We start from the raw sequence: 111807 nt of genomic DNA, 5'->3' as shown, positions 1-111807 counted from the left end.
CGGCGTCTCCGCCCACGGCATGCTGGGCTGAGCAAACCCTGTTTCCCCGCATGGGCGACCATGCGGGGAACGGCATGAAGCAGTACCCGCGCCGATGGCTTGAAAGCCACGGTGCCGGTCGTCCAGGGAACGGGGCGGCCAGGACCACCCGCAGTCCACAGCAGCAACGCCAGGAAGGCGACAACGATGTCCAACGAACCACCATTGACCAAGGAATAGACCAATGCGCCACCAGAAGTCGGGCCGCAAGTTCAACCGCACCAGCGCCCACCGCGAAGCGATGTTCAAGAACATGGCCGCCTCGCTGTTCAAGCACGAGCTGATCAAGACCACCCTGCCGAAGGCCAAGGAACTGCGCCGCGTCGCCGAGCCGCTGATCACCCTGGCCAAGGTCGACTCCGTGGCCAACCGCCGCCTGGCCTTCGCCCGCCTGCGCGACAAGGAAGCCGTCGGCAACCTGTTCACCGTGCTGGGCCCGCGCTATGCCACCCGTCCGGGCGGCTACCTGCGCCTGCTGAAGTGCGGCTTCCGCGCCGGCGACAACGCGCCGATGGCCTACGTCGAGCTGGTGGACCGCCCGGCCGTCGTTGCCGAGGAAGTGGCCGAGTAATCGCGCCTTTCCGCAACGCGCTGCAACGAAAAGCCCGGCACTGCCCGGGCTTTTCGCTTTTCCGGGGCCGGGGCCGCAGGGCGCATTCGGCCGCGCATGCGCGCTGCCCGCGTCGTGCGCGCGACCGGGGCCTCGGGGCGAACTGCCGGCGATGGCACGGCGCGACAGCTGCAGGGTGCGCATGCCGGGTCACCAGCGCGGTGATGCTGCCGTGCGGCGGCCGGCCTGTTACGCTTGCAGGATCAGTGATCCCGGAATGACATGATGAATCCTTTGCGGTGGAGCTTCCGCGCGCAGTGCCTGCTGGGCTTCCTGGCCTGCGCGGGCCTTCTGGCGTTCGCCATCTGGATGCAGCTGGAAATGGGCCTTGAGCCTTGTCCGCTGTGCATTTTCCAGCGCATCGCCTTTGCCGCGCTGGGATTGGTGTTGCTGTTGGGTGCACTGCACGGGCCGTCCACGCGCGGTGGCCGCAGCTTCTACGGCGTGCTGGCGTTCATCGCCGCGGCCGTGGGTGCCGGCATCGCCGGGCGCCACGTCTACGTGCAGCTGCTGCCGAAGGACCTGGGCAGCAGCTGCGGCCCGCCGTTGAGTTTCCTCAGCGAGACCATGGGGCCGTTCGAGGTGTTCCGTACCGTGCTTACCGGCACCGGCGACTGCGGCAACATCGACTGGACGTTCCTCGGCCTGAGCATGCCGATGTGGAGCCTGGTGTGGTTCGCGCTGCTCGGGGCGTGGGCGCTGTATGCCGGCCTGCGCGCGCGCCGGACGCGCCTGTTCTGAGTCCGCCTGTTTTCCGCTGTATTCCCCCCGCATCGCCACGGTAACCGCATGAACCTGTCCCCGTCCTTGTCCCCGGCCGCCACCGCATCGCACTGGGCGCCGGACAGCTGGCGTGGGCGCCCGGCGCTGCAGATGCCGACCTACCCCGATCCGCAGGCGCTGGAGGCCGCGCTCACGCAGCTGCGGCAGCTGCCGCCACTGGTGACCTCGTGGGAGATCCTGGCGCTGAAGCAGCAGCTGGCCGAGGCGCAGGAGGGCGAGCGCTTCCTGCTGCAGGGGGGCGATTGCGCGGAGAATTTCGCCGACTGCGAGTCCGCCACGATCTCCAACCGGCTCAAGGTGCTGCTGCAGATGAGCCTGGTGCTGGTGCACGGGCTGCGCAAGCCGGTGATACGGGTGGGGCGTTTCGCCGGCCAGTATGCCAAGCCGCGCTCGGCCGACACCGAGACCCGGGGCGGGGTGACTCTGCCCAGCTACCGTGGCGATGTGATCAACGCGCCGGAGTTCACCGAGGCCGCGCGCGTCCCGGATCCGCAGCGGATGATCATGGCGCATTCGCGCTCGGCGCTGACCATGAACTTCGTGCGCGCCCTGATCGACGGCGGGTTCGCCGACCTGCACCACCCCGAGTACTGGAACATGGACTGGGTGGGGTGCTCGCCGCTGGCGGCCGAGTACCAGAAGATGGTGGGCTCCATCGGCGATGCGGTGCGGTTCATGGAAACGCTGTCCGGTGCCCGGGTGCACAACCTCAACCGGGTCGATTTCTATACCTCGCACGAAGCGCTGCTGCTGCCCTACGAGCAGGCGCTGACCCGGCAGGTGCCGCGCCAGCATGGCTGGTTCAACCTGAGTACCCACTACCCGTGGATCGGCATGCGCACCGCGGCGCTGGAGGGCGCGCACGTGGAGTACCTGCGCGGCGTGCGCAACCCGATCGCGATCAAGGTGGGCCCCTCGGTACAGCCGGATCAACTGCTGCGCCTGATCGACGTGCTCAACCCCGACGACGAGCCCGGCCGCCTGAGCTTCATCCATCGCATGGGCGCGGCACAGATCGCCGACAGGCTGCCGCCGCTGCTGGATGCGGTGAAGCGCGATGGCCGCCGCGTGCTGTGGGTCTGCGATGCGATGCACGGCAACACCGAGAGCACCAGCAACGGCTACAAGACCCGCCGTTTCGACAACGTCCTGGCCGAGGTGGAGGCGTCGTTCGACCTGCATGCGGCGGCCGGCACCCGGCTGGGCGGCGTGCACCTGGAGCTCACCGGCGAGGACGTGACCGAGTGCACCGGCGGCGCGCGCGAGCTGACCGACCGCGACCTGGAGCGCGCCTACCGCTCCACGGTCGACCCGCGGCTGAACTACGAGCAGTCGCTGGAGATCGCCATGGCGATCGTGCGCAAGCGGCAGCAGGGCGCGGACGCATCCTAGCGCGGGCGTGGTTTCCCCGCGGCGCCGGCGGCAGCCTGCCGGCCGCACTGCGGGCACGCAGCGGCCGGCGCGGCGGCATGCGCCCATCCGCGGCATGACATCGCGATCATGGCCCCTGGTGCATCCTGTGCGGCACATCCTTTCGTATCCCTGGAGGGCACGCAACGATGGCCGACTGGACCGTCATCCGCGCCTACGCATTGCCGCTGGGAGCGGCGATTGTCGCCGGCTTCGTGGTATGGACGCTGATGCTGTGGCTGTTCCGCCGCACCCGCGGGCGTGATTACCGGCGCGCGCGCATCGTGCGCGTGGTAAGCCTGCCGCTGGCGTTCTTCCTGCCACTGCTGTTCCTGTGGATGGCGCTGGGCGCCACGCCGCTGGAGGGGCAGTCGCTGCAGGTCATGCAGCGCCTGCTGCACGTGGGCGTGGTGGCGTGCCTGACCTGGCTGCTGGTGCGCGCGGTGGCGGCCGGCGAGCGCGCGATCCTGCGCAACCACCCGATCGAGGTGGCGGACAACCTCGCCGCGCGCCGCGTCCAGACCCAGACCCGGGTGCTGAGCCGGGTGTTGATGGGCGTGATCGTGCTGTTCGGCGTGGCGACGGTGCTGCTGACGTTCCCGCAGGCGCGGCAGGTCGGCAAGACCCTGCTGGCCTCGGCGGGCATCGTCGGGCTGGTGGCCGGCATCGCCGCCAAGCCGGTGTTCGGCAACCTGATCGCCGGCCTGCAGATCGCGCTGACGCAGCCGATCCGGCTCGATGACGTGGTGATCGTCGAGGGCGAGTGGGGCCGCATCGAGGAAATCGGCAGCTCCTACGTGGTGGTGCGGATCTGGGACGAGCGGCGCATGGTGGTGCCGCTGTCATGGTTCATCGAGAACCCGTTTCAGAACTGGACCCGGCGCAGCGCCGACCTGCTGGGAACCGCGTTCCTGTGGCTGGACTACCGTACCCCGGTGGCGGCGGTACGCGCCGAGCTCGAGCGCATCTGCAGGCAGTCGCCGTTGTGGGACGGCCGCGTCTGCGTGACCCAGGTGACGGAGACCAGCGAGCAGGCGATCCAGGTGCGGCTGCTGGTGAGCGCGCGCAACTCCGGCGATGCCTTCGACCTGCGCTGCATCGTGCGCGAGCGCATGGTTGACTTCCTGATGCGCGAGCATCCCGGGGCGCTGCCACGGCTGCGCGCAGAGATCGGGCGCCAGCCCGGGGCGCCACCGCGGGCCCGGCAGGGCGACCCGGGGGACATCCGTTCGCCCGGTGCCGAGGACGGCGCACCGGCGTGAGTGCCGGCCCCGCCACAGTCACCGTCAACGGGCGTGCGCGGTGTCCGCGAACGCCGGCGCGCGGCGCGCCCGCGTCAGCTGTTCGTAGGCGTGCCCCAACTCCAGCAGGCGCGGCTCGCTCCAGGCGGTTCCCATGAACAGCAACCCCAGCGGCAACCCGCCGGCGTGGCCCATGGGCACGCTCAGGCTGGGGTAACCGGCCACGGCGGCGGCGCCGTAGCTGCCACCAGGGTAGGCATCGCCCTGGCCGGGGGTGGTGCGCCAGGCGGCGCCGGTGGTGGGCGCGACCAGTGCATCGAGCCGGTGCGCGCGCAGGGTGGCGTCGATGCCCTCCGGGCCGGCGAGCCGGCGGGCGCTGCCGCGCGCGGCGATGTAGGCGGGGTCGTTGAGCGGGCCGGACTGTTCGGCCTGCAGCAGCAGCTCCTGGCCGAACAGGTGCAGTTCCTGCGAGGCGTGGGCCTGGTTGAAGGCGATCAGGGCGGCGAGCGAATCGACCGGCGTCCGCCACTGCTGGAAATACCGGTTCAGCCCGTTCTTGAATTCGTACAGCAGCACCGTCTGCTCATGCTGTTCCCAGGCGCCTTCATCCGGCAACGTGGTTTCGACGACGGTGGCTCCGGCCGCGCGCATCGCCGCCACGGCCTGGTCCAGCACCGGCTTTATCTCCGCGCGCTCAGCAAGCGCGTTGCGCAGCACGCCGATGCGCGCGCCGCGCAATGCATCCGGGCGCAGGCGCGCGCCATAGTCATACACGGCCCGCCCGGGCATCGCCGCGGTCGCGGGATCGGACTCGTCGCGCCCGGCGATCGCGCCCAGCAGCAGCGCGGCATCGGCGACGCTGCGGGTCATCGGTCCGGCGGTGTCCTGGCTGAAGGAGATCGGGATGATGCCGTCGCGGCTGACCAGGCCGACCGTGGGCTTGAGTCCGACGATGCCGTTCACCGCGGCCGGGCAGACGATGCTGCCGTCGGTTTCGGTGCCGATGGCGGCCACGGCCAGGTTGGCGGCGACGGCCACGGCGCTGCCGGAGCTGGAGCCGCACGGGTTGTGGTCCAGTGCGTACGGGTTGCGGGTCTGCCCGCCCACCGCGCTCCAGCCCGACGTCGAGCCACTGGAGCGGAAATTGGCCCACTCGCTCAGGTTGGTCTTGCCCAGGATCACCGCGCCGGCGTCGCGCAGGCGCTGCACCAGGAACGCATCGCGCCGCGGGCGGAACGTCTTCAGCGCCAGCGAACCGGCGGTGTTGTGCATGGGCGTGGCGGCGATGTTGTCCTTGAGCAGGATCGGCATGCCGTGCAGGGGGCCGCGGATGCGCCCGGCGCGGCGTTCGGCATCGCGCTGCGCCGCTTCGCGCCGCGCGGCCGGGTTGATCTCGATCACCGAGCGCAGCGCCGGGCCGGCGCGGTCCAGCAGCGCGATGCGGCGCAGGTAGGCATCGGTGAGGGTGACGCTGTCGAGCTCGCCGGCGGTCATCCGCGCCTGCAGTTCGGCGATGCCCGCCTCCTGGTAGGGGAACGGCGGTTCGCCGGCCGGCGTGTCGCTGGCGGCGCCGTCGCAGGCGCTGCACAGCACCGCCGCCAGGAGGGGCAGGAGCAGTCGGGAGCAGGTCGGGAGGGCGCGCATGCCGCGCAGGCTATCGGGCCGGCCTGGGCTTGGCAAACGGGCGGATGGGGCGCCCGTGCGGAGGCGACCGGCGGCGGGCTTGGGGCCCCGTGCCGGCGCCATGTCCGGGGGGCTTCAGCGGGCCGCTGGCGGACGCCGCTTGCCGATATCCCGGGCAAGCACCCAGACCACCACCAGGTTGACGCCCAGCAGCAGCCACGAGGCCCAGCCGGGGTGGCGGATGATGGCGTAGACATCCAGCGGCAGGTACAGCGCGGCGGAGATGCAGCCCAGCCACGATGCCCAGGCGCGCGCGCGCCACAGGCCCCAGGCTTCCAGCGACCGCAGCAGGCCGTAGGCGACCAGGGCGAGGGCGCCGACATGCACGGTGTCGGGCGTGATCATGTCCAGCAGCGTCGAGGACGAACCGTGTTCGGGATCGCCGCCGACGTGCCGGATCAGGGTGTTGACGAAGGTGCGCAGGGGGGCGGGCCCGGAGAACTCCAGGCCCGCGGCGGCCAGAAAGGCCAGTACGGCCTTGACCGCTTCCAGCAGGGCGATGGCGGCAAGTCCCGGATGCGCGTGCGGATCCGGGTTGTAGGGCTTGCGCGCGGACAAGTCGATCAGCCGGCGCGGGAGGCGCGCTTGCGATCGCTTTCGGTCAGGAACTTCTTGCGCAGGCGGATTTCCTTCGGGGTGACTTCCACCAGCTCGTCGTCCTCGATGAAGTCCAGCGCCTGCTCCAGCGAGAACTTCAGCGCCGGGGTCAGCTTGATCGCGTCGTCCTTGCCCGAAGCGCGCATGTTGGTCAGCGGCTTGGTCTTGATCGCGTTGACCGTCAGGTCGTTGTCCTTGGAGTGGATGCCGATCAGCTGGCCTTCGTAGACCTGGTCGCCTTCGGCGGCGAACAGGCGGCCGCGCTCTTCCAGCGGGCCCAGCGCATAGGCCGGGGTCGGGCCGGGGGCGTTGGCGATCATCACGCCGTTGAGGCGCTTGGCGATGGCGCCCTGTTCCTTCGGGCCGTAGTGGTCGAACACGTGGAACAGCAGGCCCGAACCCTGGGTCAGGGTCTTGAACTCGTTCTGGAAGCCGATCAGGCCGCGCGCCGGGATCTTGAAGTCCAGGCGCACGCGGCCCTTGCCGTCCGGCTCCATGTTCTCCAGCAGCGCCTTGCGGGTGCCCAGCTTCTCCATCACGCCGCCCTGGTGCTGCTCTTCGATGTCGATCACCAGCTGTTCGATCGGCTCCATCAGCTGCCCGTCGATTTCCTTGATGATGACTTCCGGGCGCGACACGGCCAGCTCATAGCCTTCGCGGCGCATGGTTTCGATCAGCACCGACAGGTGCAGCTCGCCACGGCCGGAGACCAGGAACTTGTCGGCGTCCTCCAGCTGCTCGACCTTCAGCGCGACGTTGTGCACGGTCTCGCGCTCCAGCCGCTCCTTGAGCTGGCGGCTGGTCAGGAACTTGCCGCCGGACAGGTCCTTGTTGCCGGCGAACGGCGAGTTGTTGACCTGGAAGGTCATCGAGATGGTGGGTTCGTCCACGGTCAGCGGCGGCAGCGCCTCGGGGGCTTCCAGCGCGCACACGGTGTCGGAGATGGTCAGCTCCTGAATGCCGGAGATGGCGACGATGTCGCCGGCCTGGGCCTCCTCGACCTCGATCCGCTCCAGGCCCATGAAGCCCAGCACCTGCAGCACCTTGCCCTGGCGCTTGTTGCCCTCGCGGTCGATGACGATGACCGGCTGGTTCTTGCGGACCTTGCCGCGCTGGATGCGGCCGATGCCGATCACGCCGACGAAGTTGTTGTAGTCCAGCTGGCTGATGCGCATCTGGAACGGGCCCTCGGCCTCGACTTCCGGCGCCGGCACGTACTTCATGATCGCTTCGTACAGCGGGGTCATGTCGCCGTCGCGCACGGTGTCTTCCATGCCGGCGTAGCCGTTCAGGCCCGACGCGTAGACGATCGGGAAATCCAGCTGCTCATTGGTGGCGCCCAGCTTGTCGAACAGGTCGAACACCTGGTCGATCACCCAGTCCGGGCGCGCGCCCGGGCGGTCCACCTTGTTGACCACGACGATCGGCTTGAAGCCCATCGCGAAGGCCTTCTGGGTGACGAAGCGGGTCTGCGGCATCGGGCCGTCCATCGCGTCGACCAGCAGCAGCACCGAGTCCACCATCGACAGCACGCGCTCCACCTCGCCACCGAAGTCGGCGTGCCCGGGGGTGTCGACGATGTTGATGCGGTTGCCGCGCCAGTTGATGGCGGTGTTCTTGGCCAGGATGGTGATGCCGCGTTCCTTTTCCTGGTCGTTGCTGTCCATCACGCGCTCTGCCAGCACCGTGCGCTCGGACAGGGTGCCAGACTGCTTCAGCAACTGGTCGACAAGGGTGGTCTTGCCATGGTCGACGTGGGCGACGATGGCGATGTTGCGAAGGTTTTCGATGGACATGCGAAAGACGGCCAGCCGGTGCCGTGAATGGGGAAAAGAAGTCCAACATTATACGGGCATGCGGCCGATTCGCGAAAAGGGGCCGTGAAGGCCGCCGGGACGGGCGTTCAGCCGGCGGCGGGCGCGGTGAGGGCGGGGGACGTCGCCCGCCGGGGGCGGGTGTATCCTATGCGGTCTGCGATAGACGTCTTCTCCCACAAGGATTCCCATGTCCCTGACCGCCCATTTCGACACCTCCCGCGGCCTGATCAAGGTCGAGCTGTTCGCCGACAAGGCGCCGCTGACCGTGGCCAATTTCGTCAACCTGGCCCAGCGCGGGTTCTACGACGGCCTCAACTTCCACCGCGTGATCGCCGATTTCATGATCCAGGGCGGCTGCCCGGAAGGCTCCGGCCGCGGTGGCCCGGGCTACCGTTTCGAGGACGAGACCAACAACGGCGTGCGCCACGAGCGCGGCGTGCTGTCCATGGCCAATGCCGGCCCCAACACCAACGGCAGCCAGTTCTTCATCACCCACATCAAGACCGACTGGCTGGACGGCAAGCACACCGTGTTCGGCAAGGTGGTCGAGGGCCTGGACGTGGTCGACGCGGTCAAGCAGGGCGACCTGATCAACAAGATCACCATCGAGGGCGATGCCGACGCCGTGCTGGCCGCCCAGGCCGGGCGCGTGGCCGAGTGGAACAAGATCCTCGCCGCCTGATCCCCGCCCACGGCCACCGGCAACGGTGGCCGTTCGCGTGATGTGCACCGATTGCAGCCCCGCTTTCGCGGCCGCGGAGGCCGGGGCCGTCCCCAGATACCTTTCTTAGCAGAGGAAACCCCCATGAAAGCACCCGTACGTGTCGCCGTGACCGGCGCTGCCGGCAATATCGGCTACGCCCTGCTGTTCCGCATCGCCTCCGGCGAAATGCTGGGCAAGGAACAGCCGGTCATCCTGCAGCTGCTGGAGATCGACAATGAGAAGGCCCAGGCCGCGCTGAAGGGCGTGGTCATGGAACTGGAAGACTGCGCGTTCCCGCTGCTGGCCGGCGTGGTCACCACCGCCGATCCGCTGGTGGCGTTCAAGGACGTCGACGTGGCCCTGCTGGTCGGCGCCCGTCCGCGCGGCCCGGGCATGGAGCGCAAGGACCTGCTGCTGGAAAACGCCAAGATCTTCACCGTGCAGGGCAAGGCGCTGAACGCCGTGGCCAAGCGCGACGTGAAGGTGCTGGTGGTCGGCAACCCGGCCAACACCAACGCCTACATCGCGATGAAGTCGGCGCCGGACCTGGACCCGAAGAACTTCACCGCCATGCTGCGCCTGGACCACAACCGCGCCCTGAGCCAGCTGTCGGCCAAGACCGGCAAGGCCGTGGACAGCTTCGAGAAGTTCACCGTGTGGGGCAACCACAGCCCGACCATGTACCCGGACTACCGCTTCGCCACCACCGGCGGCGCCTCGGTGGCCGAGCTGATCAACGACCAGGAATGGAACGCCAACACCTTCATTCCGACCGTCGGCAAGCGCGGCGCGGCCATCATCGCCGCCCGTGGCCTGTCCTCCGCCGCCTCGGCCGCCAATGCCGCCATCGACCACGTGCATGACTGGGTGCTGGGCAGCAACGGCAAGTGGGTGACGATGGGCGTGCCGTCCGACGGCTCCTACGGCATTCCCGAAGGCGTGGTGTTCGGCTTCCCGGTGATCACCGAGAACGGCAAGTACACCATCGTCAAGGACCTGCCGATCGACGACTTCTCCAAGAAGTACATCGACATCACCCTGGCCGAGCTCGAGGAAGAGCGCGCCGGCGTGGCCGACCTGCTCTGACCGCAGCAGCCGGGCCACCGGGTCGACGGGGGGAAGCTTCGGCTTCCCCCTTTTTGTTGGAGGGCTGCGGCGCGGGGTCCCGCGCGACGGCCGGCGGCCTGCCCATGGCCGCGTGCAGAGGCGGAAACGGTGATCGAACTGCATTACATCGACGACGCACTGCTGGTGGTGGAAAAGCCCGCCGGCCTGCTTTCGGTGCCCGGGCGCCTGCCGGAGAACCAGGATTGCCTGGTGGCGCGCCTGCAGGCGTCGTTTCCCGACGTGCTGACCGTGCACCGGCTGGACCAGGTGACCTCGGGGCTGATGCTGTACGCGCGCGGCAGGCAGGTGCAGGCGGCCCTGTCGATGCAGTTCGAGCAGCGGCGCGTGCACAAGCGTTACGAGGCCTTGGTGGAGGGGCGGGTCGCGGGCGAGGCGGGCGAGATCGCCCTGCCGCTGATCTGCGACTGGCCGAACCGGCCCAGGCAGATGGTGGACCTGGAACGTGGCAAGCCGGCGCTGACCCGCTGGCGGGTGCTGGCGCGCGATGCGGGACAGGCGTGGACCCGGGTGGCACTGGAGCCGGTCACCGGGCGCAGCCACCAGCTGCGGCTGCACATGGCCAGTGCCGGCCATCCGATCATCGGCGACTGCCTGTATGGCGCCGCGCCCGCGGCGCGGGTGCAGTTGCATGCGTGCAGGCTGGGCTTCGTGCACCCGGTGAGCGGGGCGGAGATGGCGTTCGCGTCGCCCAGTCCGTTCTGAGGCCGGTCGCGGCGCGGCGTGCGGTCGGCCATGGGCGGGGCCGGGGCCGGCCCTGCAACGTTGGTCGTACGACCATCGTCGCAGGGAGAGCGCGTGGTGGTCCGGACTATGCTCGGCGCAGGCCAGCAGGTTCCGGAGGCGACATGCAGTACGAGCAGACCTACCGCCGTTCCATCGACGCGCCGGAGGCGTTCTGGGCCGAGGAGGCCAGGGCGATCCATTGGCATAAGCCGCCGCGGCAGATCCTGGACTACTCCAATCCGCCGTTCCGGCGCTGGTTCGTCGGCGGCGAAACCAACCTCTGCTACAACGCGGTGGACCGGCACCTGGCCGAGCGCGGCGACCAGCTGGCGCTGGTCGCCATCTCCACCGAGACCCAAGTCACCCGCGAGATCACCTACCGCGAGCTGCACCGCGAGGTGAATGCCTTCGCCGCCGTACTCAAGGCGCTGGATGTCGCCCGCGGCGACCGCGTGGTGATCTACATGCCGAACATGGCCGAGGCGGTGTTCGCGATGCTGGCCTGTGCGCGCATCGGCGCGGTGCATTCGGTGGTGTTCGGTGGCTTCGCCGCGCACAACCTGGCGCTGCGCATCGACGATGCCCGGCCCAAGCTGCTGATCGCCGCCGACGCGGGCATGCGCGGCGGCAAGGTGATCCCCTACAAGCCCATGGTCGACGCGGCGTGTGCCGAGGCCACGTCGCCACCGCCGAAAGTGCTGATCGTCTCGCGCGGCCTGGACGCGGCCACGCCCAGGATCGCGGGGCGCGACGAGGATTACGCCGCGCTGCGCGCGCAGGTGGGCGATGCGCAGGTGCCGGTGGAATGGCTGGAATCCAACGCGCCCAGCTACCTGCTGTACACCTCGGGCACCACCGGCAAGCCGAAGGGCGTGCAGCGTGATGTCGGCGGCTACGCGGTGGCGATGGCGCAGTCGATGCGCACGGTGTTCGACTGCGCCCCCGGCCAGGTGATGTTCTCCACCTCCGACGTCGGCTGGGCGGTGGGGCATTCGTACAACGTGTACGGGCCGCTGATCGGCGGCTGCACGTCGCTGCTGTACGAAGGCCTGCCGACCCATCCGGATCCGGGCATCTGGTGGGCGCTGTGCGAGCAGTACGGGGTGCGCACGATGTTCTCCTCGCCCACCGCGATCCGGGTGCTGAAGAAGCACGACGTGGATTTCATCCATCGCCACGACCTGTCCGAACTGAAGTACCTGTTCCTGGCCGGCGAGCCGCTGGACGAGCCCACCGCGCAGTGGATCGGCGACGCGCTGCGCAAGCCGGTGATCGACAACTACTGGCAGACCGAGACCGGCTGGCCGGCGTTGACCCTGCTGCCGGGGCTGGAGATGAAGCCGGTGAAGTTCGGCTCGCCCGGCTTCCCCAACCTGGGGTACCGGATGAAGGTCATCGACGAGCGCACCGGGGCCGAAGTCGCACCCGGGCAGAAAGGCGTGCTGGTGATCCAGCCGCCGCTGCCGCCGGGTTGCATGAGCACCGTGTGGAACGACGATGCGCGCTTCATCAAGAGCTACTTCAGCCATTTCGACGAGTTGCTCTACAGCTCGCTGGACTGGGCCATCCGCGACGCCGACGGCTACACCTTCATCCTCGGCCGCACCGACGACGTGATCAACGTGGCCGGTCACCGGCTGGGCACGCGCGAGATCGAGGAGGCGATCAGCAGCCACCCGCGGGTGGCCGAGGCGGCGGTGGTCGGCATGCACGACGAGCTGAAGGGGCAGGTGCCGCTGGTGTTCGTGACCCTCAAGCAGGCCGCGGCCGCCGACGAGCTGGCGGCGCTGTCGGCGGAGATGATGCAGCAGGTCACCGGCTCGCTGGGGGCGGTGGCGCGCCCGGCGCACGTGCATATCGTCAACGCGCTTCCCAAGACCCGTTCGGGTAAGCTGCTGCGGCGTTCGCTGCAGGCCCTGGCGGAGCGGCGCGACCCGGGGGACCTGTCGACGCTGGACGACCCGGGCGCACTGGAGGAAATCCGCCGCGTGCTGGGGACATAGCGCAGGCCGCTGGCGCGGCGATCGCAGGGGGCGGTGCGGGTGCAGGCAAGCAGGATGGGGCGGGGGCCCCGGTTGCCGTTCGCGCGCATCGTGGTTGCGATGCACAAATGGGGGAGGGGGAATGGCGTTGATCCATGCCAAGACGGCAGCTGGCCGTCGCGAGATCGAAGACCGTGGCCTGCGCCTGGCGCCGGCGCTGCGCTCGGTGCTGCTGCTGGTGGACGGGCAGCGCGACAGCCGCGAACTGCTGCAGATGGCGCAGGGGTTGCGGGCGCCGGAGGACGCGCTGGAGCAGTTGCTGGCGCTTGGGTTGATCGAAGTGGTCGGTGGCAACGTGGAGCGCGCGCCGCCGGTGCCGGTCACCACGCAGTTGGGCGACGATCCGCTGCGCTACCAGCAACTGCGCGACTGGATGGCCGAATCGGTACGCCGGCACCTGGGCCTGAAGGGCTACCTGATCCAGCTCAAGATCGAGCGCAGCCGCAGTGCGGTGGGGCTGGAACAGCTGTGGCCGGAAGTGGCGGCGGCGCTGGGCAAGGCCAAGAGCCCGGCATTCGCCAGCCGCTGGCTGGAGGAGACCCGGGCCCTGGTGCTGGCGTGATGGCAGCACCAGGGCGCCGCGCTGTGCCGTGATCGCGGGCAGCGCGGCGGCCACCTGCCGGCCGGCACTATCATGCGCGGGGGTTGGGCACAGGAGCGCCAGGCATGGACAAACACGACGGCGGCGGGGCGGGAACCGCGGGCTGGGACGCCATCAATGCGGCATTGCGCGCGGTGCACGCGGGACAGGCGCCCCGGCACTTCGGCACGGCGGCCTCATACACACTGGGCAGCGACGACCCGCTGGACGGCATCAGCGTGTACTGGAGCCCGCTGCCGCGCCCGCACTGGCATTACGTCACCTACGGCTTTTCCGAGCTGTACGACAAACACAGCGACGACCCGGAGGCGAGCGGCTTCGGCTTCGAGCTGACCTTCCGTCTCGCCGCCGAAGCCGGCGAGGACGGCAGCGGCGCGCCACCGACGTGGCCGCTGGACCTGCTGCAGAACGTCGCCCGCTACGTGTTCGCCAGCGGCAACGTGTTCGAGGCCGGGCATCATCTCGATGCCAACGGCCCGATCACGCTGGACAGCGGTACCCGCCTGCGCCACCTGGCGTTCGTCGCCGATCCGCAGTTGCCGGCGATCGCCACGCCCAACGGGCGCCTGGACTTCCTGCAGATGGTCGGCCTGACCGACGACGAAATGGCCGCGGTCAGGCGCTGGTCGACCTCCGGGGTAATGGACGTGCTGGCGCCGGCGATGCCGTCGTGGATCACCGAGCTGGCGCGCGATTCGCTGCTGGCCGATGCGGCGCTGGCGGACCGGGTGGCGGCGGGCAGCCGCCGCGACGGGTCCAGCACCGGCATGCTGTTCGTGGAGACGCTGGACTGGTCCGACGCGGACGTGGGCACCACCCTGGTGCTGGGCGCGGGGCAGGTGGACAGCGTGCTGGAACTGCTGCCGCTGCGTCTGCACCACGACCGGCCGCTGGTGGTGCTGGGCAGGGAGCGGCAGTGGCGGTTCGAGCCGGGCGTGGCCGACGACCTGCAGCTGGACGAGGACAGCGCGCGCTGCGTGCTGTGCGACGCGAGCATCGCGGCGCTGCTGGCCGCGGTCCGTGCCGAGCGTGGCGTGTACCCGCTCCCGGGCGGGCGGCTGCAGGTGGAAGTGGTGCCGACGCAGTTGCGGGACGCCCGCGGCAAGGTGATTGGCGAGATCGGCTGACCGTCGCGGCTGCCGCGCTGGGGTTCAATCAGGGCCGCCGCGTGGCTCCGTCCGGCGGCCAGCCACCGCCAGCGAGAATACGAACACCGCGCCGGCCTCGCTGTCGGCCAGCACGATGCGGCGGTGGTGCAGCTGCAGGATGCGGTGCACCACCAGCAGCCCGAGCCCACCGCTGTCCGGGCGCCGGCTGGCCAGCGCGGACGGCGCGCTGAACAGCTGCGCGCGCTGTTCCGGAGCGATGCCCGGGCCGGTGTCGGCGACACGCACCTGTACTTCCTCGCCCGTCGCGCGCAGGGTCACCGTCACCCGGCCGCCCTCGGGCGTGTGGCGGATGGCGTTGTCGATCAGGTTGGTCAGCACCCGCTCGACCAGCGCCAGGTCGGCATGCACCGCCGGCAGGCCGGCGGGGATATCCGCGGCCAGCGATTGCCGGCGTGACTGCGCGGCCAGCTCGAACTTCTGGAACACGTCCTGTACCAGGTCCGGCAACGAGAACGCCTGCGGTTCCAGCACCACCCCCCCGTGTTCCAGTCGCGCCAGTTCGAACAGGGCCTGCGCCAGGCGGCCGACCTTGTGGCTCTGCGCCAGGGCGATGGACAGGTAGCGCTGGCGCTCGGCGGGGTCGAGCGTGGCGTCCTTCAGCGCCAGCGTTTCCAGGTAGCCGTGCAGCGACGACAGCGGCGTGCGCAGGTCGTGGGAAATGTTGGCCACCAGTTCGCGACGCTGCAGGTCCTGCTGGCGCAACTGCTGCCATTGCTCGCCGAGGCGCTGCGCCATGTGCGCGAAGCTGTGCCGCAGGATCGCCAGTTCGTCGCGCTCGCCGGGCCGGGGCGGCGCCGCTGGCGCCGGCAGCGCGGGAGGGGCGGCATCGACATCGAATGCCTGGATGTCGCGGGCCAGCCGGCGCAGCGGACGGGTAATCCAGCGGAAGGCGACCACGCCGGCGAGCAGGCCGACGGCGGCCACGATCGCCAGCGCCCACAGCGTGGTGCGCAGGCTGGCGCTGGCCGCGACGTCCGCGGCTAGCGCTTCGCGTTGCTCGCCGACCAGGACCACGTAGATGTAACCCACCTGCTTCCCCTGCACGCGCAGGGGCGCGACGTTGAACACCTTGCGCCCGGTACTGCTGCGCGGGTCGTCGCCGAGGATGGGCAAGGGCGCGCCGCCCAGCAGCGCATGGACCGGCGCCAGGTCGACCCGGTCGCGCCTGAGGTGGCCATCCGGCGCGTCGTGGCCGAGGATCCGGCCCTGGTCATCGAGCAGGTAGACCTCGACGCTGGGGTTGACCGCCATCAGCTTGCCGAACAGGGCGCGGACCTCGCCATCGCGCATGCCGCGTGCGTCCATCAGTTCGCCGCTGCGCGCGATGTGTTCGGCCAGCCCGCGCGAAAGGCGCTGCACGGTTTCCTGCTCGTGCAGGCGCGTGCTGCGCATCTGGATCCACGCCAGCGCGCCGCAGCACACCAGCAGCAGCGCGCAGAACACCAGCGACAGCCGTTGCCACAGCGCGAGCCGCTTCATGCGTCGTTGCCGCCGGCCGCCAGCTTGTAGCCGCGGCCCCATACGGTGAGGATGCGGCGCGGCGTGGCCGGGTCGCGTTCGATCTTGTTGCGCAGGCGGTTGATGTGCGTGTTGACGGTGTGTTCGTAGCCCTCGTGGCGGTGGCCCCAGACCTGGTTGAGCAGCTCCATGCGCGAGTAGACCTGGTCGGGATGGCGGGCGAAGAAATGCAGCAGGTCGAACTCGCGCGGGGTCAGGTCCAGGGCATTGCCATCGACCCCGGCGGTGCGCGCGACCGGATCGATGCGGATGCCGGCGACCTCGATCGCGCCGGCATCGATGCGCGCGTTCTGCGCCATCGCCTCGACCCGGCGCAGCAGCGCCTTGATCCGCGCGACCAGTTCCAGCATCGAGAACGGCTTGGCCAGGTAGTCGTCCGCGCCCAGTTCCAGGCCGAGGATGCGGTGCACCTCGCTGGCGCGCGCACTGGTGATGATGATCGGCGTGTAGCGGGTCATCGCGCGCGCGCGCCGGCAGATCTCCAGCCCGTCGACGCCCGGCAGCATCAGGTCGAGCACCAGCGCGCTCCAGTCGTTGTCCTCCAGCAGGCGCAGGCCGTCGTCGCCGCTGGCCGCATGGGTCACGTCGTAGCCTTCGTCGCGCAGGTGCATGCGCAGCAGGTTGGCGATGTGGGCGTCGTCCTCGACGATCAGCACGCGTTTGGCACGGTTCATCGGCACATCCGGCCGCTGGGGAATGGGTGCCATTGTCGGGGGAAGCGGGCGCCGATGTGTCACGGAAAATTTAACTCCGCGTGAGGATTCGTTGACCGCCACGCGCGCAGCATGGCGCCATCGTTCCTGCTTGGAGACCGGCCATGTCCCTTTCCCGTCGCACCCTGCTGGGCATGGGCGGCATGCTGGCGGCGGCCGGCCTCTGCGGGGTTGGCGCCTGCGGCCGGGCCGCGCCGGCGCCGGCGCCGCGCCGCGGCACGTTCGAGGTCATGCATGACGACGCGCAATGGCGCCGGCTGCTGACGCCGGCGCAGTACACGGTGCTGCGCGGCCAGGGAACCGAGCGCGCGTTCAGCAGCCCGTTGAACGGCGAGCACCGGCGCGGCACGTTCCATTGCGCCGGTTGCGCGCTGGCCCTGTTTTCCTCCGCCGCCAAGTTCGACAGCGGTACCGGCTGGCCGAGCTTCTGGGCGCCGCTGCACGGCGCGGTGGGCGAGGACCGCGACACCACCTTCGGCATGCTGCGGGTGGAAGTGCACTGCCGTCGCTGCGGCGGCCACCTCGGCCACGTGTTCGATGACGGCCCGCGCCCGACCGGGCTGCGCTACTGCATCAACGGCGTGGCGCTGGATTTCGTCGCGGCCTGAGCGCCGTCCCTCCCGATTCCAAGAAAAGGACGTTCCATGTTCCTGTTGCTGCTGGCCTACCTTGGCGGTGTCCTGACCCTGCTCAGCCCCTGCATCCTGCCGGTGCTGCCGTTCGTGTTCGCGCGCTCGGACCGTCCGTTCCTGCGCAGCGGGCTGCCGCTGCTGGCCGGCATGGCGCTGATGTTCGCGGTGGTCGCCAGCCTGGCGGCGGTCGGCAGCCGCTGGGTGGCGCAGGCCAACCAGGCCGGCCGCTGGATCGCCCTGGCGGTGATGGCGGTGTTCGCGCTGGCGCTGTTGTGGCCGGCCCTGGCGAACCGGCTGCTGTCGCCGCTGCAGCGCCTGGGAGGGCGCCTGGATGCGTCGGCCGGGGACGGCGGGGGCGTCGCCGGTTCGCTGCTGATCGGTATCGCCACCGGCCTGCTGTGGGCGCCCTGCGCCGGGCCGATCCTGGGGTTGATCCTCACCGGTGCCGCGCTGCAGGGGGCCAATGCCGGCACCAGCGGGCTGCTGCTGGCCTACGCGCTGGGAGCGGCGACGTCGCTGGCGCTGGCGGTGTGGATCGGCGGCCGGGTGTTCGCCGCGCTCAAGCGGCACCTGGGCGCGGGCGAATGGATCCGGCGCGGGCTGGGCATCGCCGCCCTGCTGGCGGTGGTCGCCATCGCCATGGGCTGGGACACCGGGGTGCTGACCCGGCTGTCGACGGTGAGCACCGCGCGCCTGGAGCAGGGGCTGCTGGACGCATTGCCGGCGCGCGACCCAATGCCGGGTGGCGCGATGATGATGACGGCGGACCAGGGCGCGATGCCGGGGCTGCCGGTCGAGGGCCAACTGCCGTCGCTGGCCGGCGCCAGCGGCTGGCTCAACAGCCCGCCGCTGGATGCGCAGGGCCTGCGCGGCAAGGTGGTACTGGTCGATTTCTGGACCTACTCGTGCATCAACTGCCTGCGTGCGCTGCCGCATGTTCGCCAGTGGTACGAGCGTTACCGCGACCACGGCCTGGTGGTGGTGGGCGTGCATGCGCCGGAATTCGCGTTCGAGCGCGACGTGCGCAACGTGCAGCGCGCGGTCGAGGACCTGGGCGTCAGCTGGCCGGTGGCGCTCGACAATGATTTCGCGATCTGGCGGGGCTTCGACAACCGCTACTGGCCGGCGCATTACTTCATCGACGCGCAGGGGCGCATCCGCGCCCATCATTTCGGCGAGGGCGGCTACGAGGAGTCCGAGCAGATCATCCGCCGGCTGCTGCGCGAGGCGGGCAATACGTTGCCGGGCGACGCGCCCGCGATAGCGGCGACGGCGCGCGCGGCGGTCGAGCGCGCGGCGGACATGGGCAACCTGCGCTCGCCGGAAACCTACATCGGCCACGCGCGGGCGGAGCATTTCGCCTCGCCGGGCGGACAGCGTGCGGGCCGCGCCTTCGATTACACGGTGCCGGCCGTGCTGCGGCTCAACCAATGGGCGCTTGGCGGGCGCTGGCTGGTGGGCGAGGAGGACGCACGCCTGCAGCAGGCCGGCGGCCGCATTGCCTTCCGCTTCCATGCGCGCGATCTGCACCTGGTGCTGGCGCCGCAGGTGGACGGCCGGCCGGTGCGTTTCCGGATGCGCGTCGATGGCCATGCGCCGGGTGCGATGGCCGGTGCCGACGTGGGCGCCGGTGGCGAGGGCCGGGTGGACGAGAACCGGCTCTACCAGTTGATCCGCCAGGACGGCGACGTCGGCGAGCGCAGCTTCGAGATCGAGTTCCCTGATCCGGGCGTACGCGCCTATGCCTTTACCTTCGGTTGAATCCGGGAGGCCGGACGATGAAACCCGCGATGGAAAAACTGTTCGCCGGCGGCGTTGCCGTGCTGGTCGCCGGCCTGCTGGTACTGGGCGTGGCCGGCCTCGATCGCCCCGTGCACGCGGCGGCGGCTGCGCCGGCGGCGGAGGTTCCCGCGCCCAGCGGCATCGCCGACCTGCGGCAGCCGGGCGTACACCGCGCACGGGTGGTGTTCGCCGGCGGCTGTTTCTGGGGCGTGCAGGGCGTGTTCCAGCATGTGAAGGGCGTGGACAGCGCCGTGTCCGGCTACATCGGGGGCAGCGGCGCCGACGCCCGCTACCCGCGCGTCAGTGCCGGCAATACCGGCCATGCCGAAGCGGTGCAGGTGACCTACGACCCGTCCCAGGTGAGCTATGCGCAGCTGATGCAGGTGTTCTTCTCGGTGGTCCACGACCCCACCCAGCGCGACCGGCAAGGCCCGGACCGCGGCAGCCAGTACCGGTCCGCGGTCTACGCCGATGACGCGGCGCAGCGCGCGGCGACGCGGGCCTACATCGACCAGCTGCAGCGCAGCGGCGTGTTCGCCGCGCCGCTCGCGACCCGGGTCGACGGTGGCAAGCCGTTCTATCCGGCCGAGGACTACCACCAGAACTACCTCGCGCTGCATCCGGACGCGGCGTACATCCGCTTCTACGACCTGCCGAAGATCGAGGCGCTCAAGCGCCAGTACCCGGCGCTCTACCGCGACGCGCCACGGCTGGTGATGCCGGTGTCAGTGCGTTGAAGCCGGGGCAGCGTAGCGGCTCCAGAACACGAAGGGCCGCCGGCTATGCCACCGGCGGCCCTTCGGTTTCCAGGCGTTGGAGCGCGGACTCAGCCCAGGCCTTCGGCCTTGAGCGCGGCCTGCACCGCCGGGTCGGCCTGCATGCGCTGCTCGAAGCGGTCCAGCGCGTCCATGCCGGCCAGGTCGATCTTGAGGCCGCGTGCCCAGCGCAGGGTCACGTAGGTGTAGGCGTCGGCGATGGAGGGGCGCGGCGTCCCGCCCAGCCACTCGACCTGCGCGAGGCGGTCGTTGAGGCGCTGGTACAGGCCCTTGAGCTTGTCACGCGAATGCTGCTGGGTGCGGGCGATGACCGCCTCGTCCTCCAGATACCGGGTCGAGCCGAAGATCGGGTAGTACACCGGGTGCAGGTCGGCGTTGACGAAAGACAGCCAGCGGTTGACCTCGGCGCGGGTGCGCGGGTCGCTGCCGCCGTCCAGGCCGGCGCCCGGGGCCTTGTCGCAGATGTAATGCAGGATCGCCGCGTTCTGGGTCAGGACCCAGCCGTCGTCCTCGAGCACCGGCACCGCGCCGGCCGGGTTCATGGCCATGTACGCCGGCGACTTCATGGTGGCATGGTCGACGATCTGGACTTCGAACGGCAGGCCGGACCAGATCAGCGCGATGTGGTCGGCCAGCGAGCAGGCGCCGGGTTTGGTGTAGAGCTTCATCGGATACCTCGGGGGTGGAATGACCCCCGCATTATCGTCAGCGGCGCGTCGGCCGGCGTGACCGGCATGCGATGCCGCCGCGTCAGGACGTGCGCGGCTTGAGCGACTGCACCTTGTAGAAGGTGTGCCCGCCGATGGTGGCGACCTGGTAGGCGTTGCGCCAGCTGGGGCTGGCGATAGCATGCGCGGCGAAGTGGCTGGCGCCGGGCACGATCTCCTTGCGCTGGCCGGCCGGCAGCGCCCAGTTGCGCTCGGCGGCGAAGGCCACGTCCACGGCTTCGGCCCAGGCGTCGTTGTTGCGCAGTTGGGTGTCCGGCGCCACCAGGGTGGGCGCGAACTGCTTGCGTGCGGTCACCACCTGGCACATCGAGTCGCCCCACAGGCCGCTGTCGAGGCGGCGCAGCGCGACTTCCGCCACGGCCTGCTGGCCGCGCAGGGTCTGGTCGCGGGCTTCCAGATAGACGGTGGTACTCAGGCACAGCGAATCGGCGGCCGGCTGCGGCAACAACTGCGACAGCCAGAGAATCCAGGCCAGTTTCATAGGTCTCCTTGCTCCGTGTGGGCCGCAACCGGCCTGTTCCCCGCGTGGCAGGGACAGGACGGCAGCGGCTTGGCGTCATGGGGAGGCGGCCATGGCATCGGGGCCGCCCCGTGGGCAGACCCCGGTCAATCGACCCTGGGGGCTGCGCCGTGCTCACCAGAACTGGGGGGTGAGCGGAAAGTCGGCGCAAGGTAGGGGGGCAATCCCAAACTCATCCTGAATGCGCGTTCTTGACATTCAGCTTCATTGCAGGGGCCGGATCCGGCCCGGGTGCCGCGATGCGCGGGCGTCCAGGGCGGTGCAGGGTGTGTCGCCGGTCACGAAAAAACGCCTGCGGTGGGCCCTTCCGGATCGCCCGGTGTGCGCGTTGTCGGCGCGGGCGGCAGGGAACCCGATGCCTTGGCCGGCTGCCCGGGGCCCGGCGGCGCCATGCCCGTGCACGCGGACAGCCGCACGCCGCCAAAGCGCTTCGCGCGCGGGTTGGCGGCCAACGGGACGCATGCCCCGGGCAGGGCGCACGGCGATGGCGGTGGTGGATGCGCGCCGCCCGCTGCGGCCAAGCCCGGCGGGCGCGCGCGGCGGCGGGCCTAGAGCGCGGCGGCCAGGCGGCTGCCCTGGTCGATGGCGCGCTTGGCATCCAGCTCGGCGGCCACATCGGCACCACCGATCACATGGGCGGCCACGCCCGCGGCGCGCAACGCATCGGCCAGTGCGCGCATCGGCTCCTGCCCCGCGCAGACCACCACGGTGCCGACCTCCAGCAACCGTTCGGCACCGTCGACGCGGATGCGCAGGCCGCGGTCGTCCACGCCCAGGTACTCCACGCCGCCCAGCATCCGCACGCCCTTGGCCTTGAGCGCGGCGCGGTGGATCCAGCCGGTGGTCTTGCCCAGGCGGGCGCCGGGCTTGCCGGGGCTGCGCTGCAGCAGCCATACCTGGCGTGCCGGCGCCTCGGGTTGCGGCGTGGACAGCGCGCCGCGGCTTTCGAAACTCGGGTCCACGCCCCACTCGGCCATCCAGCGGGCCTTGTCCAGCGACGGCGACGGTCCTTCCTGTACCAGGAATTCACCGACGTCGAAGCCGATGCCGCCGGCGCCGATGATGGCCACTTTGTCCGCCGCCCTGACCCGGCCCTGCAGCACGTCCAGGTAGCTGACCACCATCGGGTGGTCGGCACCGGGGAAGTCGACCTTGCGCGGCGAGATGCCGGTCGCCACCACGACCGCGTCGTAGCCGGCCAGCATCGGCACGTCGGCGCGCGTGCCCAGGCGCACGTCCACGCCGGTATCGGCCAGCCGGTGGCGGAAATAGCGCAAGGTCTCGTGGAACTCCTCCTTGCCGGGGATGCGCTTGGCCACGTTGAACTGGCCGCCGATCTCATCGGCCGCGTCGAACAGGGTGACGGCGTGGCCACGCTCCGCGGCGACGGTGGCGCAGGCCAGGCCCGCCGGACCCGCGCCGACCACCGCCACGCGCTTGGCGACGGCGGCCGGGCGGTAGACCAGTTCGGTCTCGTGCGCGGCGCGCGGGTTGACCAGGCAGGTCGCGCGCTTGTTGACGAAGATGTGGTCCAGGCAGGCCTGGTTGCAGGCGATGCAGGTGTTGATGGTCTCCGGCCTGCCGGCGCGGGCCTTGGCCGGCCACTGCGGGTCGGCCAGCAGTGGCCGCGCCAGCGACACCATGTCGGCCTGGCCGTCGGCCAGTACCCGTTCGGCGACGTCGGGCATGTTGATGCGGTTGACCGCGATCACCGGCACGTTCACGTGCGGGCGCAGTTTGGCGGTGACGCCGGCGAAGGCGGCGCGCGGCACCGAGGTGGCGATGGTGGGCACGCGCGCCTCGTGCCAGCCGATGCCGGAGTTGATCAGGGTCGCGCCGGCCGCTTCGATCGCCCGGGCCTGCTGCAGGATCTCCTCCCAGTTGCTGCCGTCCTCCACCAGGTCCAGCAGCGACAGCCGGTAGATGATGATGAAATCCGGGCCGCAGGCCTCGCGGATGCGGCGCACGATCTCCACCGCGAAGCGCATGCGCCGGGCGGCGTCGCCTCCCCAGGCGTCGTTGCGCCGGTTGGTGCGCGGGGCGATGAACTCGTTGATCAGATAGCCCTCCGAGCCCATGACCTCGACGCCGTCGTAGCCGGCCTCGCGCGCCAGCCGCGCGGCGCGGGCGTAGCTGGCGATCTGGCGCTCGACGCCCCGCGCCGACAATGCGCGGGGCGTGAACGGGTTGATCGGCGCCTTCAGCTTCGACGGTGCCACCTGCAGCGGGTGGTAGGCATAGCGGCCGGCGTGCAGCAGCTGCAGGCAGATATGGGCGCCGTGGCCGTGCACGGCCGCGGTGACCTGCCTGTGCCGGCCCACTTCCCAGGGCCAGGACAGCTTGCTGCCGAACGGCGCCAGCCAGCCGGCGACGTTCGGCGAGAAGCCGCCGGTGACCAGCAGTGCCGCGCCGCCAGCGGCGCGTTCGCCGAAATAGGCCGCCAGCTTGGGGAAGTCGCGGACATGGTCCTCGAGGCCGGTATGCATCGAGCCCATCAGGATGCGGTTGCGCAGCCGGGCGAAGCCCAGGTCCAGTGGCGCGAACAGATGGGGATAGGCGGTGTCGGTGGCTGGCGTCATGATGGATACGCTTGCGTACGGATCGCGTCAGCCTGCCCCGAAACCCGGTCTGCGGCAAGGGGTGGGCGGGCGTGGCCGGCACGCATGCGATGGCCCCGCGGCTCGGACAGCCCCGCGCAGCCTGGCATCCCGGGGCGGCGGCGGGCGCTCCGCATGGCGTGGCACTGGCCCGGGTACGTGCCATCGGCGCGGGTTGTCGGCGCCCCGTGCACCGGCCGGCGTGCCGCGCAGGAGCCGAATCCGCCGAAGTCGCCGCGGCCGCGATTGCGCGGCCGGCGCTATCCGCATGCGTATGCGGACATCAGCCTCACGGTCGTCGTGCCTGGCCGCGTATAGCCGTTGTCAGCGGCCACGGACGGGACAGCGGACCGCCGCGACCCCAGCAGACGCACAGGTGCGGCAGGCACCGCCGCCGGCCACCCGTTGCGCCCACGGCGCGTGCGCGCCGCACGCGGCTGTTCAGTCCCAGCCTTCGAGCACCAGCTTGCCCAGGGTGCTGCCCGACTCCAGCAACCGGTGCGCCTGGCGCAGGTTGGCCGCGTTGACCGCGCCCAGGCGCGCGCTGACGGTGGTGCGCAGTTCGCCGGCGTCGATCAGGCTGGCGGCGCGGGTGAGGATGCGGTGCTGTTCGATCATGTCGGCGGTGCGGAAGCGCGCCCGCGCGAACATGAACTCCCAATGGATGCCGATGCACTTGGCCTTGTACGGGTCGCCGATGCGCAGCTCGCCGGCGGGCTCCACGATCAGCCCGACATGGCCCTGTGGCGCCAGCAGTTCACCGAGTACCTGCCAGTAGCGGTCGGTGTCGGCCAGGTTCAGCGCGGCGTCCACCTGGCTGATGCCCAGCGCCTGCAGCTGCGGCGCCAGGGGCTGGCGATGGTCGATGACGTGCTCGGCACCCAGTGCCCGGCACCAGGCGCGGCTTTCCTCGCGCGAGGCGGTCGCCACCACGGTGAATCCGGCATGGCGGCCAAGCTGGATCGCCATCGATCCGACGCCGCCGGCGCCACCGATGATCAACAGGATCCGGCCGACGTTGCGCCGCCCGTCGAGCTGGTAGGGCATGCGCTGGAACAGCAGTTCCCAGGCCGTGAGCGTGGTCAGTGGCAGCGCCGCGGCTTCGGCGAAATCCAGCGTGCGCGGCTTGCGCGCGACCAGCCGCTCGTCCACCAGTTGCCGCTGCGCGTTGCAGCCCTGGCGGGTGACATCGCCGGCGTAATACACCTCGTCGCCCACCGCGAACGCGGTCACCGCGGGGCCGACGGCCAGCACGGTGCCGGCCGCATCGAAGCCGAGGATGCGCGCCGGGGTTTCCTCGCCCGTGCCCGAACGCCGCAGCTTGGTGTCGACCGGGTTGACCGATACCGCCCGCACTTCCACCAGCAGGTCCTGCCCCTGCGGCGCGGCGGGCGCCGGCAGCTCGACGTCTTCCAGCGCGCGGGGGTCCTCGATCGGCAGGTAGCGGCTCAGGCCAACAGCTTTCATGGCGGAAGTTCCGTTCGGTGGGGGGCTGCGGCCATGATACAAAGGGACCGTTCAGGTCAGGACGACGGCATCTGCCGTCGCGGCCGCTGTCCCGCTGCCGGCCCGGCGCGCCTGCGCGCGGTGGTCGGAAACCCCGCAATGCCTGTCCGGGCTTGGATCTTGTGCGTTTTTACCAAGCTGTATAGGGTGAGGCTCGGTGGCCATCCGAAGTCCGGGGGCCCTGTCATTTGTTACGCAGCTGTTAACGTCGTCTTCACAGCCCAGCGCATAATGTGCACCGCGTTGGCGTGCGGAAACGGCCATCTTTCGGACGCGACGAACGAAATCGCTGTGCTGGACATGCCATTACCGGTTTCATACCCCCGAAACAAGGAGTTGTATTCATGAACAAGAAGATCCTTACCGCCGCACTGCTGGGCGGTCTGGCATTTGCCCAGGCTGCGTCGGCCCAGGAATTCGATGACCGCTGGTATCTGACCGGTTCGGCCGGCTTCAACTTCCAGGACAACGACCGTGGGACCAACGATGCTCCGTTCGTGACCCTGGGCCTGGGCAAGTTCATCAGCCCGAACTGGTCGCTGGACGGCGAGCTGAACTACCAGAACCCGAACTTCGACAAGAACCAGGACCTGAACTGGTCGCAGTACGGCGCCTCGCTGGACCTGCGCCGCCACTTCATCCAGGACGGCCGCGGCTGGAACCCGTACCTGCTGTTCGGCCTGGGCTACCAGAAGGCTGAGGAAGAGTACGTCGTCAATTCGGTGAACTCGCCGGCGCAGCGCAAGGACGGCAACTTTGCCGCCAAGATCGGTGCCGGTCTGCAGACCACCTTCGACAAGCGCGTCGCCGTGCGTGCCGAAGTCGCCTACCGCGCTGATTTCGACGACCAGAGCGTGAACCCGCGCCTGGCCGGCAAGGACAACGACTGGTTCGGCGACGTGCTGGCTTCGGTCGGCGTCGTGATTCCGCTGGGCCCGGCCCCGGTTGCCGCCGTGGCTCCGCCGCCGCCGGCTCCGGTTGCGCCGAGCTGCGCCGACCTGGACGACGACGGTGACGGCGTCAACAACTGCGACGACAAGTGCCCGAACTCGCAGGCCGGCCAGATCGTGGGTCCGGACGGCTGCCCGGTGCCGGTGTCGATCGACCTGAAGGGCGTGAACTTCGACTTCGACAAGTCGACCCTGCGTCCGGATGCCGTCGCCATCCTGAGCGAGGCCAGCGAGATCCTGAAGCGTTACCCGGAACTGCGCGTTGAAGTCGCCGGTCACACCGACTCGAAGGGTACCGACGCCTACAACCAGAAGCTGTCCGAGCGTCGCGCCAAGGCCGTGTACGACTACCTGACCGGCCACGGCGTTGCCGCTTCGCGTCTGGTGGGCCCGATCGGCTACGGAGAGAGCCGCCCGATTGCGCCGAACACCAACCCGGATGGTTCGGACAACCCGGAAGGTCGCGCCAAGAACCGTCGCACCGAGCTGAACGTCCAGAACTGATCGGACGTATCGGTTGATTCGAAACAGGGCCCGGCGAAAGCCGGGCCTTGTTTTTACGCGTTCCCGGGAATCCGGGCGGATGCCCGCGCGACGCGCGCACACGCCTGCCGTGAACCCGGAAATGAAGGTTGAAAGCCCCGCGGGGCATGCCTACACTCGCGGCGTTCCCTGTACGGATGGAAATACCGATGCTGCGTATCGCACTGGCCGGCGCCCTGGCCCTGGTCCTCGTTCCCGCCGCCCACGCAGCCGTCGATTGCTCGGCCAGTGCCATCGTGCCGCCGCCGTTGCCGGCCACGGTGATCGAGCCGGTCGCCATGGAGCTGTATGCCCGTCCGGGCCAGCTGGGCATGCCCTCGGGCGTGCTGGCGCCCAACGCCAGCGGCGAGCAGTCGCTGGACCGCGTACTGATGCGCCTGCGCGTGGAAAGCTGCAACAACGTCGCCAGCGCGATGCCGGCGCGCCCGGCGATCAACCCCAACGATCCGGCGGCCTACAAGCCGCAGACGCAGTACGACAACACGCCGTGGCGGTTCGACATGAGCCAGAACGGCAAGCGCATGACCGCGGACGAGTTCGATGCGTGGATGAAGGCCCGCGGCGTGCGCGTGGTCAAGGCGGCGACGCCGGCGGCCGAAGGCGCGGCCGAAGCCAAGGCGGCGGCCGAGGTCAAGTAAGCCGGGCGCCCGGATGCCGCGCAGGAATTCCCGTGATGCCCGCCCTGCCAGACAGGGCGGGCATTTTGTTGTGCCCTCCGGCACCGCCGCCAGGAACGGGGCGCCCCCGGGCACGCCGCGGCATGGCCTGGCGCGGGTGCTGTCGAAGGCGGGCGTGTGTTCGCGTGCCGAGGCCGCGCGGCGCGTGCTGGCCGGCCGGGTTGGCGTGGACGGCCGGGTCGTGCGCGACCCCGAGTTCCCCGTGGTCCCCGGGCGGCAGCGGGTGACCCTGGACGGCCAGCCCATCGTGGCGGCGCAACGCCTGTACCTGGCCTTGAACAAGCCGCGCGGCCTGGTCACCAGCGTCCGCGACGAGCAGGGCAGGGACACCGTGTACCGTTGTTTCGAGGGCGCGGGCCTGCCGTGGCTGGCACCGGTGGGGCGCCTGGACAAGGCCAGCGAAGGCCTGCTGTTCTTCAGCAACGACCCGGAATGGGCCGCCCGGCTGACCGACCCGGCGACCGGTCCGTTGAAAACCTATCGCGTGCAGGTCGATGGCGTGCCCGATGCGGCGCAGCTGGCGCGCATGCGCGCTGGCATCGACGACGCGGGTGAACACCTGGCCGCGCATTCGGTCGTGCTGCTGCGCCAGGGCGAGCGCAACGCGTGGCTGGAGATCGTGCTGGACGAGGGCCGCAACCGGCATATCCGGCGCCTGCTGCAGGCATTGGGGTTCGACGTGCTGCGCCTGGTGCGGGTGGCGATCGGGCCGGTCCGGCTGGGCGAACTGGCCAAGGGGCAGTGGCGGGTGCTGGAGGAGGCGGAACTGGAGCAGTTGGCCCCGCATTCAGTCCAGGCGCCCGCCAATTCATGAAATTCCTCATGTATTTCATGCAAATAGCTTGATTTCCTAAAGTGCATGGTTAGGCTGTAGGCCTGTTCTCCAGCGAGGTCGCGCAACCATGTCAGCTTTCAACCGCATTGCGGTGTCGTCACTTGGAGCGGCCGCAGCCGTGGTTCTGGCCGGTTGTGCGTCGTCGGGCAAGCCGGTGGCGGCGGCGCCCGCGGAAAAGCCGGTCACGGTGATGGTGGAAGCGCCGATGGCGGAGAAGGACGCACTGGGCAACTACCGCTTCCTCATGCAGCAGGCGGGCAAGAACATGAGCGCCGACCAGTTCGATGCCTGGATGAAGGCCAACGGCATCCGCGTCGCCCGTGGGGGCGCGGCGGCCAAGCCCGAGGCGGCGCCGGCCGCGCCGGCCGCGAAGCGGTAACGCGGCGGCCGCCACGGCCTGCCGCCAATGTCGTAAAAAGAAACAGGCGCCCTGGGGCGCCTGTTCTCATTGGGGGCCCGCTCAGCCCTTGATGACGCCCAGTTCCCGGCCGATGCGGGTGAAGGCGTCGATGGCGCGGTCCAGGTGCTCGCGGCTGTGCGCGGCGCTCATCTGCGTGCGGATGCGCGCCTGGCCCTTGGGCACCACCGGGAAGAAGAAGCCGATCGCATAGATGCCTTCTTCCAGCAGGCGCTCGGCGAACTTCTGCGCCAGCGGTGCGTCGTACAGCATCACCGGGCTGATCGGGTGCACGCCGGGCTTCACGTCGAAGCCGGCGGCAGTCATCTTCTCGCGGAAGTAGGCGGTGTTTTCGGCCAGCCTGCGGCGCAGGTCGTCGGCCTTGTCGAGCATGTCGAAGGCCTTGATGCCGGCGGCGACCACGTGCGGCGGCAGCGAGTTGGAGAACAGGTACGGGCGCGAGCGCTGGCGCAGCAGCTCGATCACTTCGGCGCTGGCGCAGGTGAAGCCGCCCAGCGCGCCGCCCATGGCCTTGCCCAGGGTGCCGGTGATGATGTCGATCTTGTCGAGCACGCCCTTGACCTCGGCCGAGCCGCGGCCAGTGGCGCCGAGGAAGCCGGTGGCATGGCATTCGTCGATGTGCACCAGTGCGTTGTACTTCTTGGCCAGCGCGGTGATCTCGTCCAGCGGGGCGATGAAGCCGTCCATCGAGAACACGCCGTCGGTGGTGATCAGCTTGGTCCTGCAGCCGGCGGCATCGGCGGCCTGTAGCTGCGCTTCCAGGTCGGCCATGTCGCAGTTGGCGTAGCGGAAGCGCCTGGCCTTGCACAGGCGCACGCCGTCGATGATCGAGGCGTGGTTGAGCGCATCGGAGATGATCGCGTCGTTCTCGCCCAGCAGCGGCTCGAACAGGCCGCCGTTGGCGTCGAAGCAGGCGGCATAGAGGATGGTGTCGTCCTTGCCGAAGAACTCGGCGATCTGCTTTTCCAGCTGCTTGTGCAGGTCCTGGGTGCCGCAGATGAAGCGCACCGAGGCCATGCCGAAGCCGTGGCTGTCCAGCGCGTCCTTGGCGGCCTGGATCAGCGCCGGGTGGTCGGCCAGGCCCAGGTAGTTGTTGGCGCAGAAGTTCAGCACGCTGCGGCCATCGTCCAGGGTGATCTCGGCCGACTGCGGGCTGGTGATGATGCGTTCGGACTTGAACAACCCCTGCGCGCGGATGGCGTCCAGTTCCTCGGCGTAGTGCCGGGTGAGCGGGGAAGTGTGCGCGTTGGCGGTCATGGCAGGGTTTTGCGGTGGAGGGAGTGACGATTCTAGCGGCCTGGCGTTGCCGCCGCCGGTTTCATGGGGAATGGCTATAAGCGCCACGGCCGAAGTCATTTCTCCGTGTGCGTGTGCGCCCGCAGCATCGACGCTCCACCCCTGCCTTCCAGGAGCCACCGATGACCGCCCCCTTGTTCCCGTCCACCGCGCCGACCAGGAAGCTGTTGTCCCTCAGCCTGGCCGTGGCGCTGTGCGGGGTGGCGGCATCGGCGCAGGCGCAGCAGCCCACCGTGGAACAACTGCAGCAGCGCCTGGAGCGGCTGGAACGCCTGGCCGGCGTGTCAGGCGTGGCAGCCGTCGAAGGTGTCGACCTGGCCGGGCTGGACCAGCGCCTGCGCATCCTCGAGCGCCGCCTGGAGCTGCAGGAGGAAGAGCGGGTGGCCGCCGCCCGGGCCGCGCCGCAGATCACCGTCGACCCGAGGGGCGCCGCGTTCCGGTCCGGCGACGGCCACTACGAGCTCAAGCTGCGCGGCCTGCTGCAGGGCGACGCGCGCGTGTTCGTCGGCGATGGCAACCAGAACGACAGCTTCCTGCTGCGCACCGCCCGGCCCACGCTGGAGGGTTCGCTGGGCAAGCGGGTCGCCTACCGCTTCACCCCGGAGTTCGCCGGCGACAGCGCGACCATCGTCGATGCCTATGTCGACCTGCGCGTCAATCCGGCGCATGCGCTGCGCGTGGGCAAGTTCACCTCGCCGGTGGGGCTGGAGCGCCTGCAGTCCTCGGCGGCCCTGGTGGACGTCGAGCGCGCGCTGCCCAGCGAGCTTGCGCCGAACCGCGACTTGGGCGTGCAGCTGCAGGGCGAGCTGGCCGCGGGCAGGTTCAGCTACGCGCTGGGCGTGTTCAACGGCGCGGTCGATGGCCGCGACGCGACGAGCAGCAACCCCGACGATGATTTCGAGATCGCCGGCCGCGTGTTCTTCGAGCCGCTCAAGGGCAGCGACAGCGCGTGGGCGGGGCTGGGCGTCGGCCTGGGCGCGAGTGCCGGGCAGAAACATGGCGTTGGCAGCAGCTTCCTGCCGCGCTACCGCACCCCGGGCCAGGCGACCTTCTTCAGCTACCGCAGCACGGTGGCCGCCGACGGCGACACGCTGCGCTGGTCGCCGCAGGGCTGGTTCTACCGCAACGGCTTCGGCCTGCAGGCCGAGTACATCGCTTCGTGCCAGGAAGTGGCCCGCGACGCGCGTCGCACCGCCCTGGAACACCGCGCCTGGCAGGCGACGGCCAGCTACGTCCTGACCGGCGAGGACGCCGGCTACCGCGGGGTGACGCCGTCGCGCCCGTTCGGCGTCAACGGTGGGCGCGGGGCGTTCGAGCTCACTGCGCGCTACGGCGAACTGCAAGCCGACGGGGCGGCGTTCCCGTTCTACGCCGATCCGGCGGCCTCGGCTGCGCGCGTCCGGTCGTGGACGGTGGGCGCGAACTGGTACCTCACCGCGAACCTCAGGCTCGCCACCAACTACCTGCACAGCCGCTTCGGTGCCGTTGCCGGCGCCCAGAGGCTGGCCGACGAAAAAGCCGTTTTCTCGCGCCTGCAAGTTTCCTTCTGACGGAGAGCCCTCGTGAAGCAGTCCTTCCTTCCCCGTATCGGCGCGGCCGCGGTGGCTTTCGCGCTGGCCTTCGCGTCCGGCGCCGTGCTTGCCCGCGACGTGCAGCTGCTCAATGTCTCCTACGACCCCACCCGCGAGCTGTACCGCGACTTCAACGCCGCGTTCGCCAGGCACTGGAAGGAAACCAGGGGCGACAACGTCAGCATCGAAACCTCGCATGGCGGTTCGGGCAAGCAGGCGCGCGCGGTGATCGATGGCATCGAGGCCGACGTGGTGACGCTGGCGCTGGCCTACGACGTGGATGCGATCGCGCAGAAGTCGCGGCTGCTGCCGGCCAACTGGCAGTCGCGGCTGCCGGACAACAGCGCGCCGTACACCTCGACCATCGTGTTCCTGGTGCGCAAGGGCAACCCCAAGGCGATCCGCGACTGGCCGGACCTGCTGCGCGCCGGCGTCTCGGTGGTGACGCCCAATCCCAAGACGTCCGGCGGCGCGCGCTGGAACTACCTGGCCGCCTGGGCGTACGCCGAGCACATCTTCAACGGCGACCGCGCGCGCATCCTCAACTACATGCGCGCGCTGTTCCGCAACGTGCCGGTGCTGGATACCGGCGCGCGTGGCGCCACCACCACCTTCGTGCAGCGCGGCATCGGCGATGTGCTGCTGGCCTGGGAGAACGAGGCATTCCTGGCGCAGGAAGAGCTGGGCCCGGACAAGTTCGAGATCGTGGTGCCGCGGCAGTCGATCCTGGCCGAGCCCCCGGTGGCGCTGGTGGACCGCAACGTCGACCGGCATGGCACCCGCGAGGTGGCGCAGGCCTACCTGAACTACCTGTACTCGCCCGAAGGGCAGCGCATCGCCGCCCGCCACTATTACCGCCCGCGCAATCCGCAGTACGCCGACCCGGCCGACATCGCGCGGTTCCCGCAGGTGCGGCTGGTCACCCTCCGCGAGGTGTTCGGTTCCTGGGAAAAGGCGCAGGCCGAGCACTTCGCCGACGGCGGCCTGTTCGACCAGATCCAGGCGGGCAAGTAAGCGGTGGCCGCGAACGCCGCCGCACTGGCGCCGCTACGGCGCCCCCCGCGGGTGCTGCCCGGGTTTGGCCTGGGCATGGGCATCACCCTGTTCTGGCTGGGGCTGATCGTGCTGGTCCCGCTGGCCGGGGTATTCCTGCGCGCCGCCGGACTGGGCGTGGACGGCATCTGGCGGATATGGAGCGAGCCGCGCGTGCTGTCGGCGCTGCGCCTGAGCTTCGGCACCGCCTTCGCCGCGGCCGCGTTCAACACGCTGATGGGCACCTGGGTGGCCTGGGTGTTCGTGCGCTACCGCTTCCCGGGCCGGCGCCTGTTCGATGCCTTGATCGACCTGCCGTTCGCGCTGCCCACCGCGGTGGCCGGCATCGCGCTCACCGCGCTGTATGGCGGACAGGGCTGGGTCGGGCGCTGGCTGGAGCCGCTCGGCCTGAAGATCGCCTACACGCCGCTGGGCATCGTGGTCGCCCTGGTGTTCGTCGGCCTGCCGTTCGTGGTGCGCATCGTGCAGCCGGTGCTGGCCGAAGCCGAGCCTGAACTCGAGGAAGCGGCGGCAACCCTGGGCGCCAGCCGCTGGCAGACCCTGGCGCGGGTGGTCGTGCCGGCGCTGTGGCCGGCGATGCTGACCGGCTTTGCGCTGGCGTTCGCGCGCGGGGTGGGCGAGTACGGCTCGGTGATCTTCATCGCCGGCAACCTGCCCAACGCCACCGAGATCGCACCGCTGCTGATCACCATCCGCCTGGAGGAATTCGACTACGCCGGCGCCACCGCCATCGCCGCGGCGATGCTGTTGCTGTCCTTCGCGCTGCTGCTGCTGGTCAACATCGTGCAGGGCCGCCTGCAGCGCCGGGGCGCCCGGTGAACGAATGGGTGTCGCCGCTGCCGGTGCAGGCCATGCATGAAGCCACGGCGCCCGCGCCGCGCCGGGTCACCACCGAGCCGGGCTGGGTGCAGGCGTTGCTGGTGCTCGGCGCGCTCGGGTTCCTGCTGTCGTTCCTGCTGTTGCCGCTGCTGCTGGTGTTCGCCGAAGCACTGCGCGGCGGCATGCAGGCGGCGTGGAGCGCGGTGAGCGATGCCGACGCACTGGCGGCGGTGCGGCTGACGTTGCTGGTCACCGCGATCGTGATCCCGCTCAATCTCGTGTTCGGCGTGGCCGCGGCCTGGGTGGTGAGCAAGCACCGCTTCCCCGGCAAGCGCTGGCTGGTGACCCTGATCGACCTGCCGTTCTCGGTGTCGCCGGTGGTCGCCGGACTGGTGTTCGTCCTGCTGTTCGGCCGCAATGGCTGGCTGTGGCCGCTGATCGAGGACGGGCTGCGCCTGCACCTGCCGGTGGTGGGCGAGGTGCTGCTGCAGCTGCCGCGCATCGTCTTCGCGATCCCCGGCATCGTGCTGGCGACCACCTTCGTCACCTTCCCGTTCATCGCCCGTGAACTGATGCCGCTCATGGAGCAGCAGGGCAGCGACGAGGAACTGGCCGCGCTCACCCTGGGGGCCAATGCCTGGCAGATGTTCTGGAAGGTGACCCTGCCCAACATCCGCTGGGGCCTGCTGTACGGGGTATTGCTGTGCAGTGCGCGGGCGATGGGCGAGTTCGGCGCGGTGTCGGTGGTGTCCGGGCACATCCGCGGGCGCACCAACACGCTGCCGCTGCACGTGGAGATCCTCTACAACGAATACGCCTACAGCGCCGCGTTCGCCTGCGCCTCGCTGCTGGCCGCCAGCGCACTGCTGACGCTGGCGCTGAAGACTTTCCTGGAATGGCGCCACGGCCAGTCGCTGGCCGCCGCGCATCGCCACTGAGGTGAATCGATGAACATCCGCATCCAGCAACTGGGCAAGCGTTTTGGTGCCTTCGCCGCGCTCGACGGCGTCAACCTCGATATCCGCAGCGGCGAACTGCTGGCGCTGCTCGGGCCCTCCGGCTCGGGCAAGACCACCCTGCTGCGCGCGCTCGCCGGGCTGGAACATCCGGACCAGGGGCGGATCCTGTTCGAGGGCGAGGACGCCACCGCGCTGAGCGTGCAGGCGCGCCGCGCCGGCTTCGTGTTCCAGCACTACGCGCTGTTCCGGCACATGGACGTGCGCGCCAACATCGCTTTCGGCCTGGAAGTACGGCGCGGCGCGCGGCGCTGGCCGAAGGCGCGCATCGATGCCCGCGTCGACGAACTGCTGGCGCTGGTGCAGCTCGAGGGCCTGGGCGGGCGCTATCCGACCCAGCTGTCCGGCGGCCAGCGTCAGCGCGTGGCGCTGGCGCGCGCGCTGGCGATCGAGCCGCGCGTGCTGCTGCTGGACGAGCCGTTCGGGGCGCTGGACGCGCAGGTGCGCCGCGACCTGCGCCGCTGGCTGCGCGAACTGCACGACCGCACCGGGCTGACCACGGTGTTCGTCACCCATGACCAGGAAGAAGCGCTGGAACTGGCCGACCGGGTGGCGATCCTCAACCATGGCCGCATCGAACAGGTCGGCAGCCCGGGCGAGGTCTACGACCGGCCGCAGTCGCCGTTCGTGTACGGCTTCGTCGGCGAAGCCAACCGCCTGCCGGCGCGCACCGACGGCGAGGCGCTGGAGGTGGCGGGCGCGCGCTGGCCGCGGCCTGCCGGCCTGCCCGAGGCCGCCGCGCTGGAGGTGTACGTGCGCCCGGAGGACATGCGTGTCGGCGATGCCGGCGACTGGACGGGGACCGTGCTGTCGGTGCAGCGCAGTGGCGCCCGGGCGCGGTTGCGGGCGCGGCTGCGCACGGCGGCGGTGGACGTGGAGGTCGAACTGCCGCCGGACGCGCCGGCCTACGCCGCCGGGCAGGTGGTCGCGCTGGCGGCGCGGCGCCACGGGGTGTTCGCGGCGGACGCTGGGTAGGGCGCCACGCGTTGGCGGGGCGCGGGGTGGCGGCGCCACGAAATGCTGGCGTCCGGGATCATTTTGGTTAAGAATTTGTAAATTGTGCGCCGCCGCGGCGCCCACCCCACCCGGAGACCCGCATGATCCCCTGCAAGCGTGTTGCAGCCGTTGCCTGTGCTGCCCTGCTGTCCCTGCCGTTCACTGCCTCTGCCGAAGACGCCTCGCCCCTGAGCTGGGAAGTCGCCGCGGTGTCGGATTACCTGTTCCGCGGCGCCTCGCAGACCGACGAGAAGCCGACCGTGCAGGGCAGCGTCACCTGGACCACGTCCAGCGGCCTGTATGTCGGCAGCTTCGCCTCGGGCGTGGATTTCGGCGAGGGCAGCCCCGACGTCGAGGTGGACTACTTCGTCGGCTACGGCTTCGACGTCAGTGACGCGGTCAACGTCGACCTGATGCTCAACCGCTACACCTACCCGGGTGCCAGCGAGATGGCCTACAACGAGCTGGTCACCACCACCACCATCGCCGAGCACTGGAAGGTCAACGTCAGCTACACCAACGACGTGTGGGGCAGCAGCACCACCGGCTGGTATTACGGCCTCGGCGGCGAGTGGGCGCTGCCCAACGATTTCAGCCTCAACGCCAACGTCGGCCGCAGCGTGTTCAACGACAGCGACGTGGCCCAGGACTACACCGACTGGGGCGTGGGCGTGGGCCGCAGCTTCGGCATCGCCAACGTCTCGCTGGGCTACTACGGCACCGACGGCAAGGGCCGCGACAACTTCGGCAAGCTGGCCGACAACCGCGTGGTGCTGGCGGTCAAGATCGCGCGCTGAGCACAGCGGCGCGAGCAAAGAGAAAGGCGCCGCAAGGCGCCTTTCTCATTCCTGCGCGGGCGCCGGGCGGGCCCGGCAGCCGCGTCTCAGTTCCAGCTCAGCACGACCTTGCCGGCCTTGCCCTGTTCCATCAGCTCGAAGCCTTCCTGGAAGCGGTCCACCGGCAGCTGGTGGGTGAGCACCTTGCCCAGCGGGAAGCCGGACAGCACCAGCTGGGTCATCTTGTACCAGGTCTCGTACATCTTGCGGCCGTAGATGCCCTGCACGGTCAGGCCCTTGAAGATGATCTTGTCCCAGTCGCAGCCAGCGCCCTTGGGCATGATGCCGAGCATGGCGATCTTGCCGCCGTGGTACATGCAGTCGAGCATGTCGTTGAACGCGCGCGGGTTGCCGCTCATCTCCAGGCCCACGTCGAAGCCTTCCATGTGCAGGTCGGCCATCACGTCCTTTAGCGACTGGTTGGCGACGTTGACCACGCGGGTGGCGCCCATGTCGGCGGCCAGCTTCAGGCGGAAATCGTTGACGTCGGTGACCACCACGTTGCGCGCGCCGATGTGCTTGCAGATGCCGGCGGCGATGATGCCGATCGGGCCGGCGCCGGTGATCAGCACGTCCTCGCCGATCACGTCGAACTCCAGCGCGCAGTGCGCGGCGTTGCCGTAGGGGTCGAAGAACGCGGCCAGCTCGGACGGGATCTGGTCCGGGATCGGCCACAGGTTGCTGGCCGGCATCACCATGTATTCGGCGAAGGCGCCGTTGACGTTGACGCCGATGCCCACGGTGTTGGGGCACAGGTGCGGGCGGCCGCCGCGGCAGTTGCGGCAGTGGCCGCAGACGATGTGGCCTTCGGCCGACACCCGCTGGCCGATCTCGTAGCCGGTGACGCCGGGACCGATCGCGACGATGCGACCGACGAACTCGTGGCCGATGGTCAGGCCCGGCTTGATGGTGCGTTGGCTCCACTCGTCCCACAGGTAGATGTGCAGGTCGGTGCCGCAGATGGCGGTCTTTTCCAGCTTGATCAGCACCTCGTTGGGGCCGGGCACCGGCACCGGCACCTCTTCCATCCAGATGCCCTTGGTGGCCTCGCGCTTGACCAGCGCGCGCATCGTGTTCTGTGTCATTGCCGGGAAACCGCAGTGGGAAAGAGTACCGATTATATGCGTGCGGCCGCCGCCCTCCGTAGCGGGAGGCGGCGCTACGGCAACGGTTTCACCCGCTACAATCGGGCTTTCCATTCTTCGGGGTCCGCTTCATGCGTCTGAATCTTCTCGCTTTTTCCGTGGTGGCCGGGCTTGGCCTGGCGCAGGCGGCCAGTGCCGCCGAAGGCATGTGGGTGCCGCAGCAGCTGCCGCAGATCGCCGGGCCGCTGATGAAGGCCGGGCTGAAGCTGGACCCGCTGCAGCTGAGCAACCTGACCGGCGACCCGATGGGCGCGGTGGTGGCGCTGGGCGGCTGCACCGCCAGCTTCGTCTCGCCGCAGGGCCTGGTGGCGACCAACCACCACTGCGCCTACGGCTCCATCCAGCTCAACTCCACCGCCGAGAAGAACCTGATCAAGGACGGCTTCAGCGCGGCCGCGTTCAAGGATGAGCTGAGCGCCGGCCCCAACGCGCGCATCTACGTGCTGGACGACATCACCGACGTCACCGCCCAGGCCAGGGCCGCCATTGCCGGCGCCGGCAACGACCCGCTCAAGCGCACCGAAGCGCTGGAGGCGCTGGAGAAGAAGCTGGTGGCCGAGTGCGAGGCCGACGACAGCTACAGCTGCACGCTGTACAGCTTCTCCGGCGGCAACACCTACCGGCTGTTCAAGAACCTGGAGATCAAGGACGTGCGCCTGGCGTACGCGCCCCCGGGCAGCGTGGGCAAGTTCGGCGGCGACGTCGACAACTGGATGTGGCCGCGCCACACCGGTGATTTCGCGTTCTACCGCGCCTACGTGGGCAAGGACGGCAAGCCGGCCGCGTTCTCGGCCGACAACGTGCCGTACCAGCCCAAGCACTGGCTGAAGCTGGCCAACCAGCCGCTGGGCGAGGGCGATTTCGTGATGGTGGCCGGCTACCCGGGCCGCACCGACCGCTATGCGCTGGTCAGCGAGTTCGAGAACACCGCCAACTGGACCTACCCGACCATCGCCAAGGCGTACAAGGACCAGATCGCGCTGGTCGAAGCCGCCAGCAAGGACAACAAGGACATCGCGGTGAAGTACGCCGCCAGCATGGCCGGCTGGAACAACACCAGCAAGAACTACGACGGCCAGCTGGACGGCTTCAAGCGCAACAACGTGCTGGCGCACAAGCAGAAGGAAGAGGCCGCGGTGCTGGAATGGCTGCGCGCTCAGGGCGCCGCCGGCAAGCCGGCGCTCGATGCGTATGCGCAGCTGCAGGCGCTGGGCACCCAGGCGCGCAGCACCCAGCAGCGTGACGTCACCCTGGCCATGTTCAACCGCACCGGCACCCTGGGCACCGCGGTGCGCCTGTACCGGCTGGCGATCGAGAAGGCCAAGCCGGACGCACAGCGCGAGGAGGGCTACCAGGAACGCGACCTGCCGGCCATCGAGGGCGGCCTGAAGCAGATGGACCGCCGCTACGTGGCGGCGATGGACCGGCAGTTCCAGCAGTACTGGCTGCAGCGCTACGTGGCGCTGCCGGCCGACCAGCGCGTGCCGGCCTTCGACACCTGGCTGGGCGGCAGCGATGCCGCCGCCGTGGACGCCGCGCTGGCCCGCCTGGACGGTTCGCGCCTGGGCGACCTGGCCGAGCGCATGAAGTGGTTCAACGCCGACAAGGCCGCGTTCGAGGCCAGCACCGATCCGGCCATCCAGTACGCGGTGGCGGTGATGCCGGCGCTGCTGCAGATCGAGCACCAGAACAAGGTCAAGCGCGGCGAGGAGCTGGTCGCGCGTCCGCTGTTCCTGCAGGCCATCGCCGACTACAAGAAGAGCCAGGGCGGGTTCGTCTACCCCGATGCCAACCTGTCGCTGCGCATCACCTTCGGCAACGTGAAGGGCTACACCGGCCTGGACGGCAAGGTGCAGCAGCCGTTCACCACCATCGAAGGCGTCGCCGCCAAGGAAACCGGCGTCGATCCGTTCGACTCGCCGAAGGCGCTGCTCGATGCGGTCAAGGCCAAGCGCTACGGCGGCCTGGAAGACAAGCGCCTGGGCAGCGTGCCGGTGGACTTCCTGTCCGACCTGGACATCACCGGCGGCAACTCCGGTTCGCCGGTGCTGGACGCGCATGGCCGCCTGGTCGGGCTGGCGTTCGACGGCATCTGGGAGTCGGTGGCCAGCAACTGGGTGTTCGACCCGGTGATGACCCGCATGATCTCGGTGGACCAGCGCTACATGCGCTGGATCATGCAGGAAGTGGCGCCGGCGCCGCAGCTGCTGAAGGAGCTGGAAGCGGCCTCGAAGTAAGCCGCGTTCCGCGTTTGATCGAAGACCCCGGGCGGGAAACCGCCCGGGGTTTTCTTTGCCGCCATCCGCGGCGACTCCCGGCCCCTCGACGGGCCCTTGGGATGGCGGTCATGCGGGGATGGCGGTCATGCGGGGCAAGCCCCGCATCTACGGGCGATATTGCGAAGGCCGTCCAGTCCGGTCGGCACCGTCGCCGCAGCCGCGCAGGCAATCCTTCGGCGGCACGTGGGGGTGGGGCTTGCCCCACACCGGACTTCCACGGTGGTCGTGCGGGGCGAGTCCCGCCTCCCCGCGGGATGTTGTGAGGGCGGCTCCGGCAGCTCGGCACCGTCGCCGCAGCCGCGCAGGCAATCCGTTGGCGGCACGTAGGTGTGGGGCTTGCCCCACACCGGGCCTTCCGCGGTGGTCGTGCGGGGCGAGTCCCGCATCCTCGCGGGATATTGCGAGGACGGTTCCGGCCGGTCGGCACCGTCGCCGCAACCGCGCAGGCAATCCTTCGGCGGCGCGTAGGTATGGGGCTTGCCCCACACCGGACTTCCACGGTGGTCGCGCGGGGCGAGTCCCGCATCCGCGCGGGATGTTGCGAGCGCGGTTCCGGCCGGTCGGCACCGTCGCCACAACCGCGCAGGCAATCCGTTGGCGGCACGTAGGTGTGGGGCTTGCCCCACACCGGCCTTCCACGGTGGTCGTGCGGGGCGAGTCTCCCATCCCCGCGGGATGTTGCGAGGGCGGTTCCGGCAGCTCGGCACCGTCGCCGCAACCGTGCAGGCAATCCGTTGGCGGTAAGTAGGTGTGGGGCTTGCCCCGCACCGGGCCTTCCGCGGTGGTCGCGCGGGGCGAGCCCCGCATCCCCGGGTGTGTTGCGGGAGCGTGCCGAGCCGAGCCGCAGCCGCTTCAGCGGTACGGTCCCGGTCCGCGCCAGACCAGCTCGCCGCGCCGGTACACGTACATCACCGTGACCACCTGGCGCGCGTCGCCGATGGACTGCAGTTCCGGTGCGTCGGGCGGCAGCAGGCGGCATTTGCTGGAGCCGCGCCTGAGCGCGACTTCGGCCGGGCAGACCATCAGGTAGGTGGTGCCGGGCAGGGGGATGGAGAGCTCCTTCATGCCCTGTTCCATCCACGTGCGCAGCCGCGTTTCGCCCAGCAGGTCATAGATGATCTGGTAGCCGCCCACTTCCATGGCCGGCTCGCCGGCGGCCACGTCGTTGCGGTAGCCATTGCGGTTGACCGGCCCGGAAGCGCGGCCATCGTCGGGCGAGGTTTCCCGGGGCAGCCAGCCCGGCGGGCGCCCGGTCCAGGCCTGCGACCGGCGCTGCATGCCCTCGGGCGGGCTGGCGGCCGATGCCTGTGCCGGCTCCGGCGCCGGCGGTTCGTCGCTGCGGGTCTGCGCCGGGGCCGGTTCGGCCGGGGGTTCGATGTAGCGGGCTTCCGGTACCGGCTTGCGGGCGTCGGCCTGGCGGCGGGCGGTGGGCCTGGCCGGCTTCTTGCGCGCGTCGTCCTGCTTCGGCCCCGGCGGCTGGCGGGCAGGGGTCGGGGAGGGCGGTGCCTCGCCGACGAAATCCACCTTGACCCGGCCGCCGCCGGCGGTGCCCTGCGGCGTGGTCACCACCGGCGGCGTGGAATGCAGCAGGAGCAGCAGCACCAGCAGGTGCAGCAGTGCGCTGACGAAGGCGGCGGCCCACGGCTGCACGCGTTCGTTCCAGCGCACCGCGGGCGGTGGCGGGGTAAACGAAGCGCTGCTCATGCCACCGTGCGGGCGTGGGAGCTGCTGGCCCTCATGTGGACGTGACACCGTGCAGCGGATCGGGGGCCGTCATGGTAACGCCTGCGGGCCGCCCGCAGACACGCGGGGCGGCGCCTGTCCGGCCGGCGGCCAAGCGTTCGCCGGGGATTTCGTATCGCAGGCAACCGACGCCTGCGGCACCACGGCGACAGGCTATGATGCGGGCCCCCTCGCCATGGACTCCCAACTGCATGCGCATCCTGCTTGCCCGCCACGGCGAAACGCCGTGGAACGCCGAAGGCCGCTACCAGGGCCAGATCGACATCCCGCTTTCGCCGGTAGGCGAGGCGCAGGCCAGGGCACTGGGCGAGCGCCTGCAGTTGATCGAGATCACCCGCGCGGTGGCGTCGCCGCTGTCGCGCGCGCAGAGCACCGCGCGGGCCGCGCTGGGCAGCGCCCGCGCCTCGATGCTGCAGACCGATGCGGACCTGCAGGAAATCGCCCACGGCGAGTGGGAGGGCCTGCTGGCCAGTGAGATCAACGACAAGGACCCGGCGCGCCTGCGCGCCTGGCGCGAGGAACCCGATACCGTGCTGATGCCCGGTGGCGAATCGCTGCGCCAGGTGCTGGACCGCAGTTGGCGTGGCCTGGCGCGCGCCGCCGAGGGCCTGGGCGCGGATGACACCCTGCTGGTGGTCGCGCATGACGCGGTCAACCGCGTGATCCTGTGCAAGGTGCTGGGCCTGCCGATCGGCAAGCTGTGGACCTTCCGCCAGGCACCGACCACGCTGAATCTGCTGGAAGGGCCGGACGTGGAGCACCTGGAAGTGGTGCGCCTGAACGATTGCGCGCACCACACCCCGTTCTTCGGCGAGGCCAAGCACCGGGCGTTGTGATGGCGCGCCTGCGGGTACCGCCCTGCTGGCTGGCCGCGGCCCTGCTGGCGTTGTCGTCGTTGCCGGCACTGGCGCAACCGGCCGAGGGCTGCCCGCCGTTTACAGCGGCGGCCAACCGCGCGCCGCACTACCCGCCGCCGGAACTGTGGCGCCTGCTCGGCTACGTGATCAACGTGATCATCGATACCGATGCCTGCGGGCGGGTAGACGCCGCACGGGTCGAACAGGGCTCCGGCGTGGCGGTACTGGACGCGGCGGCGCTGGCGGCGGCCCGTGCCTGGACCGTGCCGCCGGAATACCGGGGCCAGCCGCGCTACCGTCTGCCGTTCGCGTTCGAACCGCTGCCCGAGGAAATCCCGGCGCAGGCTGGCAGGCGCCTGCGCGACCCGTTCTTCGACGAGCGCCGCAGCGGCCGCGTGCCGATGCCTGCACTGGATGCCGACGGCGCGCTGCCGGGCTACATCGCCGATCCGTACCCGATCGGTTTCCTGGCGATTCCCGAGGCGGTCGCCACGATCGGCCCGCTGGCGCTGTTCCGCCGCTATGGAGGGCAGGCCAACTTCTGGCTGCACGACGAAGAAGGCCTGAGCCTGTTCCAGCTGGAAGGCGCGATGATGGTGCGCAACCGCCTGGTCAGCGATGGCCGCCACCGGTTCGTGGTCACCAGCGTGCTGTGTGGCAGCGACCTGGATGCCTGCCGCCAGTCGCTGGCCACGCTGCGCGCCAGCCGTGGCCGGCAGCGGCCACAGGCGGTCGCAGTGGCCACGCCCTAGGCGCGACGGCCGGGCGCGCCGTGGCGCGGCTGTATCATGTGCGCGCCATCCGCGCCGCCGCACCGTGCGCCGGCGCGTGCCACCGAGAATCCCGCATGTCCTCCGCACGTCCCGCCACGCTCGAACAGTGGCTCGCCCATATCGACCGACAGCACCCGCAGCCCATCGCGATGGGGCTGGAACGGGTGCGCGAGGTGGCCGCGCGCATGGGCCTGCAGCGGCCGGCGCAGCGCTGCATCGTGGTCGGCGGCACCAACGGCAAGGGCTCGACGGTGGCCTTCATCGAGGCCATCGCCCGCGCCGCTGGCTGGACGGTGGGTGCCTACACCTCGCCGCACCTGCTGGCCTACAACGAGCGCGTGCGCATCGACGGCGCCGATGTCGACGACGCCACCCTGGTGGCCGGCTTCAACGCCGTGGAGGATGCGCGTGGCGACACCGCGCTGACCTACTTCGAGTACGGCACGCTGTGCGCGTTGTGGGCGTTCGCGCGCGCCGGGCTGGACCTGGCGGTGCTGGAAGTGGGGCTGGGCGGGCGCCTGGACGCGGTCAACATCGTCGATGCCGACGTGGCGGTGATCACCACCGTGGACATCGACCATGCCGACTGGCTGGGCAGCGACCGCGAGGCCATCGGCGCCGAGAAGGCCGGCATCATCCGCGGCTGGAAGCCGCTGATCCTGGGCGAGATCGATCCGCCGTCCAGCGTGCTGCGTCGCGCCTACGTGCTGGGCGCCAACGCGATCCGCTTCGGCAGCGACTTCTTCGCCGAGGCGGTGGACGCCGACACCTGGCGCTGGCGCGATGTCTCCTTCCGCATCGAACTGCCGCAGCCGGCGTTGTGGGCGCCGGTGCAGCGGGCCAATGCGGCCGCCGCCATCGCCGCGCTGCGCGCGCTGGATCGCCCGGTGCCGCGCGCCGCCTGGGCGCGCGGCGTGGCCGCGGCGCAGGTCGCCGGGCGCCTGCAGCGCTTCGAGTGCGATGGCGTGGAAGTGCTGGTCGATGTCGGCCACAACCCGCAGGCCGCCGCCGCCCTCGGCACCGCGCTGCAGGCACGCCCGGCCAGCGGACGCACCCTGGCGGTATACGCGGCGCTGGCCGACAAGGACGCCGCGGGCGTGGTCGCCGCGCTGCAGGCGCGCATCGACCGCTGGTACCTGGCCGGACTGGAGGGCACCCGCGGCCAGGGTGCCGCGCAACTGCGCGAGCGCCTGGCCGGCACCGCCGCGGCCGGCGCCGCCACCTTCGCGGACGTCGGCCAAGCGCTGGCCGCGGCGCTGGAACAGGCCCGCCGTGGCGACCGGGTGCTGGTGTTCGGGTCGTTCCACACCGTTGCAGAAGCGTTGCCACGGCTGCAGGCGGGCGTCGCGCGCGCGCCGTGACATCCACCGTCCAGCCGCTGCCCGTGCGCTGACGCACACTGCGCTCCGTTCAGCTGGCGCGGCCGTGGCCGTCGCCGGCCGCGCATATAATCGCCGGACATTCCGCCCTGCCGCCCATACGCCTTGCCGTGGATACTCCCCTGAAACAGCGATTGATTGGCGCCATCGTGCTGGTGGCCCTGGCCGTGATCTTCCTGCCCATGCTGGTCAAGGGCCCGGCACCGGACAGCGGCGTGCAGGACGTACCGCTGCGCGCCCCCGATGCGCCGGCCGACGGCCAGTTCGAAACCCGCGAGCTGCCGCTGGTCGCGCCGAGCGCCGCTGGCGCCACCGGCATGCCCGCCGCGCAACCGGTCGCCGAGGCCGCGTCCCCGGCGGCGGACCCCGCCAGCGGCGTGCTGCCGCCGAGCGCGGCGGCCGGCAATTACGCGGTGAATTTCGGTGCCTACGCCACCGAGGCCGATGCCGATGCGGTGATCGCCCACCTGAAAAAATCCAACCTGCCGGGCTTCCGCCAGCAGGACACCATCAACGGGCGCCCGGCCTGGCGGGTGCGCATCGGCCCGTATGCCGACCGCGCGCAGGCCGAGCTGGTCCGGCTGGAGGCGGGCAAGGTCCGCGGCGACGTGAACGCGCAGGTGGTGGTGCTCGACGCCGACAAGGAGCCCGCGGCGCCAGCCGCCGCCCCGGCTACCCCGGCTGCGGCTCCGGCCGCGGCTGCGGCCGCCCCGGCGGTGCGGTCCGAGGCCCTGCCTGCCGAGCCCGCCAGGCCGGTGGCCGCCGCGCCGCGGCTCGATCCCCGCAACGAACCCAAGCCCGCTGCGCCCAAGCCTGAAGCGCTCAAGCCTGAAGCGCCCAAGCCCGCCGCGCCGAAGCCGGCCGCCACTGCCACTCCCACCGCGCCGGCCGCGAGCAGCGTCGGCTTCGCCGTGCAGCTGGGTGCGTTCGGCAAGCCGGCCGACGCCAATGCGTTGCGCGACAAGGTGCGCGCCGCCGGCTTCAGCGCCTTCGTCGAACAGGTGCGCACCGACAACGGCGTGCTCAACCGCGTCCGCGTCGGCCCGGTGGCCAACCGGGCCGAGGCCGAACAGCTCAAGGCGCAGGTCGCGGCCAAGGTCGGCATCGCCGGCATGGTCCGCCCGCACCCCTGATGCGGCGAGCGGCCTGATGCCCGGTCGGGGCAACCGGTGATCGACCTGCTGCTGCTGGGGTTGATCGTGGTATCGGCCCTGTTCGGGCTGATGCGCGGCCTGCTGGCCACCGTGTTCGGCGTGCTCGGCTGGCTGCTGGCCGGCTGGGCCGCGTTCCGTTTCGGCCATGACGCCAGCGTGCTGCTCAGCGGCGGCGCGACGCCGACCGCGGGCCAATATGCCGCCGGCTACGCCATTGCCTTCTTCGGCGTACTGCTGGCCGTTTCGGCCATCGGCCTGCTGCTGCGCGGGGTGGTTGATTCCACCGTGCTGCTGAAGGCCCCGGACCGCCTGTTTGGTTTCGGCCTGGGGCTAGTGCGCGGGGTGCTGCTGGCGGTGCTGGCGGTGCTGGTGCTGGGCTTCACCCCCGTGGCCGACGGCGAGCCCTGGCGGCGTTCGCAGCTGGCGTCGTGGCTGCACCCGCCGGCCGACTGGCTGCGCGCGCGGCTGCCGGAACTGCCGGCCGTGCCGGAGCATCCGCTGCTGGACTTGGGCAAGGCGGTGCTGGCAGGCGATAATGCCGGACTCAGCGAACATGAAGCGGGCAGCGGACTGCCGCAAGCGATGCCGGAACGGGCGGATGACGCCCGGCCGGCCGCGACCGGAGGCAGCCGCCAGGACCCGGCGAAGGCGTGGCCTTCCAACATCGATCCGGCGCAGGTGCGCCCGGATCACCCCGGTCCGGCGCGGGCCGGGCCATCGGGCCAGGCACGGCCCCCTTCACGTTAACCGGGCCACGGCCCAGCGGAGATCGCGCAATATGTGTGGCATCGTCGGAATCGTCGGCAACCAGAACGTCGCCGGGCAGCTCTATGACGGCCTGACCGTCCTCCAGCACCGCGGCCAGGATGCGGCCGGCATCGCCACCGCGCACGGCACCCGGCTGCGGGTGGAAAAGGGCAACGGGCTGGTGCGCGACGTGTTCGACGAGCGGCGCATGGCGCTGCTGCGGGGCCGCATCGGCATCGCCCACGTGCGCTACCCGACCGCCGGTTCGGAAGGCACCGACGAGGCGCAGCCGTTCTACGTCAACTCGCCGTACGGCATCGCCCTGGCGCACAACGGCAACCTGATCAACACCGAGGCGCTGCGCCAGCAGGTGTTCGAGGCCGACCGCCGCAACATCAACACCGACTCGGACAGCGAAGTGCTGCTGAACGTGTTCGCCTACGAGCTGGACGCGCAGCGCATGCTCACCCCGGAGGCGGCGATCCGCGCCGTGGCCGGCGTGCACCGCCGCTGCAAGGGCGGCTACGCGGTGGTCAGCGTGGTGCTGGGCCTGGGCCTGGTGGCGTTCCGCGACCCGCACGGCATCCGCCCGCTGGTGCTGGGCAAGCGCAGCCATGCCGAGGGTGAGGAATACATCGTTGCCTCCGAATCGGTGGCGCTGGACGTGCTCGGCTTCGAGCGCGTGCGCGACGTCGCCCCGGGCGAGGCGGTGGTGATCACCGAGCGCGGCGAACTGTTCGCCGAGGTCTGCGCCACCACCACCCAGCAGACGCCCTGCATCTTCGAGTACGTGTACTTCGCGCGCCCGGACTCGATGATCGACAACGTCTCGGTGCACAAGGCGCGCATGCGCATGGGCCAGAAGCTGGGCGAAAAGATCCTGCGCCTGCGCCCGGACCACGACATCGACACCATCATCCCGATCCCGGACACCTCGCGCGACGCGGCGCTGGAAATCTCCAACGTGCTTGGCGTGAAGTACCGCGAGGGCTTCGTCAAGAACCGCTACGTCGGCCGCACCTTCATCATGCCGGGGCAGGGCGAGCGGGTGAAGTCGGTGCGCCGCAAGCTCAACCCGATCCACCTGGAGTTCCGCAACCGCGTGGTGCTGCTGGTGGACGACTCGATCGTGCGCGGCACCACCAGCCAGCAGATCGTGCAGATGGCGCGCGACGCCGGCGCGCGCAAGGTGTACCTGGCCAGCGCCGCGCCGCCGGTGCGCCACCCCAACATCTACGGCATCGACATGCCGGCCGCCGAGGAACTGGTGGCGCACGAGCGCAGCGTCGAGGACATCGAGAAGCACCTGGGCTGCGACTGGCTGGTCTACCAGGACCTCGAGGACCTGGAGGCGGCAGTGCGCGAGGGCAATCCGGAGCTGAAGGCGTTCGATTCGTCCTGCTTCAACGGCCACTACGTCACCGGCATCGAGCCGGGTTACTTCGAGCGCATCCAGCAGCTGCGCTCGGACGAAGCCAAGAACAAGCGCCGCGCCTGAGCCATGCAGGCGGCGGCCGCGCAAGCCGGCGGCATGCCGGCGGTGGATGACCTGCTGCACGCCGCGCAGCTGTGCCTGGCCGAGGCCGATCCACTGCGCAAGGTGGCGCTGACCCGGCACTGCGCCAGCTTGTTCCGCGCCGGTACGCTGAAGCTGCCGGCGGACGCGCCCGGGCCGGCGCCGATCCGCATGCCCGGCCGCCCCGCGCGTCTGGTGCTGGTGCACCCGCGCGACCTGCCGCGTCGCGGCTTCGGCAGCGTGGAGGGGCGTGCGGCCTTCATCCATGCCATCGCCCATATCGAACTCAATGCCATCGACCTGGCGTGGGATGCGGTGTACCGCTTCCGCGGCCTGCCGGGCAGTTTCCATGCCGATTGGGTGAGCTGCGCCGACGACGAAGCGCGCCACTTCCTGCTGCTGCGCGAGCGACTGCTGGCGCACGGCCACGACTACGCCGACTTCCCCGCGCACAACGGTCTGTGGGAAATGTGCGAGAAAACCGCGCATGACGGACTGGCGCGCATGGCGCTGGTGCCGCGCGTACTGGAGGCGCGCGGGCTGGACGTGACCCCGGCGATGATCACCCGGCTGCGCTCGCTCGGCGACGACGCCACCGCCGACGTGCTGGAAGTGATCCTGCGCGAGGAAGTAGCCCATGTCGCCGCCGGTTCGCGCTGGTACCGCTGGTACTGCGCGCGTGCCGGGGTGGAACCGCGCGCGCGGTTCAAGCAGCTGCTGCACGAATACGCCGGCGGTTACCTGCACGGCCCATTCAATCTCGAAGCCCGGCTGCTGGCCGGCTTCGATGCCGACGAGCTTGCGGACCTGGTCGAACAGGCCGGGTGACGCAATCGCGCGGCCGGTTTCCGCGGCCGCGTGGATCGCATTGCGTTTACCTGATGCATGCGACGATACCGCTCACTTGTCGCACCCCATGGAGCCGCGCATGCCTGTCTTCCGCCCCCTGTTGCTGGCGTTGCCGATGACCCTGTTGTCGGCCTGCAGCCCCGCCGTCCCCGACGCCGGTGCGCCCGCGCACGAAGCCGCCGCCACGCGGGGTGAGCCGGATGCGGCGGCGTTCCCGGCCAGCCTGCAGGCGGCCGGCGTCGAGCCGTTCTGGAGCGTGAAGGTGGAGGGCGAAGCGTTGACCTACACCACGCCGGAAACGATGGACGCGCCGCGCCGGCTGCAGGCCACGCGCCGCCTCGATGCCGATGGCCTGCACCTGGCCGGCGAGGACAGTGGCGTGCCGTTCCGGCTGGACGTGCACCGCGCGCCCTGTTCGGACGGCATGTCCGACATGGCGTATCCGTTCAGCGTGTCGTGGCGGCTGGATGGCAAGACGCAGCAAGGCTGTGCGTTCGACCCCGCGTCGCCGCCCGCGCCCCGGTAAGCGGGCTGCCGTTTCGGGGCCGGCTCCGTTGCCACCACGCGCCTCTTCTGATCCGCAGGGTCCGCCGACGGTAGTACTTTCCAGTGGCCGGACCCGGTATTGAGCTACGGGGTCAGTGCCTGCAGCCGGTAGCCGCTGGCATCCACCTGCAGCACCGAGCCCTGCTCGTACCAGTCGCCGAGCACGATGCGGGTACAGGTGGCATCGTCCACCTGCACGCTGTGCACGGCCGGACGATGGGTGTGGCCATGGATCATCGTGTCCACGCCGTAACGGCGGAACGTGGCGGCGACTTCGCCCGGTGCCACGTCGGTGACGGTCTCGAACTGCGCGCGGTCGCCTTCCTTCATTTCCGACTGGCGCGCCTGGCTGGCGGCGCGTGCCTTCTGCGCGAAGGCGACGCGTGCTTCCAGCGGTTGCGCCAGGAACTGGGCGATGAACGCCGGGTCGCGGGTCTGCGCGCGGAACGCCTGGTAGGCGGTGTCGTCGGTACACAGCAGGTCGCCGTGCTGCAGCAGCACCGGCCGGCCGTACAGCGTAACCACGCACGGGTCGGGCAGGATGCGCAGGCCGGCGCGGCGGGCATAGTCCGCGCCGACCAGGAAGTCACGGTTGCCACGGATGAAGAACACCGGCACCCCGGCGTCGGCCAGTCCGCGCAGCGCGGTGGCGACCGCATCGGCGGCAGCGGAAGGGGTGTCGTCGCCGATCCAGGCCTCGAACAGGTCACCGAGGATGTACAGCGCCTCGGCCTGCCGCGCCTGGCCGCGCAGGAACTCCAGGAACAATGCGGTGATCGCCGGACGGCTCGGGTCCAGGTGCAGATCGGAAATGAACAGCGTGGTCATGCCCGCCATTGTAGGGCAACGCGGGTGCGCTCCCGATGGCCCCACGGCGGCCGGTGGGCGCCGCTGCGCGGGCACGGCGGCTGGCTGGCGGCCGCAGCTCAGAACGGCAGCGGCATCAGCTGCAGCGACGCGCCGCCCAGCAGCAGGGCGATGCCGGTGGCGGCCAGTACGTCGCTGGGGTAATGCAGGCCGAGCACGACCCGCGACAGCGCCACCCCGGCGGTGAACGGCAGCAGCAACGGTGCCAGCCACGGGTAGTAGGCCAGCGCGACCACGCTGAACGACACCGCGTGCAGGGTATGCCCGGAGGGAAAACTGTACTCGTCCAGCGGCGCCACCCAGGCGCGGATGCGCAGGTCGGCCGCGAACGGGCGCGGGCGGCGGGTCCAGCTTTTGAGCGCCTTGTACAGGCTCAGCGCGACCACGCCGGTGGCGGCCATGTGCGCGGATGCGCGCAGGCCGTCCATGCCGTCGGCCAGTACCAGTGCGCCCATCAGCACGTACCAGAACACGCCATCGCCGAGGCGGCTGATGATCGCGAACAGGGTGCGGATGCGGCGATGGCGGCAGTAGTGGTTGGCGCGCCGGCACCAGCGGGTTTCGCGGGCGAGCAGGCCGTCAGGCGGCAGCAAGGGCATGGGCACGTCTCCGTTGCGACAGTTCGTGCAGCAATGCCTCGAATTCGGCGACCACGTGGTCCGGATGCAGCCGCTGCATCGCCCGGCTGGCGTTGCCGCCGAGCGACGCGCGCAGGGCCGGGTCGCCGGCCAGGTTAATCGCGGCGTTGATGAAGCTGTCGTCGTTGTCCACGGCCACGCCGCTGTACCCGCTCTGCAGATGTTCGCGCGCGGCGCCATAGTCGAAGGCGACCGTGGCCACGCCGCTGGCCATGGCCTCCAGGGTCACGTTGCCGAAGGTCTCGCTGCGGCTCGGGAACAGGAACAGGTCGCCGCTGGCGAAGTGGCGGGCAAGCGCCTGGCCACGCTGGATCCCGCAGAAGATGAAATCGGGATTCTCCTGGGCGATACGCTCGCGCAGTGGCCCGTCGCCCACCCAGACGAAGCGCGCATCCGGGCGCAGCCGCTGGATCCGGCGGAACGCCTGGATCGCCAGGCCGAGGTTCTTCTCCGCGGCGATGCGGCCGACGTGGATCACCGCCAGCCCGCGCGCATCCAGCCCCCAGGCCTGGCGCAGCGCGGTGTCGCGCTGCTGCGGCGAGAACTGCGACGCGTCCACCGCACGCGCCAGCAGCCGTGGGTGATGGAAGCCGTGGCCCTGCAGGAAGTCCTGCAGTTCGCGGGTAGGGACCAGGGTGGCATCGCCCTGGTTGTGGAAACGGCGCATCCAGCCCAGGGCAACGGGCTGCAGCCAGGCCGCGCCGTAGTCGGGCAGATACGTGTCAAAGCGGGTATGCAGGCCGGTGGCGACCGGGATGCCGAGCCGCCGCGCGGCACGCAGCGCCGACCAGCCCAGCGGGCCCTCGGTGGCGATGTAGACCGCGTCCGGCCGCTGCCGGAGCCAGTGCCGGGCCAGCAGGCGCGGCACCGGCAGCCCGAAGCGCAGGCCGGGGTAGCGCGGCAGCGCCATGCCGCGCACCAGCAGCTCATGCGCCTGCGCCAGGTCCTGCGACTGGCGCGGACGCACGACGTCGACGTCGTTGCCGCGGGCGCGCAGGCCGCGCTCCAGGCCCTGTACGGTCAGGGCGACGCCGTTGACCTCCGGCGGATAGGTCTCGGTGACGATGGCGTAGCGCATGGCTCCTCCCGTTTGCCGCAGCATGGGCAGAAGGGGTGGCAGCGATATGACCGGCGTGCGTCGCTGGCATGACAGCGCCCGGGGCAGCGGCGCCGTGCCGCGCCCCTGCATGCCCCGCAGCCCCATGCGGGGCGGGCCCGGCATGCACCAGGGGATTCAGGCGACGAACGGCCGGAATGCGATGCCCAGGCCGGCCATGCCCTCGGCCTCGCCGACCAGGTCGGCGCGCAGCAGCGGGCGGGCGTCGATGAAGGCCTTGTCCAGCACCAGTGACAGAGTGTTGCCGTCCACGCTCAGGTCCAGCGTCGGAATCGGGTCGTCCTCGTGCGAGCGGTGCAGCAGCACCGCCAGCCGCAGCAGCGCGGCGGTGCGGCGGGCCGGCAGCAGCAGGCGGTCGGGCAGGGCGTCGAAAGCGGTCTTGGGCACGCCGCGGCGGTGGGTGCGGATCAGCGCCGCCAGCATCTGCTGCTCCTGGCGCGAGAAGCCGGCGATGTCCGAGTGCTCGATCACGTAGCTGCCGTGGGTGTGGTAGCCGCTGTGGGCGATCATCAGCCCCAGTTCGTGCAGGCGCGCGGCCCAGCCCAGCATGCGGGCGTCGTCCGAGTCCAGTTTCCAGCTTTCGGCGACCTGCTCGAACAGGCGCTGGGCGGTCGCTTCCACGCGCAGCGCCTGGGCGGCATCGATGTCGTAGCGGCGGGTCAGCGCCGCCACCGATTCGTCGCGCGGGTCGTTGTCGCTGGCGCGGCCCATGATGTCGTAGAGGATGCCCTCGCGCATCGCCGCCTTGCTGACCAGCAGCTTCTGCAGGCCCAGCGACTGGAAGGCGGCCTCGAGCACCAGCACGCCGCCGGCGATGATCGGCCGCCGCTCGCTGGACAGGGTGGGCAGGTTGATGTCGTCGATGTGCCGCGCGCGCAGCAGTTCGTCGCGCAGCTGCGGCAGGGCCTGGGCGGTGATCGCGCCCTTGCTCAGCTTCATCGCCGCGCAGATCTCGCTGATCGCCTTGTGGGTGCCGGACGACCCCAGTGCCTCGTCCCAGCCCAGCGCCCGGTACTTGGCGGCGAACGGCTGGAACTCGGCGCTGATCTCGGTCAGTGCGTCCTTCCAGCGCTTCTTGCTCAGCTTGCCGCCGGGGAAGAAGCGCCGGGTGCTGGCGATGCAGCCGGCCTGCAGGCTTTCGCGTTCCAGCGGCTGCATGCCGCTGCCGATGATGAATTCGGTGGAGCCGCCACCGATGTCGATCACCAGCCGCCGCTGGCCCGGCTTGGGCGGCTGCGCATGGGCCACGCCCAGGTAGATCAGGCGCGCCTCCTCGCGGCCGTTGACCACTTCGATGGCGTGGCCCAGCGCGGTCTCGGCCGGCATCAGGAACGACAGCGGCGAGCGCAGCTGGCGCACGGTGTTGGTGGCCAGCGCGCGCACCCGGTACGGCGGGATGTTGCGGATGCGCTGGCCGAAACGGGCCAGGCATTCGAGCGCGCGTTGCCGCGCCTCGGCCGACAATCCCCCCTTGCCGTCGAGGCCGTCGGCCATGCGCACGGTCTCGCGCAGGCGGTCGACCACCCGCAGCTGGCCGAGCAGGTAGCGGGCGATGACCATGTGGAAGCTGTTGGAGCCCAGGTCGATGGCGGCCAGCAGGTCGCCGTCCTGCAGCGGGGGAAAGGTCGGGGAGGACTGGGGCATGGCGGAATGGTAGTGGATGGCCGGGGGCGCGTGTCACCCCGTGCGCGAAACCGTGAACCGGCGCCACGGCCGCACCGGCATGCCCGCCGCGCACGGCGGGCTGCCCGGCGCACGGCCGGGCCCACGCGGGCGGCCATGCGCGGTCGCGGCGGCAGCGTTACAGCGCTTCCAGCAATGCCTGCTGCGCCGAGTGCGGCGGCTGTCCGGGCTGCGGCACGCACTTGCGGTAGCGGCCGTCGGCCTGCAGTTCCCAGGCGTTGAGGTTGTCGTCCAGGTAGTTCTGCAGCACCTCGCGGTAGATCCGACGGGCCAGGTCGCTGTCCAGGATCGGGAAGCAGGTCTCCACGCGCCGCAGCAGGTTGCGCTCCAGCCAGTCGGCGCTGGCGCAGTACAGCTCGGGCGCGCCGTTGTTGCCGAACCAGTAGACGCGGCTGTGCTCCAGGAAGCGGCCGACGATCGAGCGCACCCGGATGTTGTCGGAGACGCCCTGCACCCCGGGGCGCAGGGTGCACGCACCGCGCACGATCAGGTCGATCTGCACGCCGGCCTGCGACGCCGCGTACAGGGCGCGGATCACCTGCGGCTCGTTGAGCGCGTTCATCTTGGCGATGATCCGCCCCGGCTTGCCGTCCAGCGCCAGCCGGGTCTCGCGCTCGATCCGCTGCAGCAGGCCGGCGTGCAGGGTGAACGGCGACTGCAGCAGGCATTCCAGCTTCATCTTCGAGGCCAGCCCGGACAGCTGCTGGAACAGCTGGTGCACGTCGTTGCCGATGTCCGGATCGGCGGTGATCAGGCTCAGGTCGGTGTAGGCGCGCGCGGTGCCGCTGTGGTAGTTGCCGGTGCCCAGGTGCACGTAGCGGCGCAGCTTGCGCCCTTCGCGGCGCACGATCAGCAGCATCTTGGCGTGGGTCTTGTAGCCGACCACGCCGTAGACCACCTGCACGCCGGCGTCCTGCAGGCGATCGGCCAGGCCGAGGTTGGCCTCTTCGTCGAAACGCGCGCGCAGCTCGACCACCACGGTCACGTCCTTGCCGTTGCGCGCGGCCTGGATCAGCGCCTCGACGATCCCCGAATCCTTGCCGGTGCGGTACAGGGTCTGCTTGATCGCCAGCACGTTGGGGTCCACCGCGGCTTCACGGATCAGCTCCAGCACGGTGCTGAACGAGTCGAACGGGTGGTGCAGCAGCACGTCCTCGCGCGCCACCGCCTCGAAGATGCCCTCGGACGTCTTGAGCACGCGCGGGGTCATCGGCGGGTACTTCAGCTCCGGCCGCTGCACCAGGTCGTAGACCTGGATGACGCGGTTGAGGTTGACCGAGCCGTCGATGCGGTAGGCGGCGTTCTCGGACAGGCCGAAGTTCTGCAGCAGGGTCTGCACGATCGGCCGCGGGCAGTCATGGGCGATCTCCAGCCGCACCGCCGGCCGGTAGCCGCGGTCGACCAGCTCGTCGCGCAGCGCCAGCGCCAGGTTTTCCACTTCCTCCTCGTCCACCACCAGCTCGGAGTTGCGGGTGACCCGGAATTGGTAGGCGCCGCGTACGTCCATGCCCGGGAACAGTTCGTTGACGAAGGTGGACAGCACCGCCGAGAGCAGCACGAAGTTCTGGGTGCCGCCCAGCGACTTGGGCAGCTGGATGATGCGTGGCAGCGAGCGCGGCGCGCGCACCAGCGCCAGGTGGCCGGCGCGGCCGAAGGCGTCGGTGCCCTTGAGCACGACGACGATGTTCAGCGACTTGTTGAGGATCTTCGGGAACGGATGCGACGGATCCAGCCCCAACGGCGAGAGCACCGGCATGATCTCGTTGCGGAAGTAGGCACGCAGCCAGCGGCGCTGGCGCGCGGTCCAGGTCGACGGCGAGAGGATGCCGATACCCGCGTCCTGCAGCGCCGGGCGCAGCACCTCGTTCCAGCAGCGGTACTGCTGTTCCACCAGTTCGGCGGCGCGGTCGTGGATGGCGCTCAGGATTTCCTGCGGGCTCATCCCGTCCGGCGCCGGCGGCAGGCCGAACTCCTGCGCGTGGCGCACCGCCGCGGCACGGATCTCGAAGAACTCATCCAAGTTGGTGCAGGAAATGCACAGGAAGCGCAGCCGCTCCAGCAATGGCACCTGTTCGTCCATGGCCTGCGCCAGCACCCGGAAGTTGAAGTCCAGCTGCGACAGCTCGCGGTTGATGTACAGCGCCGGGTCGCGCAGCGGGTCATTGCCCGGGGCCGCGGCAACGGGGGACGGGACGGGAGCGTTCATGCCGGGGAGTCTTCCGTGGACGGTGGCGAGGGGAGGGCGGTGCGCGGGCGGACGTGTTCGGCGTCGAAATGGCAGGCGAAGGTACTGCCCTGGCCGACTTCGCTGCGGATCTCCAGCCGCGCCTGGTGCAGGCCGAGGATGTGCTTGACGATGGACAGGCCCAGGCCGGTGCCGCCGCTCTCGCGCGAACGGCTGCTGGACACGCGGTAGAAGCGTTCGGTCAGGCGCGGCAGGTGGTTGGCCGGGATGCCGTAGCCGGTGTCGGTCACCGCCAGCACCGCGCCGTCGCCCTCGCGGGCGAAGGTCAGGGTGATGCGGCCGCCGGCCGGGGTGTAGCGCACCGCGTTGGTGACCAGGTTGGAGAACGCGCTGTGCAGCTCCTTGTTGGAGCCGGCCAGGTCGACCCCGGCGCTGTCCTCGATGGTGATCGTGTGGCGGCCCTGGCTGTGGGCCTCGGCTTCGCGCCGCAGCGAGGCGAGCATCGAGGTCATCGCCACGGTTTCCAGCTCGGTCTGCTGCTGCGATTCCAGCCGCGACAGGGTGAGCAGGTCTTCCACCAGCTGCGCCATGCGCTGGGACTGCTTGCGCATCTCCGCCAGCATCGGCCCGGTGTCGGGGAAATCCTCCGGGTCCATCATGTCCAGGTAACCGTGCACCACCGTCAGCGGCGTGCGCAGCTCGTGCGAGACGTTGGCGACGAAGTCGCGGCGCACCTGCTCCAGGTGCAGCAGCTTGGTCACGTCGCGCGCCACCAGCAGCCAGTGGTGGTCCGAGTACGGAATCAGCCGCAAGTGCAGGCGGATGCCCGGATCGACCGGCGAATTGGCGTCCAGGATGGGTTCGGCGTTGCGCCCGCCGGCCAGCCAGTGCGCCAGCGGCAGCGGCTGCAGGCGCTCCACCAGCGGCGCGTCCATGTCGGCCGGATGCTGCAGGCCCAGCAGCGCGGTGGCCGCCTCGTTGAACCACTGCACGCGCTGGGTGTTGCGGTCCACCACCACCACCGCGTCGGGCAGCGCCGCGGCGGCCGCGCGGTAGCTGCGCAGCATGTCGATCAGGCGCCGCTTGCGCACGCGCATTTCCTGCTGGTTGCGGTACAGCAGGCGGTCAAGCTCGTTCCATACGCCGGTGCCGCGGGCGGTTTCCCAGCGCTGGCGCGCGGTCAGGCGCAGCAGCACCTGGCGCAACCGCCAGTAATGCCAGGCGAGGATCCCGAGCGCGGCCAGCGCCAGCACCCACGCGGGATGCCCGAGCAGGGCGCCGATCAGCAGGGCCGACAACAGCAGCGCGGCCAGGGTGGCCAGCGTCTTCAACCAGGCGGATCGGAATTGGCGGGGCATTGCGCTCTCGGGTGATGCGGGTGGAACCTTGGGCACTGCGACCGGTTATAGCAGGAAGCGCGGGCGCCGGCCGCGGCGCCGCGCTCAGACCGAGGCCGAGAAGCGGTAGCCGGCACCGCGCACGGTCTGCACCATGTTCTCGGCGCCGAACGGTTCCAGGGTCTTGCGCAGGCGGCGGATGTGCACGTCGATGGTGCGCTCTTCCACGTAGACGCTGCCGCCCCATACGTGGTCCAGCAGCTGCGAGCGGGTGTAGACGCGCTCGGGATGGGTCATGAAGAAATGCAGCAGGCGGTACTCGGTGGGGCCGATCGAGACCGGCGCGTCGCCGGCGAACACCCGGTGCGCGGCGCCGTCGATTCGGATCGGGCCGATCGCCACGCTGCCGTCCTCGTCGTCGTCGCGGGTGCGGCGCATCACCGCGCGGATGCGCGCCAGCAGCTCGCGCGCCGAGAACGGCTTGACCACGTAATCGTCCACGCCGGCCTCCAGCCCGCCGACACGGTCGTTTTCCTCGCCACGCGCGGTAAGCATGATGATCGGCACGTCGCGGGTCAGCGCCTCCTTGCGCCAGCGGCGGGCCAGCTCCAGGCCACTGGTGCCGGGCAGCATCCAGTCCAGCAGGATCATGTCGGGCACGCGGTCGGCGATGGCGGTCTGCGCCTCCAGCGCGTCCCCGGCATGCACCGGCTCGTATTCCCCCTTGCGCAGCGCGAACGCGACCATGTCGCGGATCGCCGGTTCATCATCGACGATAAGGATGCGTTTCTGCACGTCTTGCCTACCATGAAGCCCATCGGACCGGATGTGCCCAGTAGACTACGGTTTGATGACCGGTTTGTGACAGCGCCGGCCGGGGCGTCAGCGGCGCTGCATGTCCGGGTCGCGCATGCCCAGCCGGCGCATTTCCAGCACGGTGGGCATGATCGCCTCGATCCGCGCGTCCACCCGGGCGCGGCTGACATAGTCCAGGCCGGGCTGCTTGAGCAGCGCCTGGAACTGCAGCAGGGCCTGTTCCGGGCGCCCGTTCAGGTAAGCGGCCTCGGCATAGGCTTCGCTGGCGCGGGCATTGTCGCCGGCCAGCTCGCAGGCACGGGCGAACGTGCGCTGGAACACCGGGTCGTCGCCGGCGCGGGCCAGCAGCGGGCGCAGCATGGCCTGGGCGCGCTTGCCGGCCTCCATGCCGCCCTGCTCGTTGAGCACCTGGGCGTAGGTCAGCGCCACCGGCCGGCTCTGCGGCAGCTTCTGCAGCAAGGCCTCGAAGCGGCGGTTGGCATCGGCGTGGCGGCCGTTGCGCGACTCGGCCTCGCCCAGCGCCAGGTTCACCCACAGGTTGTCGGGGTGCTCGGACTGCAGTTGCTGCAGCTCCTGCAGGGCCTGCTGCAGCGCGCCGGTGCCATCGCGCAGCTGGGCGATGGCCACGCCATAGCGCTGCGCGTCGCTCAGCCCGTCCTTCTGGCTGCGGCGCAGGTCCTGGTACTCGCGCACCAGCTCGGATGGGGTCGGGGCGCTGAGCACGCGCAGGCGTTCGCGGGCCCAGTCGAACTGGCCGCTGGCGCCGCGCGGCAGCCCGATCGACGGCAGCGACAGCTGTATCGACCCCGGCAGCAGCGGGTTGCCGCTGGCCTTGGCGGGGTCCGGGACCGGGTCGGCCGGGTTCACCCGTTCCTGGCGCACCCCGTCGGGGGTGGAGGTGGTCAGCAGCACCGTGTCCTTCTTCATCTGCTCGGCGCGGGCCTTGGCTTCGCTGATGCGGGTGATGGTCACCGGGTGGGTGCGCAGGAAGTCGGGCGTCGAGTAGCCGCCCTCGTTGCCGCGCATCGCCGCGGACATCCGCTCGAAGAAGCCGGCCATCGCATCGACGTCGTAGCCGCTGCGCGCCAGCGTGCGGATGCCGAGCCGGTCGGCCTCCGATTCGTTGGAGCGGGTGAAGTTGATCTGCAGCTGCTGCATCAGGCCCATGCCCGAGCTGATCGCCGCCATCGTCGCGTCGCCAGAGGAGTTGCCGCCGGCCTGCTGCGCCGCGATCACCGCCGCGAGCATGCCCAGCAGGATCGGGATCTGGTCGCGCTGCGCCTTTTCGACGCTGCGCAGCACGTGCTGCTGGGTGACGTGCGAGATCTCGTGCGACAGCACCGCGGCCACTTCGTCCTCGCGCTCGGCGGTCAGCACCAGGCCGGCATTCATGCCGATGTAGCCGCCGAGGGTGGCAAAGGCGTTGATCTGCCGGTCCTTGAGCATGAAGAAGGTGAACTTCTGCTGCGGCTGGGCGCTGTTGGAGCCGAGCCGGGTGCCCATGGCCTGCAGCCAGTCGTCGACCAGCGGGTCATCCACCAGGTAACCGTAATTGCGCAGTTCGCGCAGCATCATGCCGCCGTACTCGGCCTGCCGCGCCGGGGTGAGCAGTTCGCCGGCGGACGAGCCGATGTCCGGCAGCTTGCTGTCCTGGGCCCGGGACAGGGGCGTGGCCAGGGCCAGGGTGACGGCGGTGGCGAGCAGCAGGGTTCGCAAGCGTGGGGCTCCGGGGCGACTGGGCCGAGAATGACGGGGAAGCGGGGCACGGGTGTGAAGCACAGGTTAACCCGCAGTGTTCCAGCGTTGGACGGTGTGATCCGGCGCGCCGCTACCATATAGGGACAACATTTACCGCGCGGAGTTTCCCGTGAGCAGCCAGACCCCCGAGATCACCATCTACTCCACCGCCGTGTGCCCGTACTGCGTGGCCGCCAAGAATTTCCTCAAGAGCAAGGGCCGCACCTGGAACGAGGTGCGCATCGACCTGGACCCGGCCGAGCGCGAGAAGATGATGGCATTGACCCGCCGCACCAGCGTGCCGCAGATCTTCGTCGGCGAGGTCCATGTGGGTGGCTATGACGACATGATGGCGCTGCACCGTGCCGGCCGGCTCGAGCCGCTGCTGGCGGGGGAGGGCGCATGAGCGGCGCGGACAAGGACCGCGTGGCCGAATTCACCGCGTTCCGCCAGCGCATGAACCAGCGCATCCTGGCCGAGCCCAACCAGGTGGTGCGGCGCTTCTTCGCGCTGGACACGCAGACCTACCAGGCCGGCGCGCTGGACGTGAAGACCAAGGAGCTGCTGGGTCTGGTGGCCTCGCTGGTGCTGCGCTGCGACGACTGCATCAGCTACCACGTGGCCCAGTGCAAGGACGCCGGGGTCAGCCGCGAGGAGTTCTTCGAGACCTTCTCGGTGGGCCTGGTGGTCGGTGGTTCGATCGTGATCCCGCACCTGCGGCGCGCGGTGGACTTCCTGGACCAGCTCGAGTCCGGGGCCGCGGAGGCGCCGGCCGGCCACGACCACGGCTGAACCTGCGACCTTGGTCCAGTTGGGGCGGGGCGGGCGGATCAGGCATAATTGACAGTTGAAACTTTTGGATGCGCCTGATCCCGGGCTGCCGGCCGGCGCACGCTCCCCCTCCCAGTTCGGAACCCAAATCATGACGCAGACAATCACCGTCATCCGCGGCGATGGCATCGGCCCGGAAATCATGGACGCCACCCTGTTCGTGCTCGACAAGCTCGGCGCGGGGCTGTCCTACGAGTTCGCCGATGCCGGCCTGGCCGCGCTGGAAAAGCACGGTGAGCTGATCCCGGCCAGCACGCTGGAATCGATCAAGAAGAACAAGGTCGCGCTGAAGAGCCCGCTGACCACCCCGGTCGGCGGTGGCTTCAGCTCGATCAATGTGGCCCTGCGCCGCCAGTTCGACCTGTACGCGAACGTGCGCCCGGCGATCTCGTTCCCGAACACCAAGTCGCGCTACGAGAACGTTGACCTGATCACCGTGCGCGAGAACACCGAAGGCGCCTACCTGTCCGAAGGCCAGGAAGTCTCGGCTGACGGCGAGACCGCGTTCTCCGGCACCCGCATCACCCGCACGGGTTCCGAGCGCATCGTGCGCTACGCCTTCGAGCTGGCCCGCAGCACCGGCCGCAAGAAGGTCACCGCCGTGCACAAGGCCAACATCATCAAGTCGACCTCGGGCCTGTTCCTGAACGTCGCCCGCGAAGTGGCCGCGAAGTACCCGGAAATCGAGTTCCAGGAAATGATCGTGGACAACGCCTGCATGCAGCTGGTGATGCGTCCCGAGCAGTTCGACGTGATCGTCACCACCAACCTGTTCGGCGACATCATCTCCGACCTGTGCGCCGGCCTGGTCGGCGGCCTGGGCCTGGCCCCGGGCGCCAACATCGGCGAGAGCGCGGCCATTTTCGAGGCCGTGCACGGCACCGCGCCGGACATTGCCGGCAAGGGCATCGCCAACCCGTGCGCGCTGCTGCTGGGCGCCGCGCAGATGCTGGACCACGTCGGCCAGCCGCAGAACGCCGAGCGCCTGCGCAAGGCCATCGTCGCCACCATGGAAGCCAAGGATTCGCTGACCGGCGACCTTGGCGGCACCGGCGGCACCATGGACTTCGCCCGGGCCATCGCCAGCCGGCTGTAAGGCGCGCGCGGTTGTGGATGGAGAGAAGGGCGCCGCTGGCGCCCTTCTTCGTTCATCGGCTGCAATGCCCGCCGCGAGCGCGCTGGCCTGGCGGCCGCTTGATCGGCCGGCAGCGGCGTTGCTGCCGGCCGCGTGCGGTGGCGGTGCGGTCAGTTGCGCGACTGCAGCTTGGACAGCAGGCGCAGGAACTCGATGTACAGCCACACCAGCGTCACCATCAGCCCGAACGCGCCGTACCACTCCATGTACTTCGGTGCGCCGGCTTCCACGCCGCTCTCGATGAAGTCGAAATCCAGTACCAGGTTCAGGGCGGCGATCACCACCACGAACAGGCTGAAGCCGATGCCGATCAGGCCGGACTGGTGGATGTAGGGGATCTGGATGTTGAACAAGCCCAGTACGATCGTGGCCAGGTACACCAGGGCGATGCCGCCGGTGGCCGCGACCACGCCGAGCTTGAAGTTCTCGGTGGCCTTGATCAGCCCGCTGCGGTAGGCGAACAGCAGCGCGAACAGGGTGCCGAAGGTCAGCAGGACCGCCTGGAACACGATGCCCTGGAAGCGTGCCTCGTAGAGTGCCGAAATGGTGCCCAGGAACAGGCCCTCCGCCAGCGCATAGAGCGGCGCGCTGACCGGCGCCCACTGCTTCTTGAAGATGGTGACCATGGCCAGCACGAAGCCGCCGATCAGGCCGCCCCACAGGTACAGGCGCGCGCCGCTGGCGAGTTCGCCGGTATCGGTCAGCGCCTGATTCCAGGCGAAGGCCGCGGTGATCACCGCCAGCAGCAACAGCAGGCCGGTCTTGTTGACGGTGCCGTTGAGGGTCATCGCCCCGGCGCCGCGCGAGACCACCGCGCCGCTGCCGGGGTCGAGGAAGGTGGAATCGGAGAGGGCTGGGTTGCCGCTGCGCACGTGGGGCTCCTGGGGCGTGTATGGATGCCGGCAGCATAACCAACTGCCGCCGCGATGAAATCCGCCGTTGACAGACCGCTCCGCACTCCCGACAATAGCCGACCTTTCGGGGGGGAACCTCGGGAGATTCACCGCCGGGGTATAGCGCAGTCTGGTAGCGCGCCTGCTTTGGGAGCAGGATGTCGGGGGTTCGAATCCCTCTACCCCGACCATCCGACGCGACCAGCGCGTGTTGGAGTGCGACGATCCGGTCAGAGCGCCCGTAGCTCAACTGGATAGAGCACCGGCCTTCTAAGCCGGCGGTTACAGGTTCGATTCCTGTCGGGCGCGCCAATCGGCGCAAGCGGTGGGTTGTAGTTTTCAGTGGTGGCTGTAGCTCAGTTGGTTAGAGTACTGGATTGTGATTCCAGTGGTCGGGGGTTCGAATCCCCTCAGCCACCCCATTGAACAGAAAGACGCCGGAACATGCGTTCCGGGGTTGAAGGAACTGAAGGGTGCAGGTATCATTTGCCCCCTGATTTTCAGGGCCGTTAGCTCAGTTGGTAGAGCAGTTGACTCTTAATCAATTGGTCCAAGGTTCGAATCCTTGACGGCCCACCAACACAGACAGCCACCTGGCATAGCCCGGTGGCTGTTTTCCTCCAGAGTGGGGAGCCTGCGCTTCGCCGCAGGAATCCGGTGTCGCAGGTGACTGCGCACACCCATGTTTCAGGGCTGTTAGCTCAGTTGGTAGAGCAGTTGACTCTTAATCAATAGGTCCAAGGTTCGAATCCTTGACAGCCCACCAGACAAGGGCACCCGCTCCGGCGGGTGCCCTTTTCTCTGCCCGGTGGCAGGCATGGCCGGAGCGTGCCGGTGTCCCCGGCTGGCCGATGCCGCGGATGCCGGTGGCATCGGCGCGATCGCATGCCGCGGAAGGCGCGCCTCCGGCGTTCTTTTTGCCCGCAGGTCTGCAACAATGCCGGCCGGACGCGAAAGTGGCGGAATTGGTAGACGCCCTGGATTTAGGTTCCAGTGCCGCAAGGCGTGGGGGTTCGAGTCCCCCCTTTCGCACCATCCGTGTGTCGGCCGGATGTTCCCCGGGCGCGCCTGTCCGGGGGCAGGCTGGAAGCGCCAGCCGGAATCGGCGAAACTACAGGGCTGCGGCGGAATCATGTCCGTCGGAAACCGTTCATCTTCCACATCGTACCGGGGCCAGGGCGCCACCGGTGGCAGGAGTCCACATGCAAGCTTCGATCGAATCCACCGGCAACCTGGAACGCCGCCTGACCTTCTCCCTGCCGGAGGAGCGCCTGCAGAGCCACATCAGTGGCCGGCTCGGCGAGATCGCGCGCACCGTGCGCATCAAGGGCTTCCGTCCGGGCAAGGTGCCGGCCAAGGTGGTCGAGCAGCGTTTTGGCCAGCAGGTGCGCGCCGAAGCGATGGACGGCCTGCTGCGCGAGACCTTCGACGCCGCGCTGCGCGAGCATGAGCTGCGCATTGCCGGCACCCCGCGCATCGACAAGGCCGGCGAGGGCGAGTTCGATTTCGTCGCCACCGTCGAGCTGGTGCCGGACTTCGGCGATGTCGACGTGACCAAGCTGACCGTGGTGCGCCACAGCGCCGAAGTCACCGACGCCGACATCGACCAGATGATCGAGAACCTGCGCCAGCAGCGCCGCACCTGGAAGGCGGTCGCGCGTGGCGCGCAGGAAGGCGACCTGGTGGCGCTGGAAACCTGGTCGCAGGCCGGTGACGAACGCCTGCCGGCCGAAGGCGCCGAGCAGGGCACCATCATCATCGGCCAGGGCATGATGTTCGAGCAGATCGAGCAGGGCCTGGTCGGCCTGGCCAAGGGCGAGGAAAAGACCCTGGACGTCGCGTTCCCGGCCGACTGGCGCGTTCCGGCGCTGGCCGGCAAGAACGTCAAGGTCACGGTCAAGGCCACCGAGGTGTCCGAGCCGGTGGTGCCGGAGGTCGATGCGGCCTTCATCAAGAGCTTCGGCGTCAAGAACGGTGAGCTGGCGCAGTTCCGCGCCGACATCCGCGCCAACCTGGAGCGCGAGCTCAAGGGCGCGCTGATGAACCGCCTGCGCCGCGAAGTGGGCGAGCAGCTGATCGCCGCCTACGCCTCGGTCGAGCTGCCGCCGCGCCTGGTCGAGAACGAAGCCCGCGCCATGCTGGCCCAGCAGATCGACGCGATCCGCCGCCAGGGCGGCAACCCGGGCCAGGTGCCGGCCGACGCCCACGAGGGCTTCAAGGACGCCGCCTCCAAGCGCGTGCTGGTCGGCCTGCTGGTCGGCGAAGTCGCACGCCGCAACGACCTGCGCCTGGACCCGAAGCGCCTGAACGAAACCATGCGCCTGATCGCCTCGACCTACGAAGAGCCCGAGCAGGTCATTGAGATGTACCGCAACGACCCCCAGCTGATGAGTGGCCTGCAGAACCGCGTGATGGAAGAGCAGGTCATCGACTGGATCGCCGAGCGTGCCCAGCACACCGAGCAGGTGCTGACGTTCCAGGAAGCGATCCGCCCGTAAGGCGGTCGCTCCACCCGCCCCGCGCCCCGGCGCGGGGTGATGTTTCCCCGTCAAGATTAGGTGCCCCACGTAATGGACAACCGAGCCAAAGCCCTGAACCTGGTTCCCATGGTGGTCGAACAGACCAGCCGTGGCGAGCGCGCCTATGACATCTATTCGCGCCTGCTGAAGGAGCGCCTGATCTTCCTGGTCGGCCCGATCGACGACCACATGGCGAACCTGGTGGTGGCGCAGCTGCTGTTCCTGGAAGCGGAGAACCCGGAAAAGGACATCAGCATCTACATCAACTCGCCCGGTGGCGTGGTCACCGCCGGCATGGCGATCTACGACACCATGCAGTACATCAAGCCGGACGTGAGCACCATCTGCGTCGGCCAGGCCGCCTCGATGGGCGCGCTGCTGCTGGCGGCGGGCGCGGCCGGCAAGCGCTTCGCGCTGCCCAACTCGCGGGTGATGATCCACCAGCCGCTGGGCGGCTTCCAGGGCCAGGCCACCGACATCGACATCCACGCCCGCGAGATCCTGACCCTGCGCGCGCGCCTGAACGAGGTGCTGGCCAAGCACACCGGGCAGTCGCTGGAGACCATCGCGCGCGACACCGAGCGCGACAACTTCAAGAGCGCCGCCGATGCCCAGGCCTATGGCCTGGTGGACCAGGTCCTGGAGCGGCGTCCCGACGAGTCGATCCAGCCGGCGTGACCGGCGCAAGTAGCCGAAAACACGGCGTTTTCTGCAGGGTCGGAAGTGGACTGGCGTCCATCCGGCCCTGTGCTATTCTCGAAATCGAACCCCCTGTTCACGGGGGGAGCAACTGGGTAAGCGAAGCATGAGCGAAGACCGGCAAGGTCGTTCCGGAGACAGCGGCAAGATCCTTTACTGCTCGTTCTGCGGCAAGAGTCAGCATGAAGTACGCAAGCTGATCGCGGGTCCGAGCGTGTTCATCTGCGATGAATGCGTGGAGCTGTGCAACGACATCATCCGCGAGGAACTTGAGGAAAAGGCGCAGTCGGCGCGCAGTTCGCTGCCCAAGCCGCGCGAGATCCTCGAGGTCCTGGACCAGTACGTGATCGGCCAGAACCGCGCCAAGCGCACGCTGGCGGTGGCCGTGTACAACCATTACAAGCGCATCGAGAGCCGTCAGAAGAGCGACGACGTCGAGCTGTCCAAGTCCAACATCCTGCTGGTCGGCCCGACCGGCTCGGGCAAGACCCTGCTGGCCGAGACGCTGGCGCGGCTGCTCAACGTGCCGTTCACCATGGCCGATGCGACCACGCTCACCGAAGCCGGCTATGTCGGCGAGGACGTGGAGAACATCATCCAGAAGCTGCTGCAGAAGTGCGACTACGACGTCGAGAAGGCGCAGCAGGGCATCGTCTACATCGACGAGATCGACAAGATCTCGCGCAAGAGCGAGAACCCGTCGATCACCCGCGACGTGTCCGGCGAAGGCGTGCAGCAGGCCCTGCTGAAGCTGATCGAAGGCACCGTGGCCAGCGTGCCGCCGCAGGGCGGGCGCAAGCACCCGCAGCAGGAATTCCTGCAGGTGGACACCAAGAACATCCTGTTCATCTGCGGCGGCGCGTTCGCCGGGCTGGACAAGGTGATCCAGCAGCGCTCCAGCGAGGCCGGCGGCATCGGCTTCGGTGCCAAGGTCAAGAGCAGCGAGCGCAAGCAGGAAGTGGGCAAGGTGCTGGCCGAGGTCGAGCCCGAGGACCTGATCAAGTTCGGCCTGATCCCCGAGTTCGTCGGCCGCCTGCCGGTGGTGGCGACCCTGGAGGAGCTGGACGAAGCGGCGCTGGTCAGGATCCTGACCGAACCGAAGAACGCCATCACCAAGCAGTTCAAGAAGCTGTTCGAGATGGAGAACGTCGAGCTCGAGTTCCGCCCGGACGCGCTGTCGGCCATCGCCAAGAAGGCGCTCAAGCGCAAGACCGGCGCGCGCGGCCTGCGCACCATCGTCGAGTCGGTGCTGCTGGACACCATGTACGACCTGCCGTCGCAGGAGAACGTGAGCAAGGTAGTGGTGGACGAATCGGTCATCGAGCACAAGTCCGAGCCGTACGTGATCTACCAGACGCCGCCGGCCAAGGCCGCGTCCGGTGACTGAATAGGCCGTTCGGGCCTCCTGTCCGGGCGGGATGAAGCCCGGTTCAGGTGCTTCCCCGACGCCACTTGCATCACCCCGCCGATGGCCCCATAACGGGGCCATCGGCTTTTTTCATGGCCACCCCCGAATCCAAGTGGAGCCCCCCATGGCCCAGTCCCAAACCGAAGTCCTCGACCTGCCGGTCCTGCCGCTGCGCGACGTGGTGGTGTTCCCGCACATGGTCATCCCGCTGTTCGTCGGGCGCGACAAGTCCATGCAGGCGCTGGAGCGGGCGATGGAAGCGGACAAGCGCATCCTGCTGGTCGCGCAGAAGTCGGCCGAGACCGACGACCCCACCGGCGCCGACCTGTACACCGTCGGTACCCTGGCGCAGGTGCTGCAACTGCTGAAGCTGCCCGATGGCACCATCAAGGTGCTGGTCGAGGGCCTGGCGCGGGTCGCCGTGGACAGGATCCGCGAGCAGGATGGCGCGCTGCAGGGCGCCGGCACCGAACTGGAATCGGACGAAGCGCGCGAGCCGCGCGAGATCGAGGCCATCGCGCGTTCGCTGATGTCGCTGTTCGAGCAGTACGTCAAGACCAACCGCAAGCTGCCGCCGGAGCTGCTGCAGACCCTGAACGGCATCGAGGAGCCGTCGCGCCTGGCCGACACCATCGCCGCCCACATCGGCGTGCGCCTGGCCGACAAGCAGAAGCTGCTGGAGACGCTGCAGGTCGGCGACCGGCTGGAAATGCTGGTCGGCCTGGTCGACGGCGAGATCGACGTGCAGCAGCTGGAGAAGCGCATCCGCGGGCGGGTCAAGTCGCAGATGGAGAAGAGCCAGCGCGAGTACTACCTCAACGAGCAGATGAAGGCCATCCAGAAGGAGCTGGGCGACCTGGACGACGCGCCGGGCGAACTGGACGAACTGGCGCGCAAGATCGCCGAGGCCGGCATGCCCAAGGCGGTCGAGGCCAAGGCGAAGAACGAGCTCAACAAGCTCAAGCAGATGTCGCCGATGTCGGCCGAGGCCGCGGTCGTGCGCAACTACCTGGAGTGGCTGCTGGGCGTGCCGTGGAAGAAGCGCACCAAGGTGCGCAAGGACCTCAAGGTCGCCCAGGACACGCTCGACGCCGATCATTACGGCCTGGACAAGGTCAAGGACCGCATCCTGGAATACCTGGCGGTGCAGTCGCGGGTGAAGCAGATGAAGGGCCCGATCCTGTGCCTGGTCGGGCCGCCGGGCGTGGGCAAGACCTCGCTGGGCCAGTCCATCGCCAAGGCCACCAACCGCAAGTTCGTGCGCATGAGCCTGGGCGGCGTGCGCGACGAGGCCGAGATCCGCGGCCATCGCCGCACCTACGTCGGCTCAATGCCGGGCCGCATCGTGCAGAACCTCAACAAGGTCGGCAGCAAGAATCCGCTGTTCGTGCTCGACGAGATCGACAAGATGTCGATGGACTTCCGCGGCGACCCGTCTTCGGCGCTGCTGGAAGTGCTCGACCCGGAGCAGAACAACGCGTTCAACGACCACTACCTTGAAGTGGACCTGGACCTGTCCGAAGTGATGTTCGTGGCGACCTCCAACTCGCTCAACATCCCCGGCCCGCTGCTGGACCGCATGGAAGTGATCCGCATCCCGGGCTATACCGAGGACGAGAAGCTCAACATCGCCACCCGCTACCTGGTGCCCAAGCAGCTCAAGGCCAATGGCCTGCAGCCGGAGGAGCTGGCCATCGAGGAGGGCGCGATCCGCGACATCGTGCGCTACTACACGCGCGAGTCCGGCGTGCGCAACCTCGAGCGCGAAATCGCCAAGATCTGCCGCAAGGTGGTCAAGGAGATCGCGCTCGCCGGCCCGCAGCCGGCCAGGAAGGCGGCCAGGAAGGCCACGAAGAAGCCCAAGGCGCTGGTGGTGGTCGATGCCGCCAACCTGGACAGGTATCTGGGCGTGCGCCGCTTCGACTTCAGCCGTGCCGAGGAAGAGAACGAAGTGGGCCTGGTGACCGGCCTGGCTTGGACCGAGGTCGGCGGCGACCTGCTGCAGATCGAATCGACGCTGATCCCAGGCAAGGGCGCGGTGACGTTGACCGGCCAGCTGGGCAACGTGATGAAGGAATCGGCGACGGCGGCGCTGTCGGTGGTGCGCGCCCGCGCGCAGGCGCTGGGCATCGACGTGGACTTCCTGCAGAAGCACGACGTGCACCTGCACGTGCCCGATGGCGCCACCCCCAAGGATGGCCCCAGTGCCGGCATCGCCATGGTCACCTCGCTGGTGTCGACCCTGACCCGGGTACCGGTCAAGGCCGATGTGGCCATGACCGGCGAGATCACCCTGCGTGGTCGCGTCACCGCCATCGGCGGTCTGAAGGAGAAGCTGCTGGCCGCGCTGCGCGGCGGCATCCGCACCGTGATCATCCCGGAGGAGAACCGCAAGGACCTGGCCGACATCCCGGCCAACGTCACCCGCGACCTGGACATCATCCCGGTGAAGTGGATCGATGAGGTGCTGGACATCGCGCTGGAGGCGCCGCTGGCACCAAAGAAGGCGCGCAAGAACGGCCAGCGGGTGGCGGTGCGGGGGCGGGCGAAGGCAGCTCCGGCCGCGCGCGTCAAGCACTGATGATGAACGCAAAATCCCTTGAAACCCGCGTCGTTATTGGCTTTTCGGCTTGCGTGGGTAGGGGGGCGCTGGTATAAAAGTGCGACTCACGCGCCCGCTCGATGAGCGGGCGACGTGTTTGCAGGATCTTACGGCCGCCGCCACTGCGATGGCGACGACCCATCCAATCTATTCCGCGGATTGCCGCATAGGGAGTTATTACATAATGAACAAGACCGAATTGATCGACGGCGTTGCCGCTGCTGCTGACCTCTCCAAGGCCGAAGCCGGCCGTGCGGTCGATGCCGTCGTCGCCGAGATCACCAAGGCGCTGAAGAAGGGCGATGCCGTGACGCTGGTGGGTTTCGGTACCTTCCAGGTCCGCGAGCGCGCCGAGCGCACCGGTCGCAACCCGAAGACCGGCGACACCATCAAGATCGCCGCTTCGAAAAATCCTGCCTTCAAGGCTGGTAAAGCCCTGAAGGACGCTGTAAACTAAGCGGCTCACCGGGGGTGCTTAGCTCAGTGGTAGAGCGTCTCCCTTACAAGGAGAGGGTCGGGGGTTCGAAACCCTCAGCACCCACCACGTAAAAGCACCGTCGAGCAGTATTGAAAGTGGAGCGGTAGTTCAGCTGGTTAGAATGCTGGCCTGTCACGCCGGAGGTCGCGGGTTCGAGTCCCGTCCGCTCCGCCAGTTTCAAGAAGGCCCCTGAGCGATCGGGGGCCTTGCTTTCTCTCCACCTTCCGGGGGGGGGCTGGAGGCGAACAATCAAGTGCGGAGCGGTAGTTCAGCTGGTTAGAATGCTGGCCTGTCACGCCGGAGGTCGCGGGTTCGAGTCCCGTCCGCTCCGCCAGTTCCACCCGCCACTGCATGCAGTGGCACCCCGGTCGCGATGTCGGCCGGTAGCAGGTTGCAATATGCGGAGCGGTAGTTCAGCTGGTTAGAATGCTGGCCTGTCACGCCGGAGGTCGCGGGTTCGAGTCCCGTCCGCTCCGCCATTGATTCGAAGCCCCGGGCAGAAGCCCGGGGCTTTTTTTTGGCCCTGCCAGGCCGGGGCCGCGCTCATGGCGTCGACGCCGCGCAGTGCCGCGGGCTTGGGCCGCGGCAGCGCACGGCGCGCCGGTTGGGAGTCAGGCGGGAAGCGGGTTACACTGCCCGGCTCGCCAATCAGGCCTTGATTTTCCCATGCTGCAGAAACTCCGCGACAAGACCTCGGGCTGGATCGTGACCGTGATCCTGGGGCTGCTGATGATTCCGTTCCTGTTCGTGATCGACAACAGCTATCTGGGCGGTGTCGGTGCGCAGAACGTCGCCAAGGTATCGGCACCGCCGTCGTGGTGGCGCTCGGCACCGTCGTGGTGGCCGATGTCGTTCCTGTGGAACCACCATGAGATCAGCGTCGAGGATTTCCGCACGCGCTTCGAGCAGGCGCGCATGGAGGCCCGCCAGCAGCAGGGTGACAACTTCGATCCGCGCGAGTTCGAGACCACCGAGAACAAGCTGGCCGTGCTCGACCAGCTGATCGACGAGCAGGTGGTGCGGCTGGCCGCCGAAGACGCGCGGATCGTCATCGGCGACGAGGCGGTGCGCAATTACATCGCCGCGATCCCGCAGTTCCAGCGCGACGGCAAGTTCGACCCCGAGCAGTACCGCCTGGTGCTGGCGCAGAGCCAGCCGCCGCGCACCCCGGCGATGTTCGACCAGGTAGTGCGTACCAGCCTGCAGCAGTCGATCATCCCGACCGCGCTGGCGCAGTCGGGCTTCGCCACCAAGGGCGAGAGCGAGCGCCTGCTGAAGCTGCTGGGCGAGACGCGCGACGTGGAGTTCGCCATGCTGCCCGCGCCGGAGGCCGACACCGCGGCGGTGGACGACGCGCAGATCAAGCAGTGGTACGAAACCCACACCCGCGACTTCATGCAGCCCGAGAGCGTGTCCATCGAGTACGTCGAGCTGGACGCCGCGCGCATGCCGGCCGCCACGCCCGCGGACGAGGCGGCCCTGCGCCGCCGCTATGAGGAAGAGAAGGCCCGCTTCGTCAAGCCGGAGCAGCGCCTGGCCTCGCACATCCTGATCAGCGCCGGCAGCGACGCCGCCGCGCAGAAGGCCGCCGAAGCCAAGGCCGCCAAGCTGGCCGCCGAGGCCAAGCAGCCGGGCGCCGACTTCGCCGCGCTGGCCAAGGCCAACTCGGACGATCCGGGTTCCAAGGCCGAAGGCGGCGACCTGGGCTGGGTCGAACACGGCGTGATGGTCAAGCCGTTCGAGGATGCGCTGTTCGCGATGCAGCCGGGTGAGATCAGTGGCCCGGTGAAGACCGAGTTTGGTTACCACGTGCTGAAGCTGCGCGAGGTCAAGGGCGGCGAAGGACGTCCGTTCGAGGAAGTGCGCGACCAGCTGGCGGCCGAACAGCTGCAGGCCGATACCGAGCGCGCGTTCAACGAACTCGGTGGGCGCCTGGTGGACCTGGTCTACAAGAACCCGACCGTGCTTGAGTCGGCAGCCAAGGAAGTGGGCCTGCCGGTGCAGACCCTGGGCCCGTTCACCCGCGCCACCGCCAGCGGCATCGCCGCCAACCCGGCGGTGCTGCGCGCGGCCTTCTCCGACGCGCTGAAGGAGGACGGCACGGTCAGCGACCCGATCGAACTGGGGCCGAACCACAACGTGATGATCCGCGTGACCGCACATACGCCCGAGCAGGCCATCCCGCTGGCGCAGGCGCGCGAGAAGGTGATCGCCGCGGTGCGCGCGCACCGTACCGAGGAAGCGGCGAAGAAGGCGGCCGATGCGCTGCTGGCCAAGCTGCAGGCGGGGCAGACGCTGCAGGCGCTGGCCGAGGGCGAGAAGCTGCAGTTGCTGCCGATGCCTGGCCTGCCGCGCTCGGCGCCGATGCCGACGGCTGCCGCCAACCGGGCGGTGTTCAGCGTGGTGCCGCCGTCCGAGGGCAAGCCCAGCTACGGCAAGGTGGAGCTGGACGACGGGCGTTATGCGGTCTTCGCGGTGACCAAGGTCACCCCGGGCGACCTCAAGGAAGTGCCGGAGCCGCAGCTGGCGATGCTGAAGCAGCAGCTGAGCCAGATCGACGGCGCGGCGGCGGCCAAGGCGTTCGTCGATGGCCTGCGCAAGCGCTTCAAGGTGCAGGTGCAGGAATCCCAGCTCTGACCCGGAGCGCGCGGGGCGCGGCTGACAACGCCCCGCGGATCCGCTGAAACAGAAAGCCCGGCGTAGCGCCGGGCTTTCTCGTTTCTGTCATTGGCGAGGACGGCAGCGTGTCAGCGGGTTTCCTCGAAGCGCAGCACCATCCCGGGCTTGAGGATCGCATTGGCGTCCAGGTTGTTGCGCGAAAGCAGGGTCTTGACCGGGATGCCGTACCGCCGCGCGATCGTCCAGGCCGATTCACCGCTGCGGACCGTGTGCCGGCGTCCCGCGGCGGCGGTGCCCGCGCTGGCCACGGCGGTGCTGGCGACATCGACGCTGGCCGGTGCCGGCAACGCCGCCGGTGGCAGGAGAGCTGCCGCGAGCTGGCTTTCGCTGCCCAGGACCATGTCCGGCAGCGCCGGTGCCAGCACCCGGGTGCCGGCACGCTTGCCGGTGACCGCCGGGTTGAGCCGGGCCACGCGCGCCGGGTCCAGCGCATTGCGGGCCGACCAGTCGGCCAGGCTGGTGCCGGCGGGCAGCGCGTGCCCGCGCAGCACCGGTACCGGACGGTCCAGGGCTGCCATCAGCTCCGGCTCCTTTTCCGCCTGCTCCAGCACGCAGGCCAGGGCATGCAGCTTCTCGACATAGGCGTGGGTGATCGGCGACAGGCCCGGCAGTTCGGCCGGCCGCGCGTTCTGCGCGTTCATGCCGCCGCGGCGCAGCGCCTGCAGGATGCGGTACTCGCCTGCGTTGTACGCCATCACGGCCAACTGCCAGTCGCCGCCGAACATGCCGTAGAGGGTTTTCAGGTAGCGCACCGCGGCGCGGGTCGAATCCACCGCCGACAGCCGGCCGTCATAGCCGCTTTCCATGGGGACCCGGTGGTTGCGCGCGGTGGTGGCGATGAACTGCCACAGGCCGGCGGGGCCGCTGGCGTTGCGCGCGCCCGGCCGGTAACCGCTTTCCACGAAGGGGATCAGCGCGAACTCGGTGGGCAGGCCGGCCGCGCGCAGCTCATCCACCACGTAGCCGAACAGGGGCAGGGCATCGTCCTCGACGTTGCCCAGGCGCGATGGCGCGTGTGCGAACTGCTTGCGCCAGCGCGGGCTGGTGGCGTCCGCGTCGCATTGCGACATCGCCAGGCCCTCGCGGAAGCTGGCGAATATCTGGTGGCCATTGCGGGTGAGCGGCGCCGGCAGTGCGGCCGGGTCGGCCGGCAAGGCCGCCAGCGAGGCGATGTTCTGGGTCAGGCCGGCGGTGGCCGGCAGCGACTGCGCGCCGGCGGTGACGCCGGCACCCGCGCCGAGCAGCAGCCCCAGCGCCAGGGACAGGCCGTGCCGCCTCACGCGCGGAAACCGTCTTTCCAGCGCCGTAATTCGGCGAACACTTCCACTTCGTCCAGCGGCGCGCGGCCCAGCCGCGCGGCGATGGCCTGGCGCACGGGTTCGGCATGCGTGCGCAGGAAGGGGTTGCATTCCAGTTCGCTGGCCAGCAGCGAGGGAACGGTGGGGCGGGAGCGGCTGCGCATGTCCATGGCTTCCTGTTGGCGGCGGTGCAATGCCGCGTTGGTGGGATCGACATGCCGCGCGAACACGGCATTGCCCAGCGTGTACTCATGCCCGCAGCAGACCCGCGTCTGCGCCGGCAGTGCCGCCAGCCGCCGTAGCGAGGCCAGCATCTGGGCGGGCGTACCTTCGAACATGCGTCCACAGCCGAGGCTGAACAACGTGTCGCCACAGAACAGGTGTCCGTGGCCATGGAAGGCGATATGGCTCCGGGTGTGGCCGGGTACGGACAGCACCGAGAACGCGAAACCGGCAGATTCTACCCGGTCGCCATCGCCGACGCGTTCACATTCCAGGGGGATGCGTTCATCTTCGGGGGCGAAGACCGGCAGGTCCGGCCAGTGTTGCCGCAGTTCCGCCACGCCGCCGATATGGTCGTCATGGTGGTGGGTAAGCAGCACGGCGGCTGGCCGCAGGCCCCGGTCGGCCGCCTCCAGGACCGGCCGCGCCTGGCCCGGATCGACGACCAGCGTGCTGCCGTCAGGCGCCTGCAGCGCCCAGATGTAGTTGTCCTGGAATGCAGGCAGGGCGGTCAGTCGCATAGAATTGGACCATGCCTGCCGCCCCGTTCCCCCGTCAAGCTGCAGTCTCGGCCTGGTTTGAGAAGGCTGGAGCGGCGGCGATGCGGGCCGCCGAACAGCGCCACCTGCTCGAGCAGGTCAGCGGGTTTCCCGCGCAGCCGTGGCTGTGGCTGGCGCCCTGTGCGACCTGGCTGCCGGCGGAGGCGCCGATCGGGCGCGGGGTGCGCCTGCACCGGACCGCCGATGGGCACGGCTGGCGCGGCGATGTGTCCTGCGCCCTGCCGTTGCCGCTGCCCTCCGAAGCGGTCAACGCGATCATCCTGCAGCATGTGGCCGCGGTGGACCTGGAGCCGCTGTTGGCCGAATGCGCGCGGGTGCTGATGCCCGGCGGCCGGCTGTGGATGACCCTGCTCAACCGCTACAGCCCCTACCGCGCCCGCTGGCAATGGCAGGGCGCCCGCCCGCCGTCGGCCACGCGTTGCCAGTCGCGGCTGCGGCGCGAGGGGCTGCGGATCCGCTCGGTGCGCCATTTCGGGCCGCTGTGGAACGAGGCCGGGCCGGCCGCCGGCAAGGCGTTGCCGGCGTTGCGGGCGGTCTGCGTGCTGGAATTCGAGAAGCGTGTGGCGGCCTTCATCGGCCCCGAAGCCGCCCGCCCGGTGGGCTGGGGCGGGCCGGTGGCGACCTGACGCTTCATACAACGGAAAGACATGAAATCAATCGAGATACATACCGACGGTGCCTGCCTCGGCAATCCGGGCCCGGGTGGCTGGGCGGCGCTGCTGCGTTACAAGGCGCATGAGCGCGAGCTGTCCGGTGGCGAGGCCCATACCACCAACAACCGGATGGAGCTGATGGCCGCCATCGCCGGGCTGGAGGCGCTCACCGAGCCGTGCGCCATCATGCTGCAGACCGATTCGCAGTACGTGCGCCAGGGCATCACCGAATGGATGCCGGGCTGGGTGCGGCGGCACTGGAAGACCGCCGGCGGCGACCCGGTGAAGAACCGCGACCTGTGGGAACGCCTGCACGCGGCCACCCAGCGCCACCAGATCGAATGGCGCTGGGTGAAGGGCCACAATGGCGATCCAGACAACGAACGCGTGGACCAGCTGGCCCGCGATGCCGCAATCCGCGTGCGCGACGGCGCCGCAAGCAACTGAGGTGGGCCATGCGCCAGATCGTCCTTGATACCGAAACCACCGGACTGGAGTGGAAGAAGGGCAACCGCGTGGTCGAGATCGGCTGCGTGGAACTGCTCGAGCGCCGGCCCAGCGGCAACAATTTCCATCGTTACCTCAAGCCCGACTGCGAGTTCGAGGCCGGCGCCCAGGAAGTCACCGGCCTGAGCCTGGAGTTCCTGGCCGACAAGCCGCGCTTCGAGGAGGTCGTGGACGAGTTCCTGGCCTATGTCGACGGCGCCGAGCTGATCATCCACAACGCCGCCTTCGACATGGGCTTCCTCGAGAACGAGATGGCGTTGCTGGGCAGGGGGCCGCTTGCCGAGCGGGTGACGGTCACCGATACGCTGGCGATGGCGCGCGAGCGCTTCCCCGGCCAGCGCAACTCGCTCGACGCGTTATGCAAGCGCCTGGGCGTGGACAATTCGCACCGGCACCTGCATGGCGGCCTGCTCGATGCGCAGATCCTGGCCGACGTCTACATCGCATTGACCTCGGGGCAGGAGGAGATCGGCTTCGGCCTGCCCGAGTCCGAGGTCCGCGGCGCGACGGGCATGCTGCAGGCCTTCGATGCCACGGCGCTGCTGCCGCGTCCGGTGGTGGTGGCCACGGCCTCCGAGCTCCAGGCACACCAGGCGCGCCTGGAGCGCCTGCGCAAGAAGGCCGGGCATGCCTGGTGGGACGGCGCCAGGCCGGAGCAAGCGGCCGGCGCGTAACGCGGGGCGACGACGCCCGCGCGCCGGCGGGCGCTGCTCAGTGGCAGCGGACCAGCAGTGCGGTGATGTTGTCCGAACCGCCGCCGTCCAGCGCCGCGGCCACCAGCGTGTCCACGCATTCCTGGGCGCTGCAGTCGGCCTGCGCCAGGGCCTGCGCCAGGCTGCGGTCGTCCACTTCCTCGGTCAGGCCGTCACTGCACAGCAGCAGTTGCATGCCCGGGCGCAGTTCGCCGGTCATGGTGGCGACGTTGAGGTGGGCCGGATCGGTCACGCCCAGTGCCTGGGTGACCACGTTGCGGTGCGGGTGGGCGCGGGCCTGCTCGACGGTCAGCGAGCCCTGGGCGATCAGTTCCTGCACGTAGCTGTGGTCCTGGCTCAGCTGGGCCAGCTTGCCGTCCCGCCACAGGTAGGCGCGGCTGTCGCCCACCCAGGCGACCTCGAAGCGGTGGCCCTGCACCCGCGCGGCGACCACGGTGGTGCCCATGGGCAGGCTGTCGTTGCGCCGGCGCGAGGCGCGGATGATCTCCTCGTCGGCGATGCGGATCGCCTGCGGCAGCGGGGTGCCGCCGCGTACCTCGCGCACGATGGCCTCGCGCGCCAGCGCGCTGGCGACTTCGCCGCAGGCATGGCCGCCCATGCCGTCGGCGACCAGCCACAACCCCAGTTCGCCGTCACCGTAATAGGTGTCCTCGTTGAGCTGGCGGCGCAGGCCGACGTGGCTGAGGTGTCCGAATTCGATCATGGGCGCCCGCGGCGGGCCGTTTCCAGCGGAGAGGCTTTTCATCATCGCGTCCGCACCGGTACACGGCAAGAGCCGCCCGCGCGCGGGCCGGGCAGTGGATACCGCGGCGGCGGGGCCCCGGCGGGCAGCGTCACCCGCACATGATGAAAAAACAGCTTGTCCGCGCTGCCAAGGCCTCGTATCATTCGCAGCCCGGTACGCCGGGAACCACCGGGAAGGTGGCAGAGTGGTTGAATGTACCTGACTCGAAATCAGGCATACGTTAATAGCGTATCGGGGGTTCGAATCCCCCCCTTCCCGCCAGATCTGGAAACGGCCCCCGACGGGGCCGTTTTCGTTTCCGGCCGCCAGCGCGGCACCACGCGCGGCGGCGCCGGCCGCTACACTGCTTCCTCCGCTTCCCCGGTATCCGTCATGTCCGAAATCCTGGTGCCCGTCTCCTTCGGCGAACTGCTCGACAAGATCTCGATCCTGCAGATCAAATCCGAGCGCATGAGCGATGCGGGCAAACTGGCGAACGTGCGCAACGAACTGGCCGCGCTGGAGCGCACCTGGAGCGCGCACCCGGCGGCGAGCCGCGATATCGAGGGCCTGCGCGCCGAACTGAAGGCGGTCAACGAGCGGCTGTGGGACATCGAGGACGACATCCGGCTCAAGGACAAGGCGCAGGCGTTCGACGCGGGGTTCGTCGATCTGGCGCGCAGCGTGTACTTCCAGAACGACGAGCGCGCGCGGATCAAGAAGGCGATCAACCTGGCCCTGGGTTCGGGGTACGTGGAAGAGAAGTCCTACGCGGACTACCGCGCGCGCTGAGCCTGCGCGCCGCGGCGGGCCTCAGCCCGCGTGGTCGGCGACGTAGCGCTCGAACGCGGCGATGGCATCGTCCACGGTGACCAGGTCCATGACCCCGTCGAACTCGATCTTCGTGCCCCATTTCAGGTCGGCGGCGGGCCTGCGCAGGAAGCGCCGCGCCGCATCGTCGTAGCGGTCCACGCAGTAGCGCCGGTCCGAGTACGGGCCGCTGCGCGCCGGGTTGCTGGCCGCATGCAGGCCCAGCACCTTGGTGCCGACCGCGTTGGCGATGTGCATGGGGCCCGAATCCGGCGTCACCAGCAGCCTGGCGCGGGCCAGCAGCGCCGGCAGCTGCTTGAGGGTGTCGCGGCCGACCAGATCCAGCGCCGGCGCGCGCATCGCCGCCAGGATCGCGTCGGCGGTGTGCCGTTCCAGCTCGCTGCGGCCGCCGCACAGCACCACCCGCCAGCCGCGCGCGGCGGCATGGTCGGCAAGCGCCGCGTAACGGTCGGCATGCCAGTTGCGTCGCACATGGCTGGAGCAGGGCGAGATCATCAGCACCGGGCGGCCGTCGTCATCCCACTGCGCGCGCGCCCAGTCGTGGGCGTCGGCGGGCGTGGCCAGGTCCCAGCTCACCGCGGTCTGCTTCAGCCCCAGCGGCTCGCAGAAGCTGCCGATCGCATCCAGCACGTGGATGCCGGGGCGGTCGGGAATGCGTTCGTTGATGAACAGCCCGTGCAGGTCCTTGGAGCGCGCGCGGTCGTAGCCGATGCGGCGCCGGGCGGGGATGAAGGCCGACAGCACGTTGGCGCGGAAGGCGACCTGCATCTGCAGCAGCGCGGCGAAACCGGTGGCGGGCAGCTCGCGCCGCAGCGCGCGCATGCCGGCCAGCCCGGATTTCTTGTCGTAGACATGGAACGCCACGCCGCGCAGGCCCTCCAGCAACCGGTGTCCGGCCTTGTCGATCACCCAGTGCAGTTCCACCCCCGGCCGGGCCTGCTGCAGCGTCCTTACCAGCGGGACCACGTGGGTCACGTCCCCGAGCGCGGACAGCCGCAGGAGACACAGGGGGGAGGACGCTGGAGGCATGGTGTTGTTAGACTCGCGGTGAATGGTCGCTTTCGACGCCACTGAAGCGCTGACGCCTTGCCGCGAAGGCCGCGGCTATGGTGCCATTCTGTTCGACCGCCAACACCTGCGGCAAGCCGAAACCAGCTTGTTTTCGCCTGCGCACTGGGGTGGGCGGGCGCGCCCGGTAGGCGAGGGCGGGCGGGGTGGGGCATGGTTCGTGGACGCCGCGTTCGGCCACTGCGTGCTGCGCCACTACCTGCGCGGCGGCGTCGCCGCCCGGCTCAGCCGCGATCGTTACCTGTGGCAGGGCGCCGACCGTACCCGCAGCTTTTCCGAATTCCGCCTGATGCGGAAGCTGATCGCGCTGAAACTGCCGGTGCCGCGGCCGCTGGCGGCGTTCTACATGCGCCAGGGCGCCAGCTATCGCGCGGCGATCCTGATGGAGCGGCTCGATGGCGTGCGCTCGCTGGCCGACCGCGCGCTGGTGGCCGGGCGTGGCGCGCCCTGGGAGGAGGCCGGGCGCCTGGTCGCGCGCTTCCATCGCGCCGGGCTGGATCACGCCGACCTCAACGCGCACAACATCCTGTTCGATGCCGGCGGCCATGGCTGGCTGATCGATTTCGACCGCGGCGTGCTGCGCATTCCCGCCACGCGCTGGCGCGAGCGCAACCTCAAGCGCCTGTTGCGCTCGCTGCTCAAGCTGCGCGGCGAGCGCAGCCGCGAGGACGTGGAAAAGGACTTCGCGCGCCTGCGCCGCGCCTACGACCTGGCCTGGAACCGGGGCGTGTGATGGAGTGGTCGCTGCGCTTCCTCGGGGTCGGCAATGCCTCGGCGGTGGAACTCGGCTCGCCGATGGCGGTGATCGAGCGCGACGCCCGGCCGTGGTTGACCATCGACTGCGGCGGCGAAGGGCTGACCGCCTACCGGGCCCGCTATGGCGCGATGCCCGATGCGCTGTTCGTCACCCATGTGCACCTGGACCACGTCGCCGGCTTCGAGCGGCTGTTCGTCGATGCGTACTTCAATCCGGGGCGACGCGGGCGGGTGCGGCTGTACGTGCCGGCGCCGCTGGTGCCGCTGCTGCACCGGCGCGTCGGCGATTACCCCAACGTGCTCGCCGAAGGCGGCGCCAATTTCTGGGATGCGTTCCAGCTGGTGGTGGTCGGCGAGGCGTTCTGGCATGACGGCATGCGCCTGGAGGTGTTCCCGGTACGCCATCACTGGCCGGAGACCGCCTGGGGCCTGCGCCTGCAGGGCGCGCTGGTCTGGACCGGCGATACCCGGCCGATCCCGGAGATGCTGGCCCGCCATGCCGATGACGGCGAACTGGTCGCCCACGACTGCGGCCTGCATGGCAACCCGTCGCATACCGGCGTGGACGACCTGGAGCGCGAGTACCCGGCGGAACTGCAGGCGCGCATGGTGCTGTACCACTACGCCAGCGCGGCCGATGGCCAGGCGCTGCGCGCGCGCGGCCACCGCGTGGCCGATCCCGGCGAATGCCTGGCACTGGCCGAACCCACCGCGCCGCGGGCGCTGCCGTTCCAGGGCTGATCGCGGCAGCGGCGCCGGTCGCATCTGGAGCAGCGGTCATCTGGCGTCGTAGGGCTGTACGCGGCGGGCGGCGCGTGCCCAAGCCGTGACCAGGCGTGGTGGGTGCATGGGCCCGGAAAAGGTGGCGGCCCCGCCGGCTGACCTCGGCGCCCGCGTCGATCGATACCGTTGCTGCCTTCCGGCCCTGGCGGGATTTTCGACCTAGCGTCGCGAGGGGCCGACGGGGCCACCATAGACGCGGGCCGCGCATCGCGCGGCCCGGGTTCACTGTTCCGGATCAAGACCGGACGCATGAATCTGGCGGAGAGAGGGGGAGGTTCTAGACTCAAACCTAACCCCTTGTTCTCGCTGGCAAAGCACAAATCCAATTGTGCCCTGTTGTGTGCCACGCCATTTTAGCAGGCAAACGGCGCCCGGAGAAAGTCCGCTAGTGAGCCGCTGACTTGGAAAGCAGGTTCATGACCAGGACGCCGGCAAGGATGAGGCTGATACCGAGTGCTCCCCACCCATCAATTTTCTGACCAAAGGCTACCCAGCCAACGACGGCAATAAGCGCAATGCCGAGGCCGGCCCACACGGCATAGGCCATGCTGATGGGAACACTCCGCAAGGCCAATGACAAGAAGTAGAAGGAAGCACCGTAGGCAACGATGGAAACGAGCGATGGTCCCAGTTTGCTAAAGCCATTAGAGGCCTTGAGGCCGCTTGTTCCAACGACTTCACTAACGATGGCTATCGCCAAAAACAGCCAACCCTTCATTGAGCACCTCCGCGCTATGTAGAGAGGGATCCTATACTTATTTAAGTGATTGAAAAATATTGAAAAATTTATAGATTTCTGTGCAACGGATGATTAGGTGACGAGCGACTTAGCGCTTTGGCCGTAGCCCCCTTGCCAAGGGCCCCACGGGCTTGGACATGGCCGCCCGTGGCGTCGGCGGTGCCGACGCTGCGGCAGGACGGGGCGCAGCCCCCATCGCTGCTTTTGCGGCCCGCGCAGCGCGGGCCGCTGCTTTGGCGGCGAACGTCACTGGGACCGAACGCACTTTGTCCGACGCCACCGCACGCAGCTTCCGACCGCCCCGCGCGTGCGATCGCTTGCCATAGAAAGCCAGTGACGCAGTGCTAGCGTGACCCATCGCGGCTGCCGCTTCTTCTGCTGTCCGCTGGCCGGTTGCCACCTGCTCTTTCAGCTCGCTGGCGACTTGGTGACGGAAGCTGTAGCAGCTCATGCCCGCACCGGACAAAGCGCGGTTCAAGCTCCGCACGTCCGCTTCCGTCGTCGTCAGCGTCCATCGGCCGCCTTTCGCTTCCACTTGTGCCGCCAGCACCGCCGTGGCTCCCGTATCCGCCGGGAACTGCAGAACGCGGTCATGGTGCCCCCGGTTCCCGCCGTCCCATTTTGCCCCCAGCAGCGTGGCCCGGAGTAATCTCCGCCCGCCCTTGCTGCGCAAGGCTTCCAGACGCACGCCGTTGCGCAGCTCCGCTGGGCGGCAGCCTGTCAGCGCCAACACTACCAAGCGTTCCGCATGCCGCTGCTGGACGCGCTCTTGCTGCTCCAGCAGCAAGCCGGCGGCCATGTCCGGCGCGGGCGCGTGCGTCGAGCGTTTGGACTTGGACGGGCCACGTTCGGCTTTGGGCTTGTCCTTCCACGTCAGGCGGTCGGGCTGGAGGAACATTTCGTCCAGCACCGCCGCCAGCCGAAATGCGCGCTCCGTGCGGCGCTGGGCGCTGGCGAGGTCGCTGCGCTTTATCGCCCGCTCACTCGCCGCCCGCCACTCCCGCACGTCCTCAGCCATACAGAACCGGCAGGCCGTGCGGAGGAAGTCGTAGTGGGCGCGCGTGCTGGCCGCCTCCAGCGCTGTAAGGCCGGAGGCACGCAAGTTGTCGTAGGCCCGCCGATACTTGGCCGCCGTGGCCGTGCCGACCTCGCGCTGGGCGCACTCGGCCAGCACGTCGCGCGTCTGCTGGTCCGCGTGGAGGGTCCACGGCTTGCCATCGCGTTGCGCTGCCAGCCGTGCCGACCGTTCCCGCTGGCCCAACGCCACGCGGTGCGTCTGCGCCCAGGCGTCGGCCACGGCCGCCGGCTTGGGCTTCGCCGCACCGGTCGCACGGCTCCCGCCGTGCTCCGCTCCGCGTGCTCCCGCACGCTTCGCCGTCCCTGCGCTCTCGCTCCGGGCCGTCGCATCTCCGCTCCCGCTCCGATGCGTGGGGGCTGCGCCCCCGTGGGCCAGTGGCTTACGCTTCGCTACAACCACTTTCCCACTCCCCCCATTGTCGGTCACTTTCGTGACCGACAATGGGGAAGAGCTGCGTTTAGCTTTGCTGCGACTAAAAAACATTGCGGGCGGTTCGGTGAAATGGCTATACCTTCAGAGTGCCACCTATCCGGACTTCCGCAAGAGAGATGGGCTTGCGTTTTCCTTTTCGTGTTTTAGTTTCCGGATATGCCCCAGTCCGCTGCTGCTGCTCTCGAAGGAACCCGCCGACGTCGTGCGCGTAATGTGCGGCTCGACCTTTACTTGTCGCCGGACATTGCCGAGCGCTTGCGGTTGGCTGCCGAGGCTGAAGGATTGCGCACGGGAACTTTGGCGCGTCGCCTGCTAATGGAAGCAGTCAGAAGTGGGCGCAGTGCGTCCAAGTCCAAGCCGTAGGCCAGCACCGACAAGCCCGGTGAGTTGCCCACGCCGTCGAGTTTTTCCGCTGCCGTGAAGTCCCTGCTGTAAGTGCTGTGGTGTTCGTCGTCGAGGTCATGGCCTGCCAGTTGGGCGCGCATTTCCGACGCGACGCCAGCCCCTTGAAGCTGCTGGATGACCGTTTTCCGCAAGCTGTGAAAACCGCGCTTGGCTTTCGGCCAGCCGCCCGACAGGTTGCCGAGGTAGTAGCCGAAGGCCTTGGATATCCAGCCGCCTTGCCCGTTCTTCGCCGCTGCCATTGCTTGCGGGAAAACTCGCCAGTCGCCACGTCCGCGCAAGCTGTCCACGTAGTCCAGGAATCCCAAGGCAATCAAATCGGGGTGGACAGGCACGACGCGGTTTGAGGCTTCGGTTTTCAGTTTCTGATGTTCGCCCTCATCGCAGATACGCACGCAGGACACGCCATCGACCTGCAGCACATCGAGGGTCAGGAGCTGGCCGACCTCGCTGGCTCTTGCGCCTGTGTAAAGGCCAACAAGAGCCGCCCAACGCGTTCCCGGTGACAGGCGTGCGAAGTTCTCAGGGGCATAGAGCTGGCGAACTTGGTCGAGTGTGAAAGCCTGAAACCCTAGTTTCTTGCGCTTGCGTTTCTCGCTGGCCGAATAACGGATGTGCTTGGCCGCCGGATTGTCACCGGCAGGGTAGTAGCCAGAGGCCTGCGCCCAAGTGAAAAAGCCGTCAGTGCCGGCAAGGTAGCTCTGCTTATTGAATAGGGTGGGCGTGGATATGCCGCCGTCGCGCAAGTGCTGATAAAAGCGGGCCATGTCCGGGCGGGTGATGGTGTGGACGTGTCGGTCAGGGCCGAGGAAGTCCGCCAGCGCGGTCACGGGAGCGGCTTTGATAGTCAGCGTCTTGGGCAACGTGCTGGCGGCACTCAAGCTTTTCAGCCATGCGTCGCGGGCATTGACGATGGTGATGGCTTCGGCAACGGGTGCCGGAGGCTCGGCCATGGCTGCTCGTGGGGTGGCCCGCTCAAAGCGTCCAATGGCTTCCAAGGCTTCCATCGCACGCGCATGGTCGGCTGCGTCGGTCGCCCGCAGGGTGCCGTTCCGCATGTCGATTTCATACCGCTGGGCACCGTTTTTAGCCACGCTGGCCACCACGTCGGCCACGCTGATTTTCTTCTCCATACCTCGCCCCCTGATGGCGTCGAAAGCCGCAGCATAGCGGCCCGACAATTCAAGCGCGGCAAGGCGTGCGGCCAGCAAGTTTGCGCCCAGTGGGCGCTTGATGAAGTCGCGACCGACAGCGGTCCGCAGGTCAGCAGGGACGCGGATGCGAAAGATGAAACGGCCCGACGCGGTGCGGGTCAAATAGTGAGGGAGTGCCATCGGGTGTGCCCCGATTTGTGCCCTGCCGGCCCACTCTCCGACTAAATAAAAACCCCTGTAAAAACAGGGGCTTCCATTTGTTTGGCGGAGAGAGGGGGATTCGAACCCCCGAAGCGCGGTTTAGACGCTTACACACTTTCCAGGCGTGCTCCTTCAACCACTCGGACACCTCTCCGTGACCTGCCGCTTCCCGAAGGCGCTGCAGGGGCGCAGATTCTATAGGGCCGGCGCTGCGGCCACAAGTCGAATGTGCGGCGGCGCGCGCCGGGCCATCGCGCGCGCCCGGCGGGGTGGCGCCGGTGCCGCGGCACCGCGGCCGATCCATCATGCCGGCACGGGGCGGGCCGCCGGCGACCGGCGCTGTTCCCCGGCCGTTGGCGGCCTGTGCGCGTCCCGGCGCCGGGCGCGGCCCATCCATTCAGCGGCCGCCGCCGCGTCCCTGTCCGGGGCGGGCCGGCGGAGCGGGGGCGTGGCACAATGTGGGTTCAGATGAAGACGGTTGCCTGATGTCCTATCTCGTCCTCGCCCGCAAGTGGCGCCCGAAGCGTTTCGCCGAGCTGGTGGGCCAGGAACACGTGGTCCGCGCGTTGAGCAATGCGCTGGACAGCGGCCGCGTCCACCATGCCTTCCTGTTCACCGGCACCCGCGGCGTCGGCAAGACCACCATCGCGCGCATCTTCGCCAAATCGCTGAACTGCGAGCATGGCACCAGTGCCGACCCGTGCGGCCAGTGCCCGGCCTGCCTGGACATCGACGCCGGCCGCTACATCGACCTGCTGGAGATCGACGCCGCGTCCAACACCGGCGTGGACGACGTGCGCGAGGTGATCGAGAACGCGCAGTACATGCCGTCGCGCGGCAAGTACAAGGTCTATCTGATCGACGAAGTGCACATGCTGTCCAAGGCGGCGTTCAACGCGCTGCTGAAGACGCTGGAGGAACCGCCGGAGCACGTGAAGTTCCTGCTGGCCACCACCGACCCGCAGAAGCTGCCGGTCACCGTGCTGTCGCGCTGCCTGCAGTTCAACCTCAAGCGCCTGGACGAGGAGCAGATCCGCGGGCAGATGACGCGCATCCTCGGTGCCGAGCAGATCGAGTTCGAGGATGGCGCGATCACCCAGCTGGCGCGCGGCGCCGACGGTTCGCTGCGCGATGGCCTGTCGCTGCTCGACCAGGCCATCGCCTATGCCGGCGGCGCGCTGCGCGACGACGTGGTGCGGGCGATGCTCGGTACCGTCGACCGCACCCAGGTGGCGGCGATGCTCGACGCGCTGGCGGCGGGCGACGGCGCGCGCCTGCTGCAGGTCGTGGCGACCCTGGCCGATTTCTCGCCGGACTGGAGCGGCGTGCTCGACGCGCTGGCCGAAGCCCTGCATCGCATCCAGGTACAGCAGCTGGTGCCGGGCGCGCCGGTGCCCGGTGACGGCATCGACGCGGTGGCGTTCGCCGCGCGGCTGCGCCCGGAGGTGGTGCAGCTGTGGTACCAGATGGCACTGGGCGGCCGCCGCGACCTGCACCTGGCGCCGAGCCCGCGCGCCGGTTTCGAAATGACCGTGCTGCGCATGCTGGCGTTCCGCCCGGCCGGTGCGGTGCCGGCGGTGCCGGAAGGCGAAGGTCCGGGGACCGGGGCGGTGTCGTCGTCGGCTGGCGGTTCCACGCCTGCCGTGACCGCGGCTGCCGTCGCTGCACCGGCGGCGCAGCCGGTGGCGGCTGTGCCGGTCGCCGACCCCGTTTCCGCCCATGCGGCCCCGAAGCGCGAAGACGTGGTGCCGCTGGCGGCGCGCGCGCCGCAGGCCGATGCGTCGTCGCTTTCCCCGGCGCCGGCCGCCAACCCGGTGCAGGCGCGCGCGGACGACGACCTGCCGCCATGGATGGAGGAAACCGCCGCGGCGCAGGCGCACCACGAGGTGGCCGATTCCATGCCGCCGGCGCCACGCCAGGCGCCACCGTCGCCATTCCGCGCCGAGGGCATCGCCATTGCGCCTGCCGCGCGCCCTGCGGCGCCGGCAACGGCCGCGGCCGGCGAACCACCGCGCGCGCTGGACAACGCCGAACAGTGGCTGGACCTGGTCGCCACCAGCGGCCTGTCCGGGCCCTCGCGCGAGCTCGCCGCCAACGCCGCGTTCGTCGGTTACCACAACGGCGTGCTGCGGCTGGCGCTGCTGCCGGGCTTCGAGTACCTGCAGTCCGAACGTTCGCTGGGCGCGCTGGCGCAGACCCTGGCGCAGGCGCTGGGCAACGCGCCGAAGATCGTGATCGAGACCGGCAACGCGCCGGCCGAAACCCTGCACGAGCGCGCCGACCGCCAGCGCGGCGAGCGACAGAATGCGGCCGAGGCCGTTTTCATGGCCGACCCCCAGGTGCAGCACCTGCTCGCGCAGGGCGCCCGGGTCGTGCCCGATTCCATCCGTCCCCTTGAAGAGTAGGAAACCATGCGCGGCAATATCGCCCAACTGATGCAACAGGCCCAGAAGATGCAGGAGAACCTGCAGAAGGCCCAGGAAGAACTGGCCAAGCTGGAGGTCACCGGCAGTGCGGGTGGCGGCATGGTCAGCGTGACCCTGACCGGCAGCAAGGAGTGCCGCAAGGTGCGCATCGATCCGTCGGTGCTGTCCGACCAGGAAATGGTCGAGGACCTGATCGCCGCGGCGTTCAATGACGCCTCCAACAAGATCGATGCCGAGTCGCAGGCGCGCATGGGCTCGGCCACGGCCGGCATGAAGCTGCCGCCGGGGATGAAGCTCCCGTTCTGATCACGCTGTGCCGGCCGCGCCCGGCCACCCGTACTGCCCACGTCGCGAAGCCCCCGGGCTTCGCGCGTTCGTTTCGACCATGAGCCCGATGCGATGAGCCTGCCGCTGCTGGAACAACTGATCGAGGCCTTCCGGGTGCTGCCCGGCGTCGGCCAGAAGAGTGCGCAGCGCATGGCCTACCACGTGCTCGAGCGCGCGCGCGATGGCGGCCTGCGGCTGTCGCAGGTGCTGGGCGAGGCGATCGAGCGGATCGGGCATTGCGCGCAGTGCCGCGATTTCAGCGAGGCCGAGGTGTGCCCGCTGTGCGCCAGCGCCAGCCGCGAGCGGGAGACGCTGTGCGTGGTGGAGTCGCCGGCCGACCGCCTGGCCATCGAGCACGCCACCAGCTACCGCGGCCTGTACTACGTGCTGCAGGGGCGGCTGTCGCCGCTGGACGGCATCGGCCCGCGCGAACTCGGCCTGGACCAGTTGGAGGCACGGCTGGCGCAGGGCGAAGTGGTCGAACTGATCATCGCCACCAATTCCACCGTCGAGGGCGAAGCCACCGCGCACTACCTGGCGCAGCTGGCGCGCCGCCACAAGGTGCGCCCGAGCCGGCTGGCGCAGGGCCTGCCGCTGGGCGGCGAGCTGGAATACGTGGACCGCGGCACGCTCTCGCACGCCTTTGGCAGCCGCAGCGAAATCGGCGAATAGGCCACGGCGGGGCGGTAAGCTGTAGGCCGTTCAACGCCAGTGAGCCGCCGCATGACCGATACGATTTTCGGCAAGATCATCCGCCGCGAAATTCCCGCCAGCATCGTCTACGAAGACGACGAGGTGCTGGGCTTCAAGGACATCGCCCCGCAGGCGCCGGTGCATGTCCTGTTCATTCCCAAGAACGAGGTCATCCCCACCCTGGACGACCTGCAGCCGGCGCAGGCGCACCTGGTCGGCAAGCTGGCGCTGGCCGCCGCCGAGTACGCGCGTCGGGAAGGTTTCGCGCAGAACGGCTACCGCATCGTCATGAACTGCCGCGAGGATGCCGGGCAGACGGTGTTCCATATCCACCTGCACCTGCTGGCCGGCGGGCCGCTGGGGCATTTCGGCGCGGCATGAGCCGGCATCCGCGGGACCCGGCGATACGGGCCGTGTGCGGTCGCCTCCGCCGGTGCATCGGCCTGTTGCTGCTGGCGCTGCCGTCGGTGGGGTTCGCGCAGGCGCTGCCGGACGCATCGGCGGCGGGCGCGGTCTTCCAGCGCATGCAGCAGTTGTGCGCGGCCGATGACGGCAAGGCCTGGGGGGTGAGCCTGTGCGGGCCGGTGCTGCTGGTCGATCCGGCCAGCCGCCAGTTCGTTGCCAGCATCGACGGGGCCGATACCGCACTGGAGCGCGACGGCCCGGTGTTCCGTGGCCGCCTGCCCGACAACGTCCCGGTCGCCAATACCGCCGTGGGCTGGAACGGGCGCACCTGGACCATGTTGATGCTGCCGCTGCCCGAAGACCCGGCGGCCCGCTCGATCCTGCTCATGCACGAGGCCTGGCACCGCATCCAGGCCGGAATCGGGCTGGCCGCGACCCACGCCGACCAGGACCAGCTGGAGACCGAGCAGGGACGCACGGCGCTGCGGCTTGAGCTGCGTGCGCTGGCGGCGGCGCTGGAGGCAACCAGCGCGGAGCAGCGGCGGCAGACCATTGCCGACGCGATGACCTTCCGCGCCTGGCGCCACGCGCGGTTCCCGCAGGCGGCTGCCGCCGAGGATGCGATGGAGCGCCACGAGGGCATCGCCGAGTACACCGGGCGCATCCTCGCGCAGGACGACGCGCTGCAGGCCCGGCTCGCCGCGCATCTGCGCCGTGGCGACGCGGTGACGGCCTATGCCCGCTCCTTCGCCTACTACACCGGGCCGGCCTACGGTGTCCTGCTGGACGGTGCCGCGCCGGGCTGGCGCAGTCGCTGGAACCGGCAGGACGGCCTGCCAGGGCTGCTCGCGGCCGCGCTGGGCATGCAGGCCGATGCCGGCGATGCCGCCTTCCAGCGCGCGGGCGCGCGCCATGGCCTGGCCGAGGTGGCGGCCGCCGAGCAGGCCCGCGCGCAGCACCAGGCCGGCGTGGTGGCTGCCCTGCGCGCGCGCCTGGTCGACGGCCCGGTGCTGGCCGTGCCGGTCAACGGTGCCAGTTTCAGTTTCGATCCGAACCGGGTGACGCCGTTGCCACCGCAGGGCGCGGTGTATGGCGTGATCCGCGCCGCGGCCGCCTGGGGCGTGCTGGAGGTGCGCGGCGATGGGCTGTTGTCCACCGACTGGAAGCGGCTGTCGGTGGCCCACGCCGGGGTGCGGCAGACGGCGGCTGGCTGGGAAGGCGAGGGCTGGGTGCTGACGCTGGCGCCGGGCTGGGCGCTGCAGCCCGGCGCGCGTCACGGCGACTGGACGCTCCGCAGGCTGGAGTGAGCCCTGCGGCTACAACGGGAAACGCCGCCCGAAGGCGGCGTTTGCAGTGTGCTGCGGACGCCGGGCTTACCACCAGCCGCCGCGCCAACCCCAGCCCCAGCCGGGGCCCCAGGTCGGTCCCCACGGACCGTACGGGTAGGCCGGCACTACTTCGACTTCGCGCTGCACCGGCCACAGATACACCACGTCGGCGGCGATCTTCGGCAGCGGGTAGTCGTATTCGCCGATCTTGGTGGTCTGGTAGCCGTCGATACGGCCGATGAAGGTCACGTCGCGGCCGGGCTCGAACACCGCCGGGTCGTAGAAGCCGGCGCGGCAGGCGAGGAAGCGGCCATCGCTGGCGTCGGCGGAGGTGGTGCTCGGGCGGCCATTGCCGTTGAGCGGGCGGGCGATCATCTGGAAACAGGTTTCGCCCTGACCGGGAATGGTCTCGATGATGCGGCCACCCCAGCGCACCGGCGTGCCGGTCTGCTTCTGCGCGACGCTGTCACGCGGGGACACCGTGCTGAACTGTCCCTGCAGCGGCTTGGGCGCGGTGGCACAGGCGGCCAGGGTCAGGCTGGCGGCGATGGCAATGAGGATGCGGGTCTTCATGTTCGTGCTCCGGTCGGTAATCCGGGTTGGGGGCGGTGCCTGTGCAGGTCACGCAATAATGAAGCCAGGTCCGACGAGGCGCCAGCGTAGCGCGCATCGCTGAAACGCTGGCTGAGCAGTACCAGCCCGCTGCCGGGCCGCACGGCGTCCACGCGCGCGGCCCAGGCGCCGGCGGTTTCGTGCGCCTGCCGGCCCAGGCCGAGGCGGGTGTAGCGGCGGTCCAGCCGGCGCCAGGCGCGCAGCAGCGGATCGCGCTCGCGTTCGCCGCGCGCCAGCAGCCAGGCCATGGCGGCGACGGCGACAAGCGCGAAGGCGGCGAGCAGCCCGACCAGCTGCGCCGGTTCCAGCCGCTCGATGCCGAACGGGCTGAGCAGCCGCTGCTGGCGGCGCGCGTCGAAGGACAGCACCAGGCCGTTCCAGCTGCGGCGCAGCCAATCGCCGGCCTGCGCGAGCTGCAGCCAGCGCGTTCCCATGTCCAGTCCGCCGCCGGCGGAGTCGCCGCGCGCCAGGCGGTCCTCCAGGGTGTCGCGGATACGCTCCGGGGCGACTGCCGCGGTCGGGTCGACGCGGGTCCAGCCGCGCTGTGGCAGCCACACCTCGGCCCAGGCGTGCGCGTCCATCCTGCGTACCAGCCAGTAGTCGCCGTAGCGGTTGCGGGTGCCGCCGGCGTAGCCGGTGACGACCCGCGCGGGGATGCCGGCGCCACGCATCAGCACCACGAAGGCGGAACTGAAGTGCTCGCAGAAGCCCGCCTTCCAGTCGAACAGGAACTCGTCGGCGCCGTGGCGGCCGGGCAGCGGCGTGCTCAGGGTGTAGCTGAAGTCGCGGCGGATCCACTGCATCGCGCGGCGGACGATGGCGACGTCGTCATTGCCGGCCTCCAGGCGCCACTGCCGGGCCAGCGCCAGCGTGCGTGGATTGAAGCCGCGCGGCAGTTGCAGCGCCTGCGCGCGCAGCTCCGGAGGCAGCGCCTGCTGGAAGCGCACCGGCGCCGCCGAACGCAGGTGCCAGCGGGTCAGCGTGGCCAGCGGCCGGGTGCTCACCAGGGTGTAGTCGGCGTCCAGCCAGGTTTCCTCGGGTGCGGCCAGCGGCAGGTCCAGCGCCACCAGTTCGCGCCGTTCGGTGGCTTCGTACTCGATCTGGTAGTCCCACTGCGGGGCGGCGCCGGCAACCGGTGGTGGCGGGCGCCGCCGCTGGCTTTCCAGCCGCGTCCAGGTGCGCCCGTCGAAGCGGGTGAGCACCGGGCCCCGCCAGTACCGCTGTTCGGGCGGGGGCGCGGCGCCAATGAACTGCGCGCGCAGTGCGGGGCTGTCGTCGGCCATCAGGTCCAGCCATTGCCCGGGCGCCATGGTGTCCGACAGCCCCGGGCGCGCCACCGCCCGTTCGGGGATGCCCCACAGCGGTGTCGGCAGCCGCGGCAACAGCCAGAACCCGGCCAGTGCCAGCGGCAGCGCGACCGCCAGCAGCCGGCCGACGGTCCGCAACTGCAGCATGGTCGGCTGTGCCGCCGCCCCGGTCTCGGCGTCGGCCAGGTGTTGCAGCCCGAGCAGGGCGCTGGCGACCGCCGCCAGCGACAGCAGCAGGGTGGTCGGGCCCTGGTCGAGCAGGAAGGCGGCAAACGGCGCGAACAGCGCGAAGCCCAGCAGGCTGCGTGCGTCACGCAGGCTGCGCAGTTCGCTGGACTTGATCGCCAGCATCGCCGCCAGCAGCGCGCAACCGGTGTCGCGCCCCGGCGATGCGCCCATCTGCCAGTAGATCGCGAGCAGCATGGTGGCGACCAGCAACAGGCGCAGCGGCAGCGGCAGCGGGCGGCGCCAGGCCAGCAGCGCCACCAGCAGCGCGGTGCCGGCGAACACCGCGGCCAGCACGCCCGGCAACTGCAGCAACAGCGGCAGCAGGGCCAGCGCGGTGGTCAGCAGTGCCGCGTTGCGCGCGGTCGGGTTCAAGGGGGGCAAACGGGCGCGCCCGGTCATGGCACACCTGCGCGCGCGCCGGCGTGCGCGCCATGTTGTCGTGGAAAGCGGCGGTCCGTCGGCTTGTTCATGCGTCGGGCATCAGTGCCAGCGCACGCAGGCACTGGTGGCGGTGGGCGTCGCCGGTGGCCGGCCCCAGCGGGGGCTGGCCAGGCAACAGCAGGCGGTAGCGGCGGCCTTCGCGTTCGGCATCGTCCACCCAGCGCGCCAGGCGCGCGATGCGGCGTTCGTACGGCAGCGGGCCGAGCGCTTGCCAGTCCAGCAGCAGTTCGGTGCCGGCCGGGCGTTCGTACTCGCGCACCAGCAGGGTGTCGCGGCGGGCGGAATGTTTCCAGGCGATCGCACGGCGCGCATCACCCTGGCGATAAGGCCGCAACTGCTGCAATTCGTCGCCGAGCGGATGCGGGCGGGTGCGGGTGGAGGCGTCGCCGCTGTCGGGCAGCGGCGGCGCGGGGTGTTCCGGGGCGGGGTAGACCAGCACTGGTGGCGCCGGCCAGATCCAGCTCCAGGCACGGACCAGCCCCAGCGGCTGGGTAGTGGCGAGCTGGATCCGCTGCAACTGCAGCCAGCCGCGGCGCGCGGTGGGCAACCACAGGTCGACTTCCGTGCGATCGCTGCCGGCAAGGTCCGCGAAGGCGAAGGCCGCGCCGCTGGATGCCCGCAGTCCGCGGCGCGGGCGGCGGTCGTCGCGGGCCAGTGCCAGCCGCAGCCGCAGCGGCTGCCCGGCCGCCACCGGCTCGGCCGAGACCGCGTCCACGCGCAGCCCGGCCAACTGCAGGTGCGCCTGCAGCGCGCTGGCCAGCGCGGTGGCCGCAAGCAGCAGTGCCAGCAGCAGCGCCGGATTGTTGTTGTAGTTCAGCGCGCCCAGCAGCATCACCGCCAGCAGCGCGGCCAGGAACAGCCCGAAGCCGGTCGGCAGCACGTAGATGCGGTGGCGGTCGAGCGTGACCGGCAGCGACTCGGGCCGGCGCGGGCGCGCGAGCCGCTGCAGGGCCTGCAGGCGGGCGTGCAACCAGGCCTGCATCTCAGTCGACCTGCACGCCGTGCAGGATGGTGCTGGCCAGCGCGGTGCCGGAGGACGCCTCCGCCTCGGCGACCAGCCGGTGCCCGGCCACGGCGACGAACAGCGCCTGCACGTCATCGGGCAGCACATGGTCGCGGCCGGCCAGCAGCGCATGCGCCCTGGACGCGCGCAGCAGGGCGATGCCGGCGCGCGGCGACAGTCCCACACGAACCCCGGGCTGCTGCCGGCTGCGCGCCAGCAGGCGCTGCACGTAGTCGACCAGCGCATTGCTGGCATGTACCTGCTCGACCGCCAGGCGCAGGTCGCGGATGTCCTGTTCGGCAAGGCTGGGCAGCGTCTGCGCGATCATGTCGCGGCGGCTGGCGCCGGCCAGCAGGGCACGCTCGGCCCCGGCATCGGGATAGCCGAGGGTGAGCCGCAGCAGGAAGCGGTCCAGCTGCGAGTCCGGCAGCGGGAACGTGCCGGACATGTCCACCGGGTTCTGCGTGGCGATCACGAAGAACGGATCGGGCAGCGCATGCGTGGTGCCGTCGATGGTCACCTGCTGCTCGGCCATCGCCTCCAGCAGCGCGCTCTGCGTGCGCGGCGGCGCGCGGTTGATCTCGTCGGCCAGCAGCACGTTGCTGAACACCGGCCCCGGATGGAAACGGAAGCCGCGGCTCTCCGCCTCGTAGATGGACACCCCCAGCACGTCGGCGGGCAGCAGGTCGGAGGTGAACTGCACGCGCTGGAACTGTAGGCCCAGGGTCGATGCCATGGCGTGGGCGAGGGTGGTCTTGCCCAGTCCGGGCAGGTCCTCGATCAGCAGGTGGCCGCCGGACAGCAGCGCGACGAATGCCAGCCTGACCTCGGCGGTCTTGCCCAGCAGCAGCGCGTTGACCTGCTGCTGCGCCTGCTGCAGGGCCTGGAAGGCGACATCGGTTAGCATTCTTGGTGACGGCAACGGAGCCATGGTCGTCTCGGATCAGGGGTCGAAGGGAGTTTAAGCGCCAATGCAGGTGGGTCAGCGTGCGCGCAATGCGTTCGTCGTACTTTGGGTGACGGTCACGGTGCTGAAGGCGATCGTGGCGGCGCGCCTGCCATTGTTCGTCGACGAGGCGTTCTACTGGCAGGAGGGGCGGCACCTGGCGGCCGCCTATTCGGACCTGCCGGGGCTGACCGCCTGGATGACCCGGCTCGGCGGCGAACTGGCCGGCCACCATGCGTTCGGCATCCGCCTGCCATTCCTGCTGATGGGGGCGCTGCTGCCGTGGATGGTGGTGCGGGTATCGACGCGCTGGTTCGGTGCGCGGGTGGGCTGGCAGGCCGGGTCGCTGACGCTGTTGATGCCGCTTTCGGCGACGCTCGGCATCCTCGCGGTGCCGGACGTGCCCATGGCGTTCGCGGCCCTGCTGTGCCTGGCGGCCGGCGCCCGCCTGCTGCGCAGCGTCGATGCCGGCGGTGCGCTGATGCTGGCCGCCGGCCTGGTGCTGGGCGCGTTGAGCCACTATCGCTTCATCGGGGTGATCGCGGTCGGCTTCATCGCGCTGCTGCTGTTGCCGGAGGGCCGGCGCACGCTGCGCGACGCGCGGGTGTGGATGGCGCTGACGGTCGGCATCGTCGCCTGGCTGCCGCTGCTGTCCTGGAACATGGACAACCAGGATGCCGGCCTGAAGTTCCAGCTGGTCGAGCGCCACCCGTGGGCCTTCCAGGCCAGTGGGCTGTGGTTCCTGGTCATCCAGCCGCTGCTGGTGACGCCGCTGCTGTGCATCGCACTGTGGCAGGCGTGCGTCTCCGGCCTGCGCCCGCAGCCCGCCGGCCACCAGCACCGCGTGCAATGGCGCTATTTCGCGCTGGTCGGCGGCGTTTCCACGCTCGCGATCTTCCTGCTGGGGTTCTTCACCGACGTCGAGCGCATCAGCTTCCACTGGCCACTGCCGGGCTATTTCGCCCTGCTGGTGGTGGTGCCGCTGGTCCTGGGCCGCTGGCGCCGCGGCTGGCGCCGGCTCGCCTGGGCGTTGGTGCTGCTGGGCGCGGCCTGTGCGTTCGGCTACTACCTGACCGCGGCCTCGCCGGCACTGCGCGCGCAGCTTGCCGGCAATAAGTTCTACCCACGCAATTTCGCCGGCTGGCAGCCGCTGGCCGACGCGGTGCGCGAGGAGCTGGCGGCCATGCCGGAAGGTACCCGGGTGCTGGCCGGCAGCTTCAAGGTGGGTGCCGAGCTGGGATTCCTCCGCGATGACGCGTCCATCCACGTGTTGCCGCATCCGCTCAACGACAAGCACGGGCGTACCGCGCAGCTGGCGCTGTGGGGGGTGATCGGGGAAGAACGCCGCAGCGGCCCGCGGCTGCTGGTGCTGGCGCCCGGTGACCAGCGCTACCGTGACCTGCTGGCGCGCTACCACCAGGTGTGCGCCCTGGTGGGGCCGCTGCCGCCGCCGCGGGTGGTGTCCACCGATCATGGCTACCAGCGCTTCCTGCTGTTCCGGCTGCCCGCGACGAAGCCGTCCGGCCCCTGCGTCACCCCGGCGATGGCCTGGGTCGATGCGCCGCTGCCCGGGGCGCAGGCGCGCGACGCGCTGGAGGTGGCCGGCTGGGCCTTCAAGGACGGCGTGGGCCTGGCGGCGGTGGAGATACTGGTCGACGGCGAGGTCGCGGCGCGGGCCGATTACGGGCTGGAGAACGACGTGACCGGCTTCTGGAAGATCTCCACCGATCCCCATCATCCCCGCGTCGGTTTCCGCGCGCGCCTGGATGTCCGCGCGCTGCCGCCCGGCCGCCACTGGCTCGGCCTGCGCCTGCACGGCACCGACGGCAGCGTCGAGGACTGGTGGGAGCAGCCCTTCCAGGTCGCGCGCTGACCTGTTCTCGCGGCCGCTTCCGCTGCCCCCCCGTTTGCCTGTTCCTTGTCGCTGGTACCGATAGTCATGGATAGAACCCGCATCGCCGTCCTCGTGCCCTGTTACAACGAGGCAGCCACCGTCGCCAGAGTGGTCGGCGATTTCGCCCGCCACCTGCCCGGGGCGGACATCATCGTGCTGGACAACAATTCCCGCGACGGCACCGCCGGGGTGGCGCGGGCGGCGGGTGCGCGGGTGATCGAGGTGCCGCTGCAGGGCAAGGGCAACGTGGTGCGGCGTGGATTCGCGGACATCGATGCCGATGTCTACGTGCTCGTCGATGGCGACGACACCTACGAAGCGGCGGCCGCGCCACGGCTGGTGCGGCGGCTGCTCGACGACGGCCTGGACATGGTGGTGGGCGCGCGCCGTGACCAGGAAAAAGCGGCGTATCGCCCGGGCCATCGCATCGGCAACGTGCTGCTGACCCGCTGCGCGGGCATCCTGTTCGGCAACAGTTTCGACGACATGCTGTCCGGTTACCGGGTGTTCTCGCGGCGCTACGTGCGCTCGTTCGCGGCCCATGCGCGTGGCTTCGAGATCGAAACGGAACTGGCCGTGCATGCGCTGCAGTTGCGGATGCCGGTGGCCGAGGTGGATACCGCCTACGGCGTGCGCCCGGAGGGCTCGGAGAGCAAGCTCAGTACCTGGCGCGACGGCTGGCGGATCCTGCGCACCATCGCCAAGCTGTTCAAGAGCGAGCGGCCGCTGTTGTTCTTCTCCATCGGCGGCATCGCCAGCATGGTGCTCTCGGTGGTACTGGCGGTGCCGCTGCTGGTGACGTACCTAGAGACCGGGCTGGTGCCGCGCTTCCCGACCGCTGTCCTGTGCGCGGCGCTGGCGCTGATGGGTTTCCTGCTGCTGGCCTGCGGGCTGATCCTGGACACGGTGACCCGTGGCCGCATCGAAGCCAAGCACATGGCCTACCTGGCCGTACCGGCGCCGGCGCGGGCCGGCGGGGACGGGCAATGAGCGCCGTCCGCGTGTCTGGCGCGCGACGGATCCGCGCGCCGCTGCGCCGCCTCGCCGTCGTGCTGGAACGCTGGTTCGCCTTCGATACGCCCGGCAACGTGGTCCGCGCCACCGCGGCGATCATGCTGGCCGGCGGCATCGTCTCGCTGCTGCTGGGGCAGGACGCCAACTGGGACCTGCGCAACTATCACCTCTACAACGGTTATGCGTTGCTGCATGGCCGGCTGCTGCAGGACCTGGCGCCCGCGCAGATGCAGAGCTACTTCAGCCCGTTGCTGGATGTGTTCCATTACCTGCTGATGGCGCGGTTGCCGGCACCGCTGGCGGGGTTCGCGCTGGGGGCGCTGCATGGCCTGGTGTTCCTGCCGGTTGCCGGTATCGCCTGGCTCGCGCTGCGCGGGCAGCCGCGACGGGCCCGGCTGGCGCCGCTGCTGGCAGTGGCGGGGCTGTGTACCAGCGGCTTCCTGTCCGAGTTCGGCGGCAGCATGGCCGACAACACCACCGCGCTGTTCGTGACCGCGGCGCTGTACATGGTGCTGCTGGCGCAACGACGCCAGGCCGACGGCGCGCGCCGCGCCGAGCTGCTGGCCTGGACGGTGGCGGGCGCGGTGCTCGGCGTCGCCGTGGCGCTCAAGCTGACCAACGCCATCTACGCCGTGGCGCTGGGGGTGGCGGCGGTGTGCGCGGGCGGCCCATGGTGGCGCCGGCTGGCCGGCGCGGGCGTGCTGACCCTGGCTGCGCTGGTGGTGGCCGCGGCACTGGCCGGCGGGTGGTACCTGCGGGTCTGGCAGGCATTCGGCAACCCGCTGTTCCCGCAGTTCAACGCGCTGTTCCAGGGGCCGCTGGCCGCGCCGATATCGGTGGCCGATGTGCGCTGGCTGCCGCGCGGCGCCTGGGAACACCTGACCTGGCCGCTGCAGTTCGCGGTCGATCCGCTGCGGGTGAGCGAGATCCGGCTGCTGCAGCTGGTCTGGCCGTTGCTGTACCTGGCGACCCTGGCGCTGCTGTTGCGCCGCTTCGCGCGCGGGGCCCTGGCGCCACCGGCGTTCGCACCGGCGATGCGGGGCGTGCTGGTGTTCTTCGGCATCGGCTACGTGCTCTGGCAGGGCCTGTTCAGCATCCACCGCTACCTGGTCGTGCTGGAACTGCTGGCGCCGCTGGTGCTGTGGTTCCTGTGCCAGCGCCTGCTGCCGGGTGGACGCGCGGGCCAGGTGGGCGGCTGGGCCATCGGCGTGGTGGCGGTGGCCTCGCTGCTGGGCTGGAACACGTGGGGGCACGAACGTTGGGCGCGCCAGGGTTTCAGCGTGGAGGCGCCGCCGATGCCGGCGCCGGAGCGCAGCGTGGTGCTGCTGGTGGGCGGCGATCCGCAGGCCTGGCGCGTGCCGTGGTTGCCCGGCCAGGCGCGCTATGTGGGAGTAGCGACCAATTTCCCCGAGTCTGCCGCCTACCGCGCACGACTGGCCGCCATGGTGGAGGCGCGGGAACAGCGCTTCGCGATGCTGCCTGCCGCGCAGCGCCAGGATGGGGCGCGCTGGGCACGCCTGAACCGCTGGGCGCAGGTTTTCGGCCTGACCGCGGGGCGTGGCTGCGACCGCCTGCGCTGGCTGGCCGGCAAGGCGCGGGGATTGCGCGCGGAGGTGGAGGTGCCCGACCCGGGGCAGTGCCGCCTCGGGCCGCGTCGCGGCGCCAGCCAGGAACCGGTGGATGCCTCGGCACAGGCGCGTGGCCAGGCACGCCAGCAACTGGCCGGCTACGGGCTGCTGCTGGATGAAGGATCGTGCGTGACCCTGGACAGCCGCATCGGCCAGGGCCGTTACCCGTACCAGTGGTGCCGGGTCGGGCTGGCGCGCTGAGACGGGTTCAGGGCAGCGCCAGGCCGGCTTCGCGCAGCAGCCTGGACAGGCCGATCAGCGGCAGGCCGACCAGTGCGGTCGGGTCCTGCGAATGGATGGCCTCGAACAGGGTGATGCCCAGCCCCTCGCACTTGAAGCTGCCGGCGCAGTCCAGCGGCAGCTCCGCGTCGACATAGCGTTCGATCTCGTCAGCGTGCAGGGTGCGGAAGTCGACCCGGGTCAGGTCGACCGCCTGCAGGTGGCGCTCGCCATCACTCACGCAGACCGCGGTATGGAACAGCACCTGGCGGCCGGACATCGCGGCCAGCTGCGCGCGGGCGGCTTCGCCGGTGCCCGGCTTGCCGAGCGGCGCACCGTCCAGTTCCGCGACCTGGTCCGAGCCGATGACCCACGCGCCGGGGTGCGCAGCGGCCACCGCGGCGGCTTTCGCCCGCGCGAGCCGGGTGGCCAGTTGCCGCGGGGGTTCGGCCGGCAGCGGCGTCTCGTCCACTGCCGGCGCCTCGCAGCTGAACGGGACCCGCAGCCGCGACAGCAGGTCGGCCCGGTAGCGGGAAGTGGAGGCGAGGATCAGGGCAGGCATGCGACAATACCGGGGTGAAAGCGGCGCCGAGTCTGCGGCGCGGCCGCCGTGGTGGCAATGCCGGCACGATGGATTTGACAGCCGGCAGGCCTGTCCTTAACATTCTGCAGCTTATGTCCGCGAACGTGCCCGAATTGCTGGATGCTTGGCGGATGGTCGCAGCGCGCAGGCGCTTCGAAGGCCGGGTGTCGTTGTCCGCACTGGCACGCCTGCAGGGGCTGGTCGCCGATGCCGAGGGAGAGTGCAGTTATGCGCTGGAATTCGGCCGCGACGAGATCCTGCGGGTCGCCTATGTCGAGCTGACCATCGATGCCGCGCTGCCGCTGGTGTGCCAGCGCAGCATGCAGCGTTTCCTGTTGCCGGTGCACCTGGTGCAGCGGCTGGGTCTGGTACGCGACGAGGACGAGGAACAGGCGCTTCCGCCGGATTACGAAGCGCTGCTGGTGCCGGAAGACGGCAACCTGCGGCCGCTGGACCTGGTGGAAGACGAGCTGGTGATGGCGGTGCCGGTGGTGCCGGTGGCGCCGGGAAGCGAGGCGGTCGAGCGCGATTTCTCCGCGACCACCGAGGAACTGGGCAAGGCCAATCCGTTCGCGGCGTTGGCGGCGCTGAAGAAACAATAGCAGCCGGTTGTCGTCGGCGGCTGCGGCGAAAGCAAAACCAGTGCCGGATGCTCGCATCACGCGCACTGCAACGACGAAACGAACGAACCGAGTTTGGAGCAATCCCATGGCTGTGCAGAAATCCCGTGTTACCCCGTCCCGCCGCGGCCAGCGCCGTTCGCACGACTCGCTGAGCGCCAAGCAGCTGTCCACCGACCCGACCACCGGCGAAGTGCACCTGCGTCACCACATCACCGCTGACGGTTTCTACCGCGGCAAGAAGGTGATCACGACCAAGACTTCGGTCGTCGAAGAAGATTGATCCGCGTCGGGCCGCCACCGCGAGGTGGCGGCCCCCGCACCGATTTCTTCCGGGCCCGCCGCACGGCGGACCCGCGCAACAGGAACCAGCATGAGCAAGCGGATCTACTCGAGGATCGCGGGCACCGGTAGTTATTTGCCCGAAAAGGTGTTGACCAATGATGATCTGGCCAAGATCGTCGACACCAGTGACGAGTGGATCCAGTCGCGAACCGGTATCCGCGAGCGGCACGTCGCCGCCGACGGACAGACCACGGGCGACCTCGGCTACAACGCCGCGCTGCGCGCGCTGGAAGCGGCTGGCATCGAGCCGTCGCAGCTGGACATGATCGTCGTGGGCACCACCACGCCGGACCTGATCTTCCCGTCCACCGCCTGCCTGATCCAGGCGCGCCTCGGCGCGGCCGGCGCGGCGGCGTTCGACGTCAACGCGGCATGTTCGGGCTTCCTGTTCGCCCTGAGCGTGGCCGACAAATTCATCCGCAGTGGCGATGCCCGGCATGTGCTGGTGATCGGCGCGGAAACCCTGACCCGCATCGTCGACTGGAACGACCGCACCACCTGCGTGCTGTTCGGCGATGGCGCCGGTGCCGTCGTGCTCAAGGCCGACGAGGAAACCGGCATCCTCAGCACCCACCTGCATGCCGATGGCAGCAAGAAGGAACTGCTGTGGCACCCGGCCGGCGTGTCGACCGGCCTGGACAAGCCCGGCAAGCTGACGATGAAGGGCAACGACGTGTTCAAGTACGCCGTCAAGGCGCTGGACTCGGTGGTTGATGAAACCCTGCAGGCCAACGGCCTGGACAAGTCTGACCTGGACTGGCTGATCCCGCACCAGGCCAACCTGCGCATCATCGAAGCCACGGCCAAGCGCCTGGAGATGTCGATGGACCAGGTGGTGGTGACCGTGGACAAGCATGGCAATACCTCGGCCGGCTCGGTGCCGCTGGCGCTGGACCACGCGATCCGCTCCGGCAAGGTCGCGCGCGGCCAGCTGCTGCTGCTGGAAGCCTTCGGCGGTGGCTTCACCTGGGGTTCGGCGCTGCTGCGCTATTGATATGCCGGATTGGCCGGGAGCATGAGGCTCCCGGTGCGGCCCCGCGGGCCGCCGTTTCCGGGAGGTACCGTCATGGCTGAACCCATTCTCATCGAAGGGCAGCGCGCATGGCTCAAGCATTATGGTGAAGGCAGCCGGGCAGTGGCCCTGGGGCTGCTGAATTTCGTTGCCCGTCGTTTCCAGCTCGATGCGCTGCGGCCGCCGCCGCACCGTGGCGGCGCGCAGGCGCGCGCCGTCGAGGCCCGGCGCCTGGTCGAGCTCAAGGCGCAGGGCGTCAATGTTCCCGAGGTCATCGGCCACGGTCGCGCCGCGCTGGTGCTGGAGCACACCGGGGCCTCGTTCAACGCCTGCCTGCGCGAAGCCGACGCCGCCGCGCGCGACCGCCTGGTGGCGGCCGCCGTCGACGCCATCGCCGAGGCCCACCGCGGCGGCGCCTATTTCGGCCAGCCGCTGCCGCGCAACATGACCTGGGACGGCAACCGCGTGGGCTTCATCGATTTCGAGGAAGATCCGCTGGAGGTCATGGACCTGGAGCAGGCGCAGGCGCGCGACTGGCTGATGTTCGGCTACGGCGTGGCCCGGTACTACGAGGACCGCCCGCAGGCGCTCAAAGCGCTGCTGGCCGGTGCCATGGAAACGGCAGAGCGGCCGGTGGTCGCCCATGCCCATGACGTTACCGGCCGGCTGCGGCGGCTGGCCCGCGTGCTGCGACGCGCGGGCAGGTCGGGACGGGCGCTGGCGCACGCCATCCTGGTCGTGCATGCGGCCACCACCTTTGGCTGCGTGGCACTGGCGGCGCTGTCGCTGGACTGGCTTGCCGACGGCGAACTGGACCTGCTGGCGCTGTTGACCTGAGCCGGCCGCCAGCGGGCTGCATACGCGCCAGTACAGACGGGCGGGGGCATTCACGCTTATGATGCGCCGCTTCGATTCATGCAGCAGATGACCGCGTGACTGACTCCCGACTCGCTTTCGTATTCCCCGGCCAGGGCTCCCAGTCGCTGGGCATGCTGGCCGAACTGGCCGAACTGCACCCGCAGGTCCGCGATACCTTCGCCGAAGCCTCCGAAGGCGCCGGCGTGGATCTGTGGGCGCTGTCGCAGGGCGGCCCGGAAGAGCAGCTCAACCGCACCGAGTACACCCAGCCGGCCCTGCTGGCCGCGGGCATCGCGGTGTGGCGGCTGTGGGGGGCGAACAACGGCGCCTCGCCGGCCGTGCTGGCCGGGCACAGCCTGGGCGAGTACACCGCGCTGGTCGCGGCCGGCGCGCTGTCGCTGCGCGATGGCGCGCACCTGGTGCGGCTGCGCGGCCAGCTGATGCAGGAGGCCGCGCCAACCGGCGTCGGCGCCATGGCCGCGGTGCTCGGCGCCGAGGACGCGCTGGTGCAGGAAATCTGCGAACAGGCCAGCGGCAGCCAGGTGGTGGTGCCGGCCAATTTCAATTCCCCGGGCCAGATCGTGATCGGCGGCGACGCCGCGGCGGTCGACCGCGCGCTGGCGCTGCTGGCGGAAAAGGGCGTGCGCAAGGCGGTCAAGCTGGCCGTGAGCGTGCCCTCGCACACGCCGCTGATGCGCGAGGCCGCCAACCGCCTGGCCGTGGCCATGGCCGGGCTGGACTGGCGCACGCCGTCGCTGCCGGTGGTGCAGAACGTCGATGCCCAGGCCCATGCGGGCGTGGACGCCATCCGCGACGCGCTGGTGCGCCAGCTCTACCTGCCGGTGCAGTGGACCGGTTGCGTGCAGGCGCTGGCCGCGCGCGGCGTGACCCGCGTGGCCGAATGCGGCCCGGGCAAGGTGCTGACCGGCCTGGTCAAGCGCATCGACAAGAGCATCGATGGCCGTTCGCTCGCCACCCCGGCCGATTTCGCCGGCGCGCTGGAAGAGTGGGCCGCCTGACCCCTACGATACGGCCGGCGTCCGCGCCCGGCCCCGACCTGCAGCCGCAACCTGCGGCGCACCAAGAGGAAACCGCATGAGCAAGCCATTGCAGGGTGAAATCGCGCTCGTCACCGGCGCCAGCCGTGGCATCGGCGCGGCCATCGCCGACGAACTGGCCGCGCAGGGCGCCACCGTCATCGGCACCGCCACCACCGAATCCGGCGCCGCCGCGATCGGCGCGCGCCTGGCCGCGCAGGGCGGCCACGGCCGCGCGCTGAACGTCACCGAGCCCGGCGCGGTCGACGCGCTGATCGATGCGGTCGGCAAGGAATTCGGCGCCATCAGCATCCTGGTCAACAACGCCGGCATCACCCGCGACAACCTGCTGATGCGGATGAAGGACGAGGACTGGCAGGCGATCCTGGACACCAACCTGACCAGCGTGTACCGCACCTCCAAGGCGGTGATGCGCGGCATGATGAAGGCGCGCAGGGGCCGCATCATCAACATCGCCTCGGTGATCGGCGTGACCGGCAATGCCGGCCAGGCCAACTACGCCGCGGCCAAGGCCGGCATCATCGCGTTCTCCAAGTCGCTGGCCAAGGAAATCGGCAGCCGCGGGGTAACCGTGAACGTGGTCGCGCCGGGCTTCATCGATACCGACATGACCAAGGATCTGCCCGAGGACGCCAAAACCGCGATGCTCGGCCAGATCGCGCTGGGCCGCCTCGGCGAGCCGGCGGACATCGCCCGTGCGGTGGCGTTCCTGGCCGGCCCGTCCGCCAGCTACATCACCGGCGAAACCCTCCACGTGAACGGCGGCATGTACATGCCGTAAGCGTGCGGCGCATGGAATGCGCCCAAGTGGTTGATCGCCGTGGCATTTTGCCAGAATGCAAGGCTCCGGCGCTTTCCACTACACTATCCCACGGCCATCGCTTCCGATGGCGCCTTTTGAACCACTACTCCATCTGGAGCGATATCCAATGAGCACCATCGAAGAACGCGTCAAGAAAATCGTCGTCGAACAGCTTGGCGTCAAGGAAGAGGAAGTCACCAACAGCGCATCGTTCGTCGATGACCTGGGCGCTGACTCGCTGGACACCGTCGAACTGGTGATGGCGCTGGAAGAAGAGTTCGAGTGCGAGATCCCGGACGAAGAAGCCGAGAAGATCAGCACCGTGCAGGCCGCCATCGATTACATCAAGGCCCACGTCAAGGCCTGATGACCGGCGGCTGATGCGCGGCGGCGGCACGTCCGCATGCCGCCCACGGCAAGCCCATGGGGCCGCGACAGCGGCCCCATCCCATTCGGGCGCCGGCCGCGCAGCGGCCCGTCCGGTGGGCGTGGACGCCGCGCCAGCGGCGCGCCCACGCAATCTGGAATCCGGCCGTGAACGGCCATGTGCATCCGCGTCCCCCGCGTCATACCCGCATCGAGCACCGGGTCAGGAGAAACCGCAATGAAGCGTCGCGTCGTCGTTACCGGCCTGGGCATGGTCTCGCCCCTGGGCAATGATCTGGCCAGCAGCTGGCAGGGCATCATCGAAGGCCGTTCCGGCATCGGTCCGCTGACCCACATCGCCGACGCCTACCTGGAACGCTTCACCACCAAGATCGCAGGTGAGGTCAAGGAGTTCGACATCACCGCCGACAACGAACAGTTCGGCAAGTACCGGGTCAGCGGCAAGGACGCCAAGAAGATGGACCCGTTCATCCATTACGGCCTCGGTGCCTCGTTCATGGCCCTGCACGATTCGGGCCTGGAGATCACCGAAGCCAACGCCGAGCGGGTCGGTGCCATCATCGGCGCCGGCATCGGCGGCCTGCTCGGCATCGAGGAACAGACCATCGAGTTCCATGAGGGCAAGAAGATCTCGCCCTTCTACGTGCCCAAGACCATCATCAACATGCTGCCGGGGCAGCTGAGCATCATCGCCGGCCTGAAGGGGCCATCGTTCTCGGCGGTTTCGGCCTGCGCCACGTCCAATCACTCCATCGGCACCGCGATGCGTATGATCCAGTACGGCGACGCGGACGTGATGGTGGTCGGCGGCGCCGAGCGCGGCTCCTCGCCGACCGCCGTGGGCGGCTTCTGCGCGATGAAGGCCATGTCCACCCGCAACGACGACCCGGCCCGCGCCTCGCGGCCGTGGGACAAGGACCGCGACGGCTTCGTGCTGGGCGACGGCGCCGGCATCCTGATCCTCGAGGAATACGAGCACGCCAAGGCGCGCGGCGCGAAGATCTACTGCGAACTGGCCGGCTTCGGCGCCAGCTCCGACGCGTACCACATGACCGCACCGAGCGAGAACGGCGAAGGCGCCGCGCGCTGCATGGTCGCGGCGATGAAGGACGCCGGCGTCACCCCGGAGCAGGTCGGTTACCTCAACGCGCACGGCACCTCGACGCCGCTGGGCGACGTGGGCGAGACCATGGCGATGAAGACCGCCTTCGGCGACCACGCCTACCGGATGATGGTCAGCTCCACCAAGTCGATGACCGGCCACCTGCTCGGCGCCGCCGGCGGCGTGGAAGCGATCTTCTCGGTGCTGGCGCTGCGCGACAACGTGATCCCGCCGACCATCAACCTGGACGAGCCGGGCGAAGGCTGCGACCTGGACTACGTGCCCAATGTCGCGCGCCAGGCCAAGGTCGACGTGGTGATGTCCAACGGCTTCGGCTTCGGCGGCACCAACGGCACGCTGGTGTTCAAGCGCGTCTGAGCCGCCGTCTGCCGCCCCCTCTCCCTGCCGGGAGAGGGGGCGGCGCGCGGGCGCACCGGGTCATGCCCGGGTCCACCCGCACCGGCGGCGCGGTTCCCGCACCCGCGCCGCAGGGAATCTTCCCCCGCCGGGCGCAGGCGCCGCCCTCCTGATCTCCGGGCCACCGATGCATCTTTTCCCCCTGCACGCCGACACCGACCTGCTGGCGCTGCATCGGCTGTCCCCGCAGCGTTACCCGCTGCTGCTCGAATCCACCGCCGCCGGCCGCCAGGGCCGCTGGGACCTGCTGCTGGTCGCCGATGGCGGCCAACTGCGGCTTGATGCCGATGGCACGGTGCGGCGCGAAGACGGTACCCCGGTCGAAGGCGGCTTCCTGGACGCGCTGGACCGCGACTGGCAGGCGCTGCGCATCGCGCGCGATCCGGACGCTGCGGCGGTTCCGTTCCGGGGTGGCTGGGCGCTGCTGCTCGATTACGAACTGGCCGGGCAGATCGAACCGGTATTGCGGCTGCCGGCGCGCGCCGACGGCCTGCCCGCCGCGCTGGCCCTGCGCTGCCCGGCGGCGGTGCTGCGCGACCGCGACAGCGGGCGCTGCATGGCGCTGGCCGAGGACGGCCGCGACGCCGTGTTCGAACAGCTGCGCCAGGACCTGCACGCGGCGCGGCAACTGCCGGAGCTGCCGGCCTGGCAGCCGCCGCTGGCGCTGGACGAGGACGCCGACGCGCAGTTCATCGACGGTGTCCACCGGGTGATCGATTACCTGCACGCCGGCGATGTGTTCCAGGTCAATCTCTCGCGCCGCTGGCAGGCGCGCTTCGCCCGGCCGCTGGCGCCGGCGGCGCTGTACGCGCGCCTGCGCCAGGCCAATCCGGCGCCGTTCGCCGGGCTGTTCGCTGCGGCCGGGCGCGCGGTGGTCAGCTCCTCGCCGGAGCGGCTGGTGTCGGTGCACGGCGATGTGGTGCAGACCCGGCCGATCGCCGGCACCCGTCCGCGCTTCGACGGCGACGACGATGCCGCGCGCATCCGCGAACTGGTCGGCCACCCCAAGGAGCGTGCCGAGCACGTGATGCTGATCGACCTGGAGCGCAACGACCTGGGCCGCATCGCGGCGCCGGGCAGCGTCGAGGTGGACGAGCTGATGACGGTGGAAAGCTACGCCCACGTGCACCACATCGTCAGCAACGTGCGCGCGCGGCTGCGCCCGGAGGTGAGCCCGGGGCAGGTGATCGCCGCGACCTTCCCGGGCGGCACCATCACCGGCTGCCCCAAGGTGCGCTGCATGGAGATCATCGCCGAGCTGGAACAGACCGCGCGGGGCGCCTACACCGGCGCGTTCGGCTGGCTCAACCGCGATGGCGACATGGACCTGAACATCCTGATCCGTACCGCCGAGGTGCAGGGCGACACCGTGCGCTTCCGCACCGGCGCCGGCATCGTGGTCGATTCCGACCCGTCGCGCGAACTGGACGAGACCCGCGCCAAGGCGCGCGGCCTGCTGCGCGCGCTGTAGCGCCGCGGCCACCGCCATGGCGGGAAGCCCGCCGGGCCGTCAACGCCGGCAGCCGCGCCGGGCGATTGCTTGGCGGCCGCGACGCGGCGCGCGGTATCCTGCGCGGCAGGATCGGACTTCGAGGTAATCCATGGGGCTTGGCAAACGCGGCTGTCTGCTGACGGTGCTGATGCTGCTGCTGACGCTGGCCGGCATCGTCGTCGGCATCGGCGGCTGGTTCTACTACCGGCAGGTGCAGTTCGCCGAGGTGCGGCTCACGCCGAGCCAGGACAGCGTGGTGGTCGCCCGCGGCGATGGGCTCAATGCCGTGCTCGGCAAGCTGCGCCAGGCCGGCATCGGCGAAGGCCGCGATTACCAGTGGCAATTGCTGGCACGCCAGCTCGACGCCGCCGGCAAGCTCAAGGTGGGCGAGTACGCGCTGGATGATGCGCTCACCCCGCGCGAACTGCTGCTGCGCATGCGCCAGGGCAGGGTGCTGCAGCACCGCGTGACCCTCATCGAGGGCTGGAATATCCGCCAGCTGCGCGCCGCGCTGCGGCGGGCCGAGCCGCTGCTGCACGAAACCGATGCGCTGGACGATGCCGAGCTGATGCGCCGCCTGGGCTTTCCCGACCAGCACCCGGAAGGCCGGTTCCTGCCGGAGACCTATGTCTACCAGCGCGGCGACAGCGACCTGGACGTGCTCAGGCGCGCCCATGCGGCGATGGAAAAGGAACTGGCCGCGGCCTGGGCCGCGCGCAGCGACGACCTGCCGCTGGCCTCGCCCTACGAACTGCTGATCCTGGCCTCGATCGTCGAGAAGGAAACCGGCCTGGCCGCGGAGCGGCCGCAGATCGCCGGGGTGTTCGCGCGCCGCCTGAAAATGGGCATGCGCCTGCAGACCGACCCGACCGTGATCTACGGCATCGGCAGTGCCTATGACGGCAACATCCGCAAGGTCCACCTGACCACCGACACGCCGTACAACACCTATACCCGTGCCGGCCTGCCGCCCACGCCCATCGCCATGCCCGGCAAGGATGCGCTGGCCGCGGCCGCGCGCCCGGCGCCGGGCGACGCGCTGTATTTCGTGGCGGTCGGCGACGGCAGCGGCGCGCACGTGTTCTCGGCGAACTACGCCGAACACAACGCGGCCGTCGCGCGCTACCTGCGCCAACTGCGCGACAACCGCGCGGCGGAGGCGCAGCAGTGAGCGACGTTTTCGCCCCCTGGCAGCAGCGCGCCCATGACCAGACCGTGGCGGCGCTGGACGCCGGCCGCCTCGGCCATGGCCTGCTGCTGTGCGGGCCGGCCGGCATGGGCAAGCGCGCGGTGGCGATGGCGCTGGCCCGCCACGTACTGGATACCGGCATGGACGCGGCCGGGCGCGCGCGCAACGCGCAGCTGATCGCCGCCGGCACCCACCCGGACCTGCAGGTGGTGTCCTTCATCCCCAACAAGACCGGCGACAAGCTGCGTACCGAGATCGTGATCGAGCAGGTGCGCGAGATCTCGCAGAAACTGGCGCTGACGCCGCAGTACGGCGCGGCCCAGGTGGTGATCGTCGACCCGGCCGATGCGATCAACCGTGCCGCCTGCAACGCGCTGCTCAAGACCCTGGAAGAGCCCGCGCCCGGCCGTTACCTGTGGCTGGTCAGCGCCGACCCCGCGCGCTTGCCGCAGACCATCCGCAGCCGTTGCCAGCGGCTGGAGTTCCGGCTGCCGCCGCGCGAGGAAGCGCTGGCCTGGCTGCAGCGCCAGGGGCATGCCGAAGGCGCCGCGCGCGAAGCGCTCGACGCCGCGCGCGGCCATCCCGGGCTGGCCGACCGCTGGCTGCAGGGCGAGGGCATGGCGCTGCGCCGGCAGGTGGCCGAGGAACTGGACAGGCTCGCCGGCGGGCGCGTCGGCGCGGTGGAGCTGGCCCAGCGCTGGAGCGGTGACGAACACGCCGACCTGCGCCTGCGGCATGCCGCCGACCTGGCCCTGCGCCGGGCCATGGACGGCTTGACCGATCCGGGCCGATTGCACAAGCTGGCCGCCTGGTTCGATGCCGCCAACCGCACCCGCGACCTGCTGCGCACCACGGTGCGCGCCGATCTGGCGATGGTGGAGCTGCTGCTGGGCTGGGCCGCGGCCAACCCGCCGCCATCCAAAGGAAACAACCGATGAGTGCGACGAACGCGCGCCAGGGCATTCTTTCCCTGGCGGTCAAGGACAAGGCCGCGCTGTACAGCGCCTACATGCCGTTCGTGAAGAACGGCGGCGTGTTCGTGCCCACGCCCAAGCGCTATTTCCTCGGCGACGAGGTGTTCGTGCTGCTGACCCTGCCCGACTCCAGCGAGCGCCTGCCGGTCGCCGGCAAGGTGGTCTGGGTCACGCCGCTGGGCGCGCAGGGCAACCGCCAGGCGGGTATCGGCGTGCAGCTGGCCGACGGTGCCGACGGCGAGGCCATCCGCGGCCGCATCGAGACCCTGCTGGCCGGCACCGCCGGTTCGGACAAGCCGACCCACACCATGTAGGTGGCGTGGGCGCCGCCGGCGCCCCGCAGGGGCAGGAGGCGCGCGCAGGCAGGCCGCCTTGGCGGGCCCGTCGCGGTGCCGGGCCGGGCCTGCAAAAAAGTTGCATCGATCCGTTGACGTCTTCGCGATTCCTCCTATAATGAGCGGCTCGCAACACGGGCGGTTAGCTCAGCGGTAGAGCATTGCCTTCACACGGCAAGGGTCGCAGGTTCGAACCCTGCACCGCCCACCATTAAAATCAATGTGTTGCAGAAGAACCGGCGAAAGCCGGTTTTTTCGTAACTGCACGGTAACAACACATGGAGAGGTGGTATGCCGAAGAAGTACACGTTCCGCTCCAACAATGGGACACCGCAGGGGGCAATTCATCCCCTCGATCTAGATCAGCGTGTGCTCTCTAGCCTCCAAGATGCTGAGGCCGATGGGATCGATCTTCATTACGATTGGACGACGGCCGAGGTTGGCCGGGATGCAATTGGTGATTTCGTGGTGATCGAGATCGAATGGCCAGATGGCTTGGGATACGGTGAGGCACGCAGCTACATTGACAGGCACTTCGTCACCGTAGGTGAGGATCTCGCCTAACCGAAGAAGCCCCGCGCCATCAAAGGTACGGGGCTTTCCGCTTGAATGGTCACCGCCCGTTGAAGGATGACTGCAGCGCCGTGCGCTGCGTGGTGGCCGCCGCCTTGCTGGTGGATGCGTCGATGCGCTCCAGCAGTGTGCGCACGTCGGCCAGCAGCCGATTGGACTCCTGCAGGGCCGCATTGGTTTGCCGCTGCTCTTCCTTGCTGCTGGCGGCCACCTCGAAGATCGCCTTCCCGAAGTGCTCCGGTAGTGCCTCGATGGCATCGGCCAGCTGCCCCATGGAAATCCCATCCTCCAGGTTGAGGTCGCCGAGCTTCATGCCGTCCACCATGCCGGAGACGCGGCCGTACAGGTCGTTGTAGTCCTTCCCGCTGGCGTACAGGTTCCGGCCGGAGCCGAGCGCCACCTGTGCCGCCTGCTGGGCCGCCTGGCTGTCTCCCTTGGCCGTGGCGTCCGCCAGGGCCTGCATTGCCTCGGAGAGCTTCTCCTGGTCCGTAAGGGGCGATAGATCACTGATCGACAAGCCGTACTTGA

102 protein-coding genes, 13 tRNA genes, 1 other RNA gene and 1 pseudogene (1 of these 117 only partly in view) are annotated in these 111807 nt (G+C 69.8%); 81 read left to right on the top strand and 36 right to left on the bottom strand.

All coding sequences use genetic code 11. The features are described 5' to 3' along the window. The 5 genes from AC06E6_RS15060 to AC06E6_RS15040 form a co-directional block, all read left to right on the top strand. On the top strand, positions 1–31 hold the final stretch of the coding sequence (locus tag AC06E6_RS15060; protein WP_104938143.1) for a DNA-directed RNA polymerase subunit alpha. Its footprint begins 968 nt before the window's first position; the window shows 31 of its 999 coding nt (coding positions 969–999); the start codon falls outside the window, past its left edge; it ends in the stop codon at positions 29–31. Positions 32–223: 192 nt separating this feature from the next. Next, the gene (rplQ, locus tag AC06E6_RS15055) at positions 224–610 is read left to right on the top strand and encodes a 50S ribosomal protein L17 (protein WP_161613299.1); all 387 of its coding nucleotides are present in this window, start codon (positions 224–226) and stop codon (positions 608–610) included. A 264-nt stretch (positions 611–874) separates the two neighbouring features. Beyond that, positions 875–1390, top strand: coding sequence for a disulfide bond formation protein B (locus AC06E6_RS15050; protein ID WP_240211777.1), 516 nt, complete (start codon positions 875–877; stop codon positions 1388–1390). A 48-nt stretch (positions 1391–1438) separates the two neighbouring features. After that, the gene (locus AC06E6_RS15045; protein WP_240211776.1) at positions 1439–2824 is read left to right on the top strand and encodes a class II 3-deoxy-7-phosphoheptulonate synthase; all 1386 of its coding nucleotides are present in this window, start codon (positions 1439–1441) and stop codon (positions 2822–2824) included. A 167-nt stretch (positions 2825–2991) separates the two neighbouring features. Continuing rightward, a complete protein-coding gene (locus AC06E6_RS15040; protein WP_240211775.1) occupies positions 2992–4104 on the top strand; it encodes a mechanosensitive ion channel family protein in 1113 nt (370 codons plus the stop codon). 24 nt (positions 4105–4128) lie between these two features. Here the strand turns inward: AC06E6_RS15040 and AC06E6_RS15035 are convergent, their stop codons facing one another. From AC06E6_RS15035 to typA, 3 genes are all read right to left on the bottom strand, one after another. After that, complete coding sequence (locus tag AC06E6_RS15035; RefSeq protein WP_240211774.1) at positions 4129–5727, bottom strand: amidase; 1599 nt, start codon at positions 5725–5727, stop codon at positions 4129–4131. A gap of 114 nt (positions 5728–5841) precedes the next feature. Then, a complete protein-coding gene (locus AC06E6_RS15030; protein ID WP_104938148.1) occupies positions 5842–6324 on the bottom strand; it encodes a DUF2127 domain-containing protein in 483 nt (160 codons plus the stop codon). A gap of 5 nt (positions 6325–6329) precedes the next feature. Beyond that, complete coding sequence (gene typA, locus AC06E6_RS15025; protein ID WP_104938149.1) at positions 6330–8159, bottom strand: translational GTPase TypA; 1830 nt, start codon at positions 8157–8159, stop codon at positions 6330–6332. A 208-nt stretch (positions 8160–8367) separates the two neighbouring features. Between typA and AC06E6_RS15020 the strand changes: the two genes are divergently transcribed. The 6 genes from AC06E6_RS15020 (at position 8368) to AC06E6_RS14995 (ending at position 14504) form a co-directional block, all read left to right on the top strand. Beyond that, the gene (locus AC06E6_RS15020) at positions 8368–8862 is read left to right on the top strand and encodes a peptidylprolyl isomerase (protein ID WP_056931941.1); all 495 of its coding nucleotides are present in this window, start codon (positions 8368–8370) and stop codon (positions 8860–8862) included. A gap of 123 nt (positions 8863–8985) precedes the next feature. Next, a complete protein-coding gene (locus AC06E6_RS15015) occupies positions 8986–9969 on the top strand; it encodes a malate dehydrogenase (RefSeq protein WP_240211773.1) in 984 nt (327 codons plus the stop codon). A 129-nt stretch (positions 9970–10098) separates the two neighbouring features. Next, complete coding sequence (locus AC06E6_RS15010; protein WP_240211772.1) at positions 10099–10713, top strand: RluA family pseudouridine synthase; 615 nt, start codon at positions 10099–10101, stop codon at positions 10711–10713. Between the two features lie 143 nt (positions 10714–10856). Then, positions 10857–12737, top strand: a complete 1881-nt coding sequence (prpE, locus tag AC06E6_RS15005) for a propionate--CoA ligase (RefSeq protein WP_161613306.1) — start codon at positions 10857–10859, stop codon at positions 12735–12737. A 121-nt stretch (positions 12738–12858) separates the two neighbouring features. Beyond that, on the top strand, positions 12859–13338 hold the full coding sequence (locus AC06E6_RS15000) for a hypothetical protein (protein ID WP_240211771.1): 480 nt from the start codon (positions 12859–12861) through the stop codon (positions 13336–13338). A 104-nt stretch (positions 13339–13442) separates the two neighbouring features. Then, complete coding sequence (locus tag AC06E6_RS14995; protein WP_478061862.1) at positions 13443–14504, top strand: suppressor of fused domain protein; 1062 nt, start codon at positions 13443–13445, stop codon at positions 14502–14504. Between the two features lie 24 nt (positions 14505–14528). Here the strand turns inward: AC06E6_RS14995 and AC06E6_RS14990 are convergent, their stop codons facing one another. Further along, entirely contained in the window at positions 14529–16025 is a 1497-nt protein-coding gene (locus tag AC06E6_RS14990) for a sensor histidine kinase (RefSeq protein WP_478061861.1), read from the bottom strand. Then, complete coding sequence (locus AC06E6_RS14985) at positions 16022–16738, bottom strand: response regulator transcription factor (RefSeq protein ID WP_104938154.1); 717 nt, start codon at positions 16736–16738, stop codon at positions 16022–16024. Before AC06E6_RS14985 ends, AC06E6_RS14990 begins: the two co-directional genes overlap by 4 nt. A gap of 143 nt (positions 16739–16881) precedes the next feature. Between AC06E6_RS14985 and msrB the strand changes: the two genes are divergently transcribed. From msrB to msrA, 3 genes are read left to right on the top strand one after another with little or no spacing between them, the layout of a single operon-like run. Then, positions 16882–17385 carry a peptide-methionine (R)-S-oxide reductase MsrB gene (gene msrB / locus AC06E6_RS14980; protein WP_161615222.1) on the top strand — a complete coding sequence of 168 codons (504 nt, stop codon included), beginning with the start codon at positions 16882–16884 and terminating at the stop codon, positions 17383–17385. Positions 17386–17421: 36 nt separating this feature from the next. Continuing rightward, positions 17422–19170 carry a cytochrome c biogenesis protein DipZ gene (locus AC06E6_RS14975; protein WP_478061858.1) on the top strand — a complete coding sequence of 583 codons (1749 nt, stop codon included), beginning with the start codon at positions 17422–17424 and terminating at the stop codon, positions 19168–19170. A 17-nt stretch (positions 19171–19187) separates the two neighbouring features. Beyond that, positions 19188–19928: a peptide-methionine (S)-S-oxide reductase MsrA gene (msrA, locus tag AC06E6_RS14970; protein ID WP_240211766.1), complete on the top strand. Its 741-nt coding sequence runs from the start codon at positions 19188–19190 to the stop codon at positions 19926–19928. A gap of 89 nt (positions 19929–20017) precedes the next feature. Here msrA and AC06E6_RS14965 read toward each other — a convergent pair whose 3' ends face one another. The 4 genes from AC06E6_RS14965 to AC06E6_RS14950 all read right to left on the bottom strand — a co-directional run bounded on the left by AC06E6_RS14965 (position 20018) and on the right by AC06E6_RS14950 (position 25279). Further along, on the bottom strand, positions 20018–20635 hold the full coding sequence (locus tag AC06E6_RS14965) for a glutathione S-transferase family protein (protein WP_240211765.1): 618 nt from the start codon (positions 20633–20635) through the stop codon (positions 20018–20020). Positions 20636–20717: 82 nt separating this feature from the next. Further along, the gene (locus AC06E6_RS14960; RefSeq protein ID WP_054663411.1) at positions 20718–21176 is read right to left on the bottom strand and encodes a cell wall hydrolase; all 459 of its coding nucleotides are present in this window, start codon (positions 21174–21176) and stop codon (positions 20718–20720) included. Positions 21177–21763: 587 nt separating this feature from the next. Continuing rightward, positions 21764–23794, bottom strand: coding sequence for a 2,4-dienoyl-CoA reductase FMN-binding domain-containing protein (locus AC06E6_RS14955; RefSeq protein ID WP_478061855.1), 2031 nt, complete (start codon positions 23792–23794; stop codon positions 21764–21766). A gap of 459 nt (positions 23795–24253) precedes the next feature. Next, on the bottom strand, positions 24254–25279 hold the full coding sequence (locus tag AC06E6_RS14950; RefSeq protein ID WP_240211763.1) for a zinc-binding alcohol dehydrogenase family protein: 1026 nt from the start codon (positions 25277–25279) through the stop codon (positions 24254–24256). A gap of 383 nt (positions 25280–25662) precedes the next feature. Here AC06E6_RS14950 and AC06E6_RS14945 point away from each other — a divergent pair, with 383 nt between their 5' ends. From AC06E6_RS14945 to AC06E6_RS14930, 4 genes are all read left to right on the top strand, one after another. Then, on the top strand, positions 25663–26772 hold the full coding sequence (locus tag AC06E6_RS14945; RefSeq protein ID WP_240211762.1) for an OmpA family protein: 1110 nt from the start codon (positions 25663–25665) through the stop codon (positions 26770–26772). A gap of 188 nt (positions 26773–26960) precedes the next feature. After that, positions 26961–27449 (top strand): hypothetical protein, encoded by a 489-nt coding sequence (locus AC06E6_RS14940; protein ID WP_104940126.1) that lies wholly within the window; start codon positions 26961–26963, stop codon positions 27447–27449. A gap of 13 nt (positions 27450–27462) precedes the next feature. Continuing rightward, on the top strand, positions 27463–28302 hold the full coding sequence (locus tag AC06E6_RS14935) for a pseudouridine synthase (protein ID WP_240211761.1): 840 nt from the start codon (positions 27463–27465) through the stop codon (positions 28300–28302). Positions 28303–28390: 88 nt separating this feature from the next. Beyond that, entirely contained in the window at positions 28391–28702 is a 312-nt protein-coding gene (locus AC06E6_RS14930; protein WP_240211760.1) for a hypothetical protein, read from the top strand. An 81-nt stretch (positions 28703–28783) separates the two neighbouring features. Here AC06E6_RS14930 and kbl read toward each other — a convergent pair whose 3' ends face one another. Next, entirely contained in the window at positions 28784–29998 is a 1215-nt protein-coding gene (kbl, locus tag AC06E6_RS14925) for a glycine C-acetyltransferase (RefSeq protein ID WP_312348127.1), read from the bottom strand. A 161-nt stretch (positions 29999–30159) separates the two neighbouring features. Between kbl and AC06E6_RS14920 the strand changes: the two genes are divergently transcribed. The 6 genes from AC06E6_RS14920 to AC06E6_RS14895 all read left to right on the top strand — a co-directional run bounded on the left by AC06E6_RS14920 (position 30160) and on the right by AC06E6_RS14895 (position 36289). After that, positions 30160–31587 (top strand): OprO/OprP family phosphate-selective porin, encoded by a 1428-nt coding sequence (locus AC06E6_RS14920; RefSeq protein WP_478061851.1) that lies wholly within the window; start codon positions 30160–30162, stop codon positions 31585–31587. A gap of 12 nt (positions 31588–31599) precedes the next feature. Beyond that, on the top strand, positions 31600–32622 hold the full coding sequence (locus tag AC06E6_RS14915; RefSeq protein ID WP_428999417.1) for a sulfate ABC transporter substrate-binding protein: 1023 nt from the start codon (positions 31600–31602) through the stop codon (positions 32620–32622). A gap of 3 nt (positions 32623–32625) precedes the next feature. Beyond that, a complete protein-coding gene (gene cysT, locus AC06E6_RS14910; protein ID WP_293764757.1) occupies positions 32626–33480 on the top strand; it encodes a sulfate ABC transporter permease subunit CysT in 855 nt (284 codons plus the stop codon). After that, positions 33477–34418 (top strand): sulfate ABC transporter permease subunit CysW, encoded by a 942-nt coding sequence (gene cysW / locus AC06E6_RS14905; protein ID WP_478061849.1) that lies wholly within the window; start codon positions 33477–33479, stop codon positions 34416–34418. Before cysT ends, cysW begins: the two co-directional genes overlap by 4 nt. Positions 34419–34427: 9 nt before the next feature. Beyond that, positions 34428–35471: a sulfate/molybdate ABC transporter ATP-binding protein gene (locus AC06E6_RS14900; RefSeq protein WP_161615232.1), complete on the top strand. Its 1044-nt coding sequence runs from the start codon at positions 34428–34430 to the stop codon at positions 35469–35471. A gap of 122 nt (positions 35472–35593) precedes the next feature. Then, entirely contained in the window at positions 35594–36289 is a 696-nt protein-coding gene (locus AC06E6_RS14895; protein WP_240211757.1) for a TorF family putative porin, read from the top strand. Positions 36290–36375: 86 nt separating this feature from the next. On the opposite strand, the gene tdh is transcribed toward AC06E6_RS14895, so the two are convergent. Further along, positions 36376–37398 (bottom strand): L-threonine 3-dehydrogenase, encoded by a 1023-nt coding sequence (gene tdh / locus AC06E6_RS14890; protein WP_478061873.1) that lies wholly within the window; start codon positions 37396–37398, stop codon positions 36376–36378. Positions 37399–37544: 146 nt separating this feature from the next. Here tdh and AC06E6_RS14885 point away from each other — a divergent pair, with 146 nt between their 5' ends. Continuing rightward, entirely contained in the window at positions 37545–39710 is a 2166-nt protein-coding gene (locus AC06E6_RS14885) for a S46 family peptidase (RefSeq protein ID WP_240211755.1), read from the top strand. Between the two features lie 894 nt (positions 39711–40604). On the opposite strand, the gene AC06E6_RS14880 is transcribed toward AC06E6_RS14885, so the two are convergent. Then, on the bottom strand, positions 40605–41456 hold the full coding sequence (locus AC06E6_RS14880; RefSeq protein ID WP_240211754.1) for a type II toxin-antitoxin system RelE/ParE family toxin: 852 nt from the start codon (positions 41454–41456) through the stop codon (positions 40605–40607). Between the two features lie 230 nt (positions 41457–41686). Between AC06E6_RS14880 and AC06E6_RS14875 the strand changes: the two genes are divergently transcribed. The 8 genes from AC06E6_RS14875 (at position 41687) to AC06E6_RS14840 (ending at position 49296) form a co-directional block, all read left to right on the top strand. Beyond that, complete coding sequence (locus AC06E6_RS14875) at positions 41687–42331, top strand: histidine phosphatase family protein (protein WP_240211753.1); 645 nt, start codon at positions 41687–41689, stop codon at positions 42329–42331. Continuing rightward, on the top strand, positions 42331–43104 hold the full coding sequence (locus AC06E6_RS14870; RefSeq protein WP_240211752.1) for a TonB family protein: 774 nt from the start codon (positions 42331–42333) through the stop codon (positions 43102–43104). The genes AC06E6_RS14875 and AC06E6_RS14870 overlap by 1 nt, the downstream gene beginning before the upstream one ends. A gap of 95 nt (positions 43105–43199) precedes the next feature. Then, complete coding sequence (gene folC / locus AC06E6_RS14865; protein ID WP_240211751.1) at positions 43200–44486, top strand: bifunctional tetrahydrofolate synthase/dihydrofolate synthase; 1287 nt, start codon at positions 43200–43202, stop codon at positions 44484–44486. 128 nt (positions 44487–44614) lie between these two features. Beyond that, the gene (locus tag AC06E6_RS14860; RefSeq protein WP_312348108.1) at positions 44615–45637 is read left to right on the top strand and encodes an SPOR domain-containing protein; all 1023 of its coding nucleotides are present in this window, start codon (positions 44615–44617) and stop codon (positions 45635–45637) included. A 36-nt stretch (positions 45638–45673) separates the two neighbouring features. Then, positions 45674–46405, top strand: a complete 732-nt coding sequence (locus AC06E6_RS14855; RefSeq protein WP_161614813.1) for a CvpA family protein — start codon at positions 45674–45676, stop codon at positions 46403–46405. Positions 46406–46436: 31 nt separating this feature from the next. Then, on the top strand, positions 46437–47903 hold the full coding sequence (gene purF / locus AC06E6_RS14850) for an amidophosphoribosyltransferase (protein ID WP_054663460.1): 1467 nt from the start codon (positions 46437–46439) through the stop codon (positions 47901–47903). 33 nt (positions 47904–47936) lie between these two features. Further along, positions 47937–48749: a ferritin-like domain-containing protein gene (locus AC06E6_RS14845; RefSeq protein ID WP_161614815.1), complete on the top strand. Its 813-nt coding sequence runs from the start codon at positions 47937–47939 to the stop codon at positions 48747–48749. Positions 48750–48849: 100 nt separating this feature from the next. After that, a complete protein-coding gene (locus tag AC06E6_RS14840; protein ID WP_478061845.1) occupies positions 48850–49296 on the top strand; it encodes a COG3650 family protein in 447 nt (148 codons plus the stop codon). A 104-nt stretch (positions 49297–49400) separates the two neighbouring features. Here the strand turns inward: AC06E6_RS14840 and lpxH are convergent, their stop codons facing one another. The 8 genes from lpxH to AC06E6_RS14800 form a co-directional block, all read right to left on the bottom strand. Then, a complete protein-coding gene (gene lpxH / locus AC06E6_RS14835) occupies positions 49401–50144 on the bottom strand; it encodes a UDP-2,3-diacylglucosamine diphosphatase (protein WP_478061844.1) in 744 nt (247 codons plus the stop codon). Positions 50145–50242: 98 nt separating this feature from the next. Next, on the bottom strand, positions 50243–50782 hold the full coding sequence (locus AC06E6_RS14830; RefSeq protein ID WP_478061843.1) for a phosphatase PAP2 family protein: 540 nt from the start codon (positions 50780–50782) through the stop codon (positions 50243–50245). Then, complete coding sequence (locus AC06E6_RS14825) at positions 50763–51899, bottom strand: glycosyltransferase family 4 protein (RefSeq protein ID WP_478061842.1); 1137 nt, start codon at positions 51897–51899, stop codon at positions 50763–50765. The genes AC06E6_RS14830 and AC06E6_RS14825 overlap by 20 nt, the downstream gene beginning before the upstream one ends. A 156-nt stretch (positions 51900–52055) precedes the next feature. Next, a complete protein-coding gene (gene ppx, locus AC06E6_RS14820; RefSeq protein WP_293764730.1) occupies positions 52056–53582 on the bottom strand; it encodes an exopolyphosphatase in 1527 nt (508 codons plus the stop codon). A gap of 157 nt (positions 53583–53739) precedes the next feature. Beyond that, positions 53740–55827, bottom strand: coding sequence for a polyphosphate kinase 1 (gene ppk1 / locus AC06E6_RS14815; RefSeq protein ID WP_478061840.1), 2088 nt, complete (start codon positions 55825–55827; stop codon positions 53740–53742). After that, a complete protein-coding gene (gene phoR / locus AC06E6_RS14810; RefSeq protein WP_161614822.1) occupies positions 55824–57164 on the bottom strand; it encodes a phosphate regulon sensor histidine kinase PhoR in 1341 nt (446 codons plus the stop codon). The genes ppk1 and phoR overlap by 4 nt, the downstream gene beginning before the upstream one ends. Before the next feature lie 84 nt (positions 57165–57248). Continuing rightward, complete coding sequence (gene phoB, locus AC06E6_RS14805) at positions 57249–57938, bottom strand: phosphate regulon transcriptional regulator PhoB (protein ID WP_054663482.1); 690 nt, start codon at positions 57936–57938, stop codon at positions 57249–57251. Between the two features lie 87 nt (positions 57939–58025). Beyond that, the gene (locus tag AC06E6_RS14800) at positions 58026–59675 is read right to left on the bottom strand and encodes a M48 family metalloprotease (RefSeq protein WP_104938181.1); all 1650 of its coding nucleotides are present in this window, start codon (positions 59673–59675) and stop codon (positions 58026–58028) included. Positions 59676–59805: 130 nt separating this feature from the next. On the opposite strand from AC06E6_RS14800, the gene grxC reads away from it, so the two are divergent. The 3 genes from grxC to AC06E6_RS14785 all read left to right on the top strand — a co-directional run bounded on the left by grxC (position 59806) and on the right by AC06E6_RS14785 (position 61623). Continuing rightward, on the top strand, positions 59806–60102 hold the full coding sequence (gene grxC / locus AC06E6_RS14795) for a glutaredoxin 3 (RefSeq protein WP_427853122.1): 297 nt from the start codon (positions 59806–59808) through the stop codon (positions 60100–60102). Then, positions 60099–60488 carry a carboxymuconolactone decarboxylase family protein gene (locus AC06E6_RS14790; protein WP_104938183.1) on the top strand — a complete coding sequence of 130 codons (390 nt, stop codon included), beginning with the start codon at positions 60099–60101 and terminating at the stop codon, positions 60486–60488. Before grxC ends, AC06E6_RS14790 begins: the two co-directional genes overlap by 4 nt. Before the next feature lie 130 nt (positions 60489–60618). Beyond that, on the top strand, positions 60619–61623 hold the full coding sequence (locus tag AC06E6_RS14785; RefSeq protein WP_478061838.1) for an isocitrate dehydrogenase: 1005 nt from the start codon (positions 60619–60621) through the stop codon (positions 61621–61623). Positions 61624–61772: 149 nt separating this feature from the next. Here the strand turns inward: AC06E6_RS14785 and AC06E6_RS14780 are convergent, their stop codons facing one another. Next, positions 61773–62534, bottom strand: a complete 762-nt coding sequence (locus tag AC06E6_RS14780; RefSeq protein WP_240211741.1) for a Bax inhibitor-1/YccA family protein — start codon at positions 62532–62534, stop codon at positions 61773–61775. A gap of 135 nt (positions 62535–62669) precedes the next feature. Here AC06E6_RS14780 and AC06E6_RS14775 point away from each other — a divergent pair. The 16 genes from AC06E6_RS14775 to AC06E6_RS14700 all read left to right on the top strand — a co-directional run bounded on the left by AC06E6_RS14775 (position 62670) and on the right by AC06E6_RS14700 (position 72898). Next, positions 62670–62746 (top strand) — tRNA-Pro (locus tag AC06E6_RS14775). Between the two features lie 44 nt (positions 62747–62790). Further along, positions 62791–62867: transfer RNA gene (locus tag AC06E6_RS14770), tRNA-Arg, on the top strand. 33 nt (positions 62868–62900) lie between these two features. Beyond that, a tRNA-His gene (locus tag AC06E6_RS14765) sits at positions 62901–62977 on the top strand. 81 nt (positions 62978–63058) lie between these two features. Continuing rightward, positions 63059–63134: transfer RNA gene (locus tag AC06E6_RS14760), tRNA-Lys, on the top strand. 111 nt (positions 63135–63245) lie between these two features. Continuing rightward, positions 63246–63321 (top strand) — tRNA-Lys (locus tag AC06E6_RS14755). Positions 63322–63505: 184 nt separating this feature from the next. Next, a tRNA-Leu gene (locus AC06E6_RS14750) sits at positions 63506–63590 on the top strand. Positions 63591–63757: 167 nt separating this feature from the next. Further along, positions 63758–65053 carry a trigger factor gene (gene tig / locus AC06E6_RS14745; RefSeq protein ID WP_104938186.1) on the top strand — a complete coding sequence of 432 codons (1296 nt, stop codon included), beginning with the start codon at positions 63758–63760 and terminating at the stop codon, positions 65051–65053. Between the two features lie 72 nt (positions 65054–65125). Beyond that, positions 65126–65752, top strand: a complete 627-nt coding sequence (clpP, locus tag AC06E6_RS14740; protein ID WP_054663499.1) for an ATP-dependent Clp endopeptidase proteolytic subunit ClpP — start codon at positions 65126–65128, stop codon at positions 65750–65752. A 127-nt stretch (positions 65753–65879) separates the two neighbouring features. Beyond that, positions 65880–67160 carry an ATP-dependent Clp protease ATP-binding subunit ClpX gene (gene clpX, locus AC06E6_RS14735; protein WP_104938188.1) on the top strand — a complete coding sequence of 427 codons (1281 nt, stop codon included), beginning with the start codon at positions 65880–65882 and terminating at the stop codon, positions 67158–67160. A 145-nt stretch (positions 67161–67305) separates the two neighbouring features. Further along, the gene (gene lon / locus AC06E6_RS14730) at positions 67306–69762 is read left to right on the top strand and encodes an endopeptidase La (protein ID WP_478061835.1); all 2457 of its coding nucleotides are present in this window, start codon (positions 67306–67308) and stop codon (positions 69760–69762) included. A 205-nt stretch (positions 69763–69967) separates the two neighbouring features. Further along, a complete protein-coding gene (locus AC06E6_RS14725; RefSeq protein ID WP_054663508.1) occupies positions 69968–70240 on the top strand; it encodes an HU family DNA-binding protein in 273 nt (90 codons plus the stop codon). Between the two features lie 12 nt (positions 70241–70252). Further along, a tRNA-Val gene (locus tag AC06E6_RS14720) sits at positions 70253–70327 on the top strand. Between the two features lie 31 nt (positions 70328–70358). Continuing rightward, a tRNA-Asp gene (locus AC06E6_RS14715) sits at positions 70359–70435 on the top strand. Between the two features lie 83 nt (positions 70436–70518). After that, positions 70519–70595: transfer RNA gene (locus tag AC06E6_RS14710), tRNA-Asp, on the top strand. Positions 70596–70663: 68 nt separating this feature from the next. After that, positions 70664–70740, top strand: a tRNA-Asp gene (locus tag AC06E6_RS14705). A gap of 187 nt (positions 70741–70927) precedes the next feature. After that, entirely contained in the window at positions 70928–72898 is a 1971-nt protein-coding gene (locus AC06E6_RS14700; RefSeq protein WP_240211738.1) for a peptidyl-prolyl cis-trans isomerase, read from the top strand. A gap of 110 nt (positions 72899–73008) precedes the next feature. On the opposite strand, the gene AC06E6_RS14695 is transcribed toward AC06E6_RS14700, so the two are convergent. After that, positions 73009–74220, bottom strand: coding sequence for a lytic transglycosylase domain-containing protein (locus AC06E6_RS14695; RefSeq protein WP_240211737.1), 1212 nt, complete (start codon positions 74218–74220; stop codon positions 73009–73011). Next, positions 74217–74981: a hydroxyacylglutathione hydrolase gene (gene gloB / locus AC06E6_RS14690; protein ID WP_240211736.1), complete on the bottom strand. Its 765-nt coding sequence runs from the start codon at positions 74979–74981 to the stop codon at positions 74217–74219. Before gloB ends, AC06E6_RS14695 begins: the two co-directional genes overlap by 4 nt. Positions 74982–75061: 80 nt before the next feature. Here gloB and AC06E6_RS14685 point away from each other — a divergent pair, with 80 nt between their 5' ends. The 3 genes from AC06E6_RS14685 to dnaQ are packed head-to-tail and all read left to right on the top strand — an operon-like array spanning position 75062 to position 76854. Further along, positions 75062–75646, top strand: a complete 585-nt coding sequence (locus AC06E6_RS14685) for a class I SAM-dependent methyltransferase (RefSeq protein ID WP_240211735.1) — start codon at positions 75062–75064, stop codon at positions 75644–75646. Between the two features lie 21 nt (positions 75647–75667). Continuing rightward, positions 75668–76120, top strand: a complete 453-nt coding sequence (rnhA, locus tag AC06E6_RS14680; protein WP_104938193.1) for a ribonuclease HI — start codon at positions 75668–75670, stop codon at positions 76118–76120. An 8-nt stretch (positions 76121–76128) separates the two neighbouring features. Next, the gene (gene dnaQ / locus AC06E6_RS14675; protein WP_240211734.1) at positions 76129–76854 is read left to right on the top strand and encodes a DNA polymerase III subunit epsilon; all 726 of its coding nucleotides are present in this window, start codon (positions 76129–76131) and stop codon (positions 76852–76854) included. A gap of 37 nt (positions 76855–76891) precedes the next feature. On the opposite strand, the gene AC06E6_RS14670 is transcribed toward dnaQ, so the two are convergent. Continuing rightward, positions 76892–77596 carry a PP2C family protein-serine/threonine phosphatase gene (locus tag AC06E6_RS14670; protein ID WP_104938195.1) on the bottom strand — a complete coding sequence of 235 codons (705 nt, stop codon included), beginning with the start codon at positions 77594–77596 and terminating at the stop codon, positions 76892–76894. A 212-nt stretch (positions 77597–77808) separates the two neighbouring features. Between AC06E6_RS14670 and AC06E6_RS14665 the strand changes: the two genes are divergently transcribed. Further along, positions 77809–77899 (top strand) — tRNA-Ser (locus AC06E6_RS14665). A gap of 111 nt (positions 77900–78010) precedes the next feature. Then, positions 78011–78409 carry a DUF6165 family protein gene (locus AC06E6_RS14660; protein WP_161614832.1) on the top strand — a complete coding sequence of 133 codons (399 nt, stop codon included), beginning with the start codon at positions 78011–78013 and terminating at the stop codon, positions 78407–78409. Positions 78410–78430: 21 nt separating this feature from the next. Here the strand turns inward: AC06E6_RS14660 and AC06E6_RS14655 are convergent, their stop codons facing one another. Next, positions 78431–79477: a glycosyltransferase family 9 protein gene (locus AC06E6_RS14655; protein ID WP_240211733.1), complete on the bottom strand. Its 1047-nt coding sequence runs from the start codon at positions 79475–79477 to the stop codon at positions 78431–78433. 22 nt (positions 79478–79499) lie between these two features. Between AC06E6_RS14655 and AC06E6_RS14650 the strand changes: the two genes are divergently transcribed. Continuing rightward, on the top strand, positions 79500–80249 hold the full coding sequence (locus AC06E6_RS14650) for a 3-deoxy-D-manno-octulosonic acid kinase (RefSeq protein ID WP_240211732.1): 750 nt from the start codon (positions 79500–79502) through the stop codon (positions 80247–80249). Beyond that, positions 80249–81013, top strand: coding sequence for an MBL fold metallo-hydrolase (locus tag AC06E6_RS14645; RefSeq protein ID WP_104938198.1), 765 nt, complete (start codon positions 80249–80251; stop codon positions 81011–81013). The genes AC06E6_RS14650 and AC06E6_RS14645 overlap by 1 nt, the downstream gene beginning before the upstream one ends. Positions 81014–81140: 127 nt before the next feature. Here AC06E6_RS14645 and ffs read toward each other — a convergent pair. The 5 genes from ffs to AC06E6_RS14620 form a co-directional block, all read right to left on the bottom strand. Continuing rightward, positions 81141–81237, bottom strand: an RNA gene (gene ffs, locus AC06E6_RS14640) — signal recognition particle sRNA small type. A gap of 203 nt (positions 81238–81440) precedes the next feature. Further along, complete coding sequence (locus AC06E6_RS14635; protein WP_296251552.1) at positions 81441–81773, bottom strand: DMT family transporter; 333 nt, start codon at positions 81771–81773, stop codon at positions 81441–81443. 109 nt (positions 81774–81882) lie between these two features. After that, positions 81883–83091, bottom strand: coding sequence for a hypothetical protein (locus AC06E6_RS14630; RefSeq protein WP_478061832.1), 1209 nt, complete (start codon positions 83089–83091; stop codon positions 81883–81885). Between the two features lie 440 nt (positions 83092–83531). Next, positions 83532–85040, bottom strand: a complete 1509-nt coding sequence (locus tag AC06E6_RS14625) for a site-specific integrase (protein WP_296252759.1) — start codon at positions 85038–85040, stop codon at positions 83532–83534. An 82-nt stretch (positions 85041–85122) separates the two neighbouring features. Continuing rightward, a tRNA-Ser gene (locus tag AC06E6_RS14620) sits at positions 85123–85215 on the bottom strand. A gap of 331 nt (positions 85216–85546) precedes the next feature. Here AC06E6_RS14620 and dnaX point away from each other — a divergent pair. The 5 genes from dnaX (at position 85547) to AC06E6_RS14595 (ending at position 90219) form a co-directional block, all read left to right on the top strand. Then, entirely contained in the window at positions 85547–87466 is a 1920-nt protein-coding gene (gene dnaX, locus AC06E6_RS14615) for a DNA polymerase III subunit gamma/tau (RefSeq protein ID WP_478061831.1), read from the top strand. A gap of 6 nt (positions 87467–87472) precedes the next feature. After that, positions 87473–87793 carry a YbaB/EbfC family nucleoid-associated protein gene (locus AC06E6_RS14610; protein WP_104938200.1) on the top strand — a complete coding sequence of 107 codons (321 nt, stop codon included), beginning with the start codon at positions 87473–87475 and terminating at the stop codon, positions 87791–87793. Positions 87794–87886: 93 nt separating this feature from the next. Next, entirely contained in the window at positions 87887–88486 is a 600-nt protein-coding gene (gene recR, locus AC06E6_RS14605) for a recombination mediator RecR (RefSeq protein ID WP_104938201.1), read from the top strand. Positions 88487–88537: 51 nt separating this feature from the next. Then, entirely contained in the window at positions 88538–88888 is a 351-nt protein-coding gene (locus AC06E6_RS14600; protein WP_478061829.1) for a histidine triad nucleotide-binding protein, read from the top strand. Positions 88889–88920: 32 nt separating this feature from the next. Next, positions 88921–90219, top strand: a complete 1299-nt coding sequence (locus AC06E6_RS14595; protein ID WP_478061827.1) for a hypothetical protein — start codon at positions 88921–88923, stop codon at positions 90217–90219. Positions 90220–90285: 66 nt separating this feature from the next. Here AC06E6_RS14595 and AC06E6_RS14590 read toward each other — a convergent pair whose 3' ends face one another. From AC06E6_RS14590 to AC06E6_RS14575, 4 genes are all read right to left on the bottom strand, one after another. Then, positions 90286–90813, bottom strand: coding sequence for a Slp family lipoprotein (locus AC06E6_RS14590; protein ID WP_240211728.1), 528 nt, complete (start codon positions 90811–90813; stop codon positions 90286–90288). Then, positions 90810–92786: a transglutaminase TgpA family protein gene (locus AC06E6_RS14585; RefSeq protein ID WP_478061825.1), complete on the bottom strand. Its 1977-nt coding sequence runs from the start codon at positions 92784–92786 to the stop codon at positions 90810–90812. The genes AC06E6_RS14590 and AC06E6_RS14585 overlap by 4 nt, the downstream gene beginning before the upstream one ends. 67 nt (positions 92787–92853) lie before the next feature. Then, entirely contained in the window at positions 92854–93810 is a 957-nt protein-coding gene (locus tag AC06E6_RS14580; protein WP_240211726.1) for a DUF58 domain-containing protein, read from the bottom strand. A 1-nt stretch (position 93811) separates the two neighbouring features. After that, complete coding sequence (locus tag AC06E6_RS14575) at positions 93812–94762, bottom strand: AAA family ATPase (protein WP_478061823.1); 951 nt, start codon at positions 94760–94762, stop codon at positions 93812–93814. Between the two features lie 40 nt (positions 94763–94802). On the opposite strand from AC06E6_RS14575, the gene AC06E6_RS14570 reads away from it, so the two are divergent. The 3 genes from AC06E6_RS14570 to AC06E6_RS14560 all read left to right on the top strand — a co-directional run bounded on the left by AC06E6_RS14570 (position 94803) and on the right by AC06E6_RS14560 (position 99514). After that, positions 94803–96650 (top strand): ArnT family glycosyltransferase, encoded by a 1848-nt coding sequence (locus AC06E6_RS14570; protein WP_240211724.1) that lies wholly within the window; start codon positions 94803–94805, stop codon positions 96648–96650. Positions 96651–96716: 66 nt separating this feature from the next. After that, on the top strand, positions 96717–97661 hold the full coding sequence (locus AC06E6_RS14565) for a glycosyltransferase family 2 protein (RefSeq protein WP_240211723.1): 945 nt from the start codon (positions 96717–96719) through the stop codon (positions 97659–97661). Beyond that, positions 97658–99514 (top strand): hypothetical protein, encoded by a 1857-nt coding sequence (locus AC06E6_RS14560; RefSeq protein ID WP_478061821.1) that lies wholly within the window; start codon positions 97658–97660, stop codon positions 99512–99514. The genes AC06E6_RS14565 and AC06E6_RS14560 overlap by 4 nt, the downstream gene beginning before the upstream one ends. Positions 99515–99521: 7 nt before the next feature. On the opposite strand, the gene AC06E6_RS14555 is transcribed toward AC06E6_RS14560, so the two are convergent. Then, positions 99522–100094 carry a Maf family protein gene (locus AC06E6_RS14555; protein WP_478061819.1) on the bottom strand — a complete coding sequence of 191 codons (573 nt, stop codon included), beginning with the start codon at positions 100092–100094 and terminating at the stop codon, positions 99522–99524. Positions 100095–100207: 113 nt separating this feature from the next. Between AC06E6_RS14555 and AC06E6_RS14550 the strand changes: the two genes are divergently transcribed. The 14 genes from AC06E6_RS14550 to AC06E6_RS14485 all read left to right on the top strand — a co-directional run bounded on the left by AC06E6_RS14550 (position 100208) and on the right by AC06E6_RS14485 (position 111270). Next, complete coding sequence (locus AC06E6_RS14550; RefSeq protein ID WP_104938210.1) at positions 100208–100717, top strand: YceD family protein; 510 nt, start codon at positions 100208–100210, stop codon at positions 100715–100717. Positions 100718–100823: 106 nt separating this feature from the next. Beyond that, on the top strand, positions 100824–101018 hold the full coding sequence (gene rpmF, locus AC06E6_RS14545; protein WP_054663666.1) for a 50S ribosomal protein L32: 195 nt from the start codon (positions 100824–100826) through the stop codon (positions 101016–101018). A gap of 90 nt (positions 101019–101108) precedes the next feature. Further along, a complete protein-coding gene (locus AC06E6_RS14540) occupies positions 101109–102074 on the top strand; it encodes a beta-ketoacyl-ACP synthase III (RefSeq protein WP_104938211.1) in 966 nt (321 codons plus the stop codon). 72 nt (positions 102075–102146) lie between these two features. Beyond that, positions 102147–102929 carry a BUD32 family EKC/KEOPS complex subunit gene (locus tag AC06E6_RS14535; protein ID WP_161615070.1) on the top strand — a complete coding sequence of 261 codons (783 nt, stop codon included), beginning with the start codon at positions 102147–102149 and terminating at the stop codon, positions 102927–102929. Positions 102930–103024: 95 nt separating this feature from the next. After that, positions 103025–103969 carry an ACP S-malonyltransferase gene (fabD, locus tag AC06E6_RS14530; protein ID WP_104938213.1) on the top strand — a complete coding sequence of 315 codons (945 nt, stop codon included), beginning with the start codon at positions 103025–103027 and terminating at the stop codon, positions 103967–103969. A 76-nt stretch (positions 103970–104045) separates the two neighbouring features. Beyond that, positions 104046–104789 (top strand): 3-oxoacyl-ACP reductase FabG, encoded by a 744-nt coding sequence (gene fabG, locus AC06E6_RS14525; RefSeq protein WP_313254297.1) that lies wholly within the window; start codon positions 104046–104048, stop codon positions 104787–104789. Positions 104790–104937: 148 nt separating this feature from the next. After that, entirely contained in the window at positions 104938–105177 is a 240-nt protein-coding gene (acpP, locus tag AC06E6_RS14520; RefSeq protein ID WP_005415509.1) for an acyl carrier protein, read from the top strand. Between the two features lie 237 nt (positions 105178–105414). After that, on the top strand, positions 105415–106677 hold the full coding sequence (gene fabF / locus AC06E6_RS14515) for a beta-ketoacyl-ACP synthase II (RefSeq protein WP_161615073.1): 1263 nt from the start codon (positions 105415–105417) through the stop codon (positions 106675–106677). Positions 106678–106843: 166 nt separating this feature from the next. Then, positions 106844–108187, top strand: a complete 1344-nt coding sequence (locus AC06E6_RS14510) for an aminodeoxychorismate synthase component I (protein WP_478061815.1) — start codon at positions 106844–106846, stop codon at positions 108185–108187. A 130-nt stretch (positions 108188–108317) separates the two neighbouring features. Beyond that, complete coding sequence (gene mltG, locus AC06E6_RS14505; protein ID WP_478061814.1) at positions 108318–109379, top strand: endolytic transglycosylase MltG; 1062 nt, start codon at positions 108318–108320, stop codon at positions 109377–109379. Then, complete coding sequence (locus AC06E6_RS14500) at positions 109376–110335, top strand: DNA polymerase III subunit delta' (protein ID WP_478061812.1); 960 nt, start codon at positions 109376–109378, stop codon at positions 110333–110335. The genes mltG and AC06E6_RS14500 overlap by 4 nt, the downstream gene beginning before the upstream one ends. Next, positions 110332–110685 carry a PilZ domain-containing protein gene (locus AC06E6_RS14495; protein ID WP_104938219.1) on the top strand — a complete coding sequence of 118 codons (354 nt, stop codon included), beginning with the start codon at positions 110332–110334 and terminating at the stop codon, positions 110683–110685. Before AC06E6_RS14500 ends, AC06E6_RS14495 begins: the two co-directional genes overlap by 4 nt. A 157-nt stretch (positions 110686–110842) precedes the next feature. Beyond that, positions 110843–110917, top strand: a tRNA-Val gene (locus tag AC06E6_RS14490). Positions 110918–110997: 80 nt separating this feature from the next. Then, entirely contained in the window at positions 110998–111270 is a 273-nt protein-coding gene (locus AC06E6_RS14485; RefSeq protein WP_478061811.1) for a hypothetical protein, read from the top strand. 49 nt (positions 111271–111319) lie between these two features. Here AC06E6_RS14485 and AC06E6_RS14480 read toward each other — a convergent pair. Further along, positions 111320–111807: pseudogene (locus tag AC06E6_RS14480) on the bottom strand (phage tail protein); the annotation flags it as partial.

The organism is Stenotrophomonas sp. Steno-Z10-HUANG (genome assembly GCF_056393075.1).
This window is presented reverse-complemented; position numbering and strand designations above follow the sequence as displayed.

Excerpts from the sequence above, each read along its gene's own strand:
- AC06E6_RS14535 (WP_161615070.1), top strand. The coding sequence starts at position 102,147 with ATGGCTGAACCCATTCTCATCGAAGGGCAGCGCGCATGGCTCAAGCAT.
- ppx (WP_293764730.1), bottom strand. The coding sequence starts at position 53,582 with ATGCCCCAGTCCTCCCCGACCTTTCCCCCGCTGCAGGACGGCGACCTG.
- AC06E6_RS14875 (WP_240211753.1), top strand. The coding sequence starts at position 41,687 with ATGCGCATCCTGCTTGCCCGCCACGGCGAAACGCCGTGGAACGCCGAA.
- clpP (WP_054663499.1), top strand. The coding sequence starts at position 65,126 with ATGGACAACCGAGCCAAAGCCCTGAACCTGGTTCCCATGGTGGTCGAA.
- kbl (WP_312348127.1), bottom strand. The coding sequence starts at position 29,998 with ATGACCGCCAACGCGCACACTTCCCCGCTCACCCGGCACTACGCCGAG.
- AC06E6_RS14635 (WP_296251552.1), bottom strand. The coding sequence starts at position 81,773 with ATGAAGGGTTGGCTGTTTTTGGCGATAGCCATCGTTAGTGAAGTCGTT.
- prpE (WP_161613306.1), top strand. The coding sequence starts at position 10,857 with ATGCAGTACGAGCAGACCTACCGCCGTTCCATCGACGCGCCGGAGGCG.
- lon (WP_478061835.1), top strand. The coding sequence starts at position 67,306 with ATGGCCCAGTCCCAAACCGAAGTCCTCGACCTGCCGGTCCTGCCGCTG.
- AC06E6_RS14840 (WP_478061845.1), top strand. The coding sequence starts at position 48,850 with ATGCCTGTCTTCCGCCCCCTGTTGCTGGCGTTGCCGATGACCCTGTTG.
- AC06E6_RS15040 (WP_240211775.1), top strand. The coding sequence starts at position 2,992 with ATGGCCGACTGGACCGTCATCCGCGCCTACGCATTGCCGCTGGGAGCG.
- acpP (WP_005415509.1), top strand. The coding sequence starts at position 104,938 with ATGAGCACCATCGAAGAACGCGTCAAGAAAATCGTCGTCGAACAGCTT.
- AC06E6_RS14485 (WP_478061811.1), top strand. The coding sequence starts at position 110,998 with ATGCCGAAGAAGTACACGTTCCGCTCCAACAATGGGACACCGCAGGGG.
- AC06E6_RS14930 (WP_240211760.1), top strand. The coding sequence starts at position 28,391 with ATGTCAGCTTTCAACCGCATTGCGGTGTCGTCACTTGGAGCGGCCGCA.
- AC06E6_RS14960 (WP_054663411.1), bottom strand. The coding sequence starts at position 21,176 with ATGAAACTGGCCTGGATTCTCTGGCTGTCGCAGTTGTTGCCGCAGCCG.
- tig (WP_104938186.1), top strand. The coding sequence starts at position 63,758 with ATGCAAGCTTCGATCGAATCCACCGGCAACCTGGAACGCCGCCTGACC.
- AC06E6_RS14700 (WP_240211738.1), top strand. The coding sequence starts at position 70,928 with ATGCTGCAGAAACTCCGCGACAAGACCTCGGGCTGGATCGTGACCGTG.
- AC06E6_RS15000 (WP_240211771.1), top strand. The coding sequence starts at position 12,859 with ATGGCGTTGATCCATGCCAAGACGGCAGCTGGCCGTCGCGAGATCGAA.
- rnhA (WP_104938193.1), top strand. The coding sequence starts at position 75,668 with ATGAAATCAATCGAGATACATACCGACGGTGCCTGCCTCGGCAATCCG.
- gloB (WP_240211736.1), bottom strand. The coding sequence starts at position 74,981 with ATGCGACTGACCGCCCTGCCTGCATTCCAGGACAACTACATCTGGGCG.
- AC06E6_RS14830 (WP_478061843.1), bottom strand. The coding sequence starts at position 50,782 with ATGCCCTTGCTGCCGCCTGACGGCCTGCTCGCCCGCGAAACCCGCTGG.
- AC06E6_RS14985 (WP_104938154.1), bottom strand. The coding sequence starts at position 16,738 with ATGAACCGTGCCAAACGCGTGCTGATCGTCGAGGACGACGCCCACATC.
- AC06E6_RS14540 (WP_104938211.1), top strand. The coding sequence starts at position 101,109 with ATGAGCAAGCGGATCTACTCGAGGATCGCGGGCACCGGTAGTTATTTG.
- purF (WP_054663460.1), top strand. The coding sequence starts at position 46,437 with ATGTGTGGCATCGTCGGAATCGTCGGCAACCAGAACGTCGCCGGGCAG.
- AC06E6_RS14920 (WP_478061851.1), top strand. The coding sequence starts at position 30,160 with ATGACCGCCCCCTTGTTCCCGTCCACCGCGCCGACCAGGAAGCTGTTG.
- AC06E6_RS14790 (WP_104938183.1), top strand. The coding sequence starts at position 60,099 with ATGAGCGGCGCGGACAAGGACCGCGTGGCCGAATTCACCGCGTTCCGC.
- mltG (WP_478061814.1), top strand. The coding sequence starts at position 108,318 with ATGGGGCTTGGCAAACGCGGCTGTCTGCTGACGGTGCTGATGCTGCTG.
- AC06E6_RS14600 (WP_478061829.1), top strand. The coding sequence starts at position 88,538 with ATGACCGATACGATTTTCGGCAAGATCATCCGCCGCGAAATTCCCGCC.
- AC06E6_RS14550 (WP_104938210.1), top strand. The coding sequence starts at position 100,208 with ATGTCCGCGAACGTGCCCGAATTGCTGGATGCTTGGCGGATGGTCGCA.
- AC06E6_RS14935 (WP_240211761.1), top strand. The coding sequence starts at position 27,463 with ATGCCGCGCAGGAATTCCCGTGATGCCCGCCCTGCCAGACAGGGCGGG.
- AC06E6_RS14590 (WP_240211728.1), bottom strand. The coding sequence starts at position 90,813 with ATGAAGACCCGCATCCTCATTGCCATCGCCGCCAGCCTGACCCTGGCC.
- lpxH (WP_478061844.1), bottom strand. The coding sequence starts at position 50,144 with ATGACCACGCTGTTCATTTCCGATCTGCACCTGGACCCGAGCCGTCCG.
- recR (WP_104938201.1), top strand. The coding sequence starts at position 87,887 with ATGAGCCTGCCGCTGCTGGAACAACTGATCGAGGCCTTCCGGGTGCTG.
- msrA (WP_240211766.1), top strand. The coding sequence starts at position 19,188 with ATGAAACCCGCGATGGAAAAACTGTTCGCCGGCGGCGTTGCCGTGCTG.
- msrB (WP_161615222.1), top strand. The coding sequence starts at position 16,882 with ATGTCCCTTTCCCGTCGCACCCTGCTGGGCATGGGCGGCATGCTGGCG.
- fabG (WP_313254297.1), top strand. The coding sequence starts at position 104,046 with ATGAGCAAGCCATTGCAGGGTGAAATCGCGCTCGTCACCGGCGCCAGC.
- AC06E6_RS14940 (WP_104940126.1), top strand. The coding sequence starts at position 26,961 with ATGCTGCGTATCGCACTGGCCGGCGCCCTGGCCCTGGTCCTCGTTCCC.
- AC06E6_RS14610 (WP_104938200.1), top strand. The coding sequence starts at position 87,473 with ATGCGCGGCAATATCGCCCAACTGATGCAACAGGCCCAGAAGATGCAG.
- AC06E6_RS14510 (WP_478061815.1), top strand. The coding sequence starts at position 106,844 with ATGCATCTTTTCCCCCTGCACGCCGACACCGACCTGCTGGCGCTGCAT.
- tdh (WP_478061873.1), bottom strand. The coding sequence starts at position 37,398 with ATGCGCGCGCTGGTCAAGCGCGAGGCCACCAAGGGCATCTGGATGGAA.
- AC06E6_RS15045 (WP_240211776.1), top strand. The coding sequence starts at position 1,439 with ATGAACCTGTCCCCGTCCTTGTCCCCGGCCGCCACCGCATCGCACTGG.
- AC06E6_RS14565 (WP_240211723.1), top strand. The coding sequence starts at position 96,717 with ATGGATAGAACCCGCATCGCCGTCCTCGTGCCCTGTTACAACGAGGCA.
- AC06E6_RS14965 (WP_240211765.1), bottom strand. The coding sequence starts at position 20,635 with ATGAAGCTCTACACCAAACCCGGCGCCTGCTCGCTGGCCGACCACATC.
- AC06E6_RS14555 (WP_478061819.1), bottom strand. The coding sequence starts at position 100,094 with ATGCCTGCCCTGATCCTCGCCTCCACTTCCCGCTACCGGGCCGACCTG.
- AC06E6_RS14825 (WP_478061842.1), bottom strand. The coding sequence starts at position 51,899 with ATGCGCTACGCCATCGTCACCGAGACCTATCCGCCGGAGGTCAACGGC.
- AC06E6_RS14845 (WP_161614815.1), top strand. The coding sequence starts at position 47,937 with ATGCCGGCGGTGGATGACCTGCTGCACGCCGCGCAGCTGTGCCTGGCC.
- AC06E6_RS14645 (WP_104938198.1), top strand. The coding sequence starts at position 80,249 with ATGGAGTGGTCGCTGCGCTTCCTCGGGGTCGGCAATGCCTCGGCGGTG.
- AC06E6_RS14660 (WP_161614832.1), top strand. The coding sequence starts at position 78,011 with ATGTCCGAAATCCTGGTGCCCGTCTCCTTCGGCGAACTGCTCGACAAG.
- AC06E6_RS15015 (WP_240211773.1), top strand. The coding sequence starts at position 8,986 with ATGAAAGCACCCGTACGTGTCGCCGTGACCGGCGCTGCCGGCAATATC.
- AC06E6_RS14655 (WP_240211733.1), bottom strand. The coding sequence starts at position 79,477 with ATGCCTCCAGCGTCCTCCCCCCTGTGTCTCCTGCGGCTGTCCGCGCTC.
- rplQ (WP_161613299.1), top strand. The coding sequence starts at position 224 with ATGCGCCACCAGAAGTCGGGCCGCAAGTTCAACCGCACCAGCGCCCAC.
- AC06E6_RS14585 (WP_478061825.1), bottom strand. The coding sequence starts at position 92,786 with ATGACCGGGCGCGCCCGTTTGCCCCCCTTGAACCCGACCGCGCGCAAC.
- AC06E6_RS14570 (WP_240211724.1), top strand. The coding sequence starts at position 94,803 with ATGCAGGTGGGTCAGCGTGCGCGCAATGCGTTCGTCGTACTTTGGGTG.
- AC06E6_RS14995 (WP_478061862.1), top strand. The coding sequence starts at position 13,443 with ATGGACAAACACGACGGCGGCGGGGCGGGAACCGCGGGCTGGGACGCC.
- fabF (WP_161615073.1), top strand. The coding sequence starts at position 105,415 with ATGAAGCGTCGCGTCGTCGTTACCGGCCTGGGCATGGTCTCGCCCCTG.
- AC06E6_RS14650 (WP_240211732.1), top strand. The coding sequence starts at position 79,500 with ATGGTCGCTTTCGACGCCACTGAAGCGCTGACGCCTTGCCGCGAAGGC.
- AC06E6_RS14625 (WP_296252759.1), bottom strand. The coding sequence starts at position 85,040 with ATGGCACTCCCTCACTATTTGACCCGCACCGCGTCGGGCCGTTTCATC.
- AC06E6_RS14725 (WP_054663508.1), top strand. The coding sequence starts at position 69,968 with ATGAACAAGACCGAATTGATCGACGGCGTTGCCGCTGCTGCTGACCTC.
- AC06E6_RS15035 (WP_240211774.1), bottom strand. The coding sequence starts at position 5,727 with ATGCGCGCCCTCCCGACCTGCTCCCGACTGCTCCTGCCCCTCCTGGCG.
- AC06E6_RS14990 (WP_478061861.1), bottom strand. The coding sequence starts at position 16,025 with ATGAAGCGGCTCGCGCTGTGGCAACGGCTGTCGCTGGTGTTCTGCGCG.
- AC06E6_RS14880 (WP_240211754.1), bottom strand. The coding sequence starts at position 41,456 with ATGAGCAGCGCTTCGTTTACCCCGCCACCGCCCGCGGTGCGCTGGAAC.
- dnaQ (WP_240211734.1), top strand. The coding sequence starts at position 76,129 with ATGCGCCAGATCGTCCTTGATACCGAAACCACCGGACTGGAGTGGAAG.
- AC06E6_RS14785 (WP_478061838.1), top strand. The coding sequence starts at position 60,619 with ATGACGCAGACAATCACCGTCATCCGCGGCGATGGCATCGGCCCGGAA.
- AC06E6_RS14945 (WP_240211762.1), top strand. The coding sequence starts at position 25,663 with ATGAACAAGAAGATCCTTACCGCCGCACTGCTGGGCGGTCTGGCATTT.
- AC06E6_RS14950 (WP_240211763.1), bottom strand. The coding sequence starts at position 25,279 with ATGAAAGCTGTTGGCCTGAGCCGCTACCTGCCGATCGAGGACCCCCGC.
- AC06E6_RS14580 (WP_240211726.1), bottom strand. The coding sequence starts at position 93,810 with ATGCAGGCCTGGTTGCACGCCCGCCTGCAGGCCCTGCAGCGGCTCGCG.
- AC06E6_RS14685 (WP_240211735.1), top strand. The coding sequence starts at position 75,062 with ATGCGGGCCGCCGAACAGCGCCACCTGCTCGAGCAGGTCAGCGGGTTT.
- AC06E6_RS15020 (WP_056931941.1), top strand. The coding sequence starts at position 8,368 with ATGTCCCTGACCGCCCATTTCGACACCTCCCGCGGCCTGATCAAGGTC.
- AC06E6_RS15050 (WP_240211777.1), top strand. The coding sequence starts at position 875 with ATGAATCCTTTGCGGTGGAGCTTCCGCGCGCAGTGCCTGCTGGGCTTC.
- AC06E6_RS14955 (WP_478061855.1), bottom strand. The coding sequence starts at position 23,794 with ATGACGCCAGCCACCGACACCGCCTATCCCCATCTGTTCGCGCCACTG.
- phoR (WP_161614822.1), bottom strand. The coding sequence starts at position 57,164 with ATGCCCCGCCAATTCCGATCCGCCTGGTTGAAGACGCTGGCCACCCTG.
- ppk1 (WP_478061840.1), bottom strand. The coding sequence starts at position 55,827 with ATGAACGCTCCCGTCCCGTCCCCCGTTGCCGCGGCCCCGGGCAATGAC.
- AC06E6_RS14900 (WP_161615232.1), top strand. The coding sequence starts at position 34,428 with ATGAACATCCGCATCCAGCAACTGGGCAAGCGTTTTGGTGCCTTCGCC.
- AC06E6_RS14895 (WP_240211757.1), top strand. The coding sequence starts at position 35,594 with ATGATCCCCTGCAAGCGTGTTGCAGCCGTTGCCTGTGCTGCCCTGCTG.
- rpmF (WP_054663666.1), top strand. The coding sequence starts at position 100,824 with ATGGCTGTGCAGAAATCCCGTGTTACCCCGTCCCGCCGCGGCCAGCGC.
- AC06E6_RS14870 (WP_240211752.1), top strand. The coding sequence starts at position 42,331 with ATGGCGCGCCTGCGGGTACCGCCCTGCTGGCTGGCCGCGGCCCTGCTG.
- AC06E6_RS14670 (WP_104938195.1), bottom strand. The coding sequence starts at position 77,596 with ATGATCGAATTCGGACACCTCAGCCACGTCGGCCTGCGCCGCCAGCTC.
- AC06E6_RS14575 (WP_478061823.1), bottom strand. The coding sequence starts at position 94,762 with ATGGCTCCGTTGCCGTCACCAAGAATGCTAACCGATGTCGCCTTCCAG.
- dnaX (WP_478061831.1), top strand. The coding sequence starts at position 85,547 with ATGTCCTATCTCGTCCTCGCCCGCAAGTGGCGCCCGAAGCGTTTCGCC.
- AC06E6_RS14885 (WP_240211755.1), top strand. The coding sequence starts at position 37,545 with ATGCGTCTGAATCTTCTCGCTTTTTCCGTGGTGGCCGGGCTTGGCCTG.
- AC06E6_RS14975 (WP_478061858.1), top strand. The coding sequence starts at position 17,422 with ATGTTCCTGTTGCTGCTGGCCTACCTTGGCGGTGTCCTGACCCTGCTC.
- AC06E6_RS14560 (WP_478061821.1), top strand. The coding sequence starts at position 97,658 with ATGAGCGCCGTCCGCGTGTCTGGCGCGCGACGGATCCGCGCGCCGCTG.
- folC (WP_240211751.1), top strand. The coding sequence starts at position 43,200 with ATGTCCTCCGCACGTCCCGCCACGCTCGAACAGTGGCTCGCCCATATC.
- clpX (WP_104938188.1), top strand. The coding sequence starts at position 65,880 with ATGAGCGAAGACCGGCAAGGTCGTTCCGGAGACAGCGGCAAGATCCTT.
- typA (WP_104938149.1), bottom strand. The coding sequence starts at position 8,159 with ATGTCCATCGAAAACCTTCGCAACATCGCCATCGTCGCCCACGTCGAC.
- AC06E6_RS14495 (WP_104938219.1), top strand. The coding sequence starts at position 110,332 with ATGAGTGCGACGAACGCGCGCCAGGGCATTCTTTCCCTGGCGGTCAAG.